The following is a 95,895-nucleotide window of genomic DNA, read 5'->3' as shown; positions in this document are numbered from 1 at the left end:
TCGCTCACCCTCAACCTGCTGCTCACGCCGATCATGCTGCTGCTGCTCTTCGTCTACATCTTCGGCGACACCATGAGCGCGGGCATCGGCGGCGGCGCGGACCGTTCCGAGTACCTGAAGTACATCGTCCCCGGCATCCTGATGCTGACCATCGGCGGAACCACCATCGGCAGCGCGGTCTCCGTCTCCATGGACATGACCGAGGGCATCATCGCCCGCTTCCGCACCATGGCGATCCACCGGGGATCGGTCCTCGTCGGACACGTCGTCGGCAGCGTGCTGCAGTGTGTGCTGAGCGTGGTCCTCGTCGGGGCCGTCGCGGTGGCCATCGGGTTCCGGTCCACCGATGCCACCGTCCTGGAGTGGCTGGCGGCGGTGGGGCTGCTGGCGCTCGTCTCCCTGGCGCTCACCTGGATCGCGGTCGGCATGGGCCTCTCCAGCCCGAACGTCGAGGCGGCGAGCAACAACGCGATGCCGCTGATGATCCTGCCGCTCCTCTCCAGCGCCTTCGTCCCGGTGGACGCGATGCCCGGCTGGTTCCGGCCGGTCGCCGAGTACCAGCCCTTCACCCCGGCCATCGAGACCCTGCGCGGACTCCTGCTCGGCACCGAAATCGGTAACAACGGCCTCATCGCCGTCGGCTGGTGCCTCGGGCTTGCCCTGCTCGGCTACTTCTGGTCCACCTCTCTCTTCGACCGCGACCCGAAGTGACCCGGACCCCCGGCTCGGCGGCGCACCCGACACCCCGTCGGAGTGCGCCGCCGGCTCCTGTGCGGGAACACCCCTCGCCGGTCCGACGCGAACGGCCGGACACGGCCTAACGTGGCGCCATGCGTGTACTCGTCACAGGCGGAGCCGGATTCATCGGGTCGCACATCACCGAGGCCCTGGTAGCGGCCGGGCATCAGGTGGTGGTGATCGACGCGTTGCTGCCCTCGGCCCATCCCGGCGGCACCGTACCTGAAGGGCCGTACGAGCGGCTGGTCGTCGGTGACGTGCGGGACCCCGCGGCAGTGGCCGGCGCGCTGGCGGGTGTCGACGCGGTCTGCCACCAGGCGGCGATGGTCGGGCTGGGCAAGGACTTCGCCGACGCACCGCTCTACGTCGGCTGCAACGACCTGGGCACGGCGGTGCTGCTCGCCGCGATGGCGGCGGCCGGGGTCCGGGATCTGGTGCTGGCCGGGTCGATGGTGGTGTACGGCGAGGGAAAGTACGACTGCCTGCGGCACGGGCCCGTCCGGCCGGGGCCGCGCGCCCGGCACGATCTGGAGGCGGGCCGCTTCGAACCCCGCTGCCCGTCCTGCGGGTCGGATCTCGTACCGGGGCTGGTCCCCGAGGACGCCCCGGCGGATCCCCGGAACGTCTACGCCGCCAGCAAACTCGCCCAGGAGCACCTGGCCGCCGCGTGGGCGCGCGCGACGGACGGCCGGGCGGTGTCGCTCCGCTACCACAACGTGTACGGGCCGGGGATGCCGCGCGACACCCCGTACGCCGGGGTCGCCTCACTGTTCCGCTCCGCGCTGGCACGCGGTGAGGCGCCCCGGGTCTTCGAGGACGGCGGCCAGCGGCGCGACTTCGTGCACGTGACCGATGTCGCCGCAGCCGCCGTGACCGCGCTGACCGCCCCGCCCCGGCGGGCATCCGGGGCCCTCACCACCTACAACACCGGGAGCGGGGAGCCACACACCATCGGGGAGATGGCAGCGGCGCTCGCCGCCGCGCACGGCGGTCCGCCGCCGGTCGTCACCGGGGAGTTCCGGCTCGGGGACGTCCGCCACGTGACGGCCGACTCCGGTCGGCTGCGCGCGGAACTGGGCTGGCTGCCGAAGGTGGGGTTCGCCGAGGGCATGGCGGAGTTCGCCGCCGCCCCGCAGCGGGGAGCGGCGGTCGCGCCCCCGGGCGGCGCCCGGCTCGCGGACGCCTGACGGAGGGACACGGCCCAGGGATGGCCGCGCGACCGACGCCACCGTTTCGACTGGCCCATATGCCAGCAAATGTCCGATCCATCTCCATAGGGTGAGCCGGGTGACCGACACCTCGACCAACTCCCTCACTCCCACTCCCACGCCCACCCTTTTCTCCGTCGACGTGGTGCTGCCCTGCCTCGACGAAGCCGCCGCCCTCCCCCGGGTGCTGGCCCGCATCCCGGCCGGCTGGCGCGCGATCGTCGTCGACAACGGTTCGACCGACGGCTCGGCGGAGGTGGCGCGTTCGCTCGGCGCCACCGTCGTGCACGAGCCCCGCCGCGGCTTCGGCTCGGCGTGCCATGCCGGGCTCGCCGCCGCCGAGGCGGAGTTCGTCTGCTTCTGCGACTGCGACGACTCGCTCGACCCCGGCCTGCTGCCCCCGTTCGTCCAGCGGGTCGCCTCCGGGACCTGCGATCTCGTGCTGGGCCGCCGCCGTCCCGAGGGGCGGGGCGCCTGGCCGCTGCACGCCCGGCTCGGCAACCTCGCGCTCGCCCGGATGCTGCGGCGCCGGACGGGGCTGCGGCTGCGCGACCTCGGCCCGCTGCGCGCGGCGCGCCGGACGGACCTGCTGGCCCTCGGCCTCACCGACCGCCGCAGCGGGTACCCGCTCCAGATGGTGGTGCGGGCCTCGGACTCCGGGCTCAGAATCGTGGAGGCCGACGTCCCGTACCGTCCCCGAACGGGCAGGTCAAAGGTCACCGGGACCTGGCGGGGCACCTGGCACGCGGTGCGCGACATGCGTGCGGTGCTGCGGGAACCACCCCTGGCGCGCACCGCCGTACGGACGGAGTCGTGTCGATGACCCCGTACACGCCGGCCTCCGCCGACACCTCGCTCCCCCCGGGACCGACCACGGTGCTGGTCCTCGCGAAGGAGCCGGTTCCCGGGCGGGTCAAGACCAGGCTCACCCCGCCGTTCAGCCCCGAGGAGGCGGCGGAGCTCGCGGCCGCGTCCCTCGCGGACACCCTGCTGGCCGTGCTCTCGCTGCCCGCCGCGCGCCGGGTCCTGGTCCTGGAGGGCGGGCCAGGCCCCTGGCTGCCTCCGGGCATCGACGTCGTGCCGCAGTGCTCCGGCGGTCTGGACGAACGGCTCGCCGGGGCTTTCGGAGGCTGCGACGGTCCGGCGCTCCTCATCGGCATGGACACTCCACAGATCGAACCGGCCCATCTGGCGCCCGCGTTGGCGCCGGACGGGTGGGACCGGTGCGACGCCTGGTTCGGCGAGGCGGAGGACGGCGGGTTCTGGGCCCTGGGGCTCGCGTCCCCGGACCCCGCTCTGCTGCGGGGCGTCCCCATGTCCGTACCCGAGACCGGCGCGGTGCAGCGTGCGCGGCTGCTCGGCGCCGGGCTGAGCGTCCGTGAGCTGGACCGGCTCCGCGACGTGGACACCGCCGAGGACGCGGTACGGGTCGCCGGGCTCGCACCGCACGGGCGGTTCGCCGCGACGCTCGGCCGGTTGAACCGGACGGTGGCCCGATGAGCAACTCCCAGGTCGCGGGCAACGTGCCCTGGGCGGCCGACCCGTACGCGAACGCCCTCCGCTCCGGCCGCGGGCCGCTCTTCCTCCGCCGCACGGACGGCCTGCTGATGCCGCTGGACGTGGAGCGCTGGTGCCTGAGCGCCGACGACGCCGACCTGTCGGCGCTGCGCCGCTGCGAGGGACCGGTGCTCGACATCGGCTGCGGACCGGGCCGCCTGGTGGCCGCGCTCGGCCGGCGCGGTCACCGGGCGCTCGGCATCGACGTGAGCGAGGCCGCGGTGGCCCGTACCCGCGGTCTCGGCGGGTGGGCCCTGCGGCGCAGCGTGTTCGACCGGCTGCCGGGCGAGGGACGGTGGGGCACGGTGCTGCTCGTGGACGGCAACATCGGTATCGGCGGGGATCCCTCCGCGCTGCTGGAGCGGGTGGAGGCGCTGCTCGCCCCGGGCGGGCTCCTCATCGTGGAGACGCACCCGCTCGACCTGGACGAGCAGTCCGAGGTCCATCTCCACGACGGAAGCCCCGCCTCGGCCGACGCCCTCGGCACCCGGCGTCCCGAGCCCCCGCCGGCGCCGTTCCCGTGGGCCCGGCTGGGTACCCCGGCCCTGCTGCGCCACGCCTGTCCGCAGGGGTGGCGGGCGGTCGATCAGTGGGAGTCCGACGGGCGCCCCTTCGTCTCCCTGCGCCGCCGGGACGCCCGGCCGCTCCCCCGCCACGTGGACAGGACCAGCCAGAGCGCCGAGACGGCGAAGAGCACCCCGGTGACGAGGAGCCAGTTGCCGAGGAAGACGTCGACGGAGAGCCCGGTGTAGGGCTCGTAGCGCTCGGAGAGCCGGGCGACCAGCGGGAACTGGACCACCAGGAGCAGCAGGGAGAGGAACGCCGGTACCCGTACGAAGTCGACCCGGTCACCACCGCGGCCCGGCCGCGTCCCCAGCGCCACGCGCAGGGCGCGGTCGGCCGTCGAGTACACCGGCAGCAGGACGAGGTCGTGCACCACGGCCGCACCGGCGAACCAGAGGACGATCCGCAGGGTCTCGCCGTGCAGGAGCCTGATCCCGGCGTACCCGGTCAGGGCGAAGGTCGCGGCCAGGAGCAGCAGGTGCAGCGGCCCCCCGCCGTACCGGCGCCGGAAGGGGCGCATGCCGCGCGGGCGGGTCGCCGTGCTCCGTGTCCGGTCGCCGGCTGCCCCGTCCGGGTCCCGCTCGTGGCCGGTCACAGGTCTCCGAAGGTCAGGGACCCGACCCATTTGGTGTTCATCACTCCGGGGGCGGCCGGCACGATGATCCGCGCCGGGTGGCCGTGGTCGGCCGACAGCGTCTCGCCGTTGACCTCCAGGGCGAGCAGCGAGCGGCCGTCGCGCACCTGGTTGTCGCGCAGGGCGGCCCGGCGGAACGAGCCGGTGCTCTGTACGGATTCCACCAGGACGCCCGGGGGGTCGTCCAGGAAGCCGGCGATCGCCGCCAGGTCCCGCAGCGGCACCCCGCGCCACCACTGGTCGGAGGTGGACCAGCCTTCCACGCAGGCGATCGGGAGCGCCGCGCTCGTCTGGTCCATGGCGAGCAGTTGGGCCCGGGTGAAACGGAAGGTGCCGGCCGGGCCCCGTACGGTCAGGCGCCAGGCCGGTCCGATGTCGGCGGGGCGGATGTGCACGGAGGCGGCGGTCTTGTTGATCTGGAAGCCGTTCGGCCCGCTGCCCGGGTCCTCGACCCCGTGCGGGGTGAGCAGGGCGGTGGGGCGCAGTGCGTCGGAGCTGCGGCCGGCCGTGGTGGCCAGCAGCACCAGCGACCCGGCGCCCACCATGGCGAACGCGCCGCGCCTGGAGAGCGTCGTCGGGGCGGGCGCGGGCGCCGCCAGGGTGTCCGTCTCCCCGGCCGGGATCCCGGCGCGCAGGACCCGTACGGCCTTCGGGAGCTTGAGCGCGGTGTGGCTGAGGAAGCCGGCCAGGAAGACCCACGCTCCGTAGAAGTGGAGCCGGTAGAAGGAGCCGGGGAAGACGTACTCCAGCTGGATGTTGAGGAGCCCGGTGACGAACTGGAAGAGCGCGCCGCCGACCAGCAGCACGATGGAGAGCCGTTCCAGCGCGTGTCCCGGGGACCGGACCGGCGGGAGCGCGAAGAGCCGGGGGATCACCGACCAGAGCTTGGCGAGCAGCAGGGGGACCAGCGCGGTGCCGAGGGTGACGTGCACGCCCTGGGTGAGCCGGTAGAGCCAGTGCGGGTCGGTCGGCCAGGAGAACAGGTAGAAACCGAGCAGCCCCTTGTCGGGCGTCTTGTCGTTGACGGCCGCGAGATCGGGGTTGTACGAGGCGTAGGAGAGGAGCCCGGTGACCGCCACCAGGGTCAGTCCGACGAGCAGGACGACGCCGAGCACGGCGGTGAACCGGGCTCCACGTAGCGGGCTGCGCCAGAAGTCCGGTCGCGTCGGGCCGGGCAGGGCCTTGAAACGTCGTACGAGGTCACCCATGGTGCGACCGTAGAGTGCGGGCCCTGTGGGTGCGGGGACGCGCCGTTCGCCGTGCGGGCGCGTTGCTCCGTGCGCGGGAGCACGGCGGCCCGGTGACGACCCGCCGCGCGAAGCGGCCCGGTCGGCTGGGGAATCGGCTTCCGGAGGCTTAGCGTGCCGGGGTGAGGACCGAGGAGCGCGCCGGACGCGCCGGAGGAACGGCAGCCGCGGAGAACGTGAGTGCGGCGGACCGCGCGGGACACCGGGACCTGACGGCCGCGGCCGGAGGCGCGGTGCTGGTCGCGGTGGCGGCGCTCGTCGGCTGGGCCGTGAACGGCGACGGGTCCCTCTACGCGGGGTGGCCGCCCCTGATCGCCTCGTGGGACCCGCACGTAGGGCCCGGTACACCGGCGGCACTCGCGCTGGCCGTGCTCGCCGTCGGCGTCGGCCCCCGGGTGGCCGTCCGGACGCGCTGGCGCGGGCTGCTCGCCCTCTCGTGGGCGGTCTCCGCCGCCTGGATCCTCTCGCTCGCGCTGGTCGACGGCTGGCGGAGCGGATTCGCCCTCAAACTGACCAGCCGTCACGAGTACCTGGCGGGCGTCGCCGGGTTCCACGACATCGGCGCCGCCCTGCGCACCTTCGAGGACCACATCGTGATGGGGCGGCCCGGCAACTGGCCGACCCACGTGGCCGGGCATCCGCCGGGCGCCACTCTGCCGTTCGTGTTCCTGGACCGGATCGGTCTCGGCGGGGCGGTGTGGGCGGCGGTCTGCTGCGTCGTGCTCGCGGCGACCGCCGCCGCCGCCGCGCTGGTCACCCTGCGGGCGCTGGCCGGCGAGCGGATCGCCCGGAAGGCGGCGCCGTTCCTCGTCCTCGCGCCGGGGGCGATCTGGGCGGGCGTCTCGGCCGACGCCGCGTTCGCGGCGGTCGCCGGCTGGTCGATGGCGCTGCTCGCGATGTCGGCGACCCGCACGACCCGCTTCCCGGTGACGGCGGCGGCCGGGTCGGGTCTGCTGTTCGGGCTGGTCTGCTACCTGAGTTACGGACTCCCGCTGACCGGTCTCCTGCTGGCGACCGTCCTGGTGCTCGCCCGGACGGTCCGCCCGCTGCCCGCCTTCGCCGCCGGATCGCTGGTGGTGCCCGCGCTCTTCACCCTGGCGGGGTTCCACTGGTGGGACGCGTATCCGCTGCTGGTGGAGCGGTACCACCAGGGGGTGGGCGGCAAGCGGCCGTACGCGTACTGGGTCTGGGCCAACCTCGCGGCCGTCACCGTCTCCGCCGGCCTGGCCACGGTGGCCGGGCTGCGCCGGTCGGCGGTCGCCGCGCCCGGAGCCGTACGGGCGCTACGGACCGGCCGGCCGCTCGCCGGGGCGCAGCGGCTCGCCGTACTCACGCTGGCGGCGGCGCTGGCCGTCGTCGTGGCCGACCTGTCGGGAATGAGCAAGGCCGAGACGGAGCGCATCTGGCTGCCCTTCGTCCTCTGGCTGCTGCCCGCCGCCGCCGCGCTGCCCGATCGCCGCCGGCGCGGCTGGCTCGGCGCCCAGGTGGTGCTGGCGCTCCTGGTCAACCATCTGCTGCGGACGAGCTGGTGACGAGGGCGGGCTCCGGGGAGCCGGCCGCGAAGGCGCCCGCGGAGCACCTGCGACGCCTCACCCCGCGGGCTTCCACCCCAGCGCCGGCCCGAGAACGCCCGCCATGTCGTGGAGGATCTGGACGTAGTCCTCGTGCTCGAAGCTGAACGGCAGGGCGAACGCGACCTCGTCGACCTCCCGGAACGCCGCGTGGGCATGGAGTCGCTCGGCGAGTTGCTCCGAGGTGCCCACGAGGTCGGGGGCGAACATCATGCGCGCGGGTCCCTGCGGGGCGGTGGTGCGGGGTGCCCGGCTCCGGGCGTACTCCTCGTACTTGGCGCGCTGGGCGGGGGTGGCGGAGTCGGTGGGGATGACCACGAGCCCCTGGGAGACGCGCGCCCGGTCGGCGTCGGGGTGGTGGGCGCGGAAGCTCCGGATGTGGGAGAGCTGGATCTCGGCGAAGTCCGCTGAAGCACCGGCGTCCTCCGCCTTCACCACGCTGCTCGTCAGCAGGTTCATCCCGTTCTCGCCGGCCCACCGGGCGGACCGGAGGCTGCCGGCGCCGTACCACATGCGGTCGCGGAGGCCCGGGGCGTGGGGTTCGACGCGGTCGGAGAACACCTCGATCCCCTCGGTGCCGCTGAAGGCGGTGGCACGCTCGCCACGTACGAAGTCGAGCAGCCGGCGTACCCGTTCGTGGCTGAAGTCCTCGTCGGCGGCCGTGTCCGGGTAGAGGGCGTCCCTGACCCGGTCGAAGTGCATCGGCGGCCCCACGCTGACGCCCGGTTCCAGGCGGCCTCCGGAGAGGACGTCCACGGTCGCCAGGTCCTCGGCGAGGCGGAGCGGGTTCTCCCAGCCGAGCGGGATGACGGCGGTACCGAGGTGGATGCGGTTGGTGCGCTGGGTGGCCGCCGCGAGGACGGCCATCGGGGAGGAGATGCCGTACTGGAGATGGCGGTGCCTCACCCAGGCGCTGTCGAAGCCGAGTCGCTCGCCCAGTTCGATGATGCGCAGGGTCGACTCGTGGCCGGGGCGCGGGTCCGCGCCGTCGAACAGGCCGATCGTGAGGAACCCGAGCTTGCGCAGCGGTTTCGAGGTGGGCGGCACGCGTTCCTCCGTCGTCGTTCACGGCTTCCTGCCGGGCGGCTGAGCCGTGCCCATTCTGGCAGGCGGGGGCGGGCGGAAGATGGCGGCAGTGTTGCGGGATCGGTCTGCCACCCGCTGGACGACTGGTGTTGATCAACCTCATGGCGGGGGTACGTTGCGGGGCATGAGTCGCCCGAAGGCGGACATGACCGATGTCCGCGTCCTGCGCAGCAGGCGCATGCTGCGGGAGGCCGTTCTGCTGCTGGCAGCCGCGCAGCCCGTCGAGTCGGTGACGGTCGCGGAGGTGACCCGCACCGCCGGGCTCAATCGCACGACCTTCTACCACCACGCGAGCAGCCCGGCGGACGCCCTGGAGCAGGCGCTCGTCGGTGATCTCGATGCCATGCGCCGCATGCTCACCGAGAACGCCGCGGATCCGTCCTTGCCCTTCGACCGGGTGTGGGAGGAGATCGCGCGCGACTTCCTCGACTGGTTCGGGCGGTACGAGGACATCTTCACCACGGGGCTGCCCGACGGGCGGAGCCCCGTACTCACCCGCCTGCTGAGTCGCCACTTCACCGCGTCGGTCGTCTCGCTGCTCGACGCCCGGCCTTCGCTGGTGCCGCCCGGTCCGGCGTGGGACGAGCCGGCGCTCACCGCGTACAGCCGCTTCCTGGGTTTCGGCATCATCGGCGTGCTCCAGACCTGGCTGGAGACCACCCCGCCACGTGATCCGGACGCGCTCGCCCGGATCCTTCTCCGCGTCCTGCCGGAGTGGCTGGCGCGTCCGGCGCGTCCGCCGGGGCCTCCCGGACCGCACGGTCCCGGACACGCCTCCGCCCCGGCCGGGTGACCCTGGCCGGGGCGGAGGCGTACGTGCGGTGGGTGGTGCGGGCGGCGGTGCGCGCGCTCACCCGGGCGACCGGATCAGGCGAGGGTCGCGATCGCCTGGTTGAAAGTCGCCGAGGGGCGCATGACGGCGGCGGCCTTCTCCGGGTCGGGCTGGTAGTAGCCGCCGATGTCGACCGGGGAGCCCTGCACCGCGTTCAGCTCGGCGACGATGGTGTCCGCCTGCTCGGTGAGGGTCTTGGCCAGCGGCGCGAACGCCTCGGCGAGCTGGGCGTCGTCGGTCTGCGCGGCCAGCTCCTGCGCCCAGTACAGGGAGAGGAAGAAGTGGCTGCCGCGGTTGTCGATGCCGCCGAGCTTGCGGCTCGGGGACTTGTCCTCGTTCAGGAACGTGCCGGTGGCGCGGTCCAGGGTGTCGGCGAGGACCTGGGCGCGGGCGTTGCCGGTGGTCTGGGCGAGGTGCTCGAAGCTGACGGCCAGGGCGAGGAACTCACCGAGGCTGTCCCAGCGGAGGTAGTCCTCCTTGACGAGCTGCTGGACGTGCTTCGGGGCCGAGCCGCCGGCGCCCGTCTCGAAGAGGCCGCCGCCGTTCATCAGCGGGACCACGGAGAGCATCTTGGCGCTGGTGCCCAGCTCCAGGATCGGGAAGAGGTCCGTGAGGTAGTCGCGGAGGACGTTGCCGGTCACCGAGATGGTGTCCTCGCCGCGGCGGATCCGCTCCAGCGAGAAGGCGGTGGCCTCCTCCGGCGACTTGATGGAGATGTCCAGGCCGTCCGTGTCGTGCTCGGCGAGGTACGTCTTCACCTTGGCGATGAGGTTGGCGTCGTGCGCGCGGGTCTCGTCCAGCCAGAACACGGCCGGGACGCCGGTGGCGCGGGCGCGGGTGACGGCCAGCTTGACCCAGTCCTGGATCGGCAGGTCCTTGGTCTGGCACATGCGGAAGATGTCGCCGGCGCCGACGGCCTGCTCCAGGACGGCGTCACCCTTGGCGTCGACCACGCGGACGGTGCCGGTGACCGGGATCTCGAAGGTCTTGTCGTGGCTGCCGTACTCCTCGGCCTTCTGCGCCATCAGACCGACGTTGGGCACGGAGCCCATGGTCGACGGGTTGTAGGCGCCGTTGGCGCGGCAGTCGTCGATGACGACCTGGTAGACACCGGCGTAGCTGCTGTCGGGCAGCACGGCGAGGGTGTCGGCCTCGTTGCCGTCCGGGCCCCACATGTGGCCGGAGGTACGGATCATGGCCGGCATGGAGGCGTCGACGATGACGTCGCTGGGGACGTGCAGGTTGGTGATGCCCTTGTCGGAGTCGACCATCGCGAGGGCCGGGCCCTCGGCGAGCTCGGCCTCGAAGGAGGCCTTGATCTCGGCGCCGCCCTCGGGCAGGGAGTCGAGGCCCTTCAGGATGCCGCCGAGGCCGTCGTTCGGGGTGAGGCCGGCGGCCGCGAGCACGTCGCCGTACTTGGCGAAGGTGTTCGGGAAGAAGGCGCGGACCACGTGGCCGAAGATGATCGGGTCGGAGACCTTCATCATGGTGGCCTTGAGGTGCACCGAGAAGAGGACGCCCTCGGACTTGGCGCGGGCGACCTGCGCGGTGAAGAACTCGCGCAGCGCGGCGACGCGCATGACGGCGGCGTCGACGACCTCGCCGGCCAGGACCGGGACCGACTCGCGGAGCACGGTGGTGGAGCCGTCGTCACCGACGAGCTCGATGCGGAGCGAGCCGTCCTCGGCGATCACGGCGGACTTCTCGGTGGAGCGGAAGTCGTCGACGCCCATGGTGGCGACGTTCGTCTTCGAGTCGGCCGTCCAGGCGCCCATGCGGTGCGGGTGGGCCTTGGCGTAGTTCTTGACCGACGCGGGGGCGCGGCGGTCGGAGTTGCCCTCGCGCAGGACGGGGTTGACGGCGCTGCCCTTGACCTTGTCGTACCGGGCGCGGACGTCCTCGTCCTCCTCGGTCTGCGGGTCGTCCGGGTAGTCCGGGAGGGCGTAGCCCTGCGCCTGGAGCTCGGCCACGGCGGCCTTGAGCTGCGGGATCGAGGCCGAGATGTTCGGCAGCTTGATGATGTTGGCGCCCGGCGTCTTGGCCAGCTCGCCCAGCTCGGCGAGCGCGTCATCGATACGCTGGTCGGCCGTGAGGCGCTCCGGGAAGCTGGCGATGATCCGGCCCGCGAGGGAGATGTCGCGGCGCTCGACCGTGACACCGGCGGTCGAGGCGTAGGCCTCGACGACGGGCAGGAACGAGTACGTCGCCAGGGCAGGGGCCTCGTCGGTGTGCGTATAGATGATGGTCGAGTCAGTCACCGGGTGCTCCGCTCCACGTCTGCAACATTGCTTGACATCAAGATATCTCGTGACCGGTCCGGTCTCCACAAGGGACCCCGTACCCGCGTGCTCACGCCCCGGTCCGCCCCGTGGCGGAGGCCGGGTCCCGGGGAGCGGACCCGGCCTCCGGCGGAGATTCCCGGTCAGGCCTCCCGGGCGGTCTTCGCGCCGCTGAGCAGGGCGTACAGCACGAGCGACGAGACGAGGCCGACCGCCCATCCGTAGTCGGCGAGGGGCTTGAGGAAGGGCACGATGCCGTCCCTCGGGAAGGGGCCCGCGCCGGGTGCGGAGTGCGAGCCGCCGACCGCGAGAAGGCCGCCGACGAGGAAGGCCGCGACGGCTTTCCAGTTCCATCCGCCCCGGTACCAGTAGCGCCCGCCCGGCTCGTACAGGTCCGGCAGGTCGAGCACCGTGCGGCGGACGTACCAGTAGTCGGCGATGAGGATGCCCGCGACCGTACCGAGCAGGCCGCCCACCAGGCCGAGCCAGGTGTAGATGTACAGCTCGGGCGTCTCGGTGAGCTTCCACGGCATCATCAGCACGCCGACGACACCGGTGACGAGCGCCCCGGTGCGGAAGCCGATCAGCTTCGGGACGACGTTGGCGAGGTCGTAGGCGGGCGAGACGACGTTGGCCGCGATGTTCACGGAAAGGGTGGCGACGAGCACGGTCACCAGACCGAAGAGGAGCCCGAAGACGTTGTCGGTCTTCGAGACGAGCTGGACCGGGTCCCAGATCGCCTCCCCGTACACGGCCTGCGAGCCGGAGGTGACGAGGACGGACAGCAGGGCGAAGAACGGCATGGTGGTCGGCAGGCCGAGGGTCTGTCCCCGGACCTGGGCGCTCTGGCCCGCGCCGAAGCGGGTGAAGTCGGGGATGTTGAGGGAGAGGGTGGACCAGAAGCCGATCATGCCCATCAGGGACGGGAAGAAGACCGGCCAGAAGTCGCTCCCCCAGCCGAGCTCGGAGGGCTGGTCCAGCAGCGGCCCGAACCCGCCGGCCTTCACCGCGATCCAGACCAGCAGCACGACCGCGCCGACGATCACGAAGGGCGCGGCCCAGCTCTCGAACCGGCGCAGGGTCTCCATGCCCCGGTGGATGATGGCGAGTTCGAGGGCCCAGAAGAGGACGAAGCAGAGCCAGAGCGTCCACGGCTGGCCGCCGACGGTGGAGGCGTCGGCCCAGCCTCCGAAGATCTTGCCGAGCAGTGTGAAGACCCCCACCCCGCCGATCCAGGTCTGGATGCCGAACCACGCGCAGGCGACGGCCGCCCGGATCAGGGCCGGCAAATTGGCGCCCCGCAGCCCGAACGAGGCGCGGGCCAGCACGGGGAACGGGATGCCGTACTTGGGCCCCGCGTGCCCGGTCAGCAGCATCGGCAGCAGCACGATCACGTTGGCCAGCGCGATGGTGAGGACGGCCTGCTTCCAGTCCATGCCGAGGGCGACGAGCCCGGAGGCGAGCAGCCAGGACGGGATGTTGTGTGCCATCCCGATCCAGAGGGCGGCGAAGTTGTACGTGGTCCAGGTGCGCCGTTCCAGGGGGACGGGGAGCAGGTCCTCGTTGACGAAGGACGGATGGCGGGGCACCTCCCCCGGGGCCAGGGCGACCCGCCCGGAGCGGTCGGCGCCGCTGCCCGCGGGTGCCTCGCCCGGCGGCGCGGGCGACGACGGCGGCATGGGCGGGGTCGGTGGGGTGGGCGGTGTGGGTGGGGTGGTTGCTGTCATGCGGCTGGACCCTTCGCTCGGGAGTGGTGCCGTGCGGGGCGCGGACGGGACCCGGGGCCGGGGTGCGGTGCCGGGCCCGGGACGTACGTACAGCCGGTGCGGGGCGGGCGGGGAGTCTCGCCGTAACGACGGGGTCAGCCGGCGAGGGCGGGGATGACCGTCGATCCGTAGGCGTCGATGGTGGCCTCGCGGGCGTCGTGCATGTTGTAGACGGCGAACTGGTCGACGCCGAGGGCGCGCAGGGCCCGGAGCTTCTCGATGTGCGCCTCGGCGGGGCCGAGGAGGCAGAACCGGTCGACGATCTCGTCCGGGACGAAGGCGGTGTCCGGGTTGCCGCTGCGGCCGTGGTGGCTGTAGTCGTAGCCGGAGCGGCCCGCGATGTACGCGGTGAGGGCCTCGGGTACCAGGTCCGAGTGCTCGCCGTACCGGGAGACCAGGTCGGCGACGTGGTTGCCGACCATGCCGCCGAACCAGCGGCACTGCTCGCGCGCATGGCCCAGGTCGTCGCCCACGTAGGCCGGGGCGGCGACGCAGACGGTGACGGAGTCCGGGTCGCGGCCGGCGTCCGCCACGGCCTTCCGCACCGCCTTGATCATCCACTCGGTGAGGAACGGGTCCGCGAGCTGGAGGATGAACCCGTCGGCCTTCTGCCCGGCGAGCGCCAGCGCCTTGGGCCCGTACGCGGCCATCCACACCGGCAGCCGGCCGTCCTTCACCCACGGGATGCTGATGCGCTGCCCGTCGACGGACGCCTCGCGCCCCTCGGCGAGGTCGCGGATGACGTCGATGGCCTCGCCGAGCCGGGCGAGCGTGTTGGGCCGGCGGCCCGCGACCCGCATCGCGGAGTCGCCCCGGCCGATGCCGCAGACGGTCCGGTTGCCGTACATGTCGTTCAGGGTGGCGAAGGTGGAGGCGGTGACCTCCCAGGTGCGGGTGCCCGGGTTGGTGACCATCGGGCCGACGATCAGCCGCTCGGTGTGTTCGAGAATGCGGCTGTAGATGACGAAGGGCTCCTGCCAGAGCACCGTCGAGTCGAAGGTCCAGCCGTACCGGAATCCGTTGCGTTCGGCGCGGCGCATCAGGCCGACGACGGACGAGGCGGGCGGGTCGGTCTGGAGTACGAGTCCGAAGTCCATGTCGCTGCTCCTGGTCCAGTGCGCGAAGGGTGGCGCGCGGGGCGGACGGCCGCGGCCACCCCGGCCGGTGAACTTCCGTCCGCTGCAGGCTGCTTCGCCCGACAGGGGCACCGCGAGCACGCCGCCCACGAGTGACGTTCTCCGGCGGAATCCTTCCATATCGGACCATGCCGAACCCTGTACGACGGCGCCTCGGACGCGAGTCGCGGAGCGATGATTCTGGACCGCTTTCGGCACCTTGGGAAGGGCGCGTGCCGGACGCCGCCGGACGGGCGGGACTCTCGGAGCACGCCCGGGCGGGACTCTCGGAGCACGCCCGGATGGGGCCGGAGGGACGGGCGGCGCGGCGGGGCCGCACCGCCCGCGCGCACTCAGCAGTTCGGGACGCCGGGGAGCCAGGAGGCGGCGTTGTCGATGTAGATGTTGGAGATGTAGCCGCCGTAGTCGGGCAGGTAGGACCACGCGTCGTTGCTGTAACCGCCGGACTGGACGAGCTGGCCGTGCACCTGGCACTGGACCCGTACGGTCGTGGGTCCGGCGAGCTGGGCGACCCGGGTGGAGGAGCTGGTGGCCTGCTGGCGGATGTTGACGTCGGTACCCCAGGTCGGGAAGGACTTGGTCGTGGCCCCGGCGCCGGTCCAGAGGTATTCGACGGTGACATAGCCGTTGTTGTTCAGGCCGATGTTGTAGAAGGTGCCGTCGGCGAGGTCGATGCCGGCCGGGTTCAGCACCTTGCGGCCGGACCCGTCCAGGCCGCCGTTGTACCCCTCCAGGTAGGCGGCCTGCGCCTCGGGCTTGCCCTGCGGCAGATCCTTGAAGGACTCACGGGTGGAGGAGGGGTTCCAGTAGTCGTCCTTGGTGTTCCACGGGCCCACGTCCCACACGGGGGCCGTCTCGCAGCGCGCGGGGCCGCAGACCTTGACCGAGTACTGGGCGCTGCCCTTGGGGGAGAGCCCGCGCCGGGACGGCAGGGCCACGAAGTGGTCACTGGCGACGATCACGTGCCCGTTGGCGGTGGTGCCGCCCACCAGCCCCTCACGGGTCGCGTACACGGTGGACGTGACGGAGGCGGCCGCCGTGACGGACCGGGGCGCGTCGGGGTCGAGTTCGGCGCTCAGGGACAGGGCGCGAACGCTCGGCACGGCACCGTCGGGGGCGGCGGTCAGCACGATCCTGGTCTGCACCCGGGTGACGGCCCGGGGCAGCACGGCGGGGGCGTCCTCGCTCGCCTCGCGCCATTCGGTCCATCGGCCGAGACCGTCCTGCCCGCGCACGTCGACCACCACCTGCGATCCGGCGGGGAGGGTGACGTCGGCGTCCGGGGTGATCCGGTCGACGGCGCGGTCGAGCCGGCGTACGGGGAGGAGGACCGCGCCCTGGCCGCGCGGGGTGCGCGCGGAGGCGGGCCGTACGTTCCGGTCGCGCAGGCGCAGGGTGCCGTCGGCGCGGCTGACGTTGGTCTCGTCCCCGGTGGGGGCGGAGAGGTCCGCCCGCCAGCTGACGCTGCCGAGCGGGGCGTCCCCGGGGGCGGCGTCGCGGGCGGCGGCGGGTCCGGCGGCGAGTGAGAGAGCGGCGACGGCCAGCAGGGACACGACGGCGGCCGGTCCTCGGCGGACGAGGGACGCGACGCGGCGGGGTCCCGGTGCGCGGCGTACGGACACGGGCAGGGCGGCGGGGCGGGGTCTCGGGTCACGGCGCACGGTGCGCCTCCTTCTCGGTGGGGGGCGGGGAAGGACTCGCGGGCGGTGGGTACGCCCGGGAGGGTGGTACCAAAAAAGGCGGGCCGGTGGTGCCGGCGGTTCCGGGGGACGGACGCGGACGTCGGCGGCCGGACCGTCGGCCGGGACCCGGGAAGGCGCCTTGGCGGGCCCCGGGCGCACCGGGCCGACGGCCGGGTGACGACATGACACGTGACCGCCACGGTGGTGCGGCCCGGGGCGTCGCGCAAGCCATTCGTTCCTGGTCGAAGAAGGCCCTCGCACCCTTGCGGCCGGGGCGGATCCCCGTTACCTTCCGCGTCTTCTGACATGCATGCGTCAGGTCCGCAATGCGCGTAGAGTTCCGCCCGGGCGGGTGCCGCCGCACGCCCGTGACCGCCGGGGGTGCGCCGTGCTACGGGTGGAGTTCACGCACCAGGAGCTGGCCCGCCTGCGTCTCGCCCCCGACGTGGACCCGCTCTGGGAAACGGCCCTGAGCCTGCATCTGCTCCAGAACCGCCAGGCCCCCCTCGCGTTCGGGGCCTGGCGCCGCGAGGTGGTCGAAGCGCTGCGGGGCTCCGGGCTCGCCCCCGCGACCCGCGCCCTGTTCCGGCTCTGCCCGGACCGCTCGTACTTCCCCGACTTCCTGACGCCCGGTCGCGGGGACACCGATCTCGACGCCGGCCTCGACCGGCTGCTCTCCACTCCCCGGCACCGCCTCCGCGCCGAACTCACCCGGTTGTACGCGCCCACCGGCCGGCCCGTCCCGGCAGCCGTACGCCCCCTGGCCGACGGCTGCCCCCGGGCCCTGCACCACCTCGCCGCCACCCTGCGCGCCTACCACCGGGTGGCCGTCGAGCCCTACCTCGAAGCGATCCGCGAGCAGGCGGCGGCCGACCGGACCGCCCGCGCCGAAGCCGTCCTCACCCATGGCGCGGAGGGCCTCCTCATCGGGTACGACGAGTTGCCCGGCTGGCGCTACCGGGACCGGGAACTGCGCGCCCCGTACCCACGCGACCGCGAACTTCCCTTGCTGGGAAGGTCGTTGACCCTCCTGCCGGCCTTCTTCTGTGTCCGCTCGCCGATCACCCTGGTGGACGAGGAACTGCCCCCGGTCCTCGTCCACCCGCTCTCCCCCGCACCGGGCTGGCTCGAACGCCGGCACCTGGGCGGCGACGCCCCTGCGGCGCAGCTCATCGGCGCCTCGCGCGCCGAACTGCTGCGGATACTGGACCGCCCGATGACCACCATGGACCTCGCCGCGGCCCTCCGGCTCGCCCCGTCGACCGCCAGCAGGCACGCCACCGTCCTGCGGGAGGCGGGGCTGCTCCTCTCGCAGCGCCAGGGGGTACGGGTGCTCCACCACCGGACCCGGCTGGGGCGCGCGGTACTGGAGGGGGCGCTGCGGTGAGGCCGCGCCGCCCCTTCCCGTGCCCGCCACCGGCGGTACCGCTTCAGAGCCGGCGCCCTCGCCGGATCGGCGGCGGGCCCCCTGCGACTGCCCCGTCCCGCCCCGTCTTCGCTCCGGACAGCGCCCCGAACCGCCGCCCGAGCCGCACACCACCCCTGTGACCTGCGAAACAACCGGACGCGATGGCGGTGCGGCGCGACCGTGCCGACTTCTCCCCGTAACGAAGCGGCCAGTACAGTACGGGAATGGTGACCCTCAGGGAGCAGATTATCGCCGACCTCGGCGTCAGGACGGCAGTGGAACCGAAGGTGGAGATCCGGCAGCGGGTCGACTTCCTCAAGGACTACCTGCGGTCGACCCCGGCCAAGGGCTTTGTGCTCGGGATCAGCGGTGGGCAGGACAGCACGCTGACCGGCAAGTTGTGCCAGCTCGCGGCCGAGGAGCTGCGGGCCGAGGGGCACGAGGCCACCTTCCTCGCGGTGCGCCTGCCGTACGGCGTGCAGGCGGACGAGCACGACGCGCAGATCGCGCTGGAGTTCATCCGTCCGGACCGGTCGGTCGCGGTGAACGTCAAGCCGGGCGCGGACACCGTGGCCGGCGAGGTCGCGGTCGCGCTGGCTCAGCTGCCGGAAGGGGAGCCCGAGCTGCGGGACTTCGTCCGCGGCAACGTCAAGGCCCGCGAGCGCATGGTGATCCAGTACGCACTCGCCGGGCAGCTGGGGCTGCTCGTCGTGGGAACCGACCACGCGGCCGAGGCGGTGACCGGTTTCTTCACCAAGTACGGCGACGGAGGGGTCGACCTCACCCCGCTCACCGGGCTGACCAAGCGTCAGGGTGCGGCTCTGCTGCGGGAGTTGGGGGCTCCTCAGAGCACCTGGGAGAAGGTGCCGACGGCAGACCTGGAGGACGGCCGCCCCGCGCTGCCGGACGAGGTGGCGCTCGGCCTGAAGTACTCCGAGATCGACGACTACCTGGAAGGGGCAGAGGTCACCCCCGGGGTCGCGACGAGGCTCGAGTCGATCTACCGGGCGTCCCGCCACAAGCGCACCGTTCCGGCCACCCCGCTCGACGACTGGTGGAAGAACTGACCGGTCGGATCACCGACCGCACGACACCGCACACCTCACGGAGCCCCAGGGCCTCTCCGGCCTCTCGGACTCCGAACGGAGCCCGGCCGCCGACCGCAGCAGCGTCGGCCGCCGGGCTTCCTGCTGCCCGGAGGCGGGCGGCGGCCTCGCACCGGCCGCACCCGGCGCGCGAGGCACCACTGCGGCGCCACCGCTCCCATCGACGCCATTCTGTGACCAGGGGTGATGTTCCCACTCATCTAAGGGCAGGCTAACCTAAGCCGCATGAAAGCTGGTGAGAGCATTTCCGGCACGGCGTACGCCCCTTCGGCGGCCGGCGTGCCACAGACGCGCGGTCACGGACTGTCCGCGGAGGCGGTGACCGTCGCCTACGGCCGTACGGACGTCGTGCACGCGGCGAGCCTCGCTCTGCGGCCCGCCGAGGTGACCGCGCTGGTGGGGCCCAACGGCAGCGGCAAGTCGACGCTGCTGCGTACTCTCGCCCGGCTCCAGAACGCGCGCAGCGGCTCGCTCACCGTGGACGCCGGCACCGACGGGGCCACCGACGGCTTCGCGCTCGGTGCCCGCGAATTCGCGCGGTGCGTCGCGCTGCTGACGCAGTCCCGGTCCACTCCGGGCGGTCTCAGCGTGCGGGACGTGGTCGAGTTCGGCCGCTATCCGCACCGGGGCCGCTGGGGTCGTCCGGACCCGGACGGCGCCGCCGCGGTGGACCGCGCCCTCGCCCTCACCGGCGTCGAGGACCTCGCCGGGCGGGGCGTCGAACAGCTCTCCGGCGGGCAGCTCCAGCGCGTGTGGCTCGCGAGCTGCCTGGCGCAGGAGACGGGCGTCCTGCTCCTGGACGAGCCGACCACCTACCTCGACCTCCGCTACCAGGTCGAACTCCTCGACCTGATGCGCGATCTCGCCGACCTCCACGGCATCGCCGTGGGTGTCGTCCTCCACGACCTCGACCAGGCGGCGTCCGTCGCCGACCGGGTCGCTCTGCTCCACGCGGGACGCGTCGTCGCCGACGGCACGCCCGAGGACGTGTTCACTCCGGAACTGCTGTCCGACGTCTACGGCATCCGTATCGACGTCGACACCGATCCGTCGACCGGCAGGCTGCGCACCCGCGCGATGGGCCGCCACCACTCCAGATCCGAAAGGCTCAGCACCTCCTCATGAAGCGTCACCTCATCGCCGCGGCCACCGTCGCCGTCGCCGCCCTCTCGCTGACCGCCTGCGGCACCTCGGAGCCGTCCACCGACGACTCCGCCGCCTCCGCGAAGCCCGCCTCGCAGAAGATCACCGTCACCGACGCCACCGGCACCAAGGTGACCCTCGACGGGCCCGCCACCAAGGTCGTCACCACCGAGTGGAACGTGACCGAGGACCTGGTCGCCCTCGGCGTCGCCCCCGTGGGAGTGGCGGACGTGAAGGGGTACACCGCATGGGACACCGCGGCCCCGCTGACCGGCAACCCGAAGGACATCGGCACCCGTGGCGAGCCGAGCATGGACACGGTCGCGGCCCTCGCGCCGGACCTCGTGGTCGCCACCGACGACCTCTCCCCCGACGTCGTGGCGCAGCTGCGCAAGGTCGCCCCGGTCATCCAGGTGACCTCCGCCGACGGTGCCGACCAGGTCGGCACGATGACCGAGGGTCTCGACCTCATAGCCCAGGCCACCGGCAGGACCGCCGAGGCGGACTCGGTGAAGAAGGAGTTCGAGGCGAACATCGCCAAGAACAAGAAGGCCCTGGAGGACGCCGGTCTCGGTGGCGCCTCGATCGCCTCCGCCGACGGTTACGTCGACGCCAACCAGGTCTCCGTCCGCGCCTACACGGCCAAGTCCCTGCTGGGCGCGGTCAACGAGCAGCTCGGCCTGAAGAACGCCTGGAAGGTGGAGGGCGACAAGGCGTACGGCCTCGCGACCACCGACGTCGAGGGTCTCACCAAGCTCGGTGACGTCCACTTCACCTACGTCGCCAACGACGTGGACGGCGACGCGTTCGCCGACAACCTCTCGAAGAACGCGGTCTGGAAGTCGCTCCCGTTCGTCAAGGACGGCAACGTGCACCGGCTGCCCGACGGCGTCTGGATGTTCGGCGGCCCCCGCTCGATGGAGGCGTACGCCGACTCCCTCGTCGACGCCCTGACGAAGAAGTAGCGCGCCGTGGCCGTCATCGACAACACCGCGGTCGGCCGTGACCGCACCGCCGCGGTCACGACGGGCGCGGTCGCGGTGACGGCCGGGCTCGTCCTGCTCGTCCTGGTCCTCGCCGTCGTCGACATCACCCAGGGCACCGCAGACGTCGGCGCGTCGCAGGTCTGGGACGCGATTCTCGGCCGGGCCGACGCCGGGGACTCCTCCGTCGTCGTCGCGTCCCGGCTGCCGCGCATGGTCGCCGGCATCCTCGTCGGGCTGGCGCTCGGCGCGGCCGGTACCGCCCTCCAGGCCGTCAGCCGCAACGTCCTCGCCGCGCCGGACACCCTGGCGGTGAACGCCGGTTCGTACCTGGCGCTCGGCGTGGTCGCCGTCACGGGCGTCTCGCTGCCGTTCCTCGCCTCCTCCGGCGCCGCGTTCGTCGGCGGCCTCGCCGCCGCGGCCGTGGTACTCGGCCTCTCCGGGCTCGGCAAGGGGACGGTGCGTCTGGTCCTCGCGGGCAGTGCGCTGATGCTGGGTCTGAACGCGGTGACCGAGGCTCTGCTGCTGCTCTTCCCGCAGCGGACCGAGGGTCTCTACCGGTGGGGGCAGGGCGGCATCGGCCAGAACGGGTTCGACGGCGTCCAGCAAATGATCCCCTTCGTCGTGGTGGGGCTCGTCGGGCTGCTGCTCGTCGCGCGCCGGGTCGACGCGCTCGGCCTGGGCGACGACGCCGCGCGGGGGCTGGGCGTGCCGGTGCGGGGCACCCGTATCACCGCCGTCGTGCTCGCCACGCTGCTCTCCGCGGCGGCCGTCACGCTCGCCGGCCCGATCGGGTTCGTCGGCCTCTGCGCCCCCGCTCTGGTGCGCCCGCTCGCCCGCCGGTTCCGCGGGCTCCTGCGGTTCCGTGTCCAGATGCCCGTCGCCGGGCTGATGGGCGCCGCGCTCATCCTCGGCGCGGACGTGCTGCTGCGGGCTCTCGTGCCCGCCGATCTCGCCGTGGAGGTGCCCACGGGCGTCGTCACGACGGTGGTCGGCGGGGTCTTCCTGGTCGTGATGGCGCTCCGTACCCGGGACACCGCCTCGGCCGAGGCACCGGACCGGCTGCGGATACCCGGCCGGACGGCGTACCTGGTCACCGTGGTCGCGCTCGTCGTCGTGCTGGTCGGCGTGGTCGTCGTGGCGGTGCTCGTCGGCGACGCGAAGCTGCTGCTCGGGGACGTCGTGAACTGGGCGCAGGGCAAGTCCGGACGGGTCGTCACGTACGTGCTCGACACCCGGGTTCCCCGTGTGGTGGCAGCCCTCCTCGCGGGTGCGGCGCTGGCCCTGTCCGGCACCCAGGTGCAGGCGGTGACCCGCAACCCGCTCGCCGAGCCGGGCATCCTCGGTGTCACCGGCGGGGCGGGCCTCGGTGCGGTACTGATCGTCACCACCGTGACCGCCGCGAGTTCCTGGCTGATCGCCGGAGCGGCGTTCGCCGGGGCGGCGGTCGCCTCGGGGCTGGTCTTCGGGCTGGCGGCGCGCGGCGGTTTCGGGCAGAACCGGCTGGTCCTGCTCGGGATGGGGGTGTTCGCTACCACCACCGCGCTGATCAGCCTGGTCATCGTGCTCAGCGACCCGTTCGACACGACGCGGGCCCTGACCTGGCTGTCCGGCTCCACCTACGGCCGGAACTGGCCCGACGTGCTGCCGGTCGCGGTGGTGCTCACGGTGGGTCTGGTGTGGTCGGTGGTACGCCGCCGGGAGCTGGATCTCGTCGCGCTGGACGAGAACACCCCGAGGCTGCTCGGGCTGCACCTCACCCGGGCACGCCTCGGTTTCCTCGTGATGTCGGTGCTGCTGGCGGCGAGCGCGGTCGCGGCGGCGGGTCTCATCGGCTTCGTCGGCCTGGTCGCCCCGCACGCGGCGCGCGCGCTGGTCGGCCGGCGGCACGCACGGGTCGTCCCGGTCTCGGTGCTGCTCGGCGCGGTCCTGGTCTGTCTCGCGGACATGGCCGGCCGTACGGTGATCGCCCCGGCGCAGCTGGGCGCGGGACTGATGACGGCCGTCATCGGCGCCCCCTACTTCCTCTACCTGCTGGTACGTACGCGCCGCTGAGCCGCGTACGTACGTCGAACGCCCCGCTCCGGACACCGCGTCCGGGCGGGGCGCTCGTGCGTGCGGGCCGCTCTCAGTGGGCGAACTGGCAGATCCCGCGCGGCAGATAGGTGCCGTGGCCGGCGTGTCCGACGTACGAGCGGTCGTCGATCACCGGAACGCCGCGCGAGATCACGGTCTCCACCCGGCCCGTCAGGCGCTTGCCCTCGTACGCCGAGTAGTCGACGTTCATGTGGTGGGTCGCGGCCGAGACCGTCTGCTCGGCGTGCGGGTCGTAGATGACGATGTCGGCGTCGGAGCCGGGGGCGATGGTGCCCTTCTTCGGGTACAGCCCGAACATCCGGGCGGGGGTGGCGCAGGCGATCTCGATCCAGCGGCGGAGGCCGATGTGGCCGTCGACGACGGCCTGGTGGAGCAGGTCCATCCGGTTCTCGACACCGGGCATGCCGTTGGGGATCTTGGAGAAGTCGTCGCGCCCCAGCTCCTTCTGCCCCTTGAAGCAGAACGGGCAGTGATCGGTGGAGACGACCTGGAGGTCGTTGGTCCGCAGCCCGCGCCAGAGCGCCGCCTGGTGCTCCTTCGGCCGCAGCGGGGTGGAGCAGACGTACTTGGCGCCTTCGAAGCCGGGTTCGGCGAGGTTGTCCGTCGACAGGAAGAGGTACTGCGGACAGGTCTCGCCGAACACCGGGTGGCCCTCGTCCCGGGCGCGCGCGATCTCGGCGAGAGCCTCCTGCGCGGATACGTGGACGACGTAGAGGGGTGCCCCGGCCACCTGGCTGAGCTTGATCACCCGGTGGGTGGCCTCCGCTTCGAGCAGCGCTTTGCGGACCTCGCCGTGGTGGCGGGGGTCCCGTTCCCCTCGGGCGAGCGCCTGTTCGACCAGGACGTCGATGGCGAGGCCGTTCTCGGCGTGGGCCATCACCAGTCCGCCGTTGGAGCCCGCGCGCTGCATGGCCCGGAGGATCTGGCCGTCGTCGGAGTAGAAGACCCCCGGGTAGGCGGTGAAGAGCTTGAACGAGGTGACGCCGGCCGAGACGAGCTGGTCCATCTCCTTGAGCGAGGAGGCGTTCACGTCGGACATGATCATGTGGAAGCCGTAGTCGATCGCGCACTTCCCTCCGGCCTTCTCGTGCCAGGCGTCGAGTCCGGCTCCGAGGGACCCGCCCTTGGACTGGATGGCGAAGTCCACGATGGTCGTGGTGCCGCCCCAGGCCGCGGCCAGGGTCCCGGTCTCGAAGGTGTCGGAGGCGTACGTACCGCCGAACGGCATCTCCATGTGGGTGTGGGCGTCCACCCCGCCCGGAATGACGTACTTCCCGGTGGCGTCGATCCTCCGTCCGGTCCAGCCCTCGGCCGTGTCGCTGCCGTGGGCGGCGAGCGCGACGACCCGGCCCCCCTCGATCAGCACGTCGGCGTGGATCTCGTCGGACGCGGTGACGACCAGACCGCCGTGGATCACGGTGCGGCTCATATGCCTCTCCTCGCTGTGCCGGGAAGGGACCGGACCCACGGGGACGGGACCCGGTGCGTGGTGAAGAAGGGAAGCGGCGAGAACCCCGTGGCCTCCGCAGGGGCGGCGGGTCGTCTCCCGGCCCGCCGCCGTCCGGTCAGCCGGCCGCGCGCAGGGCCTCGCCCAGGATCGACGCGCCCTCCTCCGCCTCGGCGACCGAGAGGGAGAGCGGCGGGGCGATCCGCAGCACACTGGTGTCGTGCCCGCCGCCCTTGCCGATGAGCAGCCCGCCTTCGCGCGCCGCTTCGAGGACGGCCGCCGCGGCCTCCGGGTTCGCCCGGTCGGTGCCCGGCTCGGCCAGCTCGATCCCGATCATGAGACCGCGTCCGCGCACCTCGCGTACCGAGGGCACGCGGGCGGCGAGGGCCCGCAGGCGTTCGATGAGCAGTCCGCCGACCCGGCGGGCGTTGCCCTGGAGGTCGTGGTCGAGGAGGTACGTGAGGTTGGCCAGACCGGCCGCCATGGTGACGGGTGAACCGCCGAACGTCGAGATGGAGTTGGCGTCCAGGCAGTTCATCACCTCGGCGCGGGCCACCACTCCGCCGACGGACATGCCGTTGCCGATGCCCTTGGCGAAGGTGAGGATGTCCGGCGGCCCGTTCTCCGCGTGCGCCTGCCAGCCCCAGAAGTGGTCGCCGGTGCGGCCCCAGCCGGTCTGCACCTCGTCGGAGATCCACAGCACGCCGTGCCGGTCGAGCACGTCGCGGAAGGCGGCGTAGAGACCGTCCGGCGGCGAGGTGAAGCCGCCGACCCCCTGGACCGGCTCGGCGATGAGCGCGGCGGGCCCGCGGGTGTGCCCGAGCAGGTCCTCCAGGTCGCGCACGCACGCGGCGGTGAACTCGGCGTCGGTCAGCTCCGCGTACGGCCCCCGGGTACGCACCCCGCCGTGCACGTACAGCGTCTGCAGCGGGGAGAGACTGGTGGGCGACCAGCCCCGGTTGCCGGTGACGGAGACCGTCGAGAACGATCTGCCGTGGTAGCTGTTGCGCATCGCGAGGATCTGGTTGGACCCCCGGAACGTGGTGGCGAGCAGCAGGGCCGTGTCGTTGGCCTCGGTGCCGGAGGTGGTGAAGAAGACGCGCGCGTCGGGGATGCCGGAGAGGGTCGCGACGCGCTCGGCCAGGTCCACCAGCGGGCGGTTGAGGTAGAGGGTGGACGAGTGGACGATCCGTCCGGCCTGCTCGCTGATCGCCTTCGTCACCTCGGGGAGCGCGTGCGCGGTCATCGTGGTGAGGATGCCGCCGAAGAAGTCCAGGTAGCGGTTGCCGTCCGCGTCCCAGACGTGGCGCCCCTCGCCGTGGGTGATCTCCAGGGGCCGCTCGTAGTAGAGGGTGAGCCAGTCGGGGCTGACGGCGCGGTGGCGCGCGTGGAGGGCCGTCACGGCTCCACCAGTCCGTCGTAGGCGTCCGGTCGGCGGTCGCGGTAGAAGGCCCACTGGTTGCGAACCTCCTCGATCAGGTCGAAGTCCAGGTCCCTGACGAGGAGTTCCTCCTCCTTGTCGCTGGCGACCTCGCCGACGAACCGGCCGCGGGGGTCGACGAAGTAACTCGTGCCGTAGAAGTCGTTGTCGCCGTACTCCTCCCGGCCGACCCGGTTGATCGCGGCGATGAAGTACTCGTTGGCGACGGCCGAGGCGGGCTGCTCCAACTGCCAGAGGTAGCTGGAGAGTCCGCGCGAGGTGGCGGACGGGTTGTAGACCAGCTGCGCTCCGTTGAGTCCGAGCTGGCGCCATCCCTCGGGGAAGTGCCGGTCGTAGCAGATGTAGACGCCCACCTTGCCGACCGCCGTGTCGAAGACGGGCCAGCCGGCGTTCCCGGGCTTGAAGTAGTACTTCTCCCAGAACCCCTTGACCTGCGGAATGTGGTGCTTGCGGTACTTGCCGAGGTACGAGCCGTCGGCGTCGATCACCGCGGCGGTGTTGTAGTAGAAGCCCGACTGCTCGATCTCGAAGACGGGCACCACGACGACCATGCCGGTCTCGCGGGCCAGGTCCTGCATCCGGGAGACCGTGGGACCGTCCGGCACGGGTTCGGCCCAGCGGTAGTGCTCGGGCTCCTGCACCTGGCAGAAGTACGGGGCGTTGAACACCTCCTGGAACCCGATGATCTTCGCCCCCTGCCGGGCGGCCTCGCGCGCGTGCTCCTCATGTTTGGCGATCATGGATTCGGTGTCGCCCGTCCAGGTCGCCTGGACGAGTGCGGCGCGAACGACGTGGGACATGAGCTGCTCCTTCGACGCGACGTCAGAGCCTCTACGCGTTTTCTACGCGGGTGGACACGGAAGGTAGGAGGAGAACGTAAGCCCCTCCCCACGGCGGGGCAAGACCGTCGCCGTGAACCGGCCGAGTCGATCACGTTTCGCGCCCGAGGGGTGCGCAACCCCGCCGGGACACGCCGGATGCAGCCCGTACGGGCCCGTAGGGCTCATGCGTGACGGCCCGTCAGACATCGGGGACGCCCGCGACCCGCAGGGCGTGCACCAGGTCCCACTCCCGGGCCGTCGACACTTTGCGGGCCGCCGCGAGCAGTTGCGGCACGAGATGGACCGGCCCCGCCCCGGCGATCCGTGCGGCCTCGTGCGGGGACCTGACGCGGACGAACGCGCCCAGCAGCTCCTCCGCCTCGGCCTCGCGGCCCGCCAGGTCCAGCGCGACCGCCGCGTCGGCGATCTCCTCGGCCGTCCGGGAGGCGCCCTGCCGCAGAAGGTACCCGCAGTCCTCGTCGCGCCCGGCCCCGGCGAGGGCACCGACCGCCGCGGCCAGCCCGGCGGGCGGCAGCGAGGACACCTCCCACAACAGGGTGGCCCAGTCGGCGTCGAGGCCGGCGAGCCCGAGCGCCACGGCGAGTACCGGCAGCCGCCCGGCCGGCCAGGCGGCCGCCTCGCAGAGCACGGCGTACGCCTCTCCCGTACGCCCCTCCGCGCGCATCGCCAGGAGCAGCGCGACCACGTCGGCCGCCGCCCGCACCGCCGCCGTATCCACGGCCGGGGCCGGCCCCGGCGTCTCGGCACTCTCCCCCGCCTCGCGGGCCGCGCCGCCGAAACGGGCCCCCCGCGGCTTCGGGGCGGACGGCGCGGCGGAGGGTAGCAGTGGGAGCACCGAGGGCGCGGGCCCGTCGCCGGCCTCCAGGCCGGCGAACCGGGCACCCCTCGGCCTGCCGCGCACGGTCTTCGGCGCGGGGGCGGCGGGCTCGGGAGCCGCGGGGTTACGCGGTGCGGGACTTGGCGGTGCTGGGTGACGCGGCGCGGGACTTGGCGGTGCGGGGTGACGCGGTCCGGGACTTGGCCGTTCGGGGTGACGCGGCGCGGGAACGGCGAGTGGCGAACCGGCCTGCGGTGTAGGGGCGTTCGGCACACCCCGATCCCGTAAGGCGGGTCCGGAAACTCCGGCCGGTGGGGAAGATCCGTCGGACCGTGCGGCTCCCTCGTACGGGCCCGCCTCCTCCCGGAACCAGTTGCGCGGGGCGGTGATCGCGCCGAGGCGGCTGCGGAGTTCGGCGCACCGCGCGGAGGCGCGCCGGTGGTCGTCCTGGGCCCAGGCGAGCGCCTGCCGGTCGGGCTGGGCACCGCCCGCCTCTGCGGCGCGCACCCGCCGGGCCGCCTCCTCCTGCTCGCGGGCCATCAACTCCAGCCGCTGGTGCAGCTCTTGGCGCCCGCCCGGGCGCCGGTCGTGGGCCGCCGCCGAAGCCGCGTAGAGCGAGGCGGCACGCACGGACTCCCGTTCGGCGTGTTGCGCGCCGTAGGAGGCGGCCAGATCCTGGAGGAGCGACTCGACCACGTCCCAGGGCGGGATCTCGACCCCCTCGAAGCAGGCCCGCATCCCGGCGGGATCACGCCGGGTGAAGACCCCGTACCAACCGCTGCCGGGGTCCAGACGGGCGGCGAGCTCCCCCAGGAACCGCGCGAACACGTCCACTTCGCCCACTTGCTGATGCACCGTCATCGCCGCCCTCGTCGGCCCTCGGCTGGAACCCTCCAGTCAGCTCGCATTCGACCGCAGACGTGTTACGGCGCGGCTACGCCCTCTTTTCGACTACGAGGCGCCGGGGGCGCGAGCCGCACGGCTGTACGAGTTCACGCCCGGGGCCGCGCACCCGCTCAGAAGGTCACGGCGATTCCGGTGTGGGGCCGCTTTCCGAGCCGCACGACCATGGCCGGCCGGTCGACCAGCCAGAACTTCCAGGTGTACTTGCGGGACAGCGCCTTGCGTACGGTCGCCATGCCAGCCCCCTCGACGAGCCGGGCGGTCCCCTCCGCGCTGGGGGCACCTTCGGCGATCCGGCCCTTGACGTCGCAGACCGTGACGCGGACCCGGGAGGTACGGCGCAGCCGCTTCACCTTCCACGAGTCCGAGCGGGTCCAGACGTAGAGCGTTGCACCGTCGGCCGCGGCCCATACGGGGGTGGCGACGGGGGTGCCGTCCTTGCGGTAGGTGGTCAGGCTGACGTACTCGCTGCGGGCGAAGTCCTGGAGAGTCACACCCCGACCCTAAGCGCTGCCACCCGTGAGCCCGAGCGCCGCCCGTCAGGCTCCGAGCGGCAGCAGCTCACCGGCCGGCACGGCCGACGCCCGCCCACCCCTCTCCACCGCACCGGACTCCACCGCACCGGGCTCCACCGCACCGGTGTCTTCGGCGTCGGCCTCTTCGGCGCAGCCCGCGAGGATCTCGTCCAGCGTGAGCCCGAGGGCGGCCGCGATGGCCGCCACCGTGAAGAAGGCGGGTGTCGGGGCGCGGCCGGTCTCGATCTTGCGGAGGGTTTCGGCGGAGAGGCCGGCACTCGCGGCGACGGCGACCATGCTGCGCTCGCCGCGAGCCTCACGGAGCAGAGCGCCGAGCCGCTCGCCGCGGCGGCGCTCTTCGGGTGTCAGGGGCGTACGGACCATGCCGTCATTCTAATACCGGATCGACCGGTATAGTAATTGGCAGGGTGCGCCTCTTGGCAGACACGTCCATCGCCGCGACGCGCGAGGCCGGCCGGATCGTGGCCCGGATGCCGAGCGCCGCACGCGAGGCGGCGCAGATCGGTGTCAGCCCGCGCGAGACCGACGTGGTGGCGCACTGGGTGCCGCGCGGGGCGGGAGCGGGGTCGCCCTTCTCCTGCGCTCCGGACCACCGACGGCAGCCGGGCCGCCCAGCAGACGGTGGCCATCACCGACGAGGGTCCCCGCATGCTGACGTCGCTCCGACCGCTGCGGCGGGCGGCCCGTACCTGCCGCGGACCGCCCGCCGCAGCTGCCGGTCGGTGCCGGCCGTGGGTCGGCACCGGCCTGTGATCAGCGCCGGCCGTGGACCAGAGCGTCGATCAGCGCCGGGCCGTCGACAGGCACCGGCCCCCGATCAGCGTCGACCGTTGCTCGGCGTCACCACCATCGCCGAGCCGCCGCCCCGGCGTACGGGCTCGGCCGCCGCCAGCCACCGCCCGTCGGGCAGCCGCTCGACCCCGGTGGCCGCACCGATCTCCGGGTTCAGCTTGAACACGTGCCCGAGGGACTCCAGCCGGGCCCTCAACGGACTCTCCCAGAGCGCGGGTTCGATCTCGGTGGCCGCCGCGTTGCGCTGGCTGGCGCGGGGCGCGGCGATGGCGTCGACGAGCGGCAGCCCGCGGTCGAGCCGGCCGGTCAGGGTCTGGAGCACGGTGGTGATGATGGTGGCCCCACCGGGCGAGCCGAGCGCCAGCACCGGCTTGCCGTGGTCGAGGACGATCGTCGGCGAGATCGACGAGCGCGGGCGCTTGCCCGGACCGGGCAGGTTCGGGTCGTGCACGGCCGGGTTGGCGGGCGCGAAGGAGAAGTCCGTCAGCTCGTTGTTGAGCAGGAAGCCGCGCCCGGGCACCGTGATGCCGCTGCCGCCGGTCGACTCGATGGTGAGGGTGTAGGCGACGACGTTGCCCCACTTGTCGGCGGCCGTCAGGTGCGTGGTGTTCTCCCCCTCGTACGTCGTCGGGGCGACGGTCCCGCCCGTCGCGCAGGGCGTCGGGGAGTTCGGGTCGCCGGGGGCCAGCGGGCTGGTCAGCACGGTGTCGTCGCGGATCAGGCAAGCGCGCGAGTCGGCGAACCTCTGACTGAGCAGTCCGGCCGTGGGGACGTCCTCGAACGCGGGGTCGCCGACCCAGCGCCCCCGGTCCGCGAAGGCGATCCGGCTCGCCTCGATGAACCGGTGCAGGTACTGCGCCTCGCTCGCCCCGGCGAGGTCGGTGGACTCCAGGATGTTGAGGGCCTCGCCGACGCTGGTCCCGCCGGACGAGGAGGGCGCGATGCCGTAGACGTCGAGCCCCCGGTAGCCCACCTTGGTCGGCGCCTGCTTCAGCGCCCGGTACGCCTTGAGGTCCTGGGCGTTCAGATCACCGGCCCGGGCGACGCGGCCGGACGCCGGGTCGACGGGAGGCCTCCGCACGGTGCGCACGATGTCCTCTCCCAGGTCGCCGCGGTAGAGCTCCTCGACGCCTTCGCGGCCGAGCTTCTCGTACGTACGGGCCAGGTCGGGGTTCTTGAACACCGAACCCACCACGGGGAGTTCGCCCCCGGGCAGGAAGAGTTTCGCGGTGGCCGGGAAGTCGGCGAACCGCTCCTGGTTCCCCTCGGTCTGGCTGCGGAAGGTGCTGTCCACGACGAACCCGTCGCGGGCCAGGCGCTCGGCGGGCTTCAGCAGGGTGCCGAGCGACTTGGTGCCCCAGGCGTCGAGCGCCTTGTCCCAGGTGGCGGGGGTGCCGGGGGTGCCGACGCTGAGACCGCTGGTGACGGCGTCGTTGAAGGCGAGCGGCTTGCCGTCCTCCAGGAAGAGCGAGGAGTCGGCGCTGCGGGGCGCCGTCTCACGGCCGTCGATGGTCTGCACGGTACGGGACTTGGCGTCGTAGTGGACGAAGTACCCGCCGCCTCCGATCCCGGCCGAGTACGGTTCGGTGACTCCGAGGGCGGCGGCCGTCGCCACGGCCGCGTCCACCGCGTTGCCACCCTTGCGCAGCACCTCGATGCCGGCCGCGGTGGCGTCCGCGTCCACGCTGGCCACCGCTCCCCCGTACCCGGCGGCCACCGGTGTCTTGGGCGGTGAGCCGGGTCGCGGCGACGATCCGGCGGGGGCTGCCGCCCCGACGGACGCCACCACGGCGAGCACGGCCAGGACCGATACGTTCCGCCCGACAGGACGACGCATGCGTACCTCCAGTTGACGATCGTCCGGGCAGACTAACCCCGGCCCGGCCGGATCGTCAGGACCGCCTCGGGCGGGCACCCCGGGTGCCCTCCGCGGTCTCCGGCCGCCCCCGACGACGTACGCGACGAGCCTTCCCACCGAGCCCGGGGACATGACCGCCCGGCTCCACCGGAGGCGCGGAGGGGCCGGTGGAGCCGGGCGCGGGACGGTGGCTCAGTGGCGTGTGAGCGGAGCCTCCGCCCGTGACTCGTCGCTTCGCGCCAGGGCCTTTTCCAGGGCCCAACGGCCCGGCCCCAGAGCCGCGATGAGAAGGAACGCCCAGCAGAACATCGCGGCCGCCTCGCCGCCGTTCTCGATGGGCAGAAGCGCGGATGTCTGGTGGGCGCTGAAGTAGGCGTACGCCATGGAGCCGGAGCAGATCACCGCCGATGCCCGGGTGCCATAGCCCACCAGCACCAGGACACCTCCGGCCAGCTGAATGAGTGCGGCCCACCAGCCGGGCCACTCCCACAGGCGCGGGGACGCGCCGTGGGGGCCTCCGAACACGCCGAACAGAGCCGCAGCCCCGTGGCAGGCGAACAGCAACCCGACGACGACGCGGAACAGTCCGAGCACACCGTCACGGTTCTTGTCGAGCAGACCCATCGGTTTCCTCACTCTCGTGTGGTCCCGGACCGGGGGTGTCCGTCCGGAAAGGGAGGGGCGGTCGGGTGGGGGTCCGGCACCACACGTCCGACGCGGGTGGAAGGGGACGGCGCCGGGGCGGGGCTTCGGCACGGCCGAAGCCCCGTCACGGGCCGGCAAACAGGTTCGGCGGACGAGTCGGCCGGCGCCGGGTCGGGCGCCGGGTCGGGCGCCGGGTCAGGCGGCGGGTCGGGCGCCGGGTCAGGCGGTGGGGAAGTTGTCGGCGGTGCTGATCCGGCTCTTGAGCAGCGTGCCCGACTCGGTCAGCACGCCACTGCTGCTGTAGTCGCTGCCGTCACAGGTGCCGGGCCGGAAGGCCGCACTGCTCTCGGGGGCGTCGCTGTAGGTCCAGTTCGCGTAACCGATCTTCAGCTGGTCGAGCAGGTCCAGCCAGGCCGTGGTGCTCGTCCGGTCCAGCGTGCCGCCACCGGTGGCGCTCACGGTTCCGAACTCCGTCACGAACATGGGAAGTCGGGTGGCCGCCCTGCTCAGCGCGGCACGGTAGTTGTCCTTGTGGCTCGCGGCGTAGAAGTGGAACGCGTACATGATGTTGGCGGCGTTGACGGGGCTGTTGACGACCTCGCTCTCACTGGAACCGTCGGATACGCCCAGGGAGGACCAGCCCCGGGTGCCGACGACGACGACCGCGTCCGGGTCGGCGGCCCGGATCACCGGGATGACCTGCTCGGCGTAGCTCTTGATGGCCGCCCAGCTCACGCCGTTGGGCTCGTTGGCGATCTCGTAGATCACGTTCTTCTTGTTCGCGTTGCGGGCCGCGACGGACGCGAAGAACGTCTTGGCGCGCGCGAGGTTGTAGTTCGGGTCCCCCGGCGTCAGGGTGTGGAAATCGATCATCGCGTACAGGCCGCGGGCTTCGGCCATGTCGACGAGGCTGTTCACCCGGCTGGTGAAGCCGGCCGGGTCGGTCTCGTAGCCTTCTTCCTGCACGTACATGGCGATGCGCAGCAGGTCCGCCTTCCAGTCCTTCGCCAGGGCGTCCATGGAAGCGTCGTTGTAGCACCCGCTGAACCACTGGATGCCGTGGGTGCTCATCCCTCGCAGCTGGATGGGCCGGTTGTACTGGTTGCACAGGTTCACGCCGCAGACGTGCACCGGTCCGTTGATGCCCACGGGGGTGCCGGTGCCCGGGGCCGGCGTCGGGTCGGGCGTCGGGTCGGGCGTCGGGTTGCCGCCGACGACCGAGCCCGTGCAGGCGACGCCGTTCAGTGCGAACGCCGTGGGCTTCGGGTTGGCAGCCGTGAAGGAGCCGGTGAATCCCACGTCGGCCGCCGCGCCGGTGGCCAGCGCGCGGTTCCAGTCGAGGCCGGTGGCGGTGACCGTGGAACCGGACTGCGTCCACGTGGCGTTCCACCCCTGGACGAGCTTCTGCCCCGCGTCCGGCATGGCGATTGTGAGCGTCCACGCGGAGACGGGCTCGCCCAGGTTGGTGATCTTCACGCCGGCCTGGAAGCCACCCTGCCACTGGCTGGCGACCGTGTAGTCGACCTTGCATCCGGCGGCGGCCACCGCCTGAGGGCTGACCAGAGCCATGAGGCCCAGGACCGTCGCGCAGGTCGCCAGTAGAGCCAGAACGCGTTTCACAGCATTTCTCCTCGTGCGCAGGGGGGTTACGCGATGGGAGCGGTCCCGCAACGTGCGGTCCCGGGAGCGGTCCGTCCCGCCGTTCAGCGGTGCCGAACCTGGCGCGGGACCGTACGGAACCGACCGCTCATCGCCTTGACGGCGTCCCGCGGGCCGAACACGCCGGTCCGAAGGTCCTGGGGGTGCACCGCTACGGGGCGCGGGATTCGCGTGACCGGGGAACTGGAGTGGGAGCGCTCCCAATCTCGGGGGTCGCGCGGCACACCGTCAAGCTCTTGGACATGATTCGCCGCCACCGGTACGCACGAAAAGTTTCGGACCAGCCGGTTCGCCTGGCCCCTCGGACATTCCCGTCCGATGGGTTGTCAGGGGCATGGCGCGCTTCTACAGTTTTGGTGAACCTTTTATGGGAGCGCTCCCAGATCGGGCGGCAGGGGCACGCCCGATGCACTGACCGCCCTGTCCGGCCATCCCTCGCACGAGGCTGTTCCGCGGGCCGGTCGCCGCGCGCACCCGACGCTGTCGCCGCTGTACGCGCTCGGTCCCGCAGCCTCCTGCTCCAGAGAACCGCCCCTCGATGAACACAGGAGACCGGCCCCACCCGAAGGCAACCCCCACACACAGGCACTGGAGACTTCCATGGCTCAACGCAAGAACCGAATCGTCGCCCTGGCGGCGGCGCTCGCGACGCTGCTCGGCGGAATCGCCCTGGCCCTGGTGGGCCAGGGCAGCGCGCAGGCCCACGGTGTGACGATGACACCGGGGTCGCGGACCTACCTCTGCTGGCTGGACGCCAAGACCAGCACCGGTTCCCTGGACCCGACGAACCCGGCGTGCAAGGCCGCGCTCGCCGAGAGCGGCGCGAACTCGCTGTACAACTGGTTCGCCGTGCTCGACTCCAACGCCGGGGGACGAGGGGCGGGTTACGTCCCGGACGGAACACTGTGCAGCGCCGGAAACCGGTCGCCGTACAACTTCACCGGCTACAACGCCGCCCGCTCGGACTGGCCCCGCACGCACCTGACGTCCGGCGCCACGATCGAGGTCGATCACAGCAACTGGGCTGCGCACCCGGGCGAGTTCCGGGTGTACCTGTCCAAGGCCGGCTACTCCCCCGGCACCGAACTGGGCTGGGACGACCTGGATCTGATCCAGACCGTCAGCAACCCGCCGGCGATCGGATCACCGGGGACCGACGGCGGCCACTACTACTGGAACACGACCCTGCCGTCGGGCCGCTCCGGCGACGCGGTGATGTTCATCCAGTGGGTTCGCTCGGACAGCCAGGAGAACTTCTTCTCCTGCTCCGACATCGTCTTCGACGGCGGCAAGGGCGAGGTGACCGGTATCCGGGGCGCGGGCAGCACGCCGACGCCCACCCCGACGCCCACCCCGACGCCGACCCCGACGCCCACTCCGACGTCCACGCCGACACCCACCGACCCGCACACCGGCTGCATGGCCGTCTACAGCGTGACCAACTCCTGGAGCGGCGGTTTCCAGGGCTCCGTCGAAGTCATGAACCACGACACGGCGGCGCGCGACGGTTGGGCCGTGAAGTGGACGCCCGGTACGGGCACCAAGGTGAGCCAAGTGTGGAACGGCGCGCTGACCACCGGGTCCGACGGCAGTCTGACGGTCAAGAACGTCGACTACAACCGGACCGTCCCGGCGGACGGCAGCGTCACCTTCGGCTTCACGGCGACATCGACCGGCAACAACTTCCCGGTCGGCTCGATCGGCTGCGTCACCCCGTAGTCGCCGAAGGAAACAGCGCCGGTCCCGGCATCGGGCGGGAACCGGCGCTGTCCCGCCCCGGGCACTGTCCTGCCCGGACTCTGTCCGCCCCGGGCCCGGGCACTGCCCCGTCCCGGGCCCCGGCGTCGTCGGCTCGCCGGGGCCCGGCCCGGCCGGATCGTCCCGACCGCCTCGGACAGGGCCCCGTTGCCCGCTACTATCCCCGGCCATGACCGACGACGTACGCAACATCGTGCTGGGCGTCATGGCCGCAGGGATAAGCGCGGCTCTCGGCTGGCTCGCGCGCACCTACCTCTGGCGCCGCAGACTCCGCCGCAAACAGGCCTTCTTCGGGCTTCCCGCCAACTCCGAATGCCTGCTCGTCGTCAACCGGGACCCGGGGACGGACGGCGCGGTGCACCGCCACGACGTCTTCGCCCTGCTGGAGCTGTCGGCGATGATCAAGGAGTGCGGAGCGCACGCGCAGATCCTCTCCCACGACACGGCGCGCCAGGGCTTCGGCGAGCGTACGGAGTACTGCGTCGGCGGTCCGGGCTCCAACCGGCGCATGGCCGCCCACCTCCAGTCGCTGCTGCCCGGCGTGCGGGTGAACACCGACCGCGAGCCGGGCCCGGACCGGGCCTCCTTCCGCATCGGGACGGAGTACTACCCGGTGGAGAGCGGCGCCCTGGAACACGTACTGCTGGCCCGTCTGAGCATCGGCCGGGAGGCACGGCCGGTGTTCCTCTTCTGCGGCCAGCGCGCGATCACCAACCAGGCCGCCGCCCGCCATCTCATCCGCAATTACGAGAAGTTGGCGCGCACCCACCGCGACTCGACCTTCTGCCTGCTGCTGAAGGTCGTCAACTCCGATGCCTACGGCCCCGACATGGTGGAAGTGGTCGCGGACGTGACGCGCGCCGCGCAGACCCCCCTCCCGGCGGCGGCCCCCGCCGCCGAAGCCACCGGCTGAGCGGCAGCGCCTGCGGCACCGGCCCCGCACGCACGGTCGGGCCGCCGCCGTGGGTGCACGACGACGGCCCGGCCCGCGACGGCGGCATCCCGCAGGCGGAAGGCTTACGGCGAGGGCGTGGAAAAGGCGCCCGCGCAGGGGAGTTGGGCCTCGATCTGCGCCCGGGTCATCACCTTGCCCTGCTCCGTCATGCACTCGTCCGGGCCCAAGGTCACCGAGCGCAACCGCGAGAGGTCCACTTCACCGTCCTGGCCGGTACATCCGGGCACGGCCGTCCCGAACCGGGTCCGAACACATGGCGTCGGTAACGCGGAAACGGAGAACGGGCCTTCGTCGTGCATCCCCACGACGACGGCCCGTTCTCCGTCAACGGCACCTTCCGGTAGCTCGGTTGGGCAACGCCCCCTCTGCCTTCCGGCGGGTCACCGGCGTACAGCTGACCTTCTTCCCGCAGTGGGCGGCCGGGAAATGGCTTCCCGGGCCCGGCGCGCGGGAGGTGATCTCCGGCTGCTGGCCGGCCAGGGTGTCCGAGCTCGGTCCGCCGGACACCGTCAGGGCAACAGGGGTCCAGGTCCGGCCGGGGAAACCTCCACGGCCTCCGTCTTCGGGTTGCGGCGCTGGCGCTTGGCCATCCAGGTGGCGAACCACGAGAGGAGCATGCACATCCCGATGTAGATGGGGGAGATCACCATGACGACCGGGATGAACGGCAGGTCGTAGTCGAGGTTCGAGGCGATGAGCTTCCCCGCGTGGAGGAACTCCTCGTAGGTGATCAGGTATCCGAGCGAGGTGTCCTTCAGGGCCACCACGAGCTGGCTGATGATGGTCGGCATCATGGCGCGCACCGCTTGGGGCGCGAGTACGGAGGCCGTGACCTGGGTCTTGCGCATCCCCAGCGCGTACGCGGCCTCCCGCTGGCCGCGTTCCACGGAGTTGATGCCGGTACGGAACACCTCGGCGAGCACCGAGCCGTTGTACAGGGTCAGGCCGGCGACCAGGGCGGGCAGCGGCTGAACCTTCAGCGCCACGAAGATGAAGAAAATCATCACCAGTACGGGCATGGCCCGGAAGAACTCGACCAGCACGGTGGCGGTCCAGCGGACCGGCCGGTGCACGGAGAGCCGTCCGACCGCGAGCACCGCGCCGAGTGCCAGCGAGAGCACCGCCGCGTACGCGAACGCCTTGAGGGTGTTGCCCAGCCCGCGCAGCAGCAGCTCCTGGATTCCCTTGTAGGTGAAGGGGTTCCACTTGGCGGCGGTGAACTGGCCGGTGTCGAACAGGAGATAAACGACCCATCCGACGAGGGCGGCGACCACGATCGTGGCGGCGATCCCGTAGAGGAGGTGCCGCCTGCGGGCCTCGGGGCCCGGGATGTCGTAGAGGGCGGTGGCGGCGGGCAGGGCGTGGGTGGTCATCGGGCCACCCCCCAGCGCTTCTCCAGGACGGTGAAGAGCACGCTGATGGCCAGGGTGATGATCAGATAGCCGACGGCGATCCAGACGAAGGTCCAGATGATGCTGTAGCCCAGCTCGTTGAGGGTCTTGTAGGTGCCCAGCAGTTCGGTGACGCTGAACGCCCCGGCGATCGCCGAGTTCTTGGCGAGCGCGATGAGTGTCGAGCCGACCGGCGGGATCACCGAACGGAACGCCTGGGGCAGCACCACCGTGTTCAGGGTCTGCCCGAAGGACATGCCGAGACTGCGGGCGGCCTCCCCCTGGCCGGTGGGTACGGTGTTGATGCCGGAGCGCAGCACCTCACAGATGAAGGCCGAGGTGTAGCAGCCGAGCGCCAGCACGGCGAAGACGTTGAACGGCAGTACGAGGCCGAAGCGCGGCAGTCCGAGGAGGACGGCGAAGAAGAGCAGGGTGAGCGGGGTGTTGCGGAGCACCGTCACCCAGACGGTGCCGACGAGCCTGAGCGAGCCGACCGGGGCGACCCGGAAGGAGGCCATGACGAAGCCGAGCACGAGGGCCAGGAGCGAGGCGAAGACGGTGAGTTCGAGGGTGCCGAGGAACCCTTTGCCGTAGAGCGAGAAGTTGTCTGTCAGTACGTCCATGGTGGCCGGTCCCTCAGTTCGCCGGGTAGCGGTCGATGGGCGGCGGCGTCGGCGCCGGTACGCCGGACAGCCCCAGCGTCGCTTCGAACGCCTTCTTCCAGTTGCCGTTCTTCTCGTTCTCCTCCAGTGCGTCGTTGATCGCCGTGCGCAGGGCGTTGTCGCTGCGCGGCACCCCGATGCCGTACGGCTCCTCGGAGAACGGTTTGCCGACGACCTTCATCTCGTCCGGCGCCTTCGCCGCGAAGCCCAGCAGGATCGCGTCGTCCGTGGTGACGACGTCGACCTGGTAGGTCAGCAGGTTGTCGACGCAGACGGAGTACGTGTCGTAGGCGACCAGGTCCGCCTCGGGGTAGTCGGCGGCGATGCGCTGGTAGGGGGTGGATCCGGCGGCCGAGCAGACCGTCTTGCCCGCCAGGTCCTGCGGGCCGTGGATGTCGTTCTCGTCGGTGCGCACCAGCAGTCCCTGTCCGGCCATGAAGTACGGGCCGGCGAACCCGACGAGCTTCTTGCGCATGTTGTTGATGGTGTAGGTGCCCACGTAGTAGTCGATCTGGCCGTTCTGCAGGGCGGTTTCGCGGTTGGCGGAGGCGATGGTCTTGAACTGGATCTCCTTCGGACCAAAGCCGAGATGGGCCGCCACCATCGTGGCGATCTCGATGTCGAATCCGGAGTAGACCCCGGTGGCCGGGTCCTTCTCGCCGAGGTAGGGCTGGTCCTCCTTGGCGCCGATCACCAGGTGGCCCCGCCGCTCGGCCCGGTCCCAGGTCTTCGACGCGGGGAGCCGGAAGCCGGTGTTCACCGTGTAGTGGGGCAGCGCGTCGGCCTTGGGCCCCTTGACCGGCGGGCTGCCCTCCTTGCCGCAGCCGGCGGCGAGTACCGTCAGCAGCAGACCGGCCAGCAGTGCGGTGATCTTCTTCGTACGCAACGCGGAGCCTCCCGTCAGTGCTTGAGGATCTTGGACAGGAAGTCCTTGGCGCGGTCGCTCTCGGGGGCGGTGAAGAACTCCTCCGGAGTGCGGTCCTCGACGATGCGGCCGTCGGCCATGAACACCACACGGTTCGCGGCGGACCGGGCGAAGCCCATCTCGTGGGTGACGACGACCATGGTCATTCCGTCGCGTGCCAGCTGCTGCATGACCTCCAGCACCTCGTTGATCATCTCCGGGTCGAGCGCCGAGGTGGGCTCGTCGAAGAGGAGGGCCTTGGGGTCCATGGCCAGGGCGCGGGCGATGGCCACGCGCTGCTGCTGGCCCCCGGAGAGCTGCGCGGGGAACTTGTCGGCGTGCGCGGCGAGCCCCACGCGTTCCAGCAGCTCCCGGGAACGGGCGTCGGCCTCCGGCCTCTTGCGCTTGCGTACCTTCACCTGCGCGAGGGAGACGTTGGCCAGCACGGTCTTGTGCGCGAACAGGTTGAACGACTGGAAGACCATGCCGACTTCGGCCCGGAGCTGCGCCAGCCCCCTGCCCTCCTCGGGGAGCGGCTTCCCGTCGATCGCGATCCTGCCGGACTCGATCGTCTCCAGCCGGTTGATGGCACGGCAGAGCGTGGACTTTCCGGAGCCCGAGGGGCCGATGACCACCACCACCTCCCCGCGGCCGACGGTGAGATTGATGTCCCGCAGAACGTGCAACTCTCCGAAGTGCTTGTTGACGTCCCGCAGGTCGATCAACGGATCGACGGCCATACGCTGCCCTGCCCATGTGTCGCTGTGTGTCGGCTCAGCGGAAACTATCCGCATGGGTAAGGGACTTCGCGTCCGACACGCAAACAGGGCAAAAGGCTGTTTATCTAGGTGGCGTCCGGCGCGTCCGGGCCGGACCCCACCGGAGCGTCACTCCTCGGCCGCCTCCGCGTACACCTGGGACAGTTCGGGGCTGCCGTAGACCGCCCAGTCCAGGCCCGCCCCGACGACGTCGACCTCCCGGCCGGAGGCGAGCCGCACGACGGGCTGCCCGCTGGGCCAGACGTCCCACCGGGCGCCGGGGACGGCCCGCACCAGCACGGTGCCGAGGTAGAGGCCCGCGTCGTTCCCGAACCAGGGCGCCTCCTCCGGATCGTCGCGCCAGCGGGGCGGCAGCTGGTCGAGCGCGGTCAACGACGCGGGGCTGTCGTCCAGTTCGAGTCCGTAGTCCCCCGTCCGGACACGCAGCAGCTCGCACTCGGCGAGGACTTCCGCGAGGCCGGCGGGGTCCGCCGCGGCGGTCTCCGCCAGCGTCGCCGTGCGCGTATCACCCTGACGCTTGCGCCAGTTGTCCAAGAAGGGGATGTTCACCCCGCAAGGGTCGCACCTTTGTCCCGCCGTACGCCACAGGGCGCGCGCCGTCCTCGTACGCGTGGTACCCGGCTCCGGCGGAGTGCCGCCCGAACCATAGGCTGCCGGGATGAACACACCGAACTATCTCTCCGGACTCTTCTCCCTGGAGGACCGGACCGCCGTGGTCACCGGCGGCAGCTCCGGCATCGGCCGGGCGATCGCGGAAGCACTCGCCCGCGCGGGCGCGGAGGTCATCGTCGTGGCCCGCCGCGAGGCCGAACTGAAGGCGACCGTCGACGAGTTGACCGAGGCCGGCTGCCGCGCCGGCTGGGTGGGCGCGGACCTCTCCACGACCGACGGGGTCCGGCAGGCGGCCGACGCCGTGGTCGCACGCTCCGGAGAGCCGGACATCCTGGTGAACTGCGCGGGGATCAACCTGCGCCCGCCGATGGGTGAGCTGGACGAGGACGTCTGGGACACCACGATGGCCATCAACCTCAAGGCCCCCTACCTGCTGGGTGAGCGGTTCGGACCGGGCATGGCGGAACGCGGGTACGGGCGGCTGATCCACATCACCTCGCAGCAGGCGCACCGGGCCTTCGTGAACAGCGGGGCGTACGGGGTCTCCAAGGGCGGGCTGGAGTCGCTCGCCCGGTCCCAGGCCGAGGCGTGGTCGCCGTACGGGGTCACCGTGAACACCCTGGTCCCCGGGTTCGTGATGACCCCGCTGAACGCCCGGCTCTCCTCCGACCCGGAGAAGGTGGCCGCGCTGGCCGCCCGCACGATGGTGGGGCGCAACGGGCTGGCCGAGGACTTCGCCGCGGCGGCGGTGTTCCTGGCCGGCCCCGGCTCGGCGTACGTGACCGGGCAGTCGCTCTTCGTGGACGGCGGGCTCTCGGTCCACTGACGTCCTCCGCCCGGGTCCGGGGGGCGTCCGCCGGGCGCGGGCACCCCCTGGCCGGGCGGTCAGGCGCCGGGGCGGTCGCCGGCGGCGGCGCTCAGCGCCTCGGCGGCCACGGACGCCGCCTGCTTGTCGATCCCGAGGCCGGTGAGCACCCCGTCGCCGTCCTCGTGCTCCAGAAGTGCCAGCAGGATGTGCTCGGTTCCCACGTGGGGGTGGCCGAGCCGCAGGGACTCGCGGAAGGCGAGTTCGAGGACCTTGCGGGAGCCCGCGTCGTACGGGAGGAGTTCGGGGACCTCGTCGGCCGCGGGCGGCAGAGCGGCGAGGGCGGCCGTGCGCACGGCTTCCGGGGTGATCCCCTGAGCCGCGACCACCTGTGCGCCGACGCTCCCGGTGTCGGCGACGAGGCCCAGCACCAGGTGCGCGGGAAGAACTTCCGCACTCCCCGCCAGACGGGCTTCGTTGTGAGCGGTGACCGCGACGTTCCGGGCGCGCGTGGTGAAGCGCGCGAACCCCTCCTTGGGGTCCGGCTCGGCGGACTCGTCGGGCTTCTTCGGCACGAAGCGCTTCTGGGCCGCCTGCCGGGTCACCCCCATGCTCCTGCCGATGTCGGTCCAGGAGGCACCCGAACGACGGGCCTGGTCCACGAAGTGGCCGATGAGGTGGTCGGCGATGTCACCGAGGTGGTCGGCCGCGACGACCGCTCCGGAGAGCTGTTCGAGGGCGTCGGTGTGGGTCTTCTTGATGGCCTCGATGAGGTCGTCGAGGCGCACGGGAGGCTTGACTGCTGCCGGTTGCGTCATATGTCAACCGTAAGTTGACACTCGCGGGAGTGTCAACCTTCGGTTGTCAGCCGTCGTCGGTTCATCGGGCGGCAGAGGACCGGCGAGAGGCGGCAGGCGGCAGGCGGCAGGCGGCAGGCGGGCGAGCAGGCTCAGAACTCCAGGTCCACCACGACCGGTGCGTGGTCCGAGGCACCCTTGCCCTTGCGCGCCTCGCGGTCGACGTAGGCGTCCTTCACGGCGGCGGTGAACGGGGCGTTGCCGTAGGCGAGGTCGATCCGCATGCCCTTGTTCTTGGGGAAGCCGAGTTCGCGGTAGTCCCAGAAGGTGAACGGCTGGTCGTACTTCAGGGGGCGCGGCACGACGTCGCTCAGCCCTTCCGCGCGCAGCGCGGCGAGGGCGTCGCGCTCGGCGGGGGTGACGTGGGTGGCGCCCTCGAAGAGCGCCGGGTTCCAGACGTCCTCGTCGGTGGGCGCGACGTTGTAGTCGCCGAGCACGGCGAAGGGCCGGGCCGCCGCCGCGTCCGCGGCGACGGCGCTCCGCAGCGCTTCCAGCCAGCGCAGCTTGTACGCGTAGTGCTCGTGCGCGACCTCGCGGCCGTTGGGGACGTAGACCGACCAGAGCCGGACGGGACCGCAGGTCGCGGAGATCGCCCGGGGCTCTTCCGTGCCGTCGTACGCGGGACCGCCCGGAAGGCCGGCGACCACGTCGTCCAGGCCCACCCGGGAGATCAGCGCCACGCCGTTCCACCGGCCGGTGGCGTTCACGGCGGAGGCGTACCCCAGCTCCCGCAGCTCGTCGGCGGGGAACTGCTCGGCCGTGCACTTGGTCTCCTGGACGCACAGCACGTCGGTGCCGGTGCTCTCCAGCCAGGCCAGCAGCCTCGGCAGCCGGGCGGTGATCGAGTTGACGTTCCACGTGGCGATGCGCATGGCACCCAACCTAACCGGTGCCACCGACAGTCGCGGCCCCGATCCCTGCCGGCCGGTACGGCCTTCAGAAGCCGGTGTGCTCCCCCGGCGCCATCCGGCTGTGGTCGCTGCCGCCGAGCGCCCCGATCTGCGCGTCGTAGATCGGCCGGGCCAGGTCCGTGAGCAGGGCGTCGTGGATGTCGATGGCCCGGCGCGGGCCGACCTCGCGCACGTAGTCGATGACCTCCGAGATCTTGTTCCACGGCGCCATCACCGGCAGCATCAGGGTGTCGACCGGCTGCCCGGGGACGGTGAGCGCGTCGCCCGGGTGGAAGACCGAACCGTCGACGAGGTAACCGACGTTGGTGATGCGCGGGATGTCCGGGTGGATCACCGCGTGGAGCTCACCGTGGACCTGGACGTCGAACCCGGCGGCGCGGAAGGTGTCGCCGTGGCCGACCGTGTGCACCCGCCCGGGGAAGGCCGGCGCCAGCTGCTCGGCGACACTCCGCAGCGTCCAGACCTCCGCCGCCGGGTTGGCCTCCATGGCGGCCCTGATCCGGTCCTCGTCGAAGTGGTCCGGGTGCTCGTGGGTCACCAGGATGGCGTCGGCGCCGACCGCGTCGTCCTCCCCGGAGAAACCGCCCGGGTCGATGACGAGGGCCTGCCCGTCCTTGTCCAGGCGGACGCAGGAGTGCCGCTTCTTGGTGAGTGTGAGAGGCGATGCGTTCATGCTCCCCATCCTGCTACGCGGGCGGTGTCGTTTCTTCCTGAATCACGGACTGGGCCACGGCGAACGCGGCCCCGGCGGCGGGAACGCCGCAGTACACGGCGGTCTGGAGCAGCACTTCCTTGATCTCGGCGGGCGTCAGGCCGTTGCGCAGCGCCGCCCGCAGATGTGCGGCGAGACCCTCCAGCCGTCCGGACGCGATCAGCGCGGTGAGCGTGACGCAGCTGCGGGTTCGGCGGTCGAGGCCCTCGCGGCTCCAGACCTCGCCCCACACGTAGCGGGTGACGAGGTCCTCGTAGTCCTCGGTGAACGGGTCGGCGGCTGCGGCGGCCCGGTCCACGTGGGCGTCGCCGAGGACCTCCCGGCGAATCTTCGTGCCGAGCGCGTGGAGGTCCGTACGCTCCTGGTCGTCGTCCGTACGCCGGGCCGGCGGGGCGATCTCGGCGACGGGCGCGTAGGGGGCGGAGAGCGGCGGGACGGCGGCGGGGGGCGCGCCCAGGGGCACCGGAACGGCGCCGAGGGTGTCCTGCCAGGTGGTCGAGAAGTGGGTGAACAGCAGGTCCATCACGGCGGCCGGCTGCTCGACGGGCGCCAGATGCGACGCCGCGGGCACCAGGGCGAGCCGGGCGTCGGGAATGCCCGCGACCAGGGTGCGCGCCTCGGCGGGGCCGGTGACCCGGTCCTCGGCACCGACGACGACGAGCGTCGGTACACCGATACGGCCCAGTTCGCCGCGGATGTCGAAGGCCGCGAGCGCCTCGCACGCGGCGATGTAGCACCCGGGGTCGGTGGTACGCACCATCTGTACGGCCCACTCGACGATGGCGCTCTGCGCGGCGGCGAAGCCGGGCGTGAACCAGCGCTCGGGGGCGCTGCGGGCGATGGGCTCCAGGCCGTTGGTACGGACGATCACACCGCGCTGGCGGAACTCGTCGGCGCTGCCGAATCTGGGCGAGGTCGCGACCAGCGCGAGCGAGGCCACCCGGTGGGGATGACGCAGCGCGAGGTCGGCGCCGATGGCCCCACCGATGGAGCATCCCGCGTAGCCGAAGCGCTGGACGCCGAGGGAGTCGAGGGTGGCGATCAGCCGGTCCCCGAGTTCGGCGACGGAGACCGCGGGCCGGGCCGGGGCACCGCCGTGACCCGGCAGGTCGTAACGGAGTACCCGGTAGTGCTGGCACAGGTCCGGTATCTGGCGGTCCCACATGTGCCATGTGGTACCCAGGGAGGGCCCGATCACCAGGACCGGAGCGTCTTCTGGCCCGTCAAAGCGGTATTGGAGGGTGTTCGATGATGTCTCGCTCACCCGCCCGACCCTCTCATCTCTCACAATCTCTCACAGAACCGGGTCGGCCCGACCGGCCGCGCCCCTTCGTCTGCGAGGGCAGCCCCGGCGCGGGCCCGCCCGCCGGACGCCCGTGGAGCCCGTCCCACGTGACGGCGGCAGTGTCGTCCAGCTCGGCCCACATCGCCGTCTCACGCTCGGACACCGGCAGACCGGCCGCGGTCAGGCGGGTGGTGAGGTCTGTCGGTGTCGAGGCAGGTCCCACCCACCAGGAGAAGCCGCGGCCGGTGCCGGCCAGCGACCCGACAGTCTCGGAGATACGGGCCGCGGCGTCGCCGGCGGTGAAGCGGGCCGCCGCGACGATGTTGAACGCGTCGTCGTCCAGGCCGCTGTCTGCGACCAGGAGGTCATCGGTCTCCGTGACGGTCGCACCGGACATGCTCCGGTGCAGATGGCAGGCGTGTTCCGCCAGATTCCGCTCCATCCTGTCCGTCGAGCCGGCTTCATCGAGAAAGTAATCATTCATAGGGATCGATCCCAGCACGACCGGACGAAGAGCGCATGCCATTTCAGGCGGTGCCACGACGGTGACCAGCGCTTTCGATACACGCCCTAGCCCCCCCTCGCTCCGAACAGGTCAGGCTTCACTATCCATGCGGCCCGCCTTGACCACCATGGGTGCGATCGGACGAGGCACAGTTTCGAGAACCTGGCGCGGCTGACTGGCTGCCCCTCATCCGAGTGCCTGGAGGCGTGGTGGGTTCCGTCCCGACGTCCGAAAGCTGTTTGGTGACTGAGTTCGTGCTCGATGACGCCAAGAATGACTACGCCCGCTGACCCAGATCGGTACCGCGGGATACCGCCCATGGCAGAGCCGCAGAGTCCCGGTACGAAGCCCGGTGTCGTCAACTTCAGGAAAGATGAACCAGTATGTGTGGAATCGTTGCGGCGGTCGGTGAGGTAGATGTTCCACTGTGTCGGGAGATGCTGGCCCGGATCGCGCACCGTGGCCCGGACGACTCAGGAGAGACGCATCGCGGAGACGTCTGGCTGGGTCATCTGCGGCTGTCCATCATGGATCCGCAGGGCGGCCACCAGCCGCTTGTCGGTCCGCAGGGCCGGTCGTCTCTTGCCGTCAATGGCGAGATCTACAACCATCGCCACCTCAGGGAGGAACTGGGCGCCAAACGCTTCGTGACGGGTTCCGACAGCGAGGCTGCCCTGCACGTACTGCTGGATGACGGCCCCGCCGGGCTGACCCGACTACGCGGCATATTCACTCTCGCCTACATCGATGAGGCCGGTTCGCTCCTGGTCGCCCGCGACGCCCTGGGCGTGAAGCCGCTGTACTGGGTGCGCAGGGACGACTGTGTGCTGTTCGCAAGCGAGCTGCGTGCCTTTGATTCCGCAGACCGTCCGCTGGTGGAGAGCTTCCCTCCGGGATGCTGCTGGACCCGGCAGGGTGGTCTGGTCCGCTTCGCCGACGCCGTCCCGCCGCGGGTTCGCCCCGCGCGACGCCCGCAGGTCCCCGCCGCGCCCGGTCAGTGGGACGAGGCGTTGTTGAAGGCGGTACGCGAGACGGTCGTCACCGCGGTCGAGGACCGGATGATGAGTGACGTCGGCATCGGTGTCTTCCTGTCCGGCGGTCTTGACTCGGCGATCGTCACGGCCGTGGCCGCGGAGTACGCCAAGCGTCACGGGCGGCGCCGACCGCTGCCGACGTTCGCGGTCGGTACGCCCGGCAGCTCCGACCTGCTGGCCGCGCGCGTGGTCGCGGAGTATCTCGGCACCGACCACCACGAGGTCACGATGACGCCCGAGGACGCGATGGCGGCGCTGCCGAGAGCCGTACGGGCGATCGAGCACTTCGACGTGCATCTGGTACGCAGCGCGGTGCCGAACCTGCTGCTCGCCGAGTACGCCTCCCAGCACGTACACACGGTCCTCACCGGAGAAGGGGCGGACGAGCTGTTCGCCGGCTACCCCGACTGCCACCGAGAGCCGTGCCTGCACCCGGACGCCCTGCAGGCCAGGCTGGTGTCGATCGTGGAAGGGCTGCAGTGGGAGAACCTGCAGCGCTGCGACCGCACGACGATGGCGTACGGGCTGGAGGCCCGGGTGCCGTTCCTGGACCGGGACGTCATCGAGCTGGCCCTGTCGATTCCGCCGGAGTACAAGATGACCGGCCCCGGCATCGAGGAGAAGAAACTCCTGCGGGACGCCTTCGCCGGCTGGCTGCCGGAGGAGACCCTGCGGCGCGGGAAGCTCCAGTTCGGCCACGGTTCCGGGGCCAAGGACGCCCTGACGGGCATTCTGACGGCAGAGAGCCTCGCCGGAACCGTGATGGATGATGCCGAGGAGGAAGCCGCCTTCTACGCACTGTGGCTCGCCGAGTTCGCCGGTGTCTATCCCGAACGGACTCTCGGCCGTTCAGCCCCGCCCGCCAAGTGAGGCGAGAGCGTGGCGGAACGCCCTCTGGCAGCGGTCCCAGACTTCTGAGCCCTCTCGCAGTGACAGGAGGAGGGGCCACAGGTCGGCGGAAAAGGCCCGGCTGGCCTCGGCCGGAACGAGGGAGGGGAGGTTGTCGATGGCGATGATGCCCAGGGGCTTGGGGCCCTCGCGCAGCCGCTCCACGGGGTTGTCCCAGTCGGTTACGCGGTCGTAGACGGGGAAGGTGTTGAGTCCGCAGCCCACGTCGCAGGTCACGTCAGCGATCACCGACAGCCGCCGCCGTTCGTTGTCGAGGTCGGCCTTCGTCAGGAACGGGGGCACTGGTCGGTCGCATCCGATGGTGTTCACGAGGATGTCGTGCGCGAGCAACGTCTCCCGGTCCAGGTCCTGGGTGTCATCGGATCCCCAACGGGTCGGCTCGATACCGGCCGCAGCGAGCGCTTCGCAGGCCCCGCGCCCCGAGCGCCCGTGCGCTCCGATCACCACGGCAGTCACGCCGTCTCCGCGTCGGCCGGTAACCAGCCGTGTGCGCAGTTCCTCGCTGGATGAGGAGATGAGCGGCACCGTCAGCTCGTCCCGGTGCTGGAGAACGGCGAGTGAGGCGCCTGCGTAGCCCGCCCAGTAGCCGAAGGCCACGATTCGGCGGCCGTCGGCGCCGAGGAGGTGCTCGAGGTCGAGGAGGGTGCCGCCGCCTGCCTGGAAGCGCCTGAGCAGGCGCGGTGCCTCCGGCTGCCCCTTGTAGGCGTGTCCGAAGAAAATGTGCCGGTGAACCAGGTCCGAGGGTTCATCGGGGAGCTCTTTGAGGCCCAGGACGATGTCCGTCGCCGGGCAGTGAGTCGCCCAGCTGCCCTGCGGCGCGATCGCGCAGCCGGCATCGGCGTACGCGTGGGCGGGAAACACGCGCTGAGACGATTCCTCGACCGTCAGGTGCACCCCTTGCGCGACCAACCTGCGGGCGTCTTCAGGCACAAGGGCTGCACGCCGCTCGGTCCCCCGGGATTCGTCTCTCAACCAGATGCGCAGCATGTCAGGCACTGGGCAAGTGTCCATCGCAGGTGGCTGCCCGTACGCACCGCCGCGCCCGCTCTTCGCTTTCGGGCACTGGCCGGGCCCCATGCCGCAGTGCCGCGTCAACGAAACACGCGACGGTACCCATCAGTGACTTTTCCGTCCGGGCGCCCCCGTGACTTGCTGAGATCAGTGGAAGACCGGCTGTAGTGAGCGGCCGGGGAACGGCGAAGGGATGACGATGAGCACTTCAACGGCGGCCACACACGGCGAGCACTCCGCTGCGATCAGCACGGTCGCGGGGACCGGGGTCGGGGGGTTCAAGGGGGATGACGAGCCGGCCGTCTCGGCGCAGCTGAATGCTCCCTACGGTGTCGCGGTGGACAGCCTCGGATCGCTTTACATCTCCGACTACAGCAACCACCGGATCCGGAAGGTCACCACGGACGGAAAGATCGGCACGGTTGCGGGAAACGGGGTCGCCGGTTCCCGGGGAGACAATGGCCCTGCCGTCTCGGCCCAACTGAACTCCCCACGCCAGATCGCGGTGGACAGGGCCGACACTCTCTACGTCGTCGACACCGGCAACCATCGTGTCCGGAAGATCACGGCGGACGGGACGATCAGTGCCGTCGCAGGCACGGGCAGTCCCGGATTCAGCGGCGACGGCGGCCTGGCAACCGCCGCCAAGCTGAACACCCCCCTCGGGGTGGCTGTGGATGGCAGCGGCGTCGTGTACGTCACCGACTACGGCAACCTGCGGGTCCGGAAGGTCACCCCGGACGGGACGATCAGCACGGTCGCGGGCAACGGGACTGCCGGGCCGAAGGGCGATGGGGGCCCAGCGGTTTCCGCCCAGCTGAAGAACCCGCACGGGGTGGCTGTGGACGGCGCGGGTGCCCTCTACATCGCCGATGCGGACAACCACCGGGTGCGGAAGGTCACGTCTGACGGGACGATCAGCACGGTCGCCGGCACAGGAAGTGCAGGCTTCGACGGTGACGGCGGTCCGGCGGCTGCGGCCAAGCTGAACCTCCCGTTGGCAGTGGTGGTGGACAGTGCCGGAAACATGTACGTGTCCGAGTACAACAACCACCGGGTCCGGAAGATTACGCCTGACGGGACGATCAGCACGGTCGCCGGCACAGGAAGTGCAGGCTTCGACGGTGACGGCGGTCCGGCCATCTCGGCTCAGCTGAAGCAACCGCGCGGGCTCGCTGTGGACTGCGTCGACGCTCTCTACATCGCGGACCGGAGCAACCACCGGGTCCGGAAGATCGCGTCGGAGAAGATGGCCGGGCTGCCCGAGTCGGGCACGACCGCCTCCTGGGCCAACGTCCGCAGCACGCTGCGAATGGGGGTCCTGCGTGAGTCCGCCAGGGACGGCGCCGAGATCCACCAGTCACTCGCCTCCCCCCGGGTGCACCAGCAGTGGCGACTGATCGCGTCAGGACAGCACGAAGGCGACATCCTGTACCGGATCGAGAACGTGCGAAGCGGCAAGGTCCTGGAGGTCGTCGGAGGAGGCACCGCGAACGGGGCGGTGGTGGCGCAGCGCGCCTACGCGGGCAATGACGCCGAGCACCAGCAGTGGCGGCTGATCCCGGTGGGTTCGGTGACCGACAGCCCCCGGATCTATGAGATCGCGAACCGCAACAGCGGTCTGCTACTGCACGTCGACACCAACGCCCCCACGGTGATCAAGCAGTACGGGGCGCAGGGCGACCACCGCGCCCGGCAATGGCAGCTGCTCCCCGTGTGAAAGCGCGAGTGGTCAGGGGCGGCGACGCCCCTGACCACTCGGACCTGTGAACCTACTTGGAGTCGGACGGCTTCTCGGCGGTTGCCTTGGGCGCCTTGGGGGGCTCCTCGGCTGTCGGCGACGCCGGGGCGTCCGGTGTCTTGAAGTCGCTCTTCTTCGGTGCCTGCAGGCCCTCGTCCTTCTGCAAGTCGCCGCGCTGCGTCACCGTCTCGCTGGACTTGTCCATGCCGGCTGCCGCAGCCGTCGAGACCGAGCCGGGGTCCTGGGCGTAGGCGGCCTGGGCGCCGGCGGACGCCTGGGTGTTCTGGATGAAGGAGGCGAGGAAGCCGAGGATGACCCGGGCTTCGGGCGCCTGTTCCTGCACGGTCTTCGCCCGGTGGGAAGCACCGTGGATCCCGCTGGTGAACAGGCTCGTGGTCGTGTCGTCGTATGTGTCGTCATCGGCGTCCTCGAAGTCGATGCCCGCTCCCGGTCGCGGCTTGTCGCGGTCGGTGGTCACCGCGAAGAGTCCCGCGCCTGTCCTGGCGGAGTCGAAGACGTTGTTGAACACCATGGTCGTTACCTCTGGTCGTCGGGGCGGTGCAGCCTGCCGGTCACGGCTTCTTGTACAGGTCTCGTTCGCTGTCGGTCAGGCTCTCGCCGTCGAACATCGTGTGGTGGACCTCCAGGGCGGAGACGACCTCGGCCAGTCCCTTCATGCGGAAGCCGCCGCCGGCCAGGTCGAGGTCGCTGATGTCACGGGCGACCAGCTGGTCGAGCCGGGGGTAGTCGTCCGGCTGCGGCGGAGACAGGACGGCCACCGGTACGTCGTACTTCACCGCGAGGAGGCCGGAGAAGGTCACCGGGATCTCGTAGGTGTACTGCTTGAGGGCACGACGCTGCGTGACGAGGGTCTCGACGCGGGAGTTCGCCGGGACCGTTCCGGAGATCTGGGACTTCGAGGCCCAGCCGGTGGACAGGGAACCGCCGACGGAAGCCGCGACGCCCTGAGCCAAAGCGGCGTTGAGGCCCGCGGTGCCGGACGCGGTGCCCGTGGTGGTGAAGTCCACCGAGCCGGTCATCGTGGCCGAGGCGGAGTTCGTCATCCCGTTGGTCACTGATGTGTCGACGGTGTTGGCGTTGTCCGCTCCCACGCTGTCCTTGCTGTTCTTGGAGGTCATCGTGTTGGCGTTCTTGTTCGCCATCTCGTTCTTGAGCTGGGTCCCGAGCTGCCCCTGCAGGCTCAGACCCAGTTTGTTCTGCAGCTGCAGCTGCAGCTGGGCGCTGACGTTGCCGCCGAAGGTGAGCTTGGTGTCGCCCGAGAGCGACCAAGTGGCCCCGTTCGACACGGTGAAGTCGACCGAGTCGGTGAAGTTCATCGGGAACTTGCTGCGGTTGACGTAGGTGCGCGAGGAGAACGTGTCGGGCGGGGGCTGGGTGATGTTGCGCCGCTCCTCGATCAGCGGCTCTCCGAGGTTCATGTAGGCGAGCCAGCCCAGCCCGTACGCGGTGCCGGGGAAGGAGCCGAAGCTCGACTTGTTCACGGAGAACCCGACGGGCTTGTGCCGAACCCCGTAGTCGTCGACGTAGACCAGGTTCGGGTGCTCCAGGATCGACTGCCAGGTCTGCTCGATGTTGAGCTCCCGCAGGTTCTTCTTCGTCAGCGGCTGACGCTTGGCCCGTTCCAGGTTGTACGCGTTGGAAGGCAATTTCTGTCCTCGACTGATCTGGCCGAAACCGCACTCGGTGAAATGGCAAAAGGGAAACTGCACACGCTCCGGCAAATGAAGCTAACAGGAGCCTATTGGGCGGAGTGGATACTTCCGCGCATCACACCCAAACGAGTGATCAAGATTTTCCGGTGCTCTTGATCACTCGATCGATGACCTTCCGACCCCCATCTACGGCACCGCAAACTCGAAACGTGTCATTTTGACCCATTTACTTCGGTCGCATATTCGGTTATGAAGCAACCTCCTTTCGCGCGCGATCGAGCCTGCGGCAATGCCGCGTGATAAACCATTCCACTGAGCACCTGAGGCGTTTTTCCCCACATCAACAACAGGCGAGGTTTCCGCGATGTACACCCAAGAACGCACGGCAATGGCGAATTTGGTGGTCGGCGGCCCGGTGGCGGTGAACAGCTACGACAACGCCATCGTGGCCGCACTGGTCGAGAGCCGGCCGGTCATGCTCGTCCACGCCTTCAACGGCGGCTACCTGCGGCCCGCGGAACTCGCGGCGAGCAGCCACGACAAGGGTGTGAAGCTGGCCACCGCGCTCGATCCGGCCACCAAGGAGGCGCAGGGCCACCTCTGGCACATCACACCCGGCGGCTTCTTCGGGCAGCGCCCGCTGTACTTCATCGAAAGCGCCGCGGGCCAGGTGACGCCCCCGACCGCCGGCACGGCCGGCGCGGACACCGGTCGCGGGGACGACGGAATTCCGAAGCCGCAGCGTCGGCGCGTCACCGTCCACCAGGACGCCCCGCAGAGCACGGCCGACACTCTGCAGGTGGGCCTGCCCGCCAAGGTGGCCGACAAGTGGCGCGGGAAGAACGGTGCGGTGGAGGACACCCAGCTCTGGGTCGTCACGGTGACGCCGTGGGGCGGGATCACCTTCGTGCCGATCACCCACCCCGACGCCATCCTCGGGTTCAAGGACCACGCGGTGGCCAAGGACAGCGAAGCGCGGCTCACCTACAACTGGGGCGGGGACTTCACCGGAACGGTCATCAACACCTTCTACCCGCGGCTGCCCAACGAGTGGGACGTCCCGTACCACCACGTCTTCACGTGAGCCGCGATCACCGTCGCGTCACATCCGTCCCGAGCCGTCGCACCAACCGCCTGGAAGAGGCACCACGATGCCCGTGCCCACGCAAGAACTGAAGCTGGAGATCGTCAACGCCGCCACAGGCCAGCCCCTCGGCGCCAGGGCCAATCCGGCCGCGGACGGTACCCTCGTCGTCCGCGACTACCCCGAGGACGGCCCGCGCCCGGAGCTGTGGCAGTTCACCCCCGTTCCAGGCTCGCAGGACGACCCTGCGTACGTGATCCGTAACACGGCCGACGGCAAAGTGCTCGACACCCCGGCCGCCGCGGGCCAGGGCGTCCGCCAGTCGGACGCCTCGGGCAAGAAGGGCCAGCATTGGCGCCTCGTACCCGTCCAGGGCGAAGCCGGCCTCTACACCATCGAAGGCGCGGCCGACGGCGCCGTGCTCGACCTCGACGAACCCGGGAAGGACGACACCCGGATCGTCCTTGGCGAGTACGACGACCTCGCGGAGAGCCAGCAGTGGCGATTCGTCCCGGCCGAGCCGGAGCGCACCAGCGACCTGGCGCTGCACTGGACCTCGCTGAGCCACTGGAACAGCCGCCAGTCCTGGCGACTGGCCCACGACAAGACCGCCCTGCGGCCGACGGCCGACGCGACGCCTTCCTTCAGCAACGTCCTGCTGGTCCTGGACAAGTTCGGCAGCGACCAGGACGCCGGAGGGTGGAAGCCCGTCACTCCCAGCCCCGGCCCTGCCGGACAGCCGGGCTGGTGGGCGGGGCTCGGTGAACGGTTCCTCGCCGACACCACCGGCACCGGGCTTGCGGACATCGTCGGGCTCAAACCCGCGAAGGGCGCGGTGACCTCCTCCAGCCGAGGGGACGGGACCTTCGACGACGAGGAACGGGTTCTGCACCCGCCCACGTCCTCCGCGAGCCCCAAGGATCTGTGGACCCTCGCGGACCTCAACGGCGAGAGCCGTCCCGGTGTCGTCGTACTTACCGCCGAAGGCGTCCGGGTGTCCGCCCAGGACGAGGGCGGCACGTTCACGCCCGCGGGCGGCAAACTGGCCCTGAAGGCGTTCGGCCACGGCCCGCAGGCCGGCAGCTGGCTCGCCGACAAGCACCCCCGCTTCCTCGCCGACACCACCGGCGACGGCAGGCTCGACATCGTCGGCTGCCACGACAACGGCGTCTGGGTCTCCCTGCAGGACGAGGAAGGAAAGTTCGCGCCGCTCGCCGACGAACCCGCTCTCGGAGAGTTCGGCCACAGTGAAGAGGCCGGCGGTTGGCTCATCGACAAGCACCCCCGCTTCCTCGCCGACACCACCGGCGACGGCAGGCTCGACATCGTCGGCTGCCACGACAACGGCCTCTGGGTGTCCCTCCAGGACGAAGAAGGGGTATTCGCCGAATCTCTCTACGTCCTGGACGACTTCGGGGTCGACCAGGGATGGAGCTCCACCAGCGAAAACCCCCGATTCCTGGTCAAAACCACCAGCGACGGAGTGCCGGACATGGTCGGCTTCGGCCCCCAAGGTGTCGTCGTCGCCCGCGGGCGCGGCGACGGGACGTTCGAGTCCGCCCAGCTCGTCCTCAACGACTACGGGCATGCGCAGGGGTGGACGGGCGAGAAGCACCTCCGCCTCCTCGCCGACGTCACCGGCGACAAGACCCCTGACATCATCGGCTTCGGCAACGAAGGCGTCTGGGTGTCCCACAACAACGGCGACGGCACCTTCGAACAAGCCCAGCTGGTGTGCCGCGGCTTCGGGTACAACGAGGACGCGGGCGGCTGGCGGGTCGACCGCCACCCGCGCTTCCTGGCCGACATCACCGGCGACGGACGCCTCGACATCGTCGGCTTCGGCGGACCGGGCGTCCACGTCGCCCGCAACCTCCACCGCCGCTTCAGAACCCGGTGACAACGGAGGCACCCACAACCCCATCAGGCACCGGCCATGCCGCAACATCCCCGGGGACTCATCCGTGCCTCCCTCGTACGCGTTCGCCTGAGAGGGTGGTTCGTGATGCTTTAAGCGGTTATGTCATCGCCTGATGGGTGCGGGCCGAATCCGCTGGCCTGCAGCCGATGGTCTGTGGGGGTGGTGGGGTGAGTGAACGCAAGCTGTACCCGAGCGACTTATCGGACAAGCAGTGGTCGTTGATCGAGCCGGTGATCACCGCGCGGAAGGACCGGCATCGCTCGGTCAGCGGCCACCAGGGCGCCTATGCCATGCGGGAGATCGTGAACGCGATCCTCTACCAGAGCGGGACCGGCTGCCAGTGGGCCTACCTCCCGCACGACCTGCCGCCCAAGAGTGCGACGTACTACTACTTCGCCGGGTGGCGGGACGACGGGACCGGCCGGGTCGTCCATGAACTCCTGCGCGGCCAGGTCCGTGAATGGGCCCGCCGGTCAGAGGACCCGACCCCGGTAGTGCTGGAAACCCAGAGTGTCCTCGTCTCTGCCGGGGTCCCCACCTCCACGACCGGCCGGGACGCAGCGAAACGCGTGCCGGGCCGCAAGCGGGGCCTGCCCGTGGACGGGCTCGGTCTGGTCATCGCCGTCAACGTCCTCGCCGCGAGCTCGCACGACAACGCGGCGGGCATCGCCCTGCTCAACCATGTCGCCCAGAACGCCGGCGGAAGCGTCCGCAAGGCACTGATCGACCAGGGCTTCAAGAACCAGGATGACCGTCGCGGCCTCGCTGGGACGGTCGCCGTATCCATCACCCCACCACCGATGCTCGGACGGTGTGCACGGGGCGGGGTGGAGGTGGCCGTCGCTGGTGGTCACCCACACGGTGTGGTGCAGGACGACCGAAGCGAGTTCGGCGTGCGCAGGGGTCTCCCTCAGTAGCAGCGGCTGCCTGTGAGGCACGGCGGGACGCTGTACCGGGTCGGCGGCGGGGGTGGAGAGGTCGTCGGGGTGGACTGCACGGCGTACCTGTCGACGAGGGAGAAGGCGGCCACGTACCGGTGCGCGGTGTAGGCGGACCGGCTCACCGTGTCGGTCACCAGGGGGTGCCAGGCGAGGTAGACGGTTCCGTCGACGGCGGACTTCTCCAGTTTGCCGCCTATCTGGATGTCGCCGGTCTCCGCCATGGGCGTGCACGGAAGCTCCGCCACCGCCACACGCAGTCGGACGTCGAGCCCGCCGTGCGGAATGCCGTGCTTCTGCGTCGCCGGGCCGTACGTCGTGGACAGGCAGATCGGCCGCGAACCCGGGGGGTCGGTGCTTCCCTGCTGCGGCGCAGCTGGGGACGGGTCACCGCCGGTCTGGCTCATCCAGGTGGCCGTCCCGGTCAGCGTGTTCGGGGACGAACCCGAGCCCGCCCACTCCTGGTCGGCCAGCACCGCGTCGAGTTGGTGGAGGTGCGTGCGGATGTCCCCGTCGAACGCGAGGTAGAGGACGCTGCTGCGGACGCAGTTGATCGGCGCCCAGTGCGCTGGCCCGATGAACGGGTTCTGGTCCGTTGCCTGGCAGGAGTCCGCCACTGATGTGCCGAGCGGAACGGCCCAGGGTAGGGCCGACGTCAGGTTTGTCAGGCGCGCGGAACTCGTTCGTGCCGCGGCCGCGTCGGCGGTCAGGGTGGTGGCGGAGTGCGCGAAGGCGCCGACATTGGGCGGCGTGCGGTCCAAGGTGCGGTGGATCTGCCACAGCGCGCAGAGCACGAGCGCGCACACCATGCCGACCGCGGCCAGCACGGCGATCACGCATCCGCGTGCCGGCGCCCCCGGCCGGCCGCGTCCTCCCGTTGGGTGATCCATGTCTGCATGGTCGCGGGCGGGCACCGGGTTTGGGACAACGGACTGGTCTCCTTACGGTCTCGCCAACCGGAACGGCCCCCACTTCGAGCGAATTCGTCCGATACGGGGCGGAGAGTTGTCCATGAGCCCCCTGCCCCGGGGCGTGTCCCTTCCGGAAGGACGCTCGGGGCCGGCTGACAGGCAGAGGTGCGCTCACGCGGACCCGGCTGGTCCACGTCGATCAGTACTACCTGCGGGTGGACACCATCGCCGCGGCGAAACGCGAAGCTGATCGAGGCGCGGGCGGAGGTACCGATCGTGACAGCTTCCAAAGCGAGTGCCGGCCTGGGGCACGGGGCCCGGCGATGTGCGGCTGCGCCGTGTGGACGCGAGTGACCGGAAGCGTTCCCGCAGGCAGCGGCGGGGGCCTGGGGGCCCCGGCTGCGTGTCCGCCGGGACGGTGTGTCAGACCATGGCGAGCCGGTCCACCACCAGTTCCAACCTCAGCTCGGTGTACTCGGGCGGCAGCCGTCCTGACCGGGTCAGAGTCGCCACTCCGTGCAGGGACGCCCAGAACACCTCGGTGAACAGCCCCGGTTCGACGCCGTCCCCAGAGACCTCGCCGAGGCACTCCAACAGCGCGGCGAAGGCGTCCTTGAGGGGTTCCGGGGTGTCCTCCTGTGCGTACGCCAGACCGCCGTCGAGCTGGAAGATGGCGTCGTAGACCGCCGGGTTGCGTTCGGCGAAGTCGAGGTAGGCGCGCGCGAGGGCGGCGACCCGCTCGCGCGGGCCGTCCACGGCGGCGGTGGCGGCCCGCACCGCCGCGGCCAGCTCGGTGGCGCCCTGGAGGGCGACAGCGCCGATGATCTCGCGCTTGCCACGGAAATGGCTGTAGAGGACGGGCTGGCTGTATTCAATGCGTTCGGCGAGCCGGCGGGTGGTGACCGCGTCCCAGCCCTGTTGCTCGGCGAGTTCGCGGGCCGTCGCCACGATGAGGCGCTCGCGCTCCGCCCGTTCCCGCTGCTTGCGTTCCTGTACCGACATGATGCGATCCTAGCACCGCTAGACAAGAGAGCGGCAGCAGCACTAGCGTTGCCTCAACATCTAGCGGCACTAGATAACAAGAGGGTCATCATGCTCAACGCACTCGAGGTCGTCACCACCGTGATCGTCGGCTTGATGGTGGGGGTGGAGTTCTCCGTCGCCTTCGTCATGAACCGGATCTTCAACGCCCTTCCCGAGGACAGTGGCCAGCTCGCCCGCGCCCACGGGGGCCGGATGCTCGGCGCCCTCATGCCGTTCTGGTACATCGGCTCGCTCGTCCTCAGCGCGGTCTGGGCCATCACCGGATGGGACCGCCCCGGCGCCGGACTCGTCGTCATCGCCGCCGCGCTGCTGATCGTGAGCGTGATCATGTCGCTCCTGCTGCTCGTCCCGATCAACAACCAGGGCAAGACGTGGACCCCCGAGAACCGGCCCGCGGACTGGAAGGAGCAGATGAACCGCTGGGACCGCTACCACTACGTCCGCGTCGCCGTCATCGTCGCCGCCTTCGCCTTCCTGGTCACCGCCCTCGTCTGAGCCCGATGCCCACAAGGAGAAGAACAATGCCGCTGAAGAAGATCAACACCGTCCTGGCCGCCGCCTTCATCCTCTTCATCCTCTGGTTCGGGTCGGAGTTCATCCTGCGCCCGGAGACGGTGGCGCCGGGCTTCGGCCTGCCGAGCTGGCCGTCCGGCGACGGCGGTGGCTTCCTGATCGTCAAGGGAACCCGCGACGTCGTCATGGCCCTGGTACTGGGTGTCCTGCTGGTGGCAGGTCACCGCCGGGCGCTGGGCTGGGCAATGCTGGTGGAGGCCGTCGCCGCGTACGGGGACATGGCCAACGTGCTGGCCCACCACGGCTCCGTGGCCACCGCGCTCGGCGTCCACGGCCTGACCGCGACACTGATGGTGGTCAACGGCCTGCTGATAATGCGCGAGACCCGCAAGGTCGCGGCTGCCCCGGCAGCGCGCGCCCCGCAGGCCGCCTGCTAGCTCGGCTGCTGTGCCAGGTGGTCGGCGAGGGCAGTGACCGATGCCAGGATCTCCGCCGGAGGGCGGGCCAGGTCGAGGGCGTGGGCGGTGAGGGTGATGCCCGTATTGCGGATCGTGTGCGGGACGGGGGCGTCGCCCTGCTGGGCCGCGTAGACGAGGTGGCCGTGCGGGAGAGCCAACGCCGTGCAGTAACTGAGAAGTTGGAAGAGGTTACCGGTGGTCGGTGTGCCGGCACCGAGATCCTTGTACTTGGCGTCGACGACCGTCAGCGGGCGGCCGGCTCGGTAGAGGACCAGGTCGGGTCTGATGTGGACGCGGGCGTCGACGTCCAGGCGGTGATGCCGGTCCTGGGATTTGACGCGTACCCCGTGGGTGCACAGGGCGGCGGTCAGCGTGTCGGTGAGGAACCGCTCGAAGACCTTGGCCAGGTCGAGGACGAAGCCGTCGGTCGTCACGGGGGTGGGCCCGTGCGGGGTGAGGCTGCGGTCGGTGAGGATCAACTCCGCCAGGCGCAGGACGGGCGCGTAACGGGAGTTGAGGCGGGTCGGCGTCCAGGCGGGGAGCGGGGTGCCGGGGCGCAGGGGTGTGACCTCGGGGAGGCGGGCGGCGAGGTGGCGCAGGGTGCGGCGGGCCGTGTCCGTGACGCCGGGGAGGTGTTCCAGGCGGTGCAGGGCGGTGAGCAGGACGCGGTTCTCGGGGATGTCGGCGGTGAAGTCGTCGTAGCGGACGGCCACGGGGAGCGGGAGTCCGGAGCGGCGCAGCTGGTCGGCGGTGCGGATACGGCCGCGCACGACGGGGAGTTCGTCGTCGGTGAGGCGGTAGCCGTGCAGGACGCCCGGGTCGAGGGCGCGGCGGGCGGCGCGGGCGTAGGCATCGGCGAGGGCGGGGAGCAGGTCGTCATCGGACGCCGATGCGGCGACCTGCTGGTCCTTCCAGGGGGTGCCCGGGGCGTAGGTGAGCAGGAACAGCAGCTGGGCGACGGGGAGTTTGGGGTCGATGTGGAGTTCGACGGCGCCGTCTCCCCGTCCGAGGCGGACCAGGCCGACGCGTTCGAGGCCGGAGACACGCCACCGTCCGCCGGGGCCGGGAACGGGGGTGAGCCGGACGAGGCGCGGGCTGTTTACCAGCGTGGCGACCTGGGCGGGATGCAGGGCGACTTGGACGCCGCCACCGGTCTCGGTGAGGCGGATGGGTACTGGGCCGGGGATGAGGGTCATCGGGTCACTCGCCCTCGGCGACGACGGCCTGGAGGGCGCCGAGTCCGTACTCCTCCTCCACGTCGACACCCGTGCCGTATAGCTGGTCCTCCAGGAGGGGCAGGATCTGGGTGCTCCAGATCAGCTCCAGGCCTTCCGGGTCCGCAACCTGATGGTCCATCAGGTACGACGGTCCGATCGCGCGATCCGGGTCGGCAAGGCGGGAGTTGAGGGCGTCGAGGAGGTCGGCCGGGCGTCCGGGCAGGTCGTGACGGTCCAACCAGCAGCGCAGCAGGCCGGCGACGGGCGGGCGGTCCGGGGAGAGTCGGCGGAAGGCGAAGCGGCGGCGCATGGCCGCGTCCACGAGGGCGATGGAACGGTCGGCGGTGTTCATCGTGCCGATGATGTAGACGTTCTTGGGCAGATCGAACTCCTGCTCGGGCGAGTACTGGGTGGTGATCGGCTCGTCCCGGTACTCCAGCAGGAAGTACAGCTCGCCGAAGACCTTGGCGAGGTTGGCCCGGTTGATCTCGTCGATGACCAGCACATACGGGTTCGCCGGGTCCTTCCGGGCCCGGTCCACCAGCAGCTTGAACGGCCCCGGCACGACCTCGAAGGCCACGCTGCCGCCGTCGTTCCTGACCGGGCGGAACCCTTCGAAGAAGTCCTCGTAGGTGTACGACGGGTGGAACTGCACCAGCTTCGTACGGTCGGACCCGGCCACGTGCTGGGCGAGGCGCCGGGCCAGGAATGTCTTGCCGGTGCCGGGCGGACCGTACAGGATGATCTGCTGCATCCGCTCCAGTTGGCGCGCGGTGTCCCGCAACCAGCCGACGGGCATGAGCAGTTCACCCGCGAGTTCCTCACCGACCGGTGGCAGCTCGATCGGGCGGGTCGCGTCGATCTTGAGCAATTCCTCCTCGACGGCGTCGGTCAGGTCCGCGGCTTCGGCGAGTTCGGCGGCTACCGTGCTGATGTCGTAGACGGTGGGCGGGCGTTGAAGCTGACTCTGCACCTGCTCGGGGAGGTCGGCGCGGCGCAGGGGGCGGATGGCGGTGGCCCACTTGACCGGGCGGCGGCGGGCCTGGTCGGGGCCGTCGGACAGGTCGTACAGCGCCGGGCCCTCGATGGTGCCCACGTGCACTTCGTCGGCGGTGACGGTGACGACGACGTCACCCTGCTTCATCTGGCTGAGGAACAAGTAGAGTTGGCCGATCGCCTGGCCTCGTGCCTGCACGGTCGCTTCCGGCATGGCTCGGGCGACGGCCTGCTGGATCGCGGATTTGGTGGCGCCCGCGGAAATCTCCGGAACCTCGCCGAAGGAGACCGAGCAGTAGCCGTGGGCCAGCCAGTCCGACAGGAAGCTCTGCCCGGCGGCTCCGAACCCCCTCACCAGCCAACCCTGTTGACCGACCTGAGCCGCCCCGGGGCGCCAGTGGCTGAGCCAGGGGTCGGCGAAGAAGTCCACCGGGTCCTCGGACTCCTCCTGCAACAGGGTGCGGAGGGTGAGGAGGTCGCGGTCGTCATCGCCGGTGGGGTTCGGGAGACGCTCGCGATAGCCGGTCAGGATGCGCCGCTTGCTTTGGGTGCTGGCGATGGGGAGGAAGGCCTCGGGGAACAGGAGTGCCTGGAGGACGTGGAGTTGTGCGCGGGCCTTGTTGTGGCCCATGGAAGCGAGCACGTGCCGGCACTCCTCCTGGAAGCGCCACGGGTTGGAAAGCAGTTCCCCCCTCTCGTGGGGAGCCCACTCCAGCAGCTGTTCCACCAGCAGTACAAGGAACTGGAACTGCGCCCAGCGGTAGTTGAGGAAGGCCTGGCCGCCGTTGATGAACCCGGTGAGCGGGGCATCGAGTTCGGCCGGTATGACGATGTCCCCATTGGCCCAGGAGAGAACCTCCTTCAGAATCTCCCGTTTCCTCGGGACGCCTATCTGTTCCGGCTTCAGCGGTACGAGGTTCACGTAGAGGAGTTCGGCGGCGAGGACGATCGTCGCGTGGGGGGCGCCGACCAACTGCCGTTCCAGCTTCACCAGGAAGGTGTCGGAGGACTGGTCCGGCTGGTCGACGAACCGGCGCCGCAGGTCGACCGCCGTGTCGTACGTCCAGATGGTCAGCCCCGGGACGAGAGCGGAGCGGCCGTCGAGCAGCCCCCGCCGGAAGACACGGCCCACTGCCCTGACGACAGGAACTCCCTCAACTGTCGTTCCGAATACACCCGTTCGTGCCCGACGCTGCTCGATCACGTCCATTGTCCCCCAGTCCGCCCCCACGCCGGCCCTCGCGCCACGCGCGCCGCCCATCGTAGGGGCCGACGCGGAACCACACCGCCAGGACGATCGGATACCCGAGGCAGCCGAACCGCCGGCAGGTGCCCTGGGAAGCGGTCTCGCCGCCGGGGAGCGGACGCCGGCGCCGTCAGGAGGACGGTCGCGGTAGCCCAGACGGCCCCGCCGTCTGCCCCGCCGTCTGCCCCGCCGTCACGGCGATCAATACGAGGCCGACAGGGAGCAGCGACCAGGTGATCCACTTCAGCTCCGCTGCTGGCCGAACATAGCGGTGGCCAGGCGCGGGTCATCTCCGTGACCGCTCCGGCCTCCGCGCGCCGACCAGCAGCCCGCGTAGGCGTCCGGATGCCGTGGCTAAGGGCTGTCCCGCAATTCGTGGTGGATCAGTGCGCGGCGTCAGATGCGGTGCATCGCAAGGCGGAGGGGCGTCCGCATACTGGATGTATGTGGACGTTCCGACAACGCGGCGAGGTGCCGTAGCTGTCGTCGCGCACCCGCCAGGAATTGCGGGACAGCCCTTAGGCCCGCCGTTCCGCCTCCCACGAGGCATCCACGGGGACGTTCCAGCCTTGCAGCACGGCCAGGATCTCCACACGCGTCCTGGGACCGGCGAACCGGAAGGCACGATCGCGCACTTCTCTGCTCTCCATGAGGGGCTTCACGAAGGTGAAGTACGCCGTCTCCACGAGCTCGCCCCTCCCGGACTCTCCTCCGAGCCCTCGACGAAAACGAAGCAGCGCGCGAGGAACTGGGCTGAAACAGCGGATGGGCGAGGACTTCCGAAAGCAGCGTCCCGGGGTGGGTGTTGACCTGGCCCCAGTGGGTCACCTGGGCTGCCCGCCTGCCGTGCCGCCGGGCAGCCGTTTCAAGGTACGGCTCCACTTCCGGCAGTAGCCGGACGAGCTGCCCGACCAGATCCCGGGAGGAAATTCCCTGCATGTGCCCGTACTCCTTCGTCTCGCACCACATACCGCACCGCCGACCGGGAGCGATTTCCGGCCGGCCGTGCGCGTTGCTCGGTCATGTCCCGTGAGGTGGTGCAGGTGATCACTCGGTTGTGCCGGGCAGGAGGGTTGTGGTGTCCGGATAGAGGCTGTCCATGCTCTCGGTAGAGAGGTAGCGGCGGGGGAAGGCGATCCACTCGGGTGCGGGGGCGCAAGGGCCATCTGCTGGTGGACACCTGCGGCCTCGTACCGCGCGCCGTGGTGCACTCCGCTTCGGTCCAGGACCGGGCCGGAGCGAAACTGGTCCTCACCGGCATCCGGGACCTGTTTTCGCAGGTCGGCCTGGTCTGGGTCGACGGCGGCTACGTCAACCGCGTCGACTCCGGGCTCATCCGCTGGGCGGCGGACAACGAGAACGCGGAGATCGCCGCCGTCCCACGCAACACGGACGTGAAAGGCTTCCAGGTGCTGCCCCGCAGGTGGGTGATGGAACGAACATTCTGCTGGTGGGGACGGTGCAGACGGTTGGCCCGCGACTACGGGCGCAAGACGGCGCACGCTGAAGCCATGATCAAGGTTGCGATGATCCGGCTCGTGGCCGCCCGCCTCGCCGGCGAGACCATCGAACCCCACGGCCCCATCGAAGCCGAAGCGGCCCGACGCCTCACCGACGACCTCGACCACGAGTGATCAACCAGTTACCCAACACTTTCTCCGCCCGGTGCCGGCCGGTCCTCCTCGCGGTGGGCACCGCATCGGGGGCGACGCACCCGCTGTGACCGGCGGGGTGTCCCGGGTCCCGTCTCCTCGGGCCCGGGACACCCCGTGCCGGTGCGTACCGCGGTGCGCACACGGCTTCGAGGGCCACCGTCAGACGGTCGCCGCCGACGGCCGGTCGTGGAAGCCGTCGAGCCCGGCGGGGTGCTGCCTCAGACCGGCCGGGGTCAGCCAGTCGAAGGCGTCGTGAACCGCGGGTCCCAGGCCCAGCCCCTCGGTGATCTGCTCCCGCAGGCGGTTGGAGGTGAAGGCACCGATCACGTTCATCTGTGCGTCCCTGTAGTGGCGTTCGACCTCGTGGCCGCTGGTCACTCCGAATGCCCCGTGGATCTGCACCGCGCGTCCCGCCACCTGGACGGCCATCTCGGTGGAGTACACCTTCAGCATGCCGATCAGCTGCCGGGCGGACCTGCCTGCCGCGCGTTCGTCGGCGGCGCGGCGGGCGAGTATCCAGCCGGCGTCGATCTGCGCGCGGGACTCGGCCAGTTGGGCCTGTACACCCTCCATGTGTGCCAGGGAGCGGCCGAACGAGACCCGTTCGTGGGCGTGACGGACCGAGGCGGACAGTGCGGACTCGGCGGTGGCGAGGGCGGCGACCGACACGAGGAGCCATCCCCAGGTCATCCCCTCGGCGAGTTCGTCGAACGGGACGGGTACGACGTCCTCCTGGGCGACCGGGACGTCGGAGAGGACGAGGCCGCCCCAGGGCATGCCCCGCAGCCCCATGTGCGCCGTCTCGTAGCGGTGGACGCCCGGCTGATGCAGATCGACGAAGGCCAGGCACCACTCCGGGCCGGTGTCGCCGCTCTGCCTTTCCCTGCGGGACAGCGCCACGGCCACGTCGGCGGTGGGCGCGTTCGTGATGCGGGACTTCTCCCCCCGGATGACGAAGCCGCCCCGCGACCCGCCGTCGGGGCGCACGGTGGTGCGGTACGTGCTGGCGTCGCTGCCCGCCGTCGGTTCCACGATGGCGAAGCAGGCCGTCTTCACGCCCGACAGCAGGGACCGGAGCAGCTTCTCGTGGTGGCGGAGGTTGCCGTAGGTGGAGATGAGTTTGCCGCAGAGCAGTGCGGACACGGTCGCCGACCAGTAGGTGCCGGAGCAAGCGCGAGCGAGTGCCTGCATCGCGTCGATCTGGGCGGCTCCGCCGGCGCCGGTCCCGCCGTGCTCCGGCGGGTGGAAGAGGCGCAGGTACCCGCTGTCGACGATCTCTCTCCAGTTCTCGGGGGGTATGTGCCCCGCGGCGTCGGTCTCCGGGGCGCGGGCGGTGATGCCGGGAAAGCTCAGCGCGGTGCGGTAGGGGTTGTGTTCGGTGTTCATCGCGATGACTCCTCGTTCCTAGCCGATTCCGAGCAGGTGGGCGGCGATGACGGGGTGGAGGACCGCGGGCCCGCCACCCGCCTCCGAGAAGAACAGGGCGTCCCGGAAGGCGCGTTCGGCCAGGCGGTCGCCGGTCGGGGTGAGCGGACCGGTGAGGCGGGCGGCCGCCTCGGTGACCGCGCGGGCGGAGGAGGCGACGAACAGCCGTGCCGCCGCGGCCTGCGGGAGGGTCGGCCGGCCGCCGGCGTCGAACAGGCCGGCGGTACGGCGGAGCAGCCCTTCGGCCAGTTCGCTCCGTGTGGCCAGGTCGGCCAGCGCGAACCTCGTGCTCTGGGAGTGGGCCAGGGGGCGGCCGAAGAGGGACCGGTCGCGGGACGCGCCGATGGCGTCCCGTGCCAGCGCGCGCATGATGCCGAGCCACGGGGCGCTGGTGAAGACCCAGTCGAGGACGGCCAGCAGGGGTTCCACTTCGGCGGACGCCTCGCCGACGGTGCCCAGGACGGCGTCGCCGGGGACGGGGCAGTCGTCCAGGACCAGCCGGCCCCACGGGCAGGTGCGCATGGCCGCGGGGGCGCCGTCGTGGAGCAGCAGCCCCGGTGTCGTGCGGTCCACGACGAACGCGGTCCTGCCGCCGTTCTCGTGGGCGGCGACGACGAGGAAGTGGTGGGCGTGCGGTGCGCCCGCGACGAGGTCGAGTTCGCCGCTGAGGACCCAGCCGTCCTGGCCGGACGTGCTGCGTCGCGCGGTGACCGCAGGGGCCACCGAGGCGCCTTGCGTCTGGTGGAGGGAGAGTGCGCCGAACCACTCCCCCGAGGCCATCCGGGGCAGGTACCGCTCGCGTTGCGCGGGGGTGCCGAAGGCCCGCAGCGGCACCGTCACCAGAACCGCGTGGACGGTGACCGCGAGGGCGAGTCCGGGGTCACGGGAGCCTTCGGCGAGACCTTCGAGAAGTGCGCAGGTGTCGGCGGCGGACAGTCCGCGGCCGCCCAGGGTCCGTGGGACCAGGGGTCCCATGAGGCCGCCGCCGTGGCGTGCGTCGGCGAGGCGGGTGAAGAGGGCCGCGTCCCAGCGGCGTTCGTCGTCGCGGGCCGCCGTGGTCGGCCACGCGACGCGGCCGGCGAGTTCGCGGCTCTCGTCGAGCAGTGAGGTCCCGGCTGTGCCGTCGTCGGCACAGAGGGCGGCCGGGAGTTGCAAGAGCGCCATCAGATCTCCCCTGTTCTTCGCTTGGCCGCGCGACCCGGAATTTCACGGGTTCCTGTTTCGTCGCCCGTCGTCGCGCCGCCGAGAAATAGCGGGAACAACATGTCAAGTGCATTCGCTTCGCACACTCTAGCGAGGAATTCCCGTCGGGCGGCGGGCGTCCTTTCACAACGCGCCCGAAAGTTGTCCTACGTCAGCAGGTGTGACGCGGCATGACGGTTCCTGACCTCGTCCTGACATCCAAGCCGTTGTCTGTCGCCCCAGGTGCGAGCAGGATGTAGCTCAGCACTCCGCACCCCGGCCCCACTGCTCCGAAGGGCATGCCGGGAATCTCGCGGGCCCCCCTTTCCGGATCAGTGCGGAGCCGGTCGGGAAATCAATTCGGAAAACGCCGAGGGAGAGGAATGCCATGCCTTTCGATACTGGAGAGGAAAGCCTGCCGGGGCTACCCCGCATATCCGACGCGACCCTACGGGACTCAGCGCACATGGCGGGGGTCGAATTCGGCCCCAAGGACGCCGCGGCCATCGCGGAACGGCTGGTGAGGACCGGTGTCGAGCTGGTCGAGGTGGGCATGGTGTCCGGCCCGGACTCCAAGGACGCCGATCTCGTCCTCGCCACCCATGAGGCCATCGGCCCGGAGCGCAGCATGACGCTCGTCGTCGTACGGGACCGGCGGCAGGTTGCCCGGGCCCTGGACGAGGCGGAGCGGCTCGGTGTGCGCCACATCATGTACTCCATCCCCACCTCCGAACAGCACGCGCAGTTGAAACTGGACTCGCCGAGCCTCAAGTTCCTCCAGGTACTGGCCGGTTCGGCGATCTCTCAGGCCAAGGAGCGTGGCTTCCACGTGACCTTCAGCGGCGAGGACGGCGCCCGCACTCCCAAGGAGCGGCTCGTCCCGTACGTGACCTCGGGGTTCGAGGCCGGCGCCGACCGGTTCCGGCTGGCGGAGACCGTAGCCTGCCTGTCGCCCTGGCGGATGCAGTCCGTGATCGGCGACCTGACCGCCATCGACGGTTCCGAGATCGAGATCCACTCGCACAACATGCTGGGTATGGCGGTGGCCAACTCCCTCGCCGCCGTCCGGGCCGGTGCCCAGTGGGTTTCCGCGACGGTCGGGGGGATCGGCGAGCGTGGCGGCAACGCCCCGCTGGCCGAACTCCTCACCTCTTTGCGGGTGATGCACGGTGACACCCGCTTCGACCTGACGCACCTGACGGAGCTTTCGCGTCTGGCGCTGAAGGGTGCCGGTCTGGGCGACGCCTTCCAGTCGGGCCCGACCGCCCCGCACGCCTTCGCGTACGAACTGCCCGGCCAGCTCAGCTTCCCCGAGGCGTACGAGACGTTGCCCGCTGAACTCGTCGGCAACCGGCGCGAGTTGCGGGTCCGCACCCGGCTGACGTCGGCTCTGGTCGCGTGGGCGCTCGAAGGGTCCGGCGTCCGGACCGATGTGGGCGCCTTCACCGCGTGGCTGAGCGAGCGCCAGGCCGGCGCCGGCGGCCCGCTGCTGGACCGGGACGCCGTCCGCAAGGCAGCCGTCGACTTCCAGGCCGTCGTCTGACAGTCCTCCCGCGGGCCTCCGGGCCCCGGCCCCACTTTTCCGCTCCCTCCTTCGAAACCGGAGTCGTCCATGAGCACCGCAACCCTGACCGGCACCTGCCCCGAGTGCGAGACCGACCTGACTGTTCCACCGCTCGTGCAGGGCGAGACGCTGTCCTGCCCCGAGTGCATGCTGACCCTGCGGGTCGAGGACATCGAGGACGGCGTCCTGACCCTGCAGATGGTGGAGGTCAAGCTCCGCGACTGGGGCCAGTGAGATGGCCGGCAGCATCGCCGTCGTCGCGGACCGGATCGGCTGGGAGGAACGCCGGCTGATCGAGGCGGCCCCGGACTCCGGTCTGCGGATCGACTGGGTCAACGACGAGTCCCTCTGCCTGGGCGCGGCGCACGCCGTCTCCTCCCTGGAGGGGTACGACGCGCTCCTGATCCGCAGCCGCAGTTACACCCGCGGCGGGCTGATCGCCACCATGGCCGAGGCGAACGGGCTCAGGGTCCTCAACTCGGCCGCCTCCATCCACGCCTGCGAGAACAAGCTCGTGCTGCGCGCCGTGCTGCGCGCGGCCGGGATACCCGTCCCCGACTTCCGTCTCGCCCTGTCCCGCAAGGACTACGAGCGGGCGTTGACGGAACTGGGCACGCCCGTGGTGCTCAAACCCGTGTACGGGGGGATGGGCAAGCGCGTCACCCTGGTGCGCGACACCGACCTCGCGCACTCCGTGTACGACTACGTCGAGGACCTCGGACACGCTTTCGAGCAGGCTTGCCTGGTCGAGCCGTACCTGGGGGGCGGGTCGGTCCGCTGCCTCGTCGTCGGCCGGGAGATCGTGGCGGCCGCCGAGTTCGAGAGCGCGGGCACCGACTGGCGCAGCAACGCGGCGCTGGGCAACCGGAGCCGGTCCCTGACCGACGACCCCGACGTCCGCAAGACGGTCGAGGGGGTCGTGGACCGTCTGGGCTCCGGCATCTACGGGGTGGACCTGTTCAGGACCGCGACGGGCCCCGTCGTCAACGAGGTCAATCACGCCCCCGCGTGGCGGGGCGTGGCGTCCACGACGAGCACGGACATCTCGTCGGCCGTGCTCGGATATCTGCGGGAGACAGTCGGATGATACGTGTGGGAATCGTCGGTGCCTCGGGGCTGGCCGGAGGCGAACTCGTCCGGCTGGTCAGCCAGCACCCCGATCTCGAACTGACCTTCCTGGGCGGGAGTTCCAGCGCAGGCCGGCGCCCGGCGGAGCTCCATCCCGGGCTCCGCCTCGACCTCGGTCTCGTCGTCGAACCGGTCGAGGCGGACCGGGTGGCCGAACGGTGCGACGTGGTGTTCCTCGCCACGCCCGCGCCGGTGTCCGCCCGGCTCGCCGCGGAGCTCGCCGATCGTGTGGCGTGCGTGATCGACCTCAGCGGTGCCTTCCGCATCAGCGGCCGGGACCTGCACGAGCGCTGGTACCCGAAGGCCGAACGCTCCGAGGAGTTGGCCGCGCGCTTCGTGTACGGCGTGCCGGAGCTCGTCGGCGACGCGCTCGAGGGCGCCGCGCTGATCTCCGTACCCGGCTGCTACGCGACTGCCATCACGCTCGGGCTGGCGCCCCTCACCCTCGGACTCGGTCTGCACCTGAAGACCGTCGTCGTGGACGGGAAGAGCGGTTCCAGCGGTGGGGGTCTGCAGCTGCGGACGGCAGACCTGCACCCCCTGCGGAACGGTGCGATCGCTCCGTACGCCCCGACCGGACATCGTCACGCCGCCGAGGTGGCCGAGTTCCTCGGCCGGCACGGGCCGGGCGGGATCGACTCGCTGAGCATGTCGGCCTACGGCGTCTCGCACGTGCGCGGGCTGCTCGTCAGCTGCTACGTGTTCACCGACGACGAGGTGGACCTGCGGGAGCTGCAGAGGGCGTACGCCCGGTTCTACCGGGGCCGTTCCTTCGTCCGGGTGCGCCGGAACGACGAGACGCTGATCCCCATGCCCGATCCCCAGGCGGCGCTGGGGTCCAACTACTGCGACGTGACCGTCCTGCACGATCCGGACGGTGGCCGCATCGTCGTCCTGGCGGCGCTGGACAATCTGGTCAAGGGTGCGGCGGGCCAGGCCGTCCAGGCGCTCAACCTGCGGTACGGGCTGCCCGAGAGGACGGGGCTGACGATGCAGCCCCTGATGCCGGCATGAGCGCGGACACGACGTCGCCCGTCGTGGTCAAGCTCGGCGGGAGCTGCCTGGAGGACCTCGACGGCAGGTGGTGGGACGATCTCGCCCGGCACGCCGAGCGCCGCCCGCTGGTCCTGGTGCACGGCTGGTCCAAGCCCCTCAAGAGGCTCCGCCCGCGCTACTCGGAGTCCTCGGCGGTCCTTCGCGACCGGTACGGCAACCAGAGCCGGTGGACCACGCCGGAGGTCATCGCGGACATCAGGACCGTCAGCGCGCAGCTCGCCGAGGACGTCTTCGGACGGCTGGAGCGCCGTGGCATCACGGCGGAGCGGTTGGTGGGCAGCGACGGCCTGGTCAGCGCCGGGGAGGGCGAGCGCTGGTGGTGGCGCGAGAAGCAGCTCGTCGAGCTCGACAACCTGGTCGGGCCGATCACCGGGGTGGACCCGGCGCACCTGAAGAACCTGGTGCCCGGCCACGCCTGCCTGGTCACCCCGCTGGCGCGGAACGCGGCGGGCCAGGAGGTCAACACCGATGCCGACCGAGCCGCCGCAGCGGTGGCCGGGGCGATCGGTGCGGCCGACCTCGTCCTGGTCACCGATGTCACGCACCTGCTGATCGACGACCGGCCGGTGCACCGGATCACCGCCGCGGCTGCGGCCGAGTTCCGGGACAAGGGTGCTACGGGCGGTATGCGCAAGAAGCTCCGGGCCGCGGAGGAGGCGTTGGAGCGGGGGGCGGAGCGGGTCGTCATCGGCAGCGCGCCCCTCTCCGACCTCCTCGCGGCACGCACCGGCACCGTCATCACGCGAAACTAGAGGACCCCTGTGACGAAATCCCGAGTACTCGTGGTCAACAACGGAACCCTGTCGCTGAAGCAGCTGCGCAAGCGCTTCGAGGACCTGGGGTCGGACACGGACGCCGTGGACGCCGCCTCCGTGCCCGCCCGTCTCGACGGCCGGTACCAGGCGATCGCACTGAGCGGCACGAAGGTGCGGGCCTACGACAGTGACTACTACAGACCGCTGATCGACCTGGTCATGAACAGTGACGTTCCGGTCCTCGGGATCTGCGGAGGCATGCAGATCCTGGCCGTCGCGGCCGGCGGCAGCCTGGTGGAGGGCCCGCAGCGGGTGGGGGGGTACGAGGCGCAGATCGACGAGGAGGAGCCGCTCTTCTCCTACGTCAAGCCCACGGTGACGGTCTTCCACCGTCACACCCTCTACCTGCGGGAGGCCCCACCGGGCTTCCGCTCCATCGGCCGCTCCGAACTCGCCCCCGTGGAGTTTCTGCGCTCCGACGACGGCCGGATCCTCGGTTCCCAGGCGCACCTGGAGTTCCGGCCCGACGGCCTGGAGATCATGCGCGGCTTCGCCCAGCTCTACCGGTGAGCGCCCCGCGCGCGTGACCGGTCCTCTCAGCTCCCCACACATCAGAAGGACGTATCCATGAATGCTCCGGAAGAACCGCAGGCTCCCGCGTTCGTCACCCGTTTGCACGGCAGTGGCGGCAGCCTCAAGGGATGGGTCGTCGTCGACTCGCTGGTCGACGGGCTCGCGATGGGCGGCACCCGGATGACCGCCGGCGTGACCGAGGAGGAGGTGGCCGGGCTGGCCCGCGACATGACCGACAAGTTCACCCTGGCGGGCCTGCGCATCGGTGGCGCCAAGGCCGGCATCGTCGCCGACGGCTCCGACCGCGAGGAGACCTTCCGCACCTTCGGCCGCACCGTCAAGCCGCTGCTGCACGGCGGCATCCACCTCGGTATCGACATGGGGGTCACCCCCGCCGACCGGGCCGTCTTCTTCGCCGAGGCCGGCTACGACCCCCGCTTCCGGGCGGGCGCGCCCGACATGCCCATCGACTGGCGGACCTACTACGAGCCCTTGATCGACGCCACCGGGCACGGTGTGGGGGTGGCCGCGGTCACCGCCCTGCAGGCGCGCGGCCACCAGGGTCCGGCGCGAGTCGTGATCCAGGGCTTCGGTGCGGTGGGCCGGGCCGTCGCCCGCTTCCTGGAGGAGCGCGGGCACGTCATCGTGGGTGTCGCCGACGTGCAGGGCACCATCAGCGCGGAGCGTCTCCCGGTGGCCGCCCTGGTCGCCGCGACGGACGAGTTCGGGCGCATCGAGCGCTCCGGCCTGCCGCAGGACGTCACCCTGTCCGAGGGGGCGGACGCCTGGCTCGACGTCGACGCCGACCTCCTGGTCCTCGCCGCCCAGAAACACGCGCTCACCGCGGAGAACACCGCCCGGCTCCGGGCCGGTGTGGTCGTCGAGGGTGCGAACCTCGCGTCCGACGGCGCCGCCAAGGAGAAGGCCGCCGGCTCCGGGGTCACCCTGGTCCCAGGTGTCATCGCCAACATCGGCGGGGCGGCCTCCGCGGCGCTGGCCGTCACCCGGGTCGTGCCCTTCGGCCTCGCGGCGGACGCGCGCAAGGCGTGGGTCTTCGACTGGGTCGGCGATCGGGTGCGGCAGAACACGGTGGACCTGCTGGAGATCGCGGCGGGCCGGGCGGGCGACCCGCTCCCGGAGCTGCTCGCGGCCCGACGGGCGGACCGGCGGTGACCGGGGAGCACGGGGCCCCGTACCCCGGTCCGGCCGTCGCGACGTCTGGCGAGAACGCCGCGGAGTACCGCAGACGCGGGTGGTGGCGCGAGGAGACGTTCCTCGACGACCTGCGCCGCCAGGCGCGGGAGCGGCCGCACAAGCTGGCCGTCGCCGGCCGCCGGCTGCAGGAGGCGCGCACCGACACCCTCGACTACTCCGAGCTCGCCCGGCTGACGGAGCGCTTCGCGGGTGCGCTGCTCGAACTCGGCGTGGAGCGGGGTGACTTCGTCGCGGTCCAGTTGCCCAACCGGTGGGAAATCGTGCCGTTGATGTTCGCCTGCATGCGGGTAGGAGCGGTGATCTGCCCCATCGCGCCGGTCTGCCGGGAGAACGACCTGCGCCACCGCCTCTCGCTGACCGGGGCGAAGGTCTGCGTCACGGTCGACGAGTGGGAGGGTTACCCCCTCGCGAAGACGCTCATCGCGCTGAAGGGCGAACTGGCCCTCGAACACGTCGTCGTGGTCGGTGGGCACGCCCCCGAGCAGGCCGTGGACTTCCACGACCACTTCGTCGCCGAGCCGTGGGAGCAGGTGCGTACGCGGGAGCTGGCCGGCCGTGAACTCACCGCCGACGATCCCTTCGTGGTGCTCTTCACCTCGGGCACCACGGGCGACTCCAAGGGAGTGCTGCACAGCCAGAACACCATCCACTCGGCGGTGCGCGGCTACGTGGACACCTTCCTGCTGCGCGACGACCTCGTCGCCGCGCTGACCACGCCCCTGATCCACTACTCGGGCTTCGGCCAGGGCATCCTCGCCGGGGTCATGCTGGGCGGCACCGTCGTCTTCCAGGACCTCCAGGACAACAGACTCCTGCCCGACCTGATCGAGCGGTACGGGGCGACGCTCCTGTACGGGCCGCCGCCCACCCTCACCGAGGTCGCCGAGTCCCAGCGCGTCGACCCGCGGAACGTGTCGTCGCTGCGGCACGTCGTCACCGGTGCCGCGCCCGTCCTCCAGCAGCTGGTGGACGAGTTGCGGCAGACCTTCGGCGCCCAGACGTACTCGGTCTGGGGGATGTCGGAGTTCGGCCCGGTGACCATCACGCGGCTGGACTACAACCAGGACTGGGCGGCGCACAGCCACGGGCGTCCGATCGACTCCATGCAGATCCGCATCGACGCCTGCCACGATCCGGACACGCGTGCCCCGGTGGGCCGGCTGCGGGTGCGCGGCGCGTCCCGGGCGCTCGGCTATTACAAGCGGGCCGACGCGTTCGACGCCGAAATGAACGCGGAGGGCTGGTTCGACACCGGTGACGTGGCCCGCGAGGACGGGCGCGGCGGCATCCGGCTGCTGGGGCGGGCGAAGGACGCCATCCTGCGGGACGGGATCGTGGTCCCGATGGCCGAGCTGGAGGCCATCATCGCCCGGCACCCCAAGGTGACCGAGGCTGCCGTGGTCGGCCCGGCCGGCCGCCTGGACGACCTGATCCTGGCGGTGGTCGTGCCGCGGGGCGACGCTCCGCCCTCCCTGGAGGAGGTCCGCGCCCATCTGGCGGACGCCGGCCAGGAGGCGCGGTTCCTCCCCGACCGGCTGGAGGTGCTCGCGGCCCTGCCCAAGACGCTCACCGGCAAGGTCCGGAAGATCGAACTGCGGGAGCGGTACGCCGGCCACGAGCCGGTCCCGGCCGGCGCCGCACGGTAGGTCAACCGGTCCGCAGTCCCCCTCACCCGAAGGAGAGAGCATGTCTGATCGCGCGCCGGTGGCCATGTCACCCACCCTCGCCGCCGACGAGGAGCTGACGCGCCGCCGGGCGGCCGGGGAGCAGGTCCTGTCCCTGGCCGGCGGTGAGATCGGCCTGCCCGTCCTGCCGGTCCTGGCGGAGCGGCTCGCCGCGGCGGCCGGCCGCAACGCCTACGGTCCGGTGTCCGGGGACCGGGCGACGCGGGTCGCGGCGGCCGGGTACTGGGGCCGCCGCGGTCTGCCGACCGACCCCGACCTGGTGGTCTGCGGGCCTGGGAGCAAGCCGCTGCTGTTCGCTCTGATGCTGGCGGTCGGCGGTGACGTGGTGGTGCCGGTGCCGAGCTGGGTGAGTTACGGGGCGCAGGCGGCGCTGGCCGGGGGGCGGGCTCTGCCGGTGGCTGTCCGCCCCGGTGAGGGCGGGGTGCCCGATCCCGACGCGCTGGTCCGGGCCGTGGCTCGGGCACGGGCCGCCGGCCGGGACCCCCGGTGCGTGGTGGTCACCCTGCCCGACAACCCGAGTGGCACGGTCGCCCCGGCGGCCACCGTGCGCCGGCTGGCCGAGGCCGCCCGGGAGCTGGACCTGGTCGTCGTCTCCGACGAGATCTACTGCGACCTGGTCTTCGATCCCGCCGACCGGGCGGTCTCCCCGGCGGTCTTCGCACCGGAGAGGACGGTGGTGACCACCGGGCTCACCAAGAACCTGGCCCTCGGGGGATGGCGGACGGGCGTCGCCCGCCTGCCCGACAGCGGCCTCGGACGCACGCTGCACGCGCAACTGGTCGGCGTCGCCAGCCAGATCTGGTCGAGCACCGTGGCCCCGGTGCAGACGGCTGCGACCTACGCCTTCGAGGAGCCGCCCGAGGTCGTCGCCCGCGTCGCCGCGAGCCTGCGGCTGCACGAGGTCGTCGTCCGCGCGGTGGCCCGGCAGTTCACTGCCGCCGGCGCCGACCTGCCGCCGGTGCGGGCCACCTGCTACCTCTACCCCGACTTCGAACCCCTGCGACAGCGTCTGGCCCGCGTGCACGGTGTGCGGGGCAGCGAAGAACTGGCCCAGCTGCTCTCGCGCCGGTACGGGGTGGGGGTGCTGCCCGCCACGGCCTTCGGCGAACCGGAGCGCCCGCTGCGGATCCGGGCCGCCACCGGCCGGCTGTACGGCGAGAGCGACGCCGAACGCGACATCACGCTGGCCGCCGCCGACCCGTTGCGTCTGCCGTGGGTCAGCGCCTCCCTCGACCGCGTCGCCGAAGTCCTCGGCGACCTCACCGGCCGCCCCGTACCGGACGCGGCCGACCTCACCGGCCGCCCGATACCGGACGCGGCCGACCTGCCCCACTGAACGCGCCGCCCGGCGCGTTCCCCCGACACGGTCCCGCGCGGACGCCGGGTCCGAACGACTTTCTGGAGGTCAGCGACAGTCATGTCCGTCATCTTCGAGTGCGAGTACAGAGGCCGGCGGTACGCGGGGCTGGGCATGCCCGCGGACGGCGCATTCCACGAGTTGTACGCGGTGGAGGAGGGGCAGTTGCGGGACGCCCTCGTCGCCGGGTCCGGCCCGGCGGACGTCGCGAAGGCCCTCAGGGCCGGCGGGGAGACCCTGTCGGTCGCCGTGGGGGATTCCGAACTCCGCTTTCTGCCACCCCTGTTGCCCACGTCGACGAACAACTCACTGATCAACGGCTTCATGGGGACCCACCGTTCCAAGTTCGACCGCGCCCCCGAGCCCGACGAGGTATTCGCCGCGCCGAACTACTACATCAAGGGCTTCGGGTCCTGGCTGCGCATGCCGGACGAGCCCCTCGTCACCCCGGCCGATCCCGTCTGGCTGCTGGAGGAGCCGGAAGTCGTGCTGGTCTACGTCAACGACGAGGAAGGGACCCCGCACTACGCGGGCTACACGTTCGGCAACGACCTCAACGACATCGGGCTCCACCTGCAGAAGCCGTGGGCGTGGACCCCCTACGCCAAGCTGTGCGAGACCTCCATCGCCCCCTGGCTCTTCCTGGAGGCCCCCCCGGAGACGGTGACCGGCCGGGTCGTCATCGAGCGCGACGGGGCCGAGGCGTGGGAAGGGGCGTTCTCCTGCGGCGCGGACTCCATCTTCCAGCGGTTCGGCGACATGGTGCAGCACCTGTTCTCCTACCCGGCGCTCCGCCGTCCTGGCCTGGTCAACTACCTGTTCCTGGGAGCGGACAAGGCCACCTACCACGACGGTTTCCGGATCGAGGACGGTGACCGCATGGTCATCGACGTGACCAGCCACGGGGTCTCGCTGCCCAACGTCGTCCGCTTCGGCCCTCAGGCCCCCTCGGCCGTGCGCTTCGGTCCTCAGGCCGCCTCGGTCACCGAATCCGCCCTCCTGTAGCGGACCGCCGGCACTCCGGCGGAGGGCTGCTGGTCCCGGCGCACCGCCTCCAGGTAACCGACGATGGCCTCGTGGCTGCGGAGCAGGCACCGGATGCGGTGCGCCATGCTGTCGCGTTCGCGCTCCAGGGTGGCGATCGTCTCGGCCGTGGCGCCGGAGATGTGGATGGCCGCAGGGTCATCGATGCAGGGGAGGACCTGCTTGATGACCCGCGTGGGCAAGCCGGAGTCGAGCAGGCCCCTGATCTGCAGGACCCGGTCCACGCACCCCTGGGCGTAGTCCCGGTACCCGTTCGACGCCCGCCCGGGCACCAGGAGTCCCTGCTCCTCGTAGTACCGCAGCATTCGGCGCGGCGTTCCCGTGCGCTCCGAGAGCTCACCGATCCGCATCCGGATCCACCCCGTTCCCCGTCCACTTGACATTCCCACCAGTGTGAAGGTTTGAGGATACATTCATGTCAGCTTCTCAAACAGAGCTCCCCGGCACGTCCCTGCCCGCGGAGAGTCGCAAGCTCCCCATGTCCCCGCTCCTGGCCCTGTCGACGGCGGCCTTCATGGGGATCCTGACGGAGGCCCTTCCCGCCGGGGTGCTCCCCGAAATGGCGCGGGACCTCTCGGTCAGCGAGTCCGCGATGGGCCAGTCCCTCACGATCTACGCGATCGCCACCGGCCTCTCGGCCATCCCCCTGTCCGTCACCACGGCAGCCTGGGCCCGCAAGAAGCTGCTGCTCCTGGCGGTCATGGCCTTCGCCATCGCCAACACGGTCACGGCACTGTCGTCCAGCTACTCCCTGACGATGGTGTTCCGCCTGATCGCGGGCGTCGCTGCGGCGGCCGTCTGGGCCGAACTGGTCGGCTACGCGCGGCGGCTGGCCCCGCCCCACCTGCAGGGCCGGGCCATCGCCATCACCATGGCCGGCGTCCCGCTCGCCCTGTCGCTCGGCATCCCGCTGGGCACTTTCCTCGGCGGCCTGTTCGGCTGGCGGATGACCTTCGGCCTGGTGACCCTGGTCTCCGTGGCCCTGCTGGGCTGGATCCTCGCCTCGGTTCCCGACGCCCCCGGCAAGCGGCCGGAAGCCCGTGAGCCGATCCTGAAGGCGCTGGCGCTCCCCGGCGTCGCGGCGGTGCTGTTCGTGGTCGCGGCCTACGTGCTCGCCCACAACATCCTGTACACGTACATCGCCACCTTCCTCGACGAGAACGACATGGGCGACTCCCGTGACGTGGTGCTGCTCGTCTTCGGCATCGCCTCCGTGGTGAGCATCCTGATCACCGGCGCCCTGGTGGACCGCAGGCTGCGCCAACTGACGGTCGTCAGCAGCGCCCTGTTCCTCACCGCCGCGGTCCTCCTGGCCCTGCTGGCCGGCAACATCGTCGTGGTCTACGGCGCGATGGTGCTCTGGGGCCTGGGCTGGGGCGGTGTCACAACCCTCCTCCAGACCGCCGTCACCGACGCGGGAGGCGAACGGGGGCAGGCCCTGTTGGTCACCACGTGGAACTCCTTCATGGCCGGCGGCGGAGCCGTGGGCGGTCTCCTCCTGGGCGGTATCGGTCCCGACTCCTTCGCCTGGAGCGTCCTGGCACTCATGGCGCCCGTGCTGATCGTGGTGGTCCTGGCCCGCAAGCACGCGTTCCCCGCGAAGCGGCCGGACATGGTCGACGCGGCTTAGAAGACCGCTGAAGATCTCGCTCCGGCCGCCCCGGTCACCCCGGCCCGCCCGTGGACACCGAACACCACAAGACGGTGCGGGCCGGGTGTGATCGCAAGATCGTCAACACCTTCCCGGTTCGCCCCTTCGAAATCCCCGGCGACGGGGAGGGCCTGGCACGCCCGTCCCCCCACGGCGGACGATGCCCCTCGACAGCACTCCCCGGACCCACCGCCGTGCCTCGCGGCCCCGCCCGACCGGGCGGGGCACGCCCGGGCCCGGTGTCCGAACTCCGGTAGCCGGCTCCCCCACGCCCCTGCCCCCGGCCGGTTTTCGGAGTGATGGAAGACTCCGTGCCCCGCAGAGCTCGTCTGCGGGGCACGGAGTCTTCCACGCGGCCACGGCCCGGCCCGCGCGGCCGGGTCCGCCGATGCCGGCGGACCGGCGGCGCGGGCGTCAGGCGGGCCGGCGGCAGGTGCGCGGCGACGAAGGATTCCTCCCGGTACGCCGACGGAGCGGGCCCGCGGATGCCGAACCCTCCTCCGGCAGCGGTACCTGTCGCTCCGTCATGCTGCGTCGGGCGTCGAGCCCTCCCCGGCGACAGGCGGTGCGCCCGCCGCCGCGGCGGCCGCCCGAGCCTCGGCCCCGGCGATGAGGTGAGCCCCGCGCTCGGCGCACAGGTCGAGCCTGCCCAGGACCGGGGGGACGGCGATGCTGGGCATCACATGGCGCAGCAGCACGGAGATGCGCTGCGGCAGGTCCGCGTACCCCGCCAGAACCTGCGACATGTGCTGGAGGCCTGCGAAGGAGCCGACGAACAGCTCGGCGGTGGCGGCGAGGTCGACGTGCGCGAGCAGTTCCCCACGCCGCCCGGCCTCTTGGAGGATCGCCAGGTTGGCCTCCCTCCAGGTACGGAACGCACTACTCCGGTCGAGTTCGGCCGCTTGCTGGTCCAGGCTGAGCCGGACGCTGGCGCGCACGAGGCGGTCCGTGTGGAGCCGTTCGGCGAGCACCAAGCCCGAGTCCACTATCTCCTGCAGCTTCACTTTCTGCGGCAGGAGTGCGTCCTCGGCGCCGCGCTGCTGCTCGTCGAGGATGATCTGGGCCAGCTCCTCCTTGCCGCTGAAGTGGAAGTACACCGCTCCCTTCGTCATGCCGGCCGCCGCGGCGATCTCGCTGACGGTCGTCGCCCGGTAGCCCTCCCGTTCGAAGACCTCCGCCGCCGCCTCCAGCACCCGGCGTCGGGTACGTACCGATCGATCCTGTTTAGCCACGTTGCTCCCTGCGGGTACTGCCGAGGCATTTTAAAGACTGAACCGTATGAATTTAACAGCCCACGTGCGGCCGGAGGCCGCCGGAGGCCCCGCACTGGCCGAAGACCTGCGCCGGTCACGGGGAAAATCGGCTGAAAAGCCCCGTACAGAATGGCTTCTACCTGCACATGTGTCGAAGGATCCGGAAGAGAGCTGGCCACTTTCGACGGGCCATTGCAAAACATACTCCAGCGTACGTATCTTGTCGGCGCGGACTGCGTGGGGCAGTTCGCCACATACGTAGGAGAGTGCAGCGTGTCGGACACGTATGCCCTGGTAGAGGGCGCGAGATCCGGGGTGCCGAGGGAACTCGTCCACCGGGCGAGACCGCAGGACGTCGTACCCACGGGATGGGAACGCAGAGCGGAGAACCGGTTTCTCGTGAGCGGAAGATGGCCCGAGGACCACGGCTTCTTCGCTCCGGCGGACGGCCTGCACGACGCCCTGCTGCTGGTGGAGTCCATGCGGCAGAGCACCATACTGATCGGCCACGGCGCCTACGGCGTGCCGTTGGGACATCACTTCCTGATGGGGGCGCTGGACTTCACCTGCGCCCCGTCGCACCTGCGCGCCACGGGCAGTCATGAGGTGGAGATCGAGGTCTCCCTCTCCGGGACGACGTGGCGGGCGGGACACCTCTCCTCGATGGACAGCCGCGTCACGGTCCGCAGGGAGGGGGGAACGGCCGGCGTCGGCGTCAGCAGCATCAGGATCATGAACCCGCGGACCTACGCGCGGGTGCGCGGCGGGCGGACGGATGCCGCGGGGATGCTCCCGCCCGAGCCCGGCGTCCCCCCGCACACCGTGGGACGGACCCGGCCCGAGGACGTACTCCTGGCGCCCGCCTCCCGAAGCGACCAGTGGCAGCTGCGCGTGGACACGGGGCACACCACCCTGTACCAGGGCGCCAAGGACCACATCCCGGGGATGGTGCTCATCGAGGCGGCCAGACAGGCGGCGTACACCCTCATGGGCCCCGCGGCGTTCCACCCCGCCGCGGCGACCAACTCCTTCGGCCGCTATGCCGAGTTCGGCGAACCCATATGGATCGAAGCGCACCCCGGACAGCGGAGGAACACGGTCGTGGTCACCGGGCGCCAGGAGGGCGAGGAAGTCTTCAGGTCCTCGGTGACCGCGCCCGAAGGCGGAGCGGACCGTTGATCCTCGTCACCGGCGCCACCGGCGTCACCGGCGCGCTCGTGGCCCGCCGGCTGGCCGCGCACCGGGTGCCTGTGCGCCTGATGGCCAGAGACCCCCGCCACATCGACGCGGACGTTCCGCGGACCGAGACCGTCACGGCCGACTATGCCGACCCCCGTACCCTCGGGCGCGCGCTGCGCGGGGTGCACGCGGCGTTCCTCGTGACGAACCATCCGACCGCCCCGCACGACGCGCACTTCCTCAGGGCGGCGACCGCTGAAGGCGTCGGGCACGTGGTGAAGCTCTCCGCCGCGGCGGTCGCCGACGACATCGACGACCTCCTCACCCAACGCCAGCGTGAGATCGAGGAGGTGGTACGCGGTGCGGCGCTCTCCTGGACACTGCTGAGGCCCCGGGCCCTCATGTCGAACACACTGGCCTGGGCGGCCGGCCTGCGCGCGGAAGGGACGGTCGACGCCCTGTACGGGGACGCTCCGAACACACCGGTCGATCCGCGTGACGTCGCCTCGGTAGCGGTACGCGCACTGACCCGGCCGGAACACCGGGGCAAGACCTACACCCTGGTAGGACCCCAGACCCTGACGGCCAGGCAGCAGACCGGAATTTTAGGCGAACTGCTCGGTTCACCGGTGGGCTTCCGGGAACGGACCCGACAGGAAGAGGCGGCGGTGCTCGCCCGGCGCCACCCGCCCCACGTGGTCGGGGCGCTGCTCCAGCGGGCCGATCTCCAGGCAGCGGGAAACAAGCGGCGAACCGGCGACGACCTGGAGCAGCTGATGGGGCGCCGTCCGCGCTCCTACCACGACTGGGCGTCGGACCACCTGCACCATTTCGGCGGCGACCGGGACAGCACGGCGGAACCGGACCGCGCGAACAAGCGGCCCACCACCGCACACCCGCCCGCCCCCGACCGCGTGGCAGTCCGCACCGGTTGACAGCTCCCCCCTTTTTTTCGTCTGGCGAGCCGTGCGGGACACGGCGCCTCATGGACGACCGCACGGCCCCCGTTTTGTCATGTACCGAGTAAATCGGAGGTGTTCCCGGCCCTGCGGCACCGCCCACGCCCCCGTGCGCCCTCCACCCCCGTGGAGGGCGCACCGCCGTTCGCGCGACGACGGCGGTCCCCGTTCCCAGGTATGAAGCGCTCCGTTCCCGGGCACGCAGGGACGCTCCCCGCCCACGGGGGCCGGGCACGGCGGGAGGGATGCGGATGCGTGGTGCCGGCCCCGACGGAGCCCACGCAGAGCGCAGATCCCGTCCGGGCCGGCGGCGGCCGGCCCGGACGGGCGCGAGCCTCAGGCGTGGAGCAGTACGGGGAGCCGGAGGTGGCCGTTCGAGATGAACGACGGCAGCGGCGCCAGGGGCTTCTCCGGCTCCGCGAGCCGCAGATCGGGGAACCGTCGGAAGAGAGCTTCGAGGGCGACGACGGCCTCCATCCTGGCCAGCGGGGCCCCCAGGCAGTGGTGCACGCCGTGGCCGAAGGTGAGGTGGGTCCGGCGCGTGGCCCGGGTCACGTCGAACGCGTCTGCGTTCTGGCCATGGACCTCGGGGTCGCGCCCCGCCCCCGCCGGCGAGACGAGTATCGCGTCCCCGGCGGCGACCACCACACCGCCCACCTCGATGTCCTCGACCGCGTACCGCAAAGGCACGTGGAAACCGGGAGGATCGCACCGCAGGGTCTCCTCGACGACATCGCCCCAGGTCGCGACGCCGTCACGGACCAGCGCGAGCTGTTCGGGATGCCGCAACAGATTGTGCACGGCGTGGTCGAGGAGGTTCACCGTCGTCTCGTAACCCGCGGAAATGATGAGCAGGACGGTGTCCACCAGCTCCTCCTGGGTGAGTCCCCCCTCCACCTCCTCGTCCCGCGCGGCGATCAGACAGGTGATCAGGTCTTCGCCCGGCGTGGCCCGCCGTAAGTCGACCAGAGCGTTCAGCGCCGCGTAGAGCTCGCCGACGTTCTGCTCCACGGCCCCGGGCGCCACGTCCGTGAGAAAGGTGAGGCCGATCGTGTCCTGGAGCCGGCGGCGCGCCCCCTCCGGAATGCCGAGTAGGTCGCAGATGACCTGCACGGGCAGAACAGCGGCGAACCTTTCCCTCATGTCCACCGCCGCGCCTTGCGGGGCGGCGGCGAGTTCCTCCAGCAGCAGGCCGGTGAACTCCTCGACCCGCGGTCTGAGTTCACCGATCCTCCGCGCGGTGAACGCCTTCGCGGTGAGCTTCCTCAGACGCCTGTGATCCTCGCCGTACGCGGTGATCATGCTACGCACTGAGACCCAGAGGGAAAGGGGCCACCCGGCAGGGACATCACCGTTGATCCAGACCGGCCAGTGCTGTTCCGCGTCCTTCGAGACCCGTGGGTCCGCCATCAACTGCTTGATCTCCTGATGGCCCGTGACCGACCAGACCACGATGCCGCCGGGCAGCACGACCGGAGCGACCGGGCCATCCCGGCGTATGCGCGCGATCTCCGCGTGCGGATCCGCACCGAGGGCGTCGATCCGGACGAGACCGGGGGACATGACTGCGGACTGGATTTTCACCGGTGACCCTGCTTTCCGTAGGGGGATGACAAAGCGAAAATGGCCTCCGCCCCGCCCATTCTCACGGGAGAGCGCCGGCCATGTGCCGAGGCACAGCAGACTCCATTTATCGACCACCGTCAACAGGGCCCGCATTCCACCCGGCATTAAGGGTTGTCCCGCAATTCTTGGTGGATCAGTGCGCGGCGTCATATGCGGTGCACCGCAAGGCGGAGGGGCGCCCGCATACTGGATGTATGCGGACGTTCCGACAACACGGCGAGGTGCCGTAGCTGTCGTCGCGCACCCGCCAGGAATTGCGGGACAACCCTTAATCACGGAAAAAAAAGGTAAAGCAATTTCAAGCAGAAGAGCGAGTGGCCGAAACCCCTTCCCCCACACAATGGAGAACGCTTCCGCGCGGCAGCAGCGTGCGGGAAACAACGCCTCGGTCCCGCACCTTCACCCTTGCCGTTCGGCTCCGCCCCCTCGCCCCGCCGCGTCTCGCTCACCGGGCAGCCCACCGGGAAAACGGATCCGCAACCGCGCACGGATCCTCGACACGGACCCCGACGGCTGCGCCCGGCCGGCCAGCGAAGCCCCGCTCCGGAGTCCGGCGGCAGGCCTGACGCGGCAACGCGTCTCGTACGCCCCGGAATGCTGAGCCGGCCGGGAAGTCCGTGCGCGAAGGCGCCCGGGGTGGTCGGGCCCGACCGGAAGGCGTCGCCGGTACCCGCGCCCTTCAGCGCCGGACGCCAGAGCTCCGTCAGGTGCGTCAGGTGCGTCAGGTGCGTCAGGCCGAAGCCGACGCCACCGTGCACCCTCGCGAAAACGCGAGGAGTTCGACCGACACCCGACCCGGAGGGGAAGGCCGTGGGAGCGGCCGGCCCGTCGTGCCTCCGCCTTCAGCGGGGTCCGATCTGGAACCCGACCCCGCGGACGGTGAGGATCCAGTCCCCCGACCCCAGCTTGTTCCGCAGGCTGCACACGTGGGTGTCCAGCGTGCGCCGGGACCAGGAACCGGCCCAGACCTCCTGCATCAACAGCTTCCGGGGCACCACGTCCCCCCGATGCGTGGCAAGGAGGTGGAGAAGGTCGAACTCCTTCGGGGTCAGGTCGAGCGGCTGACCACCCAGGGTCGCCCTGCGCCTCTCCGTATCGATCCGGAGCCCGCCGCACGCCGTGACGCGACCGCCCTGCCCACCGGGAAGAGGAGCACGCGGCTTGAAGCGCCGCATGACCGCTTCCATACGCGCCATCAGTTCCTGCAGTCCGTAGGGCTTCGCCAGGTAGTCGTCGGCGCCGGCACGAAGACCGAGCACCCGGTCCAGTTCACTGTCGCGCGAGGTCACCGCAATCACCGGGATGTCATCCACCTGACGAATACTCCGGCAGACCTCCAGACCATCCAGATCCGGGAGGTCCAGATCGAGGAGGATCAGATCGGCCTCCCCATAAGCGCGCAGAGCGGCCGTCCCGGTCACGGCCCCCGCGGCCCGGTGTCCATGACGGCGCAGGGCCCGCATGAGCGGGTCCGCCTGCGCAGGATCACTCTCGACCACCAGGACACGCCAGCCCCTGGCCTCCTCGGCACCCCGCACCGGCGGCGACTCCACGTCCGGCGCCCCTGGAGCACCGCTCGGGCCTCCACCCAACTCGCCCGGGCCTCCGCGCACGTCGCCCCGCCCTCCAGGCACGTCGGGAACACGGCTTGCAAGTAGGCCTGTGGTGCCAGCCATGGCTTCATTTCCCCTCGTGTGGATCCCCACGCAACCCGTCACCCGATTATAAGACGCTGAAGAATGTTTTTGTCAACGGCCTGCACTCGAACGAAAAGGTACGTTTTGCACGCTTATCGCCCCAAGTGCAGCGAGCATTCACCCCTTTCACGTCATAACGACTTCCGGCCATCGTGGCAAGAAATCCAACACGAATGACACATAGGGAACATAGAGCCCAGCGGACTGGCATCAAATGATTCTTCTTAGTACTGATGTCTCCATGTTGTCGTCACCATCGATGGATGATCCCGAGCAACCGCACACCCGCCGCGCCGGAAAGGGGAGACAGGAACGCTCCGTCCGCACCCGAAAAGCCCTCGTGCGTGCCGCAGCCGAACAGTTCGAAAGGAACGGCTACGAGCGGACGCGCCTCAACGAAGTGACCAGCGCCGCGGGCGTGACCAGCGGAGCTCTCCACTTCCACTTCCCCAACAAACAGGACCTGGCCGACGTCGTCGAAGAAACAGCCCTCCACCACCTGTACCAAGCGGCCGAAAAAGCCCGCCCCACGGACACCAGCGCCCTGCAGACACTGATCGACACGTCCCACGCCCTCGCCCGCACACTCCACCAGGACGTCATCACCAGAGCCGGCCTACGACTCAACAGCGACGCCACCAACCGCACCTGCCTCAACCTCCACCACACCTGGCAGACCTACGTCCAACACACCCTCACCCGCGCCGCCGCCCAAGGAGCCCTCACTCGGCACACCACACCCTGGGAACTCGCCCAGACAATCACCGCGACAACCATCGGCCACGAAACCCTCGCCCGAACCAACAAAAACTGGCTCACCCACCACGCCATTACCAACCTCTGGCACCACCTCCTGCACGGCACCGTCACACCAGCCACCCTCACCCAACTCCACCTCAACGGCACCCATCCCGCCAGAAACCAGCCGTAACCACCCTGTCTTCTTCAATCAGGCATCCGACGCGAACACGATGATCCCGTCAGCACTGCGGGGGGCGAGGCGGTGGGTGATGAGGATGACGGTGCGGCCCGCGTCGGCCTCCACCCCCTGGGCACGGGCCCGCCGCAAAACCCCCAGCGCCATCGAAGGGGCCGCAGCCGCGACCTACGCCGGCCCGTCTCCGCTCGCGCGGAGAGGACGCGCTTGCGCAAAAAGGGAAGGAGCCTGACCACTGGCTGCTCAGCGGCCTTCCTCGACTGGCTGGTGCCGCGAGATGGCCGATGCCTCACGGGAGTTCGCTGAGCAGGTGCACGCGGCGCACCACGTCCGAGGGGGCCTGGCCGACCGAAGACCGACGCTTGCCCCTCGCGTCACTGAACTGCGCCTCTGTCCAGCCGGGAAACGCGTCATCCACCCACCGGACCGCCTCAACCCGCAGGCCGGCCACCGGAACCCCTGGTGCGCTCCCGCACCAGCCCCGGTTCCCGCCGGGACCAGGTCTCTCGGGCTCCCGGCCGCCTCCATCACCGCCAGGCGCCCCCGGCTGTCGTCCAGTTGTGTGACCAACGCGCCGCACCGGTGGACGAGTGCTCGCCCCTGCGTGCCGAGAGGGGCGCGCCCCTCCTTTTCCAGTCGGCGCCGCGCCTCACGGGGCGGTACAGGCCCTCCACCGTCTGCGACGGACAACCGGGCCTCGCGATATCGGCACCAACCCCAACTACTCTGACTACGCTGTGAGTCATGGGACTTTTCGGTAAGAGGGGCAAGCAGCCCGAGCCGGGCGGGCAGCGGGAGATGAGCTTCGGCCACGGTGAACTGGACTCGCTCAGGCCGTTCGTCATGCCACCCGACCGTCTCCCGCCCGGCGTCGCCGAAGGCGCGCCCGTCGCCCTGCCTGGTCTGGTCATGGCCACGGCTCTGTTCACCGGCGAACGGATCGACTTCGTGCCCGTCTCGTCCATGAACGGGCTCGGCGGCACCGATGCGGTCCGGGTACGGGCGATGCGCAACGTGGAGAACCTCGATGGGGTGCGGGTGGTGCGCGAGGCTTGCGACGCGGCCCGTGAGGACACCGAGTTGGTGACCCTCTCGGGTGATGACCCCTTCGTCGCCTCCCGGGTGGCTGTTCTGGACTGGCTGGTCGGGCAGGTGCACGGAGTCCCGTCCGGCTACGGCCTGATGGTCGCGGTGCCGTCGTGGCACACCCTGATTCTGCATGTGGTGAGGGGCATGGGGGTCTTGACGACCGTCGAGTCCATGGCGCTGGCGGCCGGACACTGGTTCCGGAACGCACAGGGCGACCGGGGCATCAGCCCCGACGTGTACTTCGTCTCCCACGATCGCCGGGCTCAGCGGATCGCTCACACGGACGCCGACGGCAAGGTCGTCATCAACACGACCGGCTTGATGGGCGAGATGCTGTTCGGCCCGGCACCGCACGGCCTCGGTCTCGAGTAGGTCCTGCCCGGCCTCTCTCCCTCCACGGCACCGCGCATCCGTAAGCCACCCGGGGGCCGATGAGCACACCCCGACTTGTCCGGCCACCTTCCCCGCCCCGGCCGTCCGGGCGGTCATCGACGGCGCCGAGGCCCCCGGTGCAGCAGCGCGCGGCACGGCCCGGTGTCCCCGTCCGGCTCCTGCCACCGCCATCGCCCGGCGCCTACCCCTGCGGGCGTGGGGCGGGCCGTCACCCTCGTGAAAGCGGTTCTTCCGCGACGGTAGGCGTGCCCTGCTCGTGTACGCCCGCGCACGGCCGATCCTGCCCCGGCCACCGCGGTCCTGCCCCGTGGTGAGGAGTGGGCGGCTCAGGCCGTTTTGCGGTGCTCGGGCTGAGTGGTGGGCTCGCCGACGGCTTCGCACAGAGCGGCCAGGCCGGTGGCGAGGGCGTTCTGGGCGTCGGGGCTCATGCGGTCCATGGCCTGGCGCAGAACCTGTTCCCGGCGGTGCCGGATACCCCGGAGGTAGGCCTCGCCGGCTTCCGTGAGTTCCAGTTGCGTGGCGCGCCGGTCCTCGGTGTGGGGGGTGCGGCGGAGGAATCCGGCGGCCTGGAGGCGGTCGCACAGGCGGGTGACGGACGGTGCGGCGGAGGAGAGGCGACGGCCGAGCGCGGTCAGGTTGATACCCGGTTCGCGTTCGACGAGATACATCACACGCGTTTGGGCGGAGGAGAGCGGCGCGGTGCTCAGCGCGTCGCGGTGGCGCTCCCACGCCGCTTCCAGCAGCTCCAGCATGCCGCCGGTTCCGGGCGCGGTTCGGGAGGGGTGCTGGTCGTGGGAGGCGTGGGCCTCGCGCATGTGACACTCCCGAGTGGGCGCTTCGTGCCCGTTCTGGCTGGTCGATGTGAGCAGTCGCATAGATGAAGATATGTGAAGGAAAGGAAGATCGGTACCGGTGGACAGACCCAGTACGGTTGAGCGCGCTCTGCGCGAGGCCGCGCCCCACGAGCTCTTCGACGTGCTCCGTTCCCTGATCGAGGATCGTTTCCGCGCCCGCGCCGTGGAACTGCTGATGGCCGACTACGCCACGACCAGGCTGCAGCCTGTCGGCGTGCTGCCGCACACGCTGCGGCCGTTGCCCGTGCACGAGAGCGCGCCGGGGCGCGCGTTCAGTGCCCAGGAGCCGCACTGCGTGTACGACGCCTCGGCTTCCACCGTAACGGTGCACCTGCCGGTCAGCGTCCGCGGGGACCGACTCGGCGTGCTGAGCGTCACCCTGCCGGCCACCGGGGACACGGTGGAGGCGGACGTGATCGGGGAACTCCGGACGTGCGCGGACGCGCTGGCGCACGAAGTGGTCGTGGCGGAACGCGACACCGACGTGTTCCTCCAGGCCCGTCGGGCCGAGCGGCTGACGCTGGCCGCAGAGATGCAGTGGCAACTGCTGCCCGGCCGGTCCTGCGCCCGGCCCGAGTACAGCCTCGGAGCGCAGTTGGAGCCCGCGTACGCCATCTTCGGTGACAGCTTCGACTGGTCCGCCTCCGCCGACGATCTGTACCTGACCGTGAGCAACGGCATGGGCGAGGGGATCGACGCCGCGCTGCTGACCAATCTCGCCGTCAACGCCCTGCGCAACGCCCGCCGCGCCGGACTGAGCCTGAGCGACCAGGCGTATCTCGCGGATCAGGCCGTCCACGGGCAGTACGGGGGCGCCAGGTACCTGGCGACGCTGCTGCTCCGGTTCCACCTCCCCACCGGTGAGGTGGAGATCATCGACGCGGGCTCGCCGCGGGTGTGGCGGCTCCGGGCGGGCACGGTCGAGACGGTCGAGCTGGAGGCGCAGGATCCGCTGGGGATGTTCGAGGACACGGCCTACGTCCCCCAGCACCTCACCGTGGAGCCCGGTGACCGCCTGTTCTTCATCAGTGACGGCGTCTACGACGCACTGTCACCCGGCGGGGAGAAGTACAGCCTCCGGGCCCTGGCGAGGTCGATCACCAGCACGCGGCTGCTCCCCGCTTCTCAGGTGCCCCGGGCGATGCTGCAGGAACTGCTGGGGCACCGCGGTTCCGGCCCGGCCGCCGACGACTCGCTGGTGATGTGCCTGGACTGGCACGGACGCCCCGCCATCGAACGGGAGAACCAGTCTCCGGGCGCACTTGTGTGACCAAAACGTGAAGGTTCCGGCCCCACGGTGTGCGCCCCGCGTGCAGCACACCGGGGCGGGAACACGGCGCGCGGGGGCAGGTTGCCATCGAGGACACCCCTGGAGGATGCTTGCCGCACGGCAAATACTTTTCATCGAGCAGGGGAAGGTGGTGCGGTTCGCCCAGGGCGGGCCCTATTCCATGGCCTCAACCAGGGAAAATACCGCTGGCCGAACCAGTTGGTGGGGCCTGGCACCCTACCCCGCCCTCGCGGCGGACGCGGCTGGGACCGTTCTTGAGCTGAACAGCGCGGCCGACCTCCTCCTGGGCGGTGCGACGCCTGGGGCGAGCATGCGGGACGTGGCTCCCGGCTGGCTGGCCGACGCCCACCGACGCATGACGCGGACACGCATCGGCTCGGCCCGCCGGGGCGATGAGGAGTCCGCCGCGCCGGCCCCGGTGTCGGGGCGGATCGGGACCCAGAGCTTCGAGGCACATGCCACGCGCACCCCGGAGGGGAGTGTGGTCTGGTGGCTGATCGACGACACCGACCGGCGGCTCGCGGAAGAGGCGCTTCTCACGGAGCGTGAACGCACTCGTTTCCTCTCGGAGGCTTCCAATGTCCTGCTGGCCTCGTTGAACACCGACAGGTGCATGGCCGCGACCGCGCAGCTCGCCGCAGAGTACCTCGCGGACGTCGCCATCGTCGTCGCCCCCGCGAAGGGCGGCAAACTGCCCGTCTCCCGAGCCCTCACGGGGCAGGAAGCCGACCGCGCTCTGCTCGTCGCCGACCCGTCCGATCTCCCGGGGCTGGCGGAAGCGCTCCAGGGGTTCCCGCCCGTGCCGTCGCGCTGGATCGACCCCGCCGCACTGCCCGCATGGGCCCTCCCGTACGGCTTCACCGAGAAGGTCGAGTCGGTGGTCGTGACCCCCCTGCCCGGCCACGGGGTGCCGGCGGGAGCCTTGATCCTGCTCCGCCGCAGCGGTCGCGCGCAGTTCAACGAGAACGAAGAGGTCTTCGCCCGCCTGTTCGCGGCCCGAGCCGGTGCCGCGCTGTCCGCCGCCCGCCTCTACAGCGAGCAGAGCGCCATCACCCGGACCTTGATGCGCGACCTGCTGCCACCGAGCCTGCAACGCGTGGACGGAGTGGAGATCGCCGGCGGTTACCGCCCCGCCGGCGCAGCCGAACAGGTCGGGGGCGACTTCTACGACGTCCATCCCGGAACCACCGTGGCTGACGCGTCCCTGGTGGTCCTCGGGGACGTGTGCGGCAAGGGACTGGAAGCCGCCGTCCTGACCGGCAAGATCCGCAACACCCTGCAAGCGCTGCTCCCGATGGCTGACGACCACGAACGAATGCTGAATCTCCTCAACGGCGCCCTGCTGAACTCCCATCACACCCGCTTCGCCACACTCGTACTGGCCTCCGTGCACCGTACGGAGAACGAGGTGCGACTGCGCCTCACCTCGGCCGGCCATCCCAGGCCCCTCGTGGTCCGCGCCGACGGAACCACCGAAGAGGTCGCCACCCGAGGTTCGCTGATCGGGGTCCTCCCCACCATCGAGGCCCTCACCGTGGAGGCCGTTCTGGAGCCGGGCGACACCTGCCTGCTCTACACCGACGGGTTCACCGAGGCGCGCGGCGGTCCTCTGGGTGACGAGATGTTCGGAGACGAACGCCTGCGCCAGGCCCTGTCCGAGTGTGCCGACATGCCGGCCGAAGCCGTCGTCGAGCGCATCCAGATGCTCGCCTCCCAGTGGCTGCGCAACGGCCGCCACGACGACATGGCCCTCATCGCCATCAGCGCGCCCCGCACCCGGCATCTCAGCGCCGTGAACGGTCACACCCGGGGGAGGTACACCGCATGACCGCGACGAGCCCCGACGTCCAGGGTCTGCGGGACCAGTTGTGGGTGGCCGTCACGTCCCGTGACGAGTACGGCGCCGCGGACATCGTTTTCACGGCTCTCGACGACGGCCTGGACGCGGAGACCGCCCTGCTGGCTCTGATCGCCCCCGTGCAGGCGAAGGTGGGCGCCGAATGGGCTGCCAACCGGCTCAGCGTCGCGCAGGAGCACGCGGCGAGCGCCATCACCGAACGGGTCATCGCCGCCCTCGCCCACCACCCCGCCCACCGCACCCCACCCAGCCTCGGTCACATCACCGTGGCCTGCGTGGAACAGGAATGGCACTCCCTGCCCGCCCGCCTCCTGGCCGAAGTCCTCACCCTGCGCGGCTGGCGAGTCGACTTCCTGGGCGCTCAGGTCCCCACCCAGCACCTCATCGCCCACCTCCACAACAGCGGTGCCGACACGGTGGCCCTCTCCTCCTCCCTCCCCACCCGGCTGCCCGCCGCCCATGCGGCGATCACGGCCTGCCAGGCCATCGGCGTTCCCGTCCTCGTCGGCGGCGCGGCCTTCGGGCACGACGGCCGATACGCCCGCCTCCTCGGCGCCGACGCCTGGGCCCCCGACGCACGCGCCGCTGCCCGCCGACTCGCCGACGGCATCCCCGCCCCCGCACCCGCTCGCGGGCACCAGCAGATCGACGACCTGCCGCATCTGATCGACCAGGAGTACACGCTCGTCAGCCGCACCCAGCCACAGCTCGTCAAGACGGTTCTCACCCAGCTCGAAGGCCGCTTCCCCGCGATGGCCTCCTACGACAAGCACCAGCGTGAGCGCACCGCCGAAGACCTCGCCCACATCCTCGACTTCCTCGCCGTCGCCCTCTACACCGACGACGACGACCTGTTCACCACGTTCATCACCTGGACCGCGGGCATCCTCACCGCACGTCACGTTCCCGCCCGTTCCCTGCACCCCGCCCTGGACATCCTGGCCACCGAACTCAAGGACTTCCCCCGGACCACACGGCTGCTCGACCAGGCGCGCTTCGCTCTGGACCGTGCACCCGCCGCCACCGGACCGCACCGCGGAGCGACCACATGATGCCTCTGCCCTCCTCCTTCACCTTGACGGCCGAGACCGGCCGCAGCAGTGCATGCCTCCACCTCGTCGGCGAGCTGGACCACAACACCGGCGACACCCTGGTCGAACGCGCCGGCCAGTGCCTCACCGAGCAGCCCGGCCTGCACGACCTGCACCTCGACTGCGCGGAACTCACCTTCTGCGACTCCATCGGCGTCTCCTCCCTCCTGATGATCCACCGCCGGACCACCGCGCACTCGGTGCGCCTCCACGTGGACAACCAGCCTCCGTTCCTCCGGCGCCTCCTCGACATCACCGGAATCCAGCAGCTCTTCGCCCAGCCCCGCGCCGCCCGACAAGCCGAATGAACCCCGCGCGCGTCCGGACCGACGGTGCGGCACGCCGGTCGCGCCGGCCCCCGAGGCGGTGAGCACGGACCCCCCTCCCGCGGCGGGGACCGGCGGCCGGCCGCCTGTCGGCCGGGGAGGAACGCGACGCCGAGGGCCCTGGCGGCTCAGGGCGTCGTCCGGTCGTGGACGGCGTCCGGCTCCCCATGGTCAGCGGTGGGCGGCGCGGTTCATCTCCACGATGTCGTCCACCGTGTAGTCGGCGGGGAGGGCGGCGAAGCGCTCCGGCAGGCTGTCGCGGACCGCCACGTCCTTGAGGCGGTCGGCTGCGGCCAGGGCCGCCGGCAGTTCCTCGAGGGTCAACTCGGTGCAGTAGGCCGGGCCATTGGGCTGCTGACGCCAGGAGTCGGCCAGCGCTCCGGCGTCGTAGGGGTCGAAGCCGGTGTCGTCCACGAGCCGCATGGCCACCTGCTTCGCCTTCTCGGAATCGGCGGCGACGGGGATGGCGATGCGGCCAGGCGTGCCGGCCGGTACTCCGCGGGTGCGCTGGGTCTCGGCCAGGGCGGCGTTCCACGCCTTGACCACGGGCCGCCCCAGCTGCTCGGCGTTCCACACGCTCTCCACCTCGCCGTTGTCGACGGCGTCGATCCGCCCGCTGAGGTCCGGGTAGTAGTTCGAGGTGTCGATGACCACCGTCTCGTCCGGGACCGATGCGAACAGGTCGGCCAGCTTCCCCGCCGCCCCGAAGGGAACGGCCAGAACGACGACGTCGCGCCCCAGGACGGCATCGGCCAGCTCCACCGCACGAGCCCCGGAGGCGAGGACCTCGGCCCCGACGTTTTCGGGCCCTCGGGCGCCGGTCACCTGGACGTCGTGACCGGCCGCGCTGAGCTTGACGGCGAGATTCCCGCCAATGGCACCAGCACCTATAACGGCGATGTTCATGATGTGTCCCTTGAGAGTTCGCGCTGCCCCCAGGGGGTGGCGCGCTGTGGTGGCTGGTTGACGGTCGGCTCCGGCGGCTTACGGCCGGGCGTCCTGCTCCTGGTAGCCGCTCGTGACGAGCGCACGGAGACGGTCGAGCGACTCCTCCTCGGCGCCGGTGCCCTTGATCCAGGCAACGGAACAAGCCGCGAGGAACAGGTCGTACCCCTGGACCGACTCGCGCACGTGCCCCGCACGCTGCGCGGCGCGCACGTACTGACCGGTGGCGGTGATGAGGATGTCGCAGGGAATGGTGAGGGGGTTGTCCGCATTCTGGGCCCGGGCCGCGGCCATGAGCGGGTCCGGCAGTCCGCTGAAGGCGCTGAGATAGTCCTCCATCGCCCGCAGCCAGCGCTCCAGCGCCTCTCCGGCGTCGTCGAGCCGCTCGATGTCCGCCCGCCGGGCCATGAACTCCTCGGAACGCGTCTGCAGCACAGCCGCGAGCAATGCCTCCCGGGTCGGGAAGTGCCGGTACAGCGTGGCGGGCCCGACACCCGCCTCCTTGGCGACCGCCTCCAGAGAGGTGCCGACCCCGTACCGCAGGAAGTGACGCTGCGCCGTCTCCAGAAGAGCCGCACGGTTGCGCTGGACGTCGACACGGGGCCTGCGCCCCACCTTCCCATTGGCGCTCATACGCCTCCCGACCTCCCGTGATTCTGCGGCCACATCAAAACGGATGCTGCCTCCGTACGCAGTCGAGCGTAAAGCGGAGGCAGCATCCGGTCAAACCGATGCACCCCCTGCGGCTGAAGCTCACAGGCCGTCGGTGCACAAGTCGGGCATGCCGCGCGGGGATGCGGCGGGAAGCTGCTGAACGGGCGGCCGAGGTGGAGGAGCGGCTGAGAGTTCTCGCCCCAGTTCTGTGTTCACGGTCTGGCGGACCGCACCGGCCGCGGTCCGCGGCAGAGCGAGCCTTCGGCCAGGGCGAGCCGGTGGAGTTCGCGATCGGCGTGGAGGCGGCGCTCGGCTCCGTCGCCTGCGCGAAGGGGCGGTGGGGCGAGGCGGGTGGCGTTCGCCCCGGAATCGCGGGGGCTGGTGGTGGCGGTCGAGCTGCCGGGCCAGGCGGCGGTTTCTTCCGTCACGCAGTACCGGTTCACGGCGTCCGCTCCCCCGGCGGTGCTTCCAGGTCCGGTCCCCGCCGGCGCACGGTTGCCCGTGCGGGATCAGCCGGCGCCGGCCGGGCTGGCGGTGGGGTGGGTGCGCTGGTGTTCGGCGTTGATGCGCTGTGCTTCTTCGAGCTGGTCTTCGAGGATGATGATGCGGCAGGCGGCGTCGATGGGGGTGCCCCGGTCGACGAG

At 71.0% G+C, this 95,895-nt stretch carries 81 protein-coding genes and 4 pseudogenes; 42 read left to right on the top strand and 43 right to left on the bottom strand.

The features are described from left to right. The 5 genes from ACFZAX_RS31245 to ACFZAX_RS31225 all read left to right on the top strand — a co-directional run. On the top strand, nucleotides 1-711 hold a 711-nt coding region (locus ACFZAX_RS31245), incomplete at its 5' end, for an ABC transporter permease (RefSeq protein ID WP_390965678.1). Between the two features lie 119 nt (nucleotides 712-830). Then, the gene (locus ACFZAX_RS31240) at nucleotides 831-1,925 is read left to right on the top strand and encodes an NAD-dependent epimerase/dehydratase family protein (protein ID WP_390965677.1); all 1,095 of its coding nucleotides are present in this window, start codon (nucleotides 831-833) and stop codon (nucleotides 1,923-1,925) included. Between the two features lie 100 nt (nucleotides 1,926-2,025). Further along, a complete protein-coding gene (locus ACFZAX_RS31235; protein ID WP_390965676.1) occupies nucleotides 2,026-2,769 on the top strand; it encodes a glycosyltransferase in 744 nt (247 codons plus the stop codon). Further along, complete coding sequence (locus ACFZAX_RS31230; RefSeq protein ID WP_390965675.1) at nucleotides 2,766-3,446, top strand: DUF2064 domain-containing protein; 681 nt, start codon at nucleotides 2,766-2,768, stop codon at nucleotides 3,444-3,446. Before ACFZAX_RS31235 ends, ACFZAX_RS31230 begins: the two co-directional genes overlap by 4 nt. Further along, nucleotides 3,443-4,255, top strand: a complete 813-nt coding sequence (locus tag ACFZAX_RS31225; protein WP_390965674.1) for a methyltransferase domain-containing protein — start codon at nucleotides 3,443-3,445, stop codon at nucleotides 4,253-4,255. Before ACFZAX_RS31230 ends, ACFZAX_RS31225 begins: the two co-directional genes overlap by 4 nt. A 403-nt stretch (nucleotides 4,256-4,658) precedes the next feature. Here the strand turns inward: ACFZAX_RS31225 and ACFZAX_RS31220 are convergent, their stop codons facing one another. Then, nucleotides 4,659-5,909 carry a molybdopterin-dependent oxidoreductase gene (locus ACFZAX_RS31220; protein ID WP_390965673.1) on the bottom strand — a complete coding sequence of 417 codons (1,251 nt, stop codon included), beginning with the start codon at nucleotides 5,907-5,909 and terminating at the stop codon, nucleotides 4,659-4,661. A 161-nt stretch (nucleotides 5,910-6,070) separates the two neighbouring features. Here ACFZAX_RS31220 and ACFZAX_RS31215 point away from each other — a divergent pair, with 161 nt between their 5' ends. Further along, the gene (locus tag ACFZAX_RS31215; protein WP_390965672.1) at nucleotides 6,071-7,480 is read left to right on the top strand and encodes a hypothetical protein; all 1,410 of its coding nucleotides are present in this window, start codon (nucleotides 6,071-6,073) and stop codon (nucleotides 7,478-7,480) included. A gap of 57 nt (nucleotides 7,481-7,537) precedes the next feature. On the opposite strand, the gene ACFZAX_RS31210 is transcribed toward ACFZAX_RS31215, so the two are convergent. After that, the gene (locus ACFZAX_RS31210) at nucleotides 7,538-8,566 is read right to left on the bottom strand and encodes an LLM class flavin-dependent oxidoreductase (protein ID WP_390965671.1); all 1,029 of its coding nucleotides are present in this window, start codon (nucleotides 8,564-8,566) and stop codon (nucleotides 7,538-7,540) included. Nucleotides 8,567-8,729: 163 nt separating this feature from the next. Between ACFZAX_RS31210 and ACFZAX_RS31205 the strand changes: the two genes are divergently transcribed. Further along, nucleotides 8,730-9,398, top strand: coding sequence for a TetR/AcrR family transcriptional regulator (locus ACFZAX_RS31205; protein ID WP_390965670.1), 669 nt, complete (start codon nucleotides 8,730-8,732; stop codon nucleotides 9,396-9,398). Between the two features lie 74 nt (nucleotides 9,399-9,472). Here ACFZAX_RS31205 and ACFZAX_RS31200 read toward each other — a convergent pair whose 3' ends face one another. The 4 genes from ACFZAX_RS31200 to ACFZAX_RS31185 form a co-directional block, all read right to left on the bottom strand. Further along, on the bottom strand, nucleotides 9,473-11,695 hold the full coding sequence (locus ACFZAX_RS31200; protein WP_390965669.1) for an NADP-dependent isocitrate dehydrogenase: 2,223 nt from the start codon (nucleotides 11,693-11,695) through the stop codon (nucleotides 9,473-9,475). Nucleotides 11,696-11,859: 164 nt separating this feature from the next. Next, nucleotides 11,860-13,443 carry an NCS1 family nucleobase:cation symporter gene (locus ACFZAX_RS31195; RefSeq protein ID WP_390965668.1) on the bottom strand — a complete coding sequence of 528 codons (1,584 nt, stop codon included), beginning with the start codon at nucleotides 13,441-13,443 and terminating at the stop codon, nucleotides 11,860-11,862. Nucleotides 13,444-13,577: 134 nt separating this feature from the next. Continuing rightward, nucleotides 13,578-14,579 carry a TIGR03842 family LLM class F420-dependent oxidoreductase gene (locus tag ACFZAX_RS31190; protein ID WP_390965667.1) on the bottom strand — a complete coding sequence of 334 codons (1,002 nt, stop codon included), beginning with the start codon at nucleotides 14,577-14,579 and terminating at the stop codon, nucleotides 13,578-13,580. 371 nt (nucleotides 14,580-14,950) lie between these two features. Further along, nucleotides 14,951-16,279 (bottom strand): hypothetical protein, encoded by a 1,329-nt coding sequence (locus ACFZAX_RS31185; protein ID WP_390965666.1) that lies wholly within the window; start codon nucleotides 16,277-16,279, stop codon nucleotides 14,951-14,953. 418 nt (nucleotides 16,280-16,697) lie between these two features. Here ACFZAX_RS31185 and ACFZAX_RS31180 point away from each other — a divergent pair, with 418 nt between their 5' ends. The 5 genes from ACFZAX_RS31180 to ACFZAX_RS31160 all read left to right on the top strand — a co-directional run bounded on the left by ACFZAX_RS31180 (nucleotide 16,698) and on the right by ACFZAX_RS31160 (nucleotide 22,995). Further along, on the top strand, nucleotides 16,698-17,687 hold the full coding sequence (locus ACFZAX_RS31180) for a helix-turn-helix domain-containing protein (protein ID WP_390965664.1): 990 nt from the start codon (nucleotides 16,698-16,700) through the stop codon (nucleotides 17,685-17,687). Nucleotides 17,688-17,932: 245 nt separating this feature from the next. Further along, nucleotides 17,933-18,775 carry an ammonia-dependent NAD(+) synthetase gene (gene nadE, locus ACFZAX_RS31175; RefSeq protein ID WP_390965663.1) on the top strand — a complete coding sequence of 281 codons (843 nt, stop codon included), beginning with the start codon at nucleotides 17,933-17,935 and terminating at the stop codon, nucleotides 18,773-18,775. 264 nt (nucleotides 18,776-19,039) lie between these two features. After that, on the top strand, nucleotides 19,040-19,939 hold the full coding sequence (locus ACFZAX_RS31170; protein WP_390965662.1) for an ATP-binding cassette domain-containing protein: 900 nt from the start codon (nucleotides 19,040-19,042) through the stop codon (nucleotides 19,937-19,939). Continuing rightward, a complete protein-coding gene (locus tag ACFZAX_RS31165; protein ID WP_390965661.1) occupies nucleotides 19,936-20,922 on the top strand; it encodes an ABC transporter substrate-binding protein in 987 nt (328 codons plus the stop codon). Before ACFZAX_RS31170 ends, ACFZAX_RS31165 begins: the two co-directional genes overlap by 4 nt. Before the next feature lie 6 nt (nucleotides 20,923-20,928). Continuing rightward, nucleotides 20,929-22,995: a Fe(3+)-hydroxamate ABC transporter permease FhuB gene (locus ACFZAX_RS31160; RefSeq protein ID WP_390965660.1), complete on the top strand. Its 2,067-nt coding sequence runs from the start codon at nucleotides 20,929-20,931 to the stop codon at nucleotides 22,993-22,995. A gap of 73 nt (nucleotides 22,996-23,068) precedes the next feature. Here ACFZAX_RS31160 and hydA read toward each other — a convergent pair whose 3' ends face one another. The 9 genes from hydA to ACFZAX_RS31115 form a co-directional block, all read right to left on the bottom strand. Further along, entirely contained in the window at nucleotides 23,069-24,466 is a 1,398-nt protein-coding gene (hydA, locus tag ACFZAX_RS31155) for a dihydropyrimidinase (RefSeq protein WP_390965659.1), read from the bottom strand. 136 nt (nucleotides 24,467-24,602) lie between these two features. Next, nucleotides 24,603-25,886 carry an aminotransferase class III-fold pyridoxal phosphate-dependent enzyme gene (locus tag ACFZAX_RS31150; RefSeq protein ID WP_390965658.1) on the bottom strand — a complete coding sequence of 428 codons (1,284 nt, stop codon included), beginning with the start codon at nucleotides 25,884-25,886 and terminating at the stop codon, nucleotides 24,603-24,605. Then, nucleotides 25,883-26,725 carry a nitrilase-related carbon-nitrogen hydrolase gene (locus ACFZAX_RS31145; protein ID WP_390965657.1) on the bottom strand — a complete coding sequence of 281 codons (843 nt, stop codon included), beginning with the start codon at nucleotides 26,723-26,725 and terminating at the stop codon, nucleotides 25,883-25,885. Before ACFZAX_RS31145 ends, ACFZAX_RS31150 begins: the two co-directional genes overlap by 4 nt. A gap of 220 nt (nucleotides 26,726-26,945) precedes the next feature. Beyond that, complete coding sequence (locus tag ACFZAX_RS31140) at nucleotides 26,946-28,445, bottom strand: hypothetical protein (protein ID WP_390965656.1); 1,500 nt, start codon at nucleotides 28,443-28,445, stop codon at nucleotides 26,946-26,948. A gap of 155 nt (nucleotides 28,446-28,600) precedes the next feature. Continuing rightward, nucleotides 28,601-28,981, bottom strand: coding sequence for a PPOX class F420-dependent oxidoreductase (locus ACFZAX_RS31135; RefSeq protein WP_390965655.1), 381 nt, complete (start codon nucleotides 28,979-28,981; stop codon nucleotides 28,601-28,603). A 45-nt stretch (nucleotides 28,982-29,026) separates the two neighbouring features. Then, complete coding sequence (locus ACFZAX_RS31130; protein WP_390965654.1) at nucleotides 29,027-29,386, bottom strand: helix-turn-helix domain-containing protein; 360 nt, start codon at nucleotides 29,384-29,386, stop codon at nucleotides 29,027-29,029. Nucleotides 29,387-29,840: 454 nt separating this feature from the next. Continuing rightward, on the bottom strand, nucleotides 29,841-31,652 hold the full coding sequence (gene ggt, locus ACFZAX_RS31125) for a gamma-glutamyltransferase (RefSeq protein WP_390965653.1): 1,812 nt from the start codon (nucleotides 31,650-31,652) through the stop codon (nucleotides 29,841-29,843). Nucleotides 31,653-31,865: 213 nt separating this feature from the next. Continuing rightward, nucleotides 31,866-32,297: a DoxX family membrane protein gene (locus ACFZAX_RS31120; protein ID WP_390965652.1), complete on the bottom strand. Its 432-nt coding sequence runs from the start codon at nucleotides 32,295-32,297 to the stop codon at nucleotides 31,866-31,868. A gap of 240 nt (nucleotides 32,298-32,537) precedes the next feature. After that, nucleotides 32,538-33,938, bottom strand: a complete 1,401-nt coding sequence (locus ACFZAX_RS31115; RefSeq protein ID WP_390965651.1) for a cellulase family glycosylhydrolase — start codon at nucleotides 33,936-33,938, stop codon at nucleotides 32,538-32,540. Nucleotides 33,939-34,577: 639 nt separating this feature from the next. On the opposite strand from ACFZAX_RS31115, the gene ACFZAX_RS31110 reads away from it, so the two are divergent. Next, nucleotides 34,578-35,696 (top strand): lytic polysaccharide monooxygenase, encoded by a 1,119-nt coding sequence (locus ACFZAX_RS31110; protein ID WP_390965650.1) that lies wholly within the window; start codon nucleotides 34,578-34,580, stop codon nucleotides 35,694-35,696. A gap of 208 nt (nucleotides 35,697-35,904) precedes the next feature. Then, the gene (locus ACFZAX_RS31105) at nucleotides 35,905-36,648 is read left to right on the top strand and encodes a hypothetical protein (protein ID WP_390965649.1); all 744 of its coding nucleotides are present in this window, start codon (nucleotides 35,905-35,907) and stop codon (nucleotides 36,646-36,648) included. Nucleotides 36,649-36,752: 104 nt separating this feature from the next. On the opposite strand, the gene ACFZAX_RS31100 is transcribed toward ACFZAX_RS31105, so the two are convergent. From ACFZAX_RS31100 to ACFZAX_RS31075, 6 genes are all read right to left on the bottom strand, one after another. Beyond that, nucleotides 36,753-36,917 (bottom strand): hypothetical protein, encoded by a 165-nt coding sequence (locus tag ACFZAX_RS31100; protein ID WP_390965648.1) that lies wholly within the window; start codon nucleotides 36,915-36,917, stop codon nucleotides 36,753-36,755. Between the two features lie 282 nt (nucleotides 36,918-37,199). Beyond that, complete coding sequence (locus tag ACFZAX_RS31095) at nucleotides 37,200-38,063, bottom strand: ABC transporter permease subunit (RefSeq protein WP_390965647.1); 864 nt, start codon at nucleotides 38,061-38,063, stop codon at nucleotides 37,200-37,202. Next, nucleotides 38,060-38,704, bottom strand: a complete 645-nt coding sequence (locus ACFZAX_RS31090) for an ABC transporter permease subunit (RefSeq protein WP_390965645.1) — start codon at nucleotides 38,702-38,704, stop codon at nucleotides 38,060-38,062. Before ACFZAX_RS31090 ends, ACFZAX_RS31095 begins: the two co-directional genes overlap by 4 nt. A gap of 13 nt (nucleotides 38,705-38,717) precedes the next feature. Next, nucleotides 38,718-39,629, bottom strand: a complete 912-nt coding sequence (locus ACFZAX_RS31085) for a transporter substrate-binding domain-containing protein (RefSeq protein WP_390965644.1) — start codon at nucleotides 39,627-39,629, stop codon at nucleotides 38,718-38,720. Nucleotides 39,630-39,643: 14 nt separating this feature from the next. Next, complete coding sequence (locus ACFZAX_RS31080) at nucleotides 39,644-40,387, bottom strand: ATP-binding cassette domain-containing protein (protein WP_390965643.1); 744 nt, start codon at nucleotides 40,385-40,387, stop codon at nucleotides 39,644-39,646. Nucleotides 40,388-40,534: 147 nt separating this feature from the next. Beyond that, entirely contained in the window at nucleotides 40,535-40,975 is a 441-nt protein-coding gene (locus ACFZAX_RS31075; RefSeq protein ID WP_390965642.1) for a DUF6278 family protein, read from the bottom strand. Nucleotides 40,976-41,084: 109 nt separating this feature from the next. Here ACFZAX_RS31075 and ACFZAX_RS31070 point away from each other — a divergent pair, with 109 nt between their 5' ends. Continuing rightward, nucleotides 41,085-41,864: an SDR family oxidoreductase gene (locus ACFZAX_RS31070; RefSeq protein WP_390965641.1), complete on the top strand. Its 780-nt coding sequence runs from the start codon at nucleotides 41,085-41,087 to the stop codon at nucleotides 41,862-41,864. Nucleotides 41,865-41,923: 59 nt separating this feature from the next. Here the strand turns inward: ACFZAX_RS31070 and ACFZAX_RS31065 are convergent, their stop codons facing one another. The 5 genes and pseudogenes from ACFZAX_RS31065 to ACFZAX_RS31045 form a co-directional block, all read right to left on the bottom strand. Beyond that, nucleotides 41,924-42,661: a Clp protease N-terminal domain-containing protein gene (locus ACFZAX_RS31065; RefSeq protein ID WP_390965639.1), complete on the bottom strand. Its 738-nt coding sequence runs from the start codon at nucleotides 42,659-42,661 to the stop codon at nucleotides 41,924-41,926. Nucleotides 42,662-42,792: 131 nt separating this feature from the next. Then, complete coding sequence (locus tag ACFZAX_RS31060) at nucleotides 42,793-43,572, bottom strand: exodeoxyribonuclease III (RefSeq protein WP_390965638.1); 780 nt, start codon at nucleotides 43,570-43,572, stop codon at nucleotides 42,793-42,795. A gap of 64 nt (nucleotides 43,573-43,636) precedes the next feature. Further along, entirely contained in the window at nucleotides 43,637-44,284 is a 648-nt protein-coding gene (locus ACFZAX_RS31055) for an MBL fold metallo-hydrolase (protein ID WP_390965637.1), read from the bottom strand. A 13-nt stretch (nucleotides 44,285-44,297) separates the two neighbouring features. After that, complete coding sequence (locus ACFZAX_RS31050) at nucleotides 44,298-45,587, bottom strand: alpha/beta fold hydrolase (protein ID WP_390965636.1); 1,290 nt, start codon at nucleotides 45,585-45,587, stop codon at nucleotides 44,298-44,300. Nucleotides 45,588-45,729: 142 nt separating this feature from the next. Next, nucleotides 45,730-46,050: pseudogene (locus ACFZAX_RS31045) on the bottom strand (GNAT family N-acetyltransferase); the annotation flags it as partial. Between the two features lie 446 nt (nucleotides 46,051-46,496). Between ACFZAX_RS31045 and asnB the strand changes: the two are divergent. Then, nucleotides 46,497-48,017 (top strand): asparagine synthase (glutamine-hydrolyzing), encoded by a 1,521-nt coding sequence (gene asnB / locus ACFZAX_RS31040; protein WP_390965635.1) that lies wholly within the window; start codon nucleotides 46,497-46,499, stop codon nucleotides 48,015-48,017. On the opposite strand, the gene ACFZAX_RS31035 is transcribed toward asnB, so the two are convergent. Next, entirely contained in the window at nucleotides 47,997-49,043 is a 1,047-nt protein-coding gene (locus ACFZAX_RS31035) for a saccharopine dehydrogenase (protein ID WP_390965681.1), read from the bottom strand. The two genes, asnB and ACFZAX_RS31035, sit on opposite strands and share 21 nt — an antisense overlap. A gap of 223 nt (nucleotides 49,044-49,266) precedes the next feature. On the opposite strand from ACFZAX_RS31035, the gene ACFZAX_RS31030 reads away from it, so the two are divergent. Next, entirely contained in the window at nucleotides 49,267-50,787 is a 1,521-nt protein-coding gene (locus tag ACFZAX_RS31030) for an RICIN domain-containing protein (RefSeq protein WP_390965634.1), read from the top strand. Nucleotides 50,788-50,839: 52 nt separating this feature from the next. Here ACFZAX_RS31030 and ACFZAX_RS31025 read toward each other — a convergent pair whose 3' ends face one another. Together ACFZAX_RS31025 and ACFZAX_RS31020 are read right to left on the bottom strand one after the other, a co-directional pair. Continuing rightward, nucleotides 50,840-51,340 (bottom strand): hypothetical protein, encoded by a 501-nt coding sequence (locus tag ACFZAX_RS31025; protein WP_390965633.1) that lies wholly within the window; start codon nucleotides 51,338-51,340, stop codon nucleotides 50,840-50,842. A gap of 40 nt (nucleotides 51,341-51,380) precedes the next feature. Beyond that, nucleotides 51,381-52,475 carry a hypothetical protein gene (locus ACFZAX_RS31020; protein ID WP_390965632.1) on the bottom strand — a complete coding sequence of 365 codons (1,095 nt, stop codon included), beginning with the start codon at nucleotides 52,473-52,475 and terminating at the stop codon, nucleotides 51,381-51,383. A gap of 370 nt (nucleotides 52,476-52,845) precedes the next feature. Here ACFZAX_RS31020 and ACFZAX_RS31015 point away from each other — a divergent pair, with 370 nt between their 5' ends. The 3 genes and pseudogenes from ACFZAX_RS31015 to ACFZAX_RS31005 form a co-directional block, all read left to right on the top strand. Next, a complete protein-coding gene (locus ACFZAX_RS31015; RefSeq protein ID WP_390965631.1) occupies nucleotides 52,846-53,565 on the top strand; it encodes a hypothetical protein in 720 nt (239 codons plus the stop codon). 67 nt (nucleotides 53,566-53,632) lie between these two features. Further along, on the top strand, nucleotides 53,633-55,465 hold the full coding sequence (locus ACFZAX_RS31010; protein ID WP_390965630.1) for an FG-GAP-like repeat-containing protein: 1,833 nt from the start codon (nucleotides 53,633-53,635) through the stop codon (nucleotides 55,463-55,465). Nucleotides 55,466-55,653: 188 nt separating this feature from the next. Next, a pseudogene (locus ACFZAX_RS31005) lies at nucleotides 55,654-56,274 on the top strand (transposase); the annotation flags it as partial. 122 nt (nucleotides 56,275-56,396) lie between these two features. On the opposite strand, the gene ACFZAX_RS31000 reads toward ACFZAX_RS31005, so the two are convergent. Together ACFZAX_RS31000 and ACFZAX_RS30995 are read right to left on the bottom strand one after the other, a co-directional pair. Continuing rightward, the gene (locus tag ACFZAX_RS31000; RefSeq protein ID WP_390965629.1) at nucleotides 56,397-57,314 is read right to left on the bottom strand and encodes a hypothetical protein; all 918 of its coding nucleotides are present in this window, start codon (nucleotides 57,312-57,314) and stop codon (nucleotides 56,397-56,399) included. A gap of 444 nt (nucleotides 57,315-57,758) precedes the next feature. Next, nucleotides 57,759-58,337, bottom strand: a complete 579-nt coding sequence (locus ACFZAX_RS30995) for a WHG domain-containing protein (protein WP_390965628.1) — start codon at nucleotides 58,335-58,337, stop codon at nucleotides 57,759-57,761. A gap of 90 nt (nucleotides 58,338-58,427) precedes the next feature. On the opposite strand from ACFZAX_RS30995, the gene ACFZAX_RS30990 reads away from it, so the two are divergent. Together ACFZAX_RS30990 and ACFZAX_RS30985 are read left to right on the top strand one after the other, a co-directional pair. Beyond that, entirely contained in the window at nucleotides 58,428-58,874 is a 447-nt protein-coding gene (locus tag ACFZAX_RS30990; protein ID WP_390965627.1) for an anthrone oxygenase family protein, read from the top strand. A 26-nt stretch (nucleotides 58,875-58,900) separates the two neighbouring features. Beyond that, nucleotides 58,901-59,329 carry a DUF4267 domain-containing protein gene (locus ACFZAX_RS30985; protein ID WP_390965626.1) on the top strand — a complete coding sequence of 143 codons (429 nt, stop codon included), beginning with the start codon at nucleotides 58,901-58,903 and terminating at the stop codon, nucleotides 59,327-59,329. On the opposite strand, the gene ACFZAX_RS30980 is transcribed toward ACFZAX_RS30985, so the two are convergent. After that, nucleotides 59,326-60,546, bottom strand: a complete 1,221-nt coding sequence (locus tag ACFZAX_RS30980) for an McrC family protein (protein ID WP_390965625.1) — start codon at nucleotides 60,544-60,546, stop codon at nucleotides 59,326-59,328. The two genes, ACFZAX_RS30985 and ACFZAX_RS30980, sit on opposite strands and share 4 nt — an antisense overlap. Nucleotides 60,547-60,550: 4 nt before the next feature. Continuing rightward, the gene (locus ACFZAX_RS30975; protein WP_390965624.1) at nucleotides 60,551-62,695 is read right to left on the bottom strand and encodes an AAA family ATPase; all 2,145 of its coding nucleotides are present in this window, start codon (nucleotides 62,693-62,695) and stop codon (nucleotides 60,551-60,553) included. Between the two features lie 1,256 nt (nucleotides 62,696-63,951). Here ACFZAX_RS30975 and ACFZAX_RS30970 point away from each other — a divergent pair. Then, nucleotides 63,952-64,443: pseudogene (locus ACFZAX_RS30970) on the top strand (transposase); the annotation flags it as partial. 180 nt (nucleotides 64,444-64,623) lie between these two features. Here ACFZAX_RS30970 and ACFZAX_RS30965 read toward each other — a convergent pair. Both ACFZAX_RS30965 and ACFZAX_RS30960 read right to left on the bottom strand, forming a co-directional pair. Further along, nucleotides 64,624-65,850: an acyl-CoA dehydrogenase family protein gene (locus ACFZAX_RS30965; RefSeq protein ID WP_390965623.1), complete on the bottom strand. Its 1,227-nt coding sequence runs from the start codon at nucleotides 65,848-65,850 to the stop codon at nucleotides 64,624-64,626. Between the two features lie 18 nt (nucleotides 65,851-65,868). After that, nucleotides 65,869-67,053, bottom strand: a complete 1,185-nt coding sequence (locus tag ACFZAX_RS30960; RefSeq protein ID WP_390965622.1) for an acyl-CoA dehydrogenase family protein — start codon at nucleotides 67,051-67,053, stop codon at nucleotides 65,869-65,871. A gap of 406 nt (nucleotides 67,054-67,459) precedes the next feature. Between ACFZAX_RS30960 and ACFZAX_RS30955 the strand changes: the two genes are divergently transcribed. From ACFZAX_RS30955 to ACFZAX_RS30910, 10 genes are all read left to right on the top strand, one after another. Beyond that, a complete protein-coding gene (locus ACFZAX_RS30955; RefSeq protein WP_390965621.1) occupies nucleotides 67,460-68,614 on the top strand; it encodes an isopropylmalate synthase in 1,155 nt (384 codons plus the stop codon). Nucleotides 68,615-68,683: 69 nt separating this feature from the next. Beyond that, nucleotides 68,684-68,869 (top strand): lysine biosynthesis protein LysW, encoded by a 186-nt coding sequence (locus tag ACFZAX_RS30950; protein ID WP_386892421.1) that lies wholly within the window; start codon nucleotides 68,684-68,686, stop codon nucleotides 68,867-68,869. 1 nt (nucleotide 68,870) lies between these two features. Beyond that, nucleotides 68,871-69,722, top strand: a complete 852-nt coding sequence (locus ACFZAX_RS30945; protein WP_390965620.1) for a RimK family alpha-L-glutamate ligase — start codon at nucleotides 68,871-68,873, stop codon at nucleotides 69,720-69,722. Next, a complete protein-coding gene (gene argC / locus ACFZAX_RS30940) occupies nucleotides 69,719-70,777 on the top strand; it encodes an N-acetyl-gamma-glutamyl-phosphate reductase (protein ID WP_390965619.1) in 1,059 nt (352 codons plus the stop codon). Before ACFZAX_RS30945 ends, argC begins: the two co-directional genes overlap by 4 nt. Continuing rightward, a complete protein-coding gene (locus tag ACFZAX_RS30935; protein WP_390965618.1) occupies nucleotides 70,774-71,571 on the top strand; it encodes an acetylglutamate kinase in 798 nt (265 codons plus the stop codon). The genes argC and ACFZAX_RS30935 overlap by 4 nt, the downstream gene beginning before the upstream one ends. Before the next feature lie 9 nt (nucleotides 71,572-71,580). Then, complete coding sequence (locus ACFZAX_RS30930) at nucleotides 71,581-72,144, top strand: gamma-glutamyl-gamma-aminobutyrate hydrolase family protein (RefSeq protein ID WP_390965617.1); 564 nt, start codon at nucleotides 71,581-71,583, stop codon at nucleotides 72,142-72,144. Between the two features lie 57 nt (nucleotides 72,145-72,201). Next, nucleotides 72,202-73,320: a Glu/Leu/Phe/Val dehydrogenase dimerization domain-containing protein gene (locus tag ACFZAX_RS30925; RefSeq protein WP_390965616.1), complete on the top strand. Its 1,119-nt coding sequence runs from the start codon at nucleotides 72,202-72,204 to the stop codon at nucleotides 73,318-73,320. Beyond that, nucleotides 73,317-75,008 (top strand): AMP-binding protein, encoded by a 1,692-nt coding sequence (locus ACFZAX_RS30920; RefSeq protein WP_390965615.1) that lies wholly within the window; start codon nucleotides 73,317-73,319, stop codon nucleotides 75,006-75,008. Before ACFZAX_RS30925 ends, ACFZAX_RS30920 begins: the two co-directional genes overlap by 4 nt. A gap of 40 nt (nucleotides 75,009-75,048) precedes the next feature. Further along, nucleotides 75,049-76,383: an aminotransferase class I/II-fold pyridoxal phosphate-dependent enzyme gene (locus tag ACFZAX_RS30915; protein WP_390965614.1), complete on the top strand. Its 1,335-nt coding sequence runs from the start codon at nucleotides 75,049-75,051 to the stop codon at nucleotides 76,381-76,383. 81 nt (nucleotides 76,384-76,464) lie between these two features. Beyond that, entirely contained in the window at nucleotides 76,465-77,409 is a 945-nt protein-coding gene (locus ACFZAX_RS30910; protein ID WP_390965613.1) for a fumarylacetoacetate (FAA) hydrolase, read from the top strand. On the opposite strand, the gene ACFZAX_RS30905 is transcribed toward ACFZAX_RS30910, so the two are convergent. Further along, entirely contained in the window at nucleotides 77,373-77,798 is a 426-nt protein-coding gene (locus ACFZAX_RS30905) for a MerR family transcriptional regulator (protein ID WP_390965680.1), read from the bottom strand. The genes ACFZAX_RS30910 and ACFZAX_RS30905 overlap by 37 nt on opposite strands. Nucleotides 77,799-77,863: 65 nt before the next feature. On the opposite strand from ACFZAX_RS30905, the gene ACFZAX_RS30900 reads away from it, so the two are divergent. Further along, nucleotides 77,864-79,078 carry an MFS transporter gene (locus tag ACFZAX_RS30900; RefSeq protein WP_390965612.1) on the top strand — a complete coding sequence of 405 codons (1,215 nt, stop codon included), beginning with the start codon at nucleotides 77,864-77,866 and terminating at the stop codon, nucleotides 79,076-79,078. Nucleotides 79,079-79,623: 545 nt separating this feature from the next. Here the strand turns inward: ACFZAX_RS30900 and ACFZAX_RS30895 are convergent. Continuing rightward, entirely contained in the window at nucleotides 79,624-80,331 is a 708-nt protein-coding gene (locus ACFZAX_RS30895) for a ScbR family autoregulator-binding transcription factor (protein WP_390965611.1), read from the bottom strand. 150 nt (nucleotides 80,332-80,481) lie between these two features. Here ACFZAX_RS30895 and ACFZAX_RS30890 point away from each other — a divergent pair, with 150 nt between their 5' ends. Beyond that, nucleotides 80,482-81,531: a ScbA/BarX family gamma-butyrolactone biosynthesis protein gene (locus tag ACFZAX_RS30890; RefSeq protein WP_390965609.1), complete on the top strand. Its 1,050-nt coding sequence runs from the start codon at nucleotides 80,482-80,484 to the stop codon at nucleotides 81,529-81,531. Further along, nucleotides 81,528-82,466, top strand: a complete 939-nt coding sequence (locus ACFZAX_RS30885; protein ID WP_390965608.1) for an NAD(P)H-binding protein — start codon at nucleotides 81,528-81,530, stop codon at nucleotides 82,464-82,466. The genes ACFZAX_RS30890 and ACFZAX_RS30885 overlap by 4 nt, the downstream gene beginning before the upstream one ends. Nucleotides 82,467-82,826: 360 nt before the next feature. On the opposite strand, the gene ACFZAX_RS30880 is transcribed toward ACFZAX_RS30885, so the two are convergent. Next, entirely contained in the window at nucleotides 82,827-84,053 is a 1,227-nt protein-coding gene (locus ACFZAX_RS30880) for a cytochrome P450 (protein ID WP_390965607.1), read from the bottom strand. 905 nt (nucleotides 84,054-84,958) lie between these two features. Beyond that, nucleotides 84,959-85,615, bottom strand: coding sequence for a winged helix-turn-helix domain-containing protein (locus tag ACFZAX_RS30875; protein WP_390965679.1), 657 nt, complete (start codon nucleotides 85,613-85,615; stop codon nucleotides 84,959-84,961). Nucleotides 85,616-86,027: 412 nt separating this feature from the next. Between ACFZAX_RS30875 and ACFZAX_RS30870 the strand changes: the two genes are divergently transcribed. Both ACFZAX_RS30870 and ACFZAX_RS30865 read left to right on the top strand, forming a co-directional pair. Next, entirely contained in the window at nucleotides 86,028-86,744 is a 717-nt protein-coding gene (locus ACFZAX_RS30870) for a ScbR family autoregulator-binding transcription factor (protein ID WP_390965606.1), read from the top strand. A gap of 750 nt (nucleotides 86,745-87,494) precedes the next feature. Then, nucleotides 87,495-88,211: a hypothetical protein gene (locus ACFZAX_RS30865; RefSeq protein ID WP_390965605.1), complete on the top strand. Its 717-nt coding sequence runs from the start codon at nucleotides 87,495-87,497 to the stop codon at nucleotides 88,209-88,211. A gap of 347 nt (nucleotides 88,212-88,558) precedes the next feature. Here the strand turns inward: ACFZAX_RS30865 and ACFZAX_RS30860 are convergent, their stop codons facing one another. Further along, nucleotides 88,559-89,047, bottom strand: coding sequence for a MarR family transcriptional regulator (locus ACFZAX_RS30860; RefSeq protein WP_390965604.1), 489 nt, complete (start codon nucleotides 89,045-89,047; stop codon nucleotides 88,559-88,561). 97 nt (nucleotides 89,048-89,144) lie between these two features. Between ACFZAX_RS30860 and ACFZAX_RS30855 the strand changes: the two genes are divergently transcribed. The 4 genes from ACFZAX_RS30855 to ACFZAX_RS30840 all read left to right on the top strand — a co-directional run bounded on the left by ACFZAX_RS30855 (nucleotide 89,145) and on the right by ACFZAX_RS30840 (nucleotide 93,634). After that, the gene (locus ACFZAX_RS30855) at nucleotides 89,145-90,356 is read left to right on the top strand and encodes a SpoIIE family protein phosphatase (RefSeq protein WP_390965603.1); all 1,212 of its coding nucleotides are present in this window, start codon (nucleotides 89,145-89,147) and stop codon (nucleotides 90,354-90,356) included. Between the two features lie 181 nt (nucleotides 90,357-90,537). Further along, a complete protein-coding gene (locus tag ACFZAX_RS30850; RefSeq protein ID WP_390965602.1) occupies nucleotides 90,538-92,205 on the top strand; it encodes a SpoIIE family protein phosphatase in 1,668 nt (555 codons plus the stop codon). Next, nucleotides 92,202-93,287, top strand: coding sequence for a cobalamin-dependent protein (locus ACFZAX_RS30845; RefSeq protein ID WP_390965601.1), 1,086 nt, complete (start codon nucleotides 92,202-92,204; stop codon nucleotides 93,285-93,287). Before ACFZAX_RS30850 ends, ACFZAX_RS30845 begins: the two co-directional genes overlap by 4 nt. Next, complete coding sequence (locus ACFZAX_RS30840; RefSeq protein ID WP_390965600.1) at nucleotides 93,284-93,634, top strand: STAS domain-containing protein; 351 nt, start codon at nucleotides 93,284-93,286, stop codon at nucleotides 93,632-93,634. Before ACFZAX_RS30845 ends, ACFZAX_RS30840 begins: the two co-directional genes overlap by 4 nt. Before the next feature lie 189 nt (nucleotides 93,635-93,823). Here ACFZAX_RS30840 and ACFZAX_RS30835 read toward each other — a convergent pair whose 3' ends face one another. From ACFZAX_RS30835 to ACFZAX_RS30825, 3 genes and pseudogenes are all read right to left on the bottom strand, one after another. After that, entirely contained in the window at nucleotides 93,824-94,558 is a 735-nt protein-coding gene (locus ACFZAX_RS30835) for an NAD(P)-binding domain-containing protein (protein ID WP_390965599.1), read from the bottom strand. Nucleotides 94,559-94,636: 78 nt separating this feature from the next. Further along, nucleotides 94,637-95,230 (bottom strand): TetR family transcriptional regulator, encoded by a 594-nt coding sequence (locus ACFZAX_RS30830; protein WP_390965598.1) that lies wholly within the window; start codon nucleotides 95,228-95,230, stop codon nucleotides 94,637-94,639. Nucleotides 95,231-95,760: 530 nt separating this feature from the next. Continuing rightward, a pseudogene (locus tag ACFZAX_RS30825) lies at nucleotides 95,761-95,895 on the bottom strand (MerR family transcriptional regulator); the annotation flags it as partial.

The organism is Streptomyces sp. NPDC008125 (genome assembly GCF_042957125.1).
Lineage (GTDB): Bacteria > Actinomycetota > Actinomycetes > Streptomycetales > Streptomycetaceae > Streptomyces.
The sequence above is the reverse complement of the archived record's forward strand: the minus strand, read 5'-3'. Positions and strand labels throughout refer to the sequence as shown.

What these genes read in the sequence shown, in the direction of transcription:
- ACFZAX_RS31240 (WP_390965677.1), top strand. Translation starts at nt 831, where the DNA reads ATGCGTGTACTCGTCACAGGCGGAGCCGGATTCATCGGGTCGCACATC.
- ACFZAX_RS31230 (WP_390965675.1), top strand. Translation starts at nt 2,766, where the DNA reads ATGACCCCGTACACGCCGGCCTCCGCCGACACCTCGCTCCCCCCGGGA.
- ACFZAX_RS31225 (WP_390965674.1), top strand. Translation starts at nt 3,443, where the DNA reads ATGAGCAACTCCCAGGTCGCGGGCAACGTGCCCTGGGCGGCCGACCCG.
- ACFZAX_RS31220 (WP_390965673.1), bottom strand. Translation starts at nt 5,909, where the DNA reads ATGGGTGACCTCGTACGACGTTTCAAGGCCCTGCCCGGCCCGACGCGA.
- ACFZAX_RS31205 (WP_390965670.1), top strand. Translation starts at nt 8,730, where the DNA reads ATGAGTCGCCCGAAGGCGGACATGACCGATGTCCGCGTCCTGCGCAGC.
- ACFZAX_RS31195 (WP_390965668.1), bottom strand. Translation starts at nt 13,443, where the DNA reads ATGACAGCAACCACCCCACCCACACCGCCCACCCCACCGACCCCGCCC.
- ACFZAX_RS31190 (WP_390965667.1), bottom strand. Translation starts at nt 14,579, where the DNA reads ATGGACTTCGGACTCGTACTCCAGACCGACCCGCCCGCCTCGTCCGTC.
- nadE (WP_390965663.1), top strand. Translation starts at nt 17,933, where the DNA reads ATGGTGACCCTCAGGGAGCAGATTATCGCCGACCTCGGCGTCAGGACG.
- ACFZAX_RS31170 (WP_390965662.1), top strand. Translation starts at nt 19,040, where the DNA reads ATGAAAGCTGGTGAGAGCATTTCCGGCACGGCGTACGCCCCTTCGGCG.
- ACFZAX_RS31165 (WP_390965661.1), top strand. Translation starts at nt 19,936, where the DNA reads ATGAAGCGTCACCTCATCGCCGCGGCCACCGTCGCCGTCGCCGCCCTC.
- hydA (WP_390965659.1), bottom strand. Translation starts at nt 24,466, where the DNA reads ATGAGCCGCACCGTGATCCACGGCGGTCTGGTCGTCACCGCGTCCGAC.
- ACFZAX_RS31145 (WP_390965657.1), bottom strand. Translation starts at nt 26,725, where the DNA reads ATGTCCCACGTCGTTCGCGCCGCACTCGTCCAGGCGACCTGGACGGGC.
- ACFZAX_RS31140 (WP_390965656.1), bottom strand. Translation starts at nt 28,445, where the DNA reads ATGACGGTGCATCAGCAAGTGGGCGAAGTGGACGTGTTCGCGCGGTTC.
- ACFZAX_RS31130 (WP_390965654.1), bottom strand. Translation starts at nt 29,386, where the DNA reads ATGGTCCGTACGCCCCTGACACCCGAAGAGCGCCGCCGCGGCGAGCGG.
- ggt (WP_390965653.1), bottom strand. Translation starts at nt 31,652, where the DNA reads ATGCGTCGTCCTGTCGGGCGGAACGTATCGGTCCTGGCCGTGCTCGCC.
- ACFZAX_RS31120 (WP_390965652.1), bottom strand. Translation starts at nt 32,297, where the DNA reads ATGGGTCTGCTCGACAAGAACCGTGACGGTGTGCTCGGACTGTTCCGC.
- ACFZAX_RS31110 (WP_390965650.1), top strand. Translation starts at nt 34,578, where the DNA reads ATGGCTCAACGCAAGAACCGAATCGTCGCCCTGGCGGCGGCGCTCGCG.
- ACFZAX_RS31105 (WP_390965649.1), top strand. Translation starts at nt 35,905, where the DNA reads ATGACCGACGACGTACGCAACATCGTGCTGGGCGTCATGGCCGCAGGG.
- ACFZAX_RS31095 (WP_390965647.1), bottom strand. Translation starts at nt 38,063, where the DNA reads ATGACCACCCACGCCCTGCCCGCCGCCACCGCCCTCTACGACATCCCG.
- ACFZAX_RS31090 (WP_390965645.1), bottom strand. Translation starts at nt 38,704, where the DNA reads ATGGACGTACTGACAGACAACTTCTCGCTCTACGGCAAAGGGTTCCTC.
- ACFZAX_RS31080 (WP_390965643.1), bottom strand. Translation starts at nt 40,387, where the DNA reads ATGGCCGTCGATCCGTTGATCGACCTGCGGGACGTCAACAAGCACTTC.
- ACFZAX_RS31070 (WP_390965641.1), top strand. Translation starts at nt 41,085, where the DNA reads ATGAACACACCGAACTATCTCTCCGGACTCTTCTCCCTGGAGGACCGG.
- ACFZAX_RS31065 (WP_390965639.1), bottom strand. Translation starts at nt 42,661, where the DNA reads ATGACGCAACCGGCAGCAGTCAAGCCTCCCGTGCGCCTCGACGACCTC.
- ACFZAX_RS31060 (WP_390965638.1), bottom strand. Translation starts at nt 43,572, where the DNA reads ATGCGCATCGCCACGTGGAACGTCAACTCGATCACCGCCCGGCTGCCG.
- ACFZAX_RS31055 (WP_390965637.1), bottom strand. Translation starts at nt 44,284, where the DNA reads ATGAACGCATCGCCTCTCACACTCACCAAGAAGCGGCACTCCTGCGTC.
- asnB (WP_390965635.1), top strand. Translation starts at nt 46,497, where the DNA reads ATGTGTGGAATCGTTGCGGCGGTCGGTGAGGTAGATGTTCCACTGTGT.
- ACFZAX_RS31035 (WP_390965681.1), bottom strand. Translation starts at nt 49,043, where the DNA reads ATGCTGCGCATCTGGTTGAGAGACGAATCCCGGGGGACCGAGCGGCGT.
- ACFZAX_RS31030 (WP_390965634.1), top strand. Translation starts at nt 49,267, where the DNA reads ATGAGCACTTCAACGGCGGCCACACACGGCGAGCACTCCGCTGCGATC.
- ACFZAX_RS31025 (WP_390965633.1), bottom strand. Translation starts at nt 51,340, where the DNA reads ATGGTGTTCAACAACGTCTTCGACTCCGCCAGGACAGGCGCGGGACTC.
- ACFZAX_RS31015 (WP_390965631.1), top strand. Translation starts at nt 52,846, where the DNA reads ATGTACACCCAAGAACGCACGGCAATGGCGAATTTGGTGGTCGGCGGC.
- ACFZAX_RS31010 (WP_390965630.1), top strand. Translation starts at nt 53,633, where the DNA reads ATGCCCGTGCCCACGCAAGAACTGAAGCTGGAGATCGTCAACGCCGCC.
- ACFZAX_RS31000 (WP_390965629.1), bottom strand. Translation starts at nt 57,314, where the DNA reads ATGGATCACCCAACGGGAGGACGCGGCCGGCCGGGGGCGCCGGCACGC.
- ACFZAX_RS30995 (WP_390965628.1), bottom strand. Translation starts at nt 58,337, where the DNA reads ATGTCGGTACAGGAACGCAAGCAGCGGGAACGGGCGGAGCGCGAGCGC.
- ACFZAX_RS30990 (WP_390965627.1), top strand. Translation starts at nt 58,428, where the DNA reads ATGCTCAACGCACTCGAGGTCGTCACCACCGTGATCGTCGGCTTGATG.
- ACFZAX_RS30985 (WP_390965626.1), top strand. Translation starts at nt 58,901, where the DNA reads ATGCCGCTGAAGAAGATCAACACCGTCCTGGCCGCCGCCTTCATCCTC.
- ACFZAX_RS30980 (WP_390965625.1), bottom strand. Translation starts at nt 60,546, where the DNA reads ATGACCCTCATCCCCGGCCCAGTACCCATCCGCCTCACCGAGACCGGT.
- ACFZAX_RS30965 (WP_390965623.1), bottom strand. Translation starts at nt 65,850, where the DNA reads ATGAACACCGAACACAACCCCTACCGCACCGCGCTGAGCTTTCCCGGC.
- ACFZAX_RS30960 (WP_390965622.1), bottom strand. Translation starts at nt 67,053, where the DNA reads ATGGCGCTCTTGCAACTCCCGGCCGCCCTCTGTGCCGACGACGGCACA.
- ACFZAX_RS30955 (WP_390965621.1), top strand. Translation starts at nt 67,460, where the DNA reads ATGCCTTTCGATACTGGAGAGGAAAGCCTGCCGGGGCTACCCCGCATA.
- ACFZAX_RS30950 (WP_386892421.1), top strand. Translation starts at nt 68,684, where the DNA reads ATGAGCACCGCAACCCTGACCGGCACCTGCCCCGAGTGCGAGACCGAC.
- ACFZAX_RS30945 (WP_390965620.1), top strand. Translation starts at nt 68,871, where the DNA reads ATGGCCGGCAGCATCGCCGTCGTCGCGGACCGGATCGGCTGGGAGGAA.
- argC (WP_390965619.1), top strand. Translation starts at nt 69,719, where the DNA reads ATGATACGTGTGGGAATCGTCGGTGCCTCGGGGCTGGCCGGAGGCGAA.
- ACFZAX_RS30935 (WP_390965618.1), top strand. Translation starts at nt 70,774, where the DNA reads ATGAGCGCGGACACGACGTCGCCCGTCGTGGTCAAGCTCGGCGGGAGC.
- ACFZAX_RS30925 (WP_390965616.1), top strand. Translation starts at nt 72,202, where the DNA reads ATGAATGCTCCGGAAGAACCGCAGGCTCCCGCGTTCGTCACCCGTTTG.
- ACFZAX_RS30915 (WP_390965614.1), top strand. Translation starts at nt 75,049, where the DNA reads ATGTCTGATCGCGCGCCGGTGGCCATGTCACCCACCCTCGCCGCCGAC.
- ACFZAX_RS30910 (WP_390965613.1), top strand. Translation starts at nt 76,465, where the DNA reads ATGTCCGTCATCTTCGAGTGCGAGTACAGAGGCCGGCGGTACGCGGGG.
- ACFZAX_RS30905 (WP_390965680.1), bottom strand. Translation starts at nt 77,798, where the DNA reads ATGCGGATCGGTGAGCTCTCGGAGCGCACGGGAACGCCGCGCCGAATG.
- ACFZAX_RS30900 (WP_390965612.1), top strand. Translation starts at nt 77,864, where the DNA reads ATGTCAGCTTCTCAAACAGAGCTCCCCGGCACGTCCCTGCCCGCGGAG.
- ACFZAX_RS30890 (WP_390965609.1), top strand. Translation starts at nt 80,482, where the DNA reads ATGGCTTCTACCTGCACATGTGTCGAAGGATCCGGAAGAGAGCTGGCC.
- ACFZAX_RS30880 (WP_390965607.1), bottom strand. Translation starts at nt 84,053, where the DNA reads ATGTCCCCCGGTCTCGTCCGGATCGACGCCCTCGGTGCGGATCCGCAC.
- ACFZAX_RS30870 (WP_390965606.1), top strand. Translation starts at nt 86,028, where the DNA reads ATGATTCTTCTTAGTACTGATGTCTCCATGTTGTCGTCACCATCGATG.
- ACFZAX_RS30865 (WP_390965605.1), top strand. Translation starts at nt 87,495, where the DNA reads ATGGGACTTTTCGGTAAGAGGGGCAAGCAGCCCGAGCCGGGCGGGCAG.
- ACFZAX_RS30860 (WP_390965604.1), bottom strand. Translation starts at nt 89,047, where the DNA reads ATGCGCGAGGCCCACGCCTCCCACGACCAGCACCCCTCCCGAACCGCG.
- ACFZAX_RS30850 (WP_390965602.1), top strand. Translation starts at nt 90,538, where the DNA reads ATGGCCTCAACCAGGGAAAATACCGCTGGCCGAACCAGTTGGTGGGGC.
- ACFZAX_RS30845 (WP_390965601.1), top strand. Translation starts at nt 92,202, where the DNA reads ATGACCGCGACGAGCCCCGACGTCCAGGGTCTGCGGGACCAGTTGTGG.
- ACFZAX_RS30840 (WP_390965600.1), top strand. Translation starts at nt 93,284, where the DNA reads ATGATGCCTCTGCCCTCCTCCTTCACCTTGACGGCCGAGACCGGCCGC.
- ACFZAX_RS30835 (WP_390965599.1), bottom strand. Translation starts at nt 94,558, where the DNA reads ATGAACATCGCCGTTATAGGTGCTGGTGCCATTGGCGGGAATCTCGCC.
- ACFZAX_RS30830 (WP_390965598.1), bottom strand. Translation starts at nt 95,230, where the DNA reads ATGAGCGCCAATGGGAAGGTGGGGCGCAGGCCCCGTGTCGACGTCCAG.